The organism is Brevibacillus sp. NPDC058079 (assembly GCF_042885155.1).
Lineage (GTDB): Bacteria > Bacillota > Bacilli > Brevibacillales > Brevibacillaceae > Brevibacillus.
The window spans coordinates 115,074-230,416 of the sequence record NZ_JBHVSO010000004.1 but is presented as its reverse complement, the minus strand read 5'-3'; the positions used below and the strand labels follow the sequence as shown (position 1 = coordinate 230,416).

Below are 115,343 nucleotides of genomic sequence, written 5' to 3'. Positions count from 1 at the left end.
ATTCGTCACAGATGGGGAAAGCGACGTGTTTGCCGATCCGTTTATGCTGGGCAAGCCTTCTGATGGCTCTTTGACCTATTATGAACAAGCGGTTCCTCCCTCCTGGACACTACCAGATCGAACTGACAAGCCTGTTATCCGTACGTATCAAGCTTCCAATGGAGATGTCATGGTCAACTATGCCATGCGCTCTTCTGTCACACATTGGGTCATTATGCTGGAGCAGTCGAGTCAAACGGCGTTTGCTGCCTTTTCAAAATTGGAACAATCTCTGCTCTTTACGACCTTATTCATCGCACTTATCGTTCTGGGGATTAGCATTGTATTCTCTGTCTCGTTTAGCCGATTAATGGAAAAGATCGAATCAGCTGTGCAAAAAATCGCAGGTGGCGACTTATCCGTACGAATACCAGTGACGACCTCAGATGAAATTGGCAGGCTAGCAGCGTCCTGCAATGAAATGGCACAGAATCTGGAGATGAAGACCAATCAGCTTCTCGAAGAAAAGAAACGGCTTGATCTCGTCGTCAGTGGTATGGGGATGGGGTTGATTCTCGTAGATGAATCTTTTCGCATTCGCTGGATTAATCAAACAGCGTCGGCGTGGTTTCAGGATGCGGCTCATCTTCTGGGGAAAGACTGCCTTCAGACGATTGGTCAGCAATTCAGTTCATGCAGTAGTTGCATGCTCCGAACGCGACAAATGGTAAACCAAAGGCAGACAGACCTTATTTCCTCCAGAGTCGATCAGGATGGACGTGTCCGTTCTTATCGACATCAGGTTTTCCCTCTGCATCCGGAGAAAGAATCGTCTGCTTTTCTGGAGGTCATCGAGGACATCACGGAGAAACGAGAGCTAGAAGCCGCTATCGCACAAGCAGACAAGCTCGCTGCTATTGGACTCTTGGCGTCGGGCATTGCTCATGAAATCAATAATCCACTAGGTATTCTGTCGTTGTATGGACAAGACTTGCGAGACCGTCTCGTGGACGAGGATATTCGAGAGTTACAGGATACAGGAGAGCTTACCCAATACTTGGACACGATGGACAAACAAATTAACCGTTGCAAGGAAATTACGACCCGATTGCTGCACTTTTCGGGGAAATCACCAATTACCGTAGAAAAAGTAGATATTCATCAAGTGTTATCAGACATTCTCATTCTCCTGTCCCATGAAATACGTGTCAAACAGGTAACGGTAAGCCAGTCTCTATTGGCCTCTGCTCCGTTTCTTCTCGCTACGCCTGGACAACTTCAGCAGATCTTGCTCAATCTGTTAACCAATGCATTGTACGCGACCCAGGAGCGAGGAAATATTGAGATCGCAACTGATTCTCCATCGAATGATCGAATCCGTCTGTGGATCAGAGATGATGGATGCGGTATACCCGCAGCAGATTTGCCCCATGTTTTGGAGCCCTTTTATACAACCAAGCCTCCTGGCAAAGGGACTGGTCTCGGGCTTTCGGTCTGCTACGGGATTGTGACGAATTTAGGCGGAGAAATCGAGATCGAAAGTACGCCAAACAAAGGCACGACTGTTACGGTCATCCTGCCGTCGGCAAAGGGGAAATGAACAAAAGATGCACGCTGACACACGTATACTCATCGTTGATGACGAAGCAGATTTCCGCCATCTATTAACCAGTCGATTAAAGAGAAAAGGATATACCACGCTGGAAGCATCTGACGGAATCAGTGCACAGCAGCTGGTAACCAGCGAAACGATTCATGTCATTCTGCTTGATTTGAAAATGCCCGGGATGGACGGTCTCTCTTTTCTGCAATGGTGCAAGGAAACCTCTCCTGCCATTCAAATCATTGTTGTGACCGGACACGGAACTATCGAAACTGCAATCGAAGCGATGAAACGCGGCGCTTATGATTATTTGACAAAACCTTACAACCTCAATGAATTGGAGGTTTTGATTTCCAAGGCCGTCGAAAAACAGCTGTTGACCGAGGAAAACCAACAGTTGACCGAGGAAAACCAACAGTTGAAGGAAGCTCTATCGACAAACGGGAAAACGACGTTTCAAATCGTTGCGGAAAGCCCGAAGCTAAAAGAGGTCCTAGCTACTGCCGAGCGAGTAGCCAGTACGGACTTTCTCGTTCTCTTAAAAGGGGAAAGTGGAACAGGGAAGGATGTCATCGCGAGATTCATTTATGAATGTAGTGAGAGAGCATCAGAGGCATTCGTACCGATCAATTTAGGGGCGATACCTGAAACGATGCTGGAAAGTGAACTGTTCGGGCACGAAAAGGGAGCCTTTACAGGCGCAACTGCACAGAAAAAGGGACTGGTAGAGATTGCCCACCTGGGGACGCTCTTTTTGGATGAAGTAGGGGACTTGCCTTTTCCTTTGCAGGTCAAGCTGCTCCGTTTTTTGGAAACCGGCGAATTTCGCCGAATAGGGAGCCCGATTCTGCACAAGGTGGATGTTCGTATCATTGCTGCTACCAATGCCGACCTGGAAAAGAAAGTGGAAGAAGGAACGTTCCGATCCGATCTTTATTTCCGGCTGCATGTCATGGATATAACGATTCCACCTCTCACCCAGAGAAGAGAGGACATTTTGCCACTGTCGGCTTTCTTTTTGAATCGACTTAAGCGTAAGTATCCAGTCAAACCGCTTTCTGTGAAAGCGCAGGCAGCTCTTTTGGCCTACTCATTCCCGGGGAATGTTCGAGAGTTGGCTCATATGATCGAACGTGCTGTCGTTTTGGCAAAAGGAGAGGAAATTGACGACAAGGATCTCTTTCCACACGAACAGTCAGTACTTCACAACCCGTCAGATAGGAAGCTCTTTTTATCAGCAGAAACTGGGGAGGAAGAGGCATTTTTACTGAAAAATGTAGAGCGAGAACATATCAAGCATGTGCTGGACGTTTTGCAGTGGAACAAGACCAAGACAGCTGAGAAGCTAGGGATCAGCGTACGCAACCTGTATCGAAAAATCGAAGAGTACGAGCTGCGACCGTGACATTTTGTCGCGTACTGACCATGACATTTTGGCATGGTCTTTTCTTTTTCTTGCTGTTTGGAAGCGTCAAGCCGTTCGTTTTCCTGCTTTTATCGTATGGCACGCCTCTTGCTACTCTCCTGTAGTGAATGCACGATCAACATGGAGGAGTGAGACCTATGATAAAAAAAGAGAAGACAGGCTGGAAGAAGCTGTCTATGGTGGTAGTGGCGATGCTGGTCTTTGCAGGCTGTGCTACACAGCCGACGGCTCAACCCACCTCAACAGCGAGTGAGGCCAAAGATAAAACAGCGAGTGGGGCAGCTGGAGCGATCAATCTAGATTCCTACACCCCGCCTAGTATGGACAAGGTGCCAGAAGGGCCATTGGGAGAATCGATTAAGTATGGACATAAGTTAATGAATGAAACGAGCACAGTGATCCCTGAATACACAGGGAATAAGCTCTCCTGCTCCAGCTGTCACGGTAATGCCGGAATGGATGCGACCTCCCCTTTAACGGGTGTCACCGCAGTCTATCCCCAGTACATTCCAAGGTCAGGCAAAGTGCTTACCATTGAAGATCGCATCAATGGTTGTTTTCAACGAAGCATGAACGGAAAGCCATTGCCTTACAACAGCGATGAAATGAGAGCGATGGTTGCCTATCTGACATATATCTCAACAGATGTACCAGTAGGAATTAAAGAGCGCCCGTGGATAGAGAAAAACGATATGAAGAGCGTACCTCAACCGAATGTGGCAAATGGAGAAGCCCTCTTTCAAAAATCGTGTTTGCAATGCCATGCAGCTGATGGTTCAGGAACAGGACCAAACACTGGACCAGCGCTATGGGGGGATAACTCCTTCAATATTGGTGCAGGTATGGCCCGAATTTCCAAAGCTGCTGGCTACATTCAACGCAATATGCCTCTAGGGGAAATGGGCGGTATCAAGCAAGGCTCGTTAACAGATCAAGAAGCAGCGGACCTAGCAGCCTATATTTTGTCCAAGCCTCGTCCAGACTTTGCCAAAAAGGCAAAAGACTGGCCAGCTGGTGGAGTTCCAAAGGATGTACCGTATGAAGTAGACAGCGCCAAGAAGAAGCAATAGGAACACAATACCTAACCCAAAAAGGGCTGTCCCAAAAGTTATTAAATGACTGAGGGATGGTCCTCTTTTTGATAAAATGGAAGTATCCCCCACATGGGTGAACTCTTGAACCAGCATGGCGTATTGTCAAAAAAGGAGGCACAAAATGAGCAGAACCTTTCAAAAAGGCATTATTTTCGATATGGACAACACCTTGCTGCAATCCAGGATCAATTTTACCGAGATGAAGCGGGCTATTTTTCAGCTATGGGCAGACAATGGGATCGTTTCTCCAACACTTGAGTGGGAAAAGCATACCGCATCGCAGCTCATTGAGATCGGGAGAAAAGCGGAGCAGATGACGATAGAGCTGGAGCAAGCGATGTGGGATGCGGTAACCGCGATCGAGAAGGAAGGGATGCATGGAGCTGTATTGGAGCAGCACGCGGTAGAAGTGCTAGAGGAGTTAAAGAACCGCTATCAGCTGTATATCCTAACCAACAACGCGTATGCCGCTGCAGAGGAGGCTTTGAACGAGACGGGAATCGCCTCCTACTTTGACGAAATCGTCGCCCGCGAGCAGATGACGACCTTGAAGCCATCTCCATCGGGCATTCACTCTATTCGCAGCCGCAAGCCAGATTGGCCTGTTTCGGCTTGGGCGATGATCGGGGATTCGTGGATCGATGGTAAGGCGGCCTGCGACGGACAAGTCGCTTTTATTGCCTATCAAGGGAATGAGCAGGACATGGAGCAAAATGGTGTTGTGCCAAAGGCGTACATAAATGATTTGAAAGAACTCCTGACGGTCCTCGAAGAGTGCGAGCAAGAGTAAGTGCACTTCTCCAATAAATGATTACAGACAATAGTGAAAAATGTGCTATACTTTGCCTAACTGAATACCAGCCTTCAGGGTAGGGTGCAATTCCCGACCGGCGGTAATGACGAACGCACGTCTGAGCCCGCGACTCGCTATCGTAAGCAGTTGATAGCGACTGACTTGGTGCAAATCCAAGGCCGACGGTACAGTCCGGATGGGAGAAGGTATTTGGAACGGCCTGTTTCGCTGTTTTTTCAAAAAACGGTAGAAACAAGGCTTCTTTCTGAACGCCCTGAGCATAATATTCATGGGCGTTTTTGTTTTTCGTTAAAACTTCATAGCGACAATCTTCAGGGCAAGGTGAAATTCCTGACCGGCGGTAATGACGTACGTACGTCTGAGCCCGCGACTCGCTGACCACGCTTACAGCGACTGATCTGGTGAAAACCCAGAGCCGACGGTACAGTCCGGATGGAAGAAGATTTTGTGCTTTCTTCATTTGTTTTTTCGAAAAACGGATGAGGTAAGGCTTCTTTCCCTATGCCCTGAAACGTTCTGAGGTTTCAAGGGCTTTTTGCGTTGTGCTTGGCTGGAATGATGGAACAGAAAGGAGTGCGGTATGGAACAGGACAGCAAGTACATGGATCTGGCGCTGGAACTGGCACGATCGGCAAGAGGCCAAACCAGCCCGAATCCCATGGTCGGAGCTGTGATTGTGAAGGATGGAATCATCGTGGGAATGGGAGCGCATCTGCGGGCAGGAGAGCCCCATGCTGAGGTGCACGCACTGCGGATGGCTGGGGAAAAAGCGCAAGGCGCGACCGTGTACGTGACGCTGGAGCCTTGCAGTCACTACGGGAAAACACCGCCGTGTGCAGAGGCGCTGATCGCAGCTGATGTAAGTCGTGTCGTTGTAGCGACGCTCGACCCGAATCCACTAGTGGCGGGAAGAGGAATGGAGATGCTGCGGGCAGCAGGGATGGAAGTGGCGGTGGGCGTGAGAGAAGAGGAAGCGAAGGCGCTCAATGAAGTCTTTTTCCATTACATCCAGACCAGACGTCCATTTGTAACGGTAAAGACGGCCAGCACATTGGACGGGAAAATCGCTTCGTTCTCGGGACACAGTCGGTGGATTACTGGAGCAGAGGCTCGTGCAGAGGTGCATGAACTGCGCAGGCAGCACGATGCGATCCTGGTTGGGGTTGGGACGATTCTCGCTGATGACCCACTGTTGACGGCGCGCCAGGAAGAGCAGTGTTTTGGAAGTCAGCCAGTTCGCGTGATTTTGGACAGTCATTTACGGACGCCGCTGGATGCCCGTGTCGTCCAGAATGCAGATACGAAGACATGGATCTTTACGACAGATGCAGCACCAAGGGAAAAGCAGAAGCTGCTTGCGGTAAGAGGAGTAAAGGTCATCACGACGGAAGCGCCAATTCGCGTGGAAAAGGTGCTGGATACGCTGGGAGAGCTGGGGATTACCTCGTTGCTTGTGGAAGGCGGGCAGGAAGTCAATGGCTCCTTTTTGCAGGCGAGAGCAATTCAAAAGGTCGTGAGCCATATCGCGCTAAAGCTGATCGGGGGAAGCGGCGCGCCCTCGCCGTTCGGTGGTCAAGGCTTTGCGACGATGGGAGAAGCGGTACAGCTGACAAATGTGACGATCGCACCGATCGGGAAAGGTGATGTACAAATCATCGGGTACCCACAATGGGAGGATCAGACGTAGCAAGTGAGGAGGAGAGAGCATGTTCACGGGACTGGTCGAAGAAGTGGGCGTGTTGGAATCGATTCAAGGGAACGAGCAGGCGAGTCGACTGGTCATCCGCGCACAGCAGGTACTCGAAGGGGTGAAGCTCGGGGACAGTATCTCGGTCAATGGCATTTGCCTTACGGTTACTTCTTATACGAATCGTCAGTTTAGCGTCGATGTGATGCCAGAGACGATGAACAAGACGAGCTTGCGGCAATTACGCAGCGGACAGCGAGTGAATTTGGAGAGAGCGATGCGGCTGGGGGACCGTTTTGGCGGGCATATCGTCTCCGGGCATGTAGATGGGACTGGAATGGTTGCTTCACGAGAGGTGAATGCGAATGCTGTCGTGTTTCGGATTGAGGCCAAACCGCAGCTGTTGAAGTATGTTATTGCCCGTGGATCGATTTGCATAGACGGCATCAGTCTCACCGTGGTGGACGTAAACGATAACGGTTTTACCGTTTCAATCATTCCGCATACGCTGGCGAATACGAGTCTTTCAGACAGACGACCTGGGGACTTGGTGAATCTTGAAACAGATGTCATCGGCAAATATGTAGAGCGTTTGTTAGGTTATCAAAACCATGGCGGTACAGAGAAATCTGGCGGGCTCAGTCTAGCCTTTTTGCAGGAAAATGGCTTCGCGTGAGAAGGAGGGAGAAAGTATGTTTCATCGCATAGAAGAAGCATTAGAAGATTTGCGTCAGGGCAAGGCGGTCATCGTGGTAGATGATGAGGATCGGGAAAACGAAGGAGATTTTGTCTGCATGGCCGAAGCGGCTACGCCTGAAATGATCAACTTCATGGTTACACATGGAAGGGGACTCGTTTGCGTACCGGTGACAGAAGAGCACGCAACTCGTTTGGAGCTCCATCCGATGGTGAAGTCCAATACAGACAAGCAAGGAACGGCTTTTACCGTGTCCATCGATGAAGGGAGTACACACACAGGGATATCCGCTCATGAGCGCTCTCAGACTGTCTTGGCGATGCTGGATGATCAAAAGACCGCAGAAGATTTCCGTAGACCGGGACATATTTTTCCGTTAATCGCGAAGTCTGGCGGTGTATTGCGCAGAGCGGGACATACGGAGGCGGCAGTTGATTTGGCTCGCTTGGCGGGGGGCATACCGGCGGGAGTCATTTGCGAAATTATGAACGAGGATGGCTCCATGGCACGTCTGCCGCAATTGCAAGAGATCGCACGCCGCTTTGATCTTAAGCTGATTACGATCGCAGACTTGATAGCGTATCGGATGCGGACGGAATCCATGGTGAAAAGGGAAATCGAAGTGCAGCTTCCGACCGCCTACGGTGATTTTCGGATGGCGGCCTATACGAACGAGCTGGATGGTAAAGAGCATGTGGCTCTCATCAAGGGAGAGATCGGACCGGATGAGCCCATTCTCATCCGCGTGCACTCGGAGTGCTTGACAGGAGATATTTTCGGCTCTCATCGCTGCGACTGCGGTCCACAGCTACACGCTGCATTGGAACAGATCGAAGCGAACGGACGTGGCATTTTATTGTACATGCGCCAGGAGGGCAGAGGCATTGGCTTGATTAATAAGCTACGTGCCTACAAGTTGCAGGAGGAAGGCTTGGATACGGTTGAGGCCAATGAAAAGCTAGGATTCGCCGCTGATCTGCGAGATTACGGTATCGGTGCGCAAATTTTGCGAGATTTAGGAGTGCAACGCATGCGGCTTTTGACTAATAATCCACGAAAAATCCGCGGGCTTACCGGTTACGGATTAACAGTAGAAGAACGGGTGCCGCTTCAAATGCAGGAGCATCTGCACAACAAACAGTACCTATCAACAAAACAAGAGAAGCTGGGTCACCTGCTTCATCTGCACGGATAAGGAGAGGGAATGAGCATGAAAACTTTTGAAGGACATTTGGTTGGAACAGGTTTGCGTGTAGGGATTGTGGCAGGACGTTTTAACGAATTGATCGTAAGCAAGCTGGTCGGAGGGGCGCTCGATGCCCTGAAGCGTCATGGCGTAGAAGATGAGCAGGTAGACGTGGCTTGGGTACCAGGGGCATTTGAAATTCCGTTGATCGCTAAAAAAATGGCGGAATCCGGTCGCTATGATGCGGTTGTTACACTGGGAGCTGTCATTCGTGGCTCCACTCCACACTTCGATTACGTCTGCAATGAGACCGCAAAAGGAGTTGCGTCCCTATCTCTATCGACTGGGATACCTGTTATTTTTGGTGTTTTGACGACAGACAATATCGAGCAAGCCATCGAGCGAGCGGGAACAAAAGCAGGCAACAAAGGCTGGGAAGCAGCAACGGCAGCGATCGAAATGGCTAATTTATCTAAGCAGTTCGCCTAATCAGTTCATATGGAGAACGAGATATTTCAGCTGGGGCTTCGGCTCCCGTTTTCTATTTTTTTGGATAAAATCACCACGGACAGGTCAAAGTAAGAAAGATTTTCCTGAATAAAGGGGGGATCTAGCGTGAAGCCGACTGATTGGTGGAGAGCGCAAGTAGAGGCCATACAAGCAAAGCGGCGCATCGAACAAATTACACCGGATATGGTAAAACAATGTATGCAAAACGTGGATGACCTCAGCAGCTTGTCATTGAAGATGAATGACGAAGAGGTACACGTTTTTTTTCTCGATACGCTGGTGGATGTGTCCCAGATTTATGAGAATGTCTTTCTTCCGTTGCAGCGTTCTGATGGTAAAGATCCGATGCAGGCGCTCCCCTTTTCACAGGAATGTCTTCTCGACGATATGGAGACGTTGATGAGTAACTTGCTACGTGGTCATACCATCTTGTTTTTCTTGGAAAGGGATCTCATTCTGCATGTGAATACATTTCAGGTCGCGCATCGTTCCATTACGAAATCCGAGACGGAGGCGACCGTCCTTGGACCGCAAGACTCCTTTGTTGAAATGCTGGAGATCAATTTGTCTTTGATTCGGAGAAGACTCGCTACGCCTCATCTGAAAGTATCGAGCTACACGATTGGCACCCAGGCGCAGAACAAGGTAGCTGTGATTTATTTGGACAATATCGCGAACGCGGAAAATGTGGAGCGTGTGAAAAAAAGGATCGACAATGTTATTTACCACGGATTTGTCGGGATGCCTATATTGAAGCAAATGCTGGAGGACAAGCCGTACTCTCCGTTCCCGCAGTTTGGCTTGACGGGGCGGCCTGACAATGCAACAGCAGCTTTGTTGGACGGTAGAATCGTGATCATGCTGAATGGCAGCCCGGATGCCGCAATCTGCCCGACTTCCTTTCTGGAGATGTTTAGCAGCCCCGAAGACTTTTACAATCGATGGTCAACGGCAAGCTTGCTGCGGATGATTCGCTTTTTCGGTTTATTTATCACCATTATGCTCACATCCAGTTACGTCTCTGTCTTGACGTATCATCCGGAAATGCTTCCCCCCGCTTTACTGACGATTTTGTCTGAATCACGCAGTCGGGTGCCTTTTCCGCCCGTGATCGAGGTGCTCATTATTGAGCTCGTCATCGAGATCCTGCGGGAAGCGGGGATACGCATGCCGACTAAAATCGGACAGACAATCGGTATCGTTGGCGGTATTGTGATCGGGACTGCCTCTGTACAAGCGGGGTTAGCCAGTAATATCTTGATCGTCCTTGTTTCCGTATCGGCACTGCTTTCTTTTGTGCCACCCAATTTTTTGATGAGTAATGCGATTCGGCTCGTTCGCTATGGTTTCATCTTGATGGCAGGTGTATTGGGCATGTACGGCCAGCTACTGGCACTGGCGTTTTTATTCGCACACTTGCTCAATCTGACATCACTCGGGACGCCGTACATGGCTCCGGGGGTTCCGCGTCAATGGACCGATTTGATGAATAGTCTCGTACGTGCACCATTAAGGTTTATCGTCAATCGCAACCGCATGTCCCGGGCAAAGCAAAAGCATGTCCGGCCAGTTGGGGAGGACTAGGGAGATGGATAGAGGGAGAATTCACAGCCTGAATCCGATCCTGGTAATCGGATTGATTATGAATACGATGGTGGGGGTTAATTTACTTGGACTGGCTCATCATGCAAGTAAAATGGGCTACAATCTGTGGTGGTCTCCGATTTTGCTGGGATGCATCGTCAGCTTAACGCTAATTCCGATGATGGCCTTGTGCCGTCGCTATCCAGAGGATAATCTTTTTCGGATTCACGAAAAGCTGTTGGGAAAATGGCTGGGACGCTGTTTCAATATCCTGATCATCGTCTACGCCATTCTAAACGTATCTACCGCCAATGAAGGATACGTTAGGCTGGTGCAAACCTCCATGCTGAGCAATCAGACAGTCACACTGCCATTGCTTGGATTGACATTGGTCATGGTCTACATTACAAACGGCGGCATTAAATTGATCGCGCGTTTTTGCCTGCTAACGTTCTTTTTTACGGGCTGGATGATTTTTCTTTTGCAGTACGGATTTCAAAAGGGAGGAATGATGCATATTTTTCCTCTTTTTAATACAGATTGGCGAAGTATAGCCGAAACGGTGCACAATTCTTACGCGAGCATGCTTGGGTATGAATTGGTCCTGTTTTTCTACCCATATATCCAAGAGAAGAACAAGGCACACAAGCATGTGCTGATTGGGGTATGGATTGTGGTTTTGTTGTACGTCATGATCTTGATCACAAGTGTAGCTTATTTTTCCGAATGGCAAATGGACAATCTCATTTATCCCGTTTTGAATTTGTTTAAGGCTGTAGAGCTGTCTTTTTTGGAGCGGATCGAAAATCTCGGGATTGGCCTTTGGGTCTTCCTCATTCTCAGTACGAGCACGGGATACTTGTGGGTTGCCCGTACCGGCCTTGAAGAGATGGCAGAAAAGACTCGGCTGTGGCATCTGCTTTTACCGACAATCATTTCGTTTCTATTCATTGTGGGGCCATTATCTGTAGAAAAACAACGCTACATTTATGACAAGGTGACTGTTTATATGGCCTATGGATTGATCTTGTGGCCGATTTTTTTGTTATTGCTGCATTCCTTGAGGTTCGGTAGAGGAGAGCATGTATCATGAAGAGGGCGAGCAGGTTCATTGTTACGGTTATCCTCTTGCTCAGCCTTTGCGGGTGTGGGGGCGAACTCGAACGGCCTGCACTGGAAGACATGGCGATGATTGGGGTTATGGGCTTCGATTATGTGGATCGTGAAAAGATCGATATCACCGTATCGGTACCAGTTCCCTCCAAAAATAAGGAGTCCACACAGGTGTACTCGACTTATGCCTCGATGACGAGCGAGGCGATGCTGAATTTCGCGACAAAAGCAGAGAGAACCATGTCCCTCTCGCAATTGCGTGTGATTTTGTTCAGTGAAGAATATGCCCGAAAAGTAGGGATCGGAAAAGTCATCCTTGATCTTTATCGCAATCCGATTGTAGGAGAAAATGTATACATTGCCATCGTAAAAGGAAAAGCGAAAGATGTCATCAAAGGAACCTATAACCACAGGCCAGAAATCAACACGTATTTGAACAACTTGCTCCGTCCGCGAGTGGAAACGGCCTTTTCGTCGTTTGCGACCATTCACGATTTTGTTTTTATGATGACCAGCAACACGATGGACCCTAATGTTCCTTATCTCATCCACAGTGACGGAGAGATTCAGATCACCAAGGCAGCCCTTTTTCGAGTAGACCGGATGATCGGAATGTACTCACAGCGAGAGGGGAAGCTGGTTCAGGGGTTTCTGGGTAGAGAACGCTTGCCCCGTATGAGCTTCGAGTTCCAGCAAGAGACGAAGGCAGGTAAAAAACAAACGGAAAAGGTCATCTTCGATTTTGTGCGGGCAAAAACGAAAGTAAGAAGCAAAGGCAGCCGGAAAAAGCCTGTCATCAACATCGAGCTTCGGGTAAGAGGGATGCTGGTGGGTTATTCAGGCAGCAAGGATTTGGAGAAGCGGGCTCAATTTCGGACCATGGTTCAAGAGCTTGAGAAACGAATCAAAAAGGAAAGCGTGGATATGCTGGTACGTTTTCAAAAGCAAGGGGTCGACCCGGCGCAGCTTGAGGAGAGCATTCGCCAAAAATATTATGGCAAGTGGACGCGCGAAACGGGTCTCGCCCTTTATAAAAAAGCGAAATTAAACGTTAAAGTTCATGTGGATATAGTCGGTTTTGGCACACTGAAATAAGGAGTAACGGTATTCCAGTGTGGCTAGAACAGACGCTTGAATTCGCGCCAGATCGCACCCAAAGTCCGGCGATTTACGTTTTGGAGCTTGCCGTACAACAGGTTCGTTAAACCAATAAAGGTGAGCTCCTGATCTTTCGTATACGGATACCAATTGAACTCTCGCTTGCGTTTGCCCGGATCATGGATGACAGAGATGCTGTGCGTAAAGGCTTGCAAACCTGAAGGTCCGCGATAACGGCCGATGCCACTCTGTTTGACCCCGCCAAAAGGAAGATGGGGATTGGCGTAGCTGATAATGACGTCATTGATGCACACATTGCCGCTGTCGAGTTGACGAGCTACGCGATCCGCTTTTGTTTTATCGGCTGACCATACCGAGGCATTCAGCCCGTACGGTGAGCTGTTAGCCAGGTGAACAGCCTCTTCTTCGGTGGCAAAAGTCATGATCGGCAACACTGGTCCAAAGGTTTCTTCCCGCATGATTTTCATGTCAGATGTCACGTTTGTGAGAATGGTCGGAGCGATATACATGCTGTCAGTGGAAGGAAGTCCTCCGGTGACTGCGGTCGCGCCTGTAGCCAGTGCTTCGCTCACATGCTCGTGGACAATGCCGATTTGTTGGGAAGACGTCATCGAACCGACTTCGGCCTGATTCGGATAACTTTGGCGCAATGCTTTTGTCTTTTCGGTAACCAGCTTGAGAAATTCAGGATAGATCTTTTCATGGACAAAAAGGCGTTCGACAGACATACATACCTGTCCGGAGTTCGTAAAAGCCCCCCACACAGCGCCATTTGCTGCCCGCTCCAGATGAGCGTCTTCAAAAACGATCATCGGGTCTTTTCCGCCCAGCTCTAGTTCTACCGGGATCAAATGCTCCGATGCTGCCGCCATAATTTTTTTACCTGTCGCAACAGAGCCTGTGAAAAATATTTTATCTGGGCAAGCAGCTACCAGCGCCTGTCCAGCCTCGCGTCCTCCATGCAGGACGGTCACGACTCCATCCGGCATAGAAACAGCAGAAAACACCTCTTCAATGAGAAGTCCGGTAGAAGCAGTCACCTCGGAAGGTTTTAAAATAACGGTATTGCCTGCTACGAGGGCAGATAATACGGGAATGATGGCGAGCTGAAACGGATAATTCCACGGAGAGATGACCGCGACGACACCCATCGGTTTGTAGTGGATATACGATTTCTTCGGCCACAGCACGATAGAGGTTGGTACCGGCTGATCGGCCAGCATTTGAGAAGCATGTTTTTCATAAAAACGGATCGTGTCGACAGTGACAAAAATTTCGGTCATGTACGCTTCCAATGTAACTTTTCCGGTAGCCTCACTAATTTTTCGGGCGATTTCTTCGCCGTGATCGACTAAATAGTGCCGCAACCGTGTCAAATAGTCCAGACGCTCGGCCAACGTTGTAGTGGACCAAGCTGGAAAGGCAAGACGCGCACGTGCCATCGCATCTTCTACTTGTTCTGGAGTCGCTTCCTGTAAAGAGCCAAGCAGCTCACCAGTGGCGGGATTTTTCATGGACATGACTGCCATCATGATTCACCTCGATTCAGGAGATTAGGATTCGGAAGAGAAGAGTGTATGCATCAAATGGGCAAAGGTCTGTTCAAAACGGGCAATCGCTTCTTCCGGCTTCTGTAACTCATCGAGCAAAAATTGAAAAAGGAATCCGTCGATTGCAGAGTAAATGAGTGAGATTGCGGAGTCTTCGTCGATGGTCAATGAGGATTGTTCTTCGCGCTGCAATCGTACGAGCATACGAGAGATGAGCTGATGCAGCCGGGACCGAATGACTTTTACCTGTTCACCAAACGCCGGAACGTACATGGACTGTACCTGCAAGTCATACCAGAGCCGATGTAGCTTCCGATCCTCTTGCAGACTTCGGCACAAGACACGGGCTAGAGCAGCTGACCATTCGCCAGATGGAGCTACGAGCACTTCGCGTTCCAATTCCTCCATAAAGCGTCCTTTGTAGCTAGAGATTACAGCGAGCAAAAGCTCTTCTTTGCTTGCAAAGTAATAATGCAGAATGCCAAGTGAGACGCCAGATTCCTTGGCTATGTCGCGCAAGGAAACATGGGCATACCCTTTTTCAGCCAGACAAGCAGTTGCTTGCTCAATCAAAAATGCCCGTTTTGCTTCGGCTTTTTTCTGGGTAGTCACTTTCTCACCTCTTTTTTGGACGATTGTCCAGTTTTTCTGTTTTTATTGTATTTTTACGGATGATGTCTGTCAATGAAAAATGAAAAGAGCTGCCCAAAAAAAGAAGCGGCTTCATTGCCGCTTCTTTTGCCGTTCCCAGCGTCGTAAATACGGATAAGGATCAAATGACCAATCTGCGCCACCTGTTTCCCGATACATACCGTAGTGCAGATGGGGAGGGAATTTGCCTGAGGTCCCGGGCTTCCCATATCCAGAGCTGCCGATATATCCGATGACTTCTCCTGGCTCCACGATGTCACCTGGCTTCATTCCCTTTTTAAACGAGGACAGATGTGCGAAGTAATGGTACACATTGCCCATGTCACGCATGCCGATTCGCCATCCGCCAAACCTGTTCCAGCCGATTACTTCGATGACTCCGTACGCTGTGCTGAGTACAGGGGTGCCGTGACTCGCAAAAATATCGGTCCCCTCGTGGATACGACGCCCACCCCAGCCGCGCGGAGCTCCCCATGTACTGCGGTAGCTGTAATCGTACCTCGCGGGGATAGGAAAATGCCGCTCATCTAGGTCCAGATGTTGATATTTTGCATACACCTGCGCGAACTGTCTGATCGTCTTCACGGAACGATCCCGCTGGTAGTACGACCAGAGACCAATTTGCCAATCCTCGTGGGAGAAGCCGTATTGGGATAGGTAGTGAACGAACGTAATGAGTGCATCGAGATCGTTGTGACGATCTGCGACACCATCGCCATCTCCATCCATCCCAATCCCTTTAAAAAATTGGATGGATACCGGATTTGTATCCTCTGCATCAGGATTAAATGCACCTGCCCAACGCTCGCTTGGAATGTCCACAGCTGTTAGCCGCGAAACGTTTTCTTGCTCCTGCTTCTTCCGGCGTATTTTCATGGTTCGCTCGTATTGATCAATGGCTGCTAAATAATTCCACGGAATGCCGTACATCGATTCCAAGCGCAAAAAAACTTGCAAGCGCTCTTGAAGAACCGGGTCTTGCTCATTGGCGGACGGAGCAATTCCGGCGACGGATTCTAGTGGTGAAATAGCTGCAACCACGCACAAGCTGATCTGAATGATTAGGCGGAAAACTCGCATGCCGTCTCCCTCCTGCCTCGTAGTCTTTTGTTGTAGTTTCTACCAGTTGGAGTGGATTATCCAAGATACTTTTGGAAAGCTTTTTGGCTGTTTTCGAGGAAAGTTTTGTAAATTCGCGGTAAAGGAGGCAGGAGCACACCGTACAGCCAAAGAATTGAAATCAGGAGGAGTGATTCCTTAAAAATCGACCTGAGGAGGCTGTGTGATGAGCAAAAAAGTGTTGATTGTAACAGGCGACGCTGTAGAGGCACTGGAGGTTTTCTATCCGTATTACCGCTGCTTGGAAGAAGGGTATGAAACGGTCATTGCAGCACCAAGCGTGAAAACCCTGCACACCGTTTGCCATGATTTCGAAGCACACAGTGAGACATACACAGAAAAGCCAGCTTATCAGCTTCCCGCCCATGTTGCATTCTCAGACATTAACCCTGAGGCGTTTGACGCCTTGATTATTCCGGGTGGACGAGCACCTGAGCATATCAGGCTCAATGAGCACTTGAAGCCGATTGTGGCGCACTTTTTCGAGACGAAAAAGCCAGTCGCAGCCATCTGCCATGGCTCTCAAGTATTGACCATTGTTCGAGAGCACTTAGCCGGCCGTGAAATCACAGCTTACCAGGCATGCAGACCCGATGTAGAAGCGTGCGGAGCGATCTACCAAACAGAAACGCTCCATGTCGATGGCAATCTTGTTTCCGGACATGCATGGCCAGACTTGCCAGGCTTCATGCGTGAATTCCTCCATTTGCTCAAGTAAAAACCAAGTCCTCCAAACTTCCGTCATTGCTGGCGGAAGTTTTTTCGTTTTTGACAGATGCTTTTCATCCAGCCTTTTCCTCTGTATCATAAAGGGAAAGTATGTTCGTCTGTTTCATGTGAGGAGTGGAATTGATCGTGCTGTCATTTATTCATACAGCGGATGTCCATCTGGATGCGCCGCTTCAAATGCTGGGGGAGCGTTACGAGCTGCGTCAGGATGATTTTCTTCAAACGATGAAAAGAATCCGTGACCTCGTTCGGGAAAAGAAAGCAGACTTCTGGCTCATTGCCGGAGATTTGCTGGAATACCACGGGGGAAGACGATCAACTGCAATGTTTTTACGTGATCTTTTTGCCAGCATCGCACCAATCCCTGTCGTGATTGCACCTGGCAATCACGATCCGTGGCGAGCGGATTCGTTTTATCAAACATTGGAATGGCCAGGGAACGTCTACTGGTTTACACCGGAGTGGGGTGTGTATGAATTTCCCGAAAAGTCGTGCGTGATCTACGGCTGGGGCTTCGGGCAGCCACATGTGTACGAGTCGCCACTCGATACGTTTCCAGGCAAATTGGAAGGGTATGCCCATCATCTGATGGTTCTGCATGCCAGTGTGCTTTCCAATTCAGGAGATGAAGAGCATCATCCGTATGCGCCTGTTACTTTGCAGCAGCTCGTACAGACGGGCATGGACTATGTTGCGATGGGACACATTCACAAGCCGGAGCAATTTATGCATCCCGTCAAAAAACAACCGCTCGCAGCTTATCCAGGCTCTCCAGAAGGACTGACGAGCAAGGAAGCGGGAGAACGAATTGTTTTGTATGGAGAGCTGGAGCATGATGGCAGATTGCAGCTCACGGCGATTCCTGTCCAGTCACGGAAAATTCGAAAGCTGGAAGTCGAAGGGAAAGGAATCGAAACCACTGAGCAGCTCATTGACCGGATGGAGCAGCAACTCGTAGAGGAAAAGGATTCCGATCTGATGTACATCACGCTGACAGGGGAACGCGCTGCGCATTTTCAGCCTCCTTTGTCCGTCCTTCAACAGCGATTTTCCCGTTTTTTTGTGCTGCAGCTGACAGACCGGACCTGGCCTGATGTCGATGAGGACAAGCTGATCGCAGAGGGTGGCGTCTGGGGGAGATGGCTTTCCAAGCTGGCAGAGGCGGAGTCCCGTGCGCAAAATGAGGACGAGCGAGAAATCGTCAGGTTAGCCAAGCAAGAGGCTTTGGCGCGGATTGGAGGGACCATTCGATGAAAATTGAGGAGCTAGTGCTGGGGGGCTTCGGAAAATGGCAGGATGCTACCTTTCGTTTTGCTCCAGGCATCAATCTGTTTTATGCCCCCAATGAGTCAGGAAAATCAACGATCCTACAAGGTGTTTTCGCTGCCTTGTATGGAATGAAGCGCGATTACGTCAAATCAGCGAGATACTTGCCTGAATATGAAAAATACCGTCCGTGGCAGAGTGGTGCGTACGAAACGATCATTACGTACAAATTAGCGGGCAAAACCTATCGCCTGCATCGTCAGTTGACGAAGGAACGGGAAGAAGCGCGCCTCTTTTTGGACCCCGAATGGACGGAAATGACTGATCTTTATTTGGAAGATAGACGCAAGGAACGGAATTTTATCGAAAAGCATACGGGCCTTACACGCAGTTTATTTACGGATTTGACGTGGATCAGGAGGGAACCGCTTCAAGCGGCTGAGCATTTGATTCCGACTTTTACGACTGCGGAAGAAGCCAATCCGGCTGTCCAACAAATTTTGGCGGAGCTGGATCGGGAGGTTGCGGTCATCGGCAAAAAAGAACGGGCTGAAAATACACTTTTGGGAAAAGCCGCTACGAAGGTGGCGCAAAAAGAGCAGGAGAAGGAAAATGCAAAGGCAGCGTGGCGAACGATCAGCCAACTGACGCTGCAAATAGCGGAAGCCACAGAAGAATGTCAGCAATTAGAAATGCGGCGCAGTCGATTACAGCAGCGTCTGGAGCGCTCAACCGGACAAGTAAAAGCGTTGCAGGAACGCTGGCAACGAAGCCATACTCCTGTCAGTCAACAAGACTGGGCGTGGTGGGAGCAAACAGCTCGCTCTGAGGCCGAGGTGGCTATTCACGAAGAGGCAAAACGTGGTTTCACTCAGGTAAACATGCCGACAGGAGCCGTACAACAGAGTGATGACCAGCTCATACCCTTACAACACGATTATGAAAAAGGCGCACAATTGCTCAAGCAACGAGAGGCATTACATATTCGTTTGGCGACCTTGGCTGTATCGGCTCTTTCTACAAGTCCGCGAAGTACAGCCTCACGCAGCACCCGACAAGGCAATCAGGCGAAAAGGAAGCGGGGAGCTGCACTTATGTGGGGCGGCGCAGGGATACTGTCTGTTCTCGGGTTAATCGGTTTCGTGAGTGGACATCCCGTTCTGGGAGGAATTTCTGTGACGGCCGCTTTGTTGCTGTTCGGTTTTGGAGTTTTCTTACTGCGAGTAAAAGGGAGTACGGGCGAACTCAAACAGACAGCAGATCATGATGCTGTACAGGAAAGTCAAAGGGTACAAGAAGATATCGCTTCGCTCGATGCTGAACTCGCCACACTCGTTCAGAAATGGGGGGCGAGTAATTGGGATACATTTTTGGAAAGACGGGAAGTGCTACTGAAAAGCACACGAAAGCAACAATCTGAGCAGCTTTTATCAGAGATGGCTAAAACGAAGCAGGAGGCCAATCTGTCTGCAAGCTGGGGGGAGGCACTTCGGACCTTCCTTGATCAGGAGAAAAGCGCGCTTGAGACCGAACAAGGCAAATTGCGCATCGAGATGGTGGAGATTGAGGAGAGACTGCAGGAGCTGCGGGAACAAATGGCCAGAGGAAATGGGGAGATGGCGGTTCATGAGAGCCTGTCATTATCTCGCGCGACTGATGAGCTTGAGGAAGCGCAGGCAGCACTTCGTCAGCTGCAAAATAAGCGAGATGCCCTTCAATTGGCTCGGGAAATGTTGCAGGAGGCAGTAGGGGAATGGCGGCGGGATAGTACACCTGCTGTGAACCAGCAGGCTTCGGAGATCATCGAGCATATTACAGGGGGAGCGTATCGGGATGTCAGACTCGATCCCCGTGACGGATTTGCCGTCCGTTTGCTGGAACCCATCAAGCAAATGGTGCTCGAACAGGACCAATGTTCCACTGGAACCATTGATCAGCTATACCTTGCCCAGCGTTTGGCTTTGGTGCATCATGCCAAGCAGTCGGAGCCATTGCCGCTCTTTTTCGATGATCATTTTGTCCATTATGATGAAGAGCGCCTGCGTCGAACACTTGAATATATAGCGATGCTGGCACAAGAGCAGCAAGTGTTTCTTTTCACCTGTCATGAACGAGAGCTACGCATGCTGGAGCCATTGCTTCGTCAAGGGAACCGCCATGCCGTGCATCGGATCGGGTAATTGTTTCCGAGGGAGGAAAGAGGTTGCCCCTCTGAAATCCAACCTCTATAATGGAGATTGTTATTGTCTTGTACCATGATGTCACATGAGGAGTGAGCCCTATGACGCAACGCAAGCCGGAGTGGCTCAAGATCAACCTTGTTTCAGGATCAGAACTAGCCAGCTTTAAAGAGCTTAAGCAAACCATGCGCACGAAGACGCTACATACCGTTTGTGAAGAAGCGAAATGCCCCAACATTCATGAATGCTGGGCAAGCGGTACAGCAACTTTCATGATTTTGGGTGATATATGTACCCGTGCCTGTCGTTTTTGTGCAGTAAAAACTGGACTACCGACGGAGCTGGATACAGCTGAACCAGAACGTGTAGCAGAAGCAGCAGAACAAATGCGTTTGAAGCATGTCGTTGTTACTTCCGTTGCTCGTGATGATTTGGCAGATGGAGGCGCACAGATTTTTGCCGATACGATTCATGCGATTCGTCGTCGACTGCCGTTTGCCTCTGTAGAAGTATTGATTCCTGATTTTATGGGGAACTGGGATGCGTTAAAAGCGGTCATGGACGCAAAGCCTGACGTATTAAACCACAACATTGAGGCAGTTCGCCGGATGTCAGATCGCGTACGGGCAAGAGCCAAATACGATCGGACGCTGGAACTGTTGAAAAAGGCGAAGGAATTCCAGCCGAGCATTCCGACGAAGTCCAGTCTGATGATTGGTGTAGGCGAGACGATGGAGGAAATCATCGAAACGATGGATGACCTGCGTTCTGTCGATGTCAACATCATGACGATTGGTCAGTATTTGCAACCGACCAAGAAGCATTTGAAGGTAGAAACGTTTTACCATCCAGATGAATTCGCTCGCTTGAAGGATGAAGGCATGAAGCGTGGCTTTAGTCACGTGGAGTCAGGGCCATTAGTACGCAGCTCGTACCACGCTCACGAGCAGGCGAGTGCCGCGAAGGAAACGATTGCGAAAGAATCCATGCCAAAAGCGCAATAATAAGTAACCCCCTCAACCGCCCTATACGAGCGGAAAAGAGGGGGTTTTTCACTACATGGGGGAGAGGGCTTTAGCGACTGGTTGTAGCTTTGTGAGTTGCCTTCACGTTATGGGATGTTCCACCCATACGCTTGATAAGCGTTTCAATGCTTTTCGCATCTTCTGTACGTGCTGTACTCACGTTGCTGGAGCGACTTGCTACACGAGCGATTTCTTGGATGTCATTTGGATTATCGGTAACATACACTTTGTAATAGCGTGGTGAAACCGATTCGGCGTTCATTTTTGCTTGTTTTTTCGCTGTGTGCGCATCTGCTCCTTGTGTGTGCACACCTACTAAAACTTCTTTATCCGTTACCAAGACCGTAGAACGCTGAACGCCAGGGCAACTGGCAGTGACATTCCCTACAGCTTTTGCCAATGCATCACGGTCTACATAGACGTTTGTTACACTGGCGGTTTTCATATGCTGACGGTCAGTCTGCGCATAGCCCATGCGTGGCATTCCGGTTTGCATGACTCCTGCTCCACCGCGGTTCAAAGCATGCTGCTGATAAATGGAATGGTGTCTTCCAGTGGGAGTATTGTAAACACCTGCTGTACCCATACCTGTTGTACCCATACCAGCTTTATGATCCGTAAAGGCATTGTACGGTCTCATACCGCTTGTGTAGGCGTTGTAGTTGTTTACATTTGCATGTGGATAGGTACCATTTGGATATACACCATTGTTAATCCCAGCATTGTTGGTCAGTCCCATGCCATTACGGATGTGAAGTCCATCACGTGTTCCGTCATAGTTGCGGACATGAAGCCCGTCGAAATTAGTGGTGCTTGTACCGTTGTAATTACGAGTGTGATGATACCCGTCGATGTTCGTCGAGCGCATGCCATCGTAGTTACGGACGTGCATTCCATCAAAATTTCGAACGTGCGGAGCAGACTGGTACGACATCGTCTTGTTCGGATGCGTGTAATTAGGCGCAGCATTGTTGTAACAACCAGTAGCTAAGAGCGCAATACCTGCAATTGCAGGATACAACCATGTCTTTTTCAATGGTAACACCCCCTACACGATAGAATGTCCAAAGGCACAGGTCAGTTATCGTGGGAAATTTAGCTCATGTTGCGTGAAATATGATAAGATGGACGTAGTATACATGCGTAAGGAGGAAGCGAGTTTGATTCGCACGCAAGCCGGTACTTATGAAGTCATGGAAGTAAATCGAGACGGCTGGAACCTTGAAGCGTTCAAGGAGCGCTATAGCGACATCCTCGACAAGTACGATTATATTGTAGGGGACTGGGGCTATGGTCAGCTTCGTCTTCGTGGGTTTTATATTGACGCTAATCGCAAAGTACCGTTCGAGCAGCGGATCGCCGCTTTGGATGAGTACCTGCATGAGTTCTGCAATTTTGGTTGTCCGTACTTCGTTTTGCGCAAGGTGAAAGCAAACGTTGGCAACGGGGACGACCAAAGCGGGCAAGACGAAGCTGCCTTTGATGTCATTATTGATATTCGTCAGGACATTCCTCGTGAAGAGGGTGGCTCTTCGCCCTATGTAGAACGAAAAGAACGCAGACGCTATCACCCGCGTCAAAATAAACAGGATCGCCAGAACAATGCTGGCGCGGATCGCAATGGGGCAGGGAGAAACGAACGCGGGGAGAAGCCAAAGTTTCAAAAGGATCGACCTGATAAAAACGGCAAGGACTCCAACTCACGAGAGCGCCGTCCCAATCATTTGAAACCCAATCGCGAACGCGATAAAGTCCCAACAGGACCAAATACACCAAAGCGTGAATCCTAAAAATGAATCAGAATAACCGAAGCATAAAAAAAGAGCCCTGTATGTCAGGGCTCTTTTCGTTTTTCGATCTAAAAACCACCGGGTCCACCAAAACCACCAGGTCCACCCAAACCACCGAGTCCACCAAAGCCACCGGGTCCACCAAAGCCACCGGGTCCACCAAAGCCACCGGGTCCACCAAAACCACCTGGTCCACCAAAACCACCTGGTGCTCCACCCCAACCAGGCCAGCCCCATGTGGGCCAATAGCCAGGCCAGCATGTATTGCATCCCCACCAAGGATATGGCTGTGGGACGACAACGACCTCAGGACCTCGTCTTCTACGGAAAAAGACAGGATGAGCCTGATCTTCTGGAATGTATTGAAAATCCTGGTTTGCTGAGTAATAAGGTGGCTGGTCATATTGTGCAGGAACAAATTGGTTTTGATCGTATTCGTTTTGATCATATTGAGTTTGATCGTATTGGTTTTGGTCGTAAGAGCTTTGGTCATATGGATAAGATTGCATGATGCGATTCGCACTCCTCTCGTTATCTGTCTGTGCATCTGTGCAGTAGCAGTATACGAGGCATACGCCTGTAAGGAGCATTGTCCAGATGGAATTGGGCGGGGGATACAAATAAAAAAAGGAAGAGCCTACAATCGCTCTTCCTTTGGTGAATTAAATGGCTGCTTCCAAAAATGATTTCAATTCTTCTGCTTCACGCTCGTTCAAGTTGAACGCGAATTCCAGATAGCCTTCTTCTTCCAGATCATCATGTCCAATAATAGCGGAGCGTCCATTTTGAATGTTGATGACAATCGCCTTCCCATAAAAACGGCTGGTCGTTGTAATCGCGAGGTCAAAACGTGTAGCTTCACCCGTGAAGCTGACAAAGCGCGTTCGAGTATCCTCAGCTTCGTCGTACAAGTAGAACAAATCATTTGCCATATAGGTATCCCTCTACTTCCATAAAAGATTTGGTTTGTGTTCGGTATTGTGTACAGCGCGGACAAAGCGAATGGTTTTGGTTTTAGCACGCATGACGATCGAATGAGTTTCCACCATATCATCACCGAGATAGCGCACGCCTTGCAACAGCTCTCCATCAGAGACGCCTGTTGCAGCAAAAATGGCGTCATCCCCTTTGACCAGATCGTTCAGCGTCAGGAGCTGCTCCGGATTGTCTAGTCCCATTTTGATGCAGCGCTCGCGCTCGCTGTCGTTTTGCGGCTTGAGCTGGGCTTGCATGTCGCCACCCAAGCACTTGATCGCCGCGGCACTGATCACGCCCTCTGGCGCACCACCGATACCCAAGAACAGGTCAATCCCTGTATGGGGCAGACAAGCAGCAATCGCAGCACCCACATCGCCATCTCCAAAAAGCTTCACTCGCGCACCCTTTTCGCGAATGGCGTCAATAATCGCTTGGTGGCGGTCGCGTTCCTGAATAATGACCGTCACATCTTGCACGCGCTTGTTATTTGCTTTTGCTACAACCTCTATCATTTTATCCACGGGATCGTAAAGGTTGATTTGTCCGGCAGCACGTTTGCCGACGGCCATTTTCATCATGTACATGTCTGGTGCATGCAACAGTGTTCCACGGTCACCGATGGCGATAACAGACATGGCATTGTTGTGACCCTTGGCGACAATCGTCGTTCCTTCTAGCGGATCAACCGCCACATCTACCTCAGGCCCACCTGCTTCCGGGTTACCGAGCTTTTCACCGATATAGAGCATGGGGGCCTCATCCAGTTCACCTTCGCCAATGACGACGGTACCCCTCATGTTGATCGTATCAAACATGGCGCGCATGGCGCTGGTCGCTGCTCCATCTGCTTCATTCTTTTTCCCGCGTCCCATCCAGTGAGAAGAGGCGAGTGCAGCCATTTCCGTTACCCGCACAATTTCCAGAGCCAATTCGCGTTCCACAGTGTGTTCCTCCCCTTATGCTTGCCGGCAAAAATTCACCCCATCATTGTAACATAAAGTAATACGTGATTCGTGACAGGTCGTACAAATTTGGTATACTGAGGGATGAAAAGAGGTGAAACCGGTGAGCAATTCCTATTTGCAGGAAGGGGAATTGGTGCTTCTCGTCCTGGTGCTAACATTTGTGTTTACCGTTTACTACTCAAAACGCAAATCAAAAAAGCGAAAGTAAGGAGAAATATATGTACGACGTGAATACAAAACGAATCGACCAAGTATTGGAACATATGTCTCGTATGCTTGATCTGTTGGACAAGCTCAGCGAACGAGGAGCCGAAGCGGTTTTGGCGGATGAAGTAGCTGTTGCAGCGATGGAGCGAGCCCTGCACTTGTCTATCGAAGGAATAGTGGATGTCGGAAACGCACTGATCGATGGATTCATTATGCGAGATCCAGGAAGCTACAGCGACATCGTGGAAATTTTACGGGATGAGCAAGTTATCACGGATGAACAGGCTTTGATCCTGACACGTGTAACTGATTTCCGCAAGCACCTGGTCAATGATTATACAACTGTGCCGGTCAATGAGATGTACAGCCTGGTAGAAGAAGCTGCTGGTACTATTCGTCAGTTTGAGCCACAGGTGAGAGCTTTCCTGAAAAAAGAACTGTTTTAAAAGTGTTTTCAATCCATAACCAACGTAGCGGATATTTTATACAAAAGACTTTCGTTTGTTTACTAAAACGTCTTCATCCACTACAATAGGGAGAAAGGACGGTGATACGTATGACAAACGAAGGAACGTCCACTCGTGATCAAATCCTGCACATGCTCAAGGTCAAAGGTTCACTCCCTGTCAGCGACATGGCCGTCGAGCTAGGGATTACTGAAATGGCGGTTCGACGTCATTTGAACACCCTGGAGAGAGATAATTTGATCAAGTCTACGCTTGTTCGCCAAGCGATGGGACGCCCAACGAATGTTTATTCATTGTCGCAGGAAGCAGACGAACTGTTCCCGCGCAATTATTCTCATTTGACATTAGATTTTTTACAAGACATAAAGGAAATCGATGGTTTGTCCAAAATAGAGATGCTATTTAGACGCCGCGAGAATCGCTTGGAGGAGACTTATCGCTCCCACATGCAAGGTGACTTGGAAAATCGTGTAGCTAAGCTGGCCGAGCTGCAAAACGATAAAGGCTACATGGTGGAATGGGAAAAGGACGAAAATGGAGACGGCTATCGGATTCAGGAGTTCAATTGCCCAATCTCGCAAGTAGCTCGTGAATTCAACCAAGCGTGCAGCTGTGAGCTCTCCTTGTTCCGTCGGGTTTTGAATGCCAATGTCGAGCAAACCACATGCATGGCAAAAGGCGGAGACAAATGCGTGTTTCACATCAAGGAAGCGAAATAAGCTAGCCATAACGAAAGTCCACTCGAGCTGGGTGGATTTTTTCTTTGTTTACAAAATTTACCAGGCATAGGATTCGGTTAGAGTCCTGTGCCTTTTTTTCTATAATCAGGCAGGCATTAAGTACCTTTTTGCTCCATTCTTGCAATCTTAATGTTGTTTTAACGTTTTCTTTATGTTGGACATCTACTATTTATAGTGTAAAAAAACAACCAAACACACAGAAAACAACAGAAAGGTGGAATGATATCAGGATAATATTGGTGAATCGGATGGGCGTCGTGACGAAAAACAGTTGAGGAGAGATCCGTAATGAAAATGAAAAAAATGGTATCAAGTATAGCTGCTTCTGCCATCTTGTTGGGTGGGATCCTGCCAGTCGTTGATTCCGCTCATGCAAAAAACAAATCTCCCGAGAAAAAGATGACGATGACATTTGACGTGATCAGTGACATCCAAGGAGACCTCCGAGATTTTGATCATGTTTTGCAAGACATCAATGAGGAAAATCCAAAATCCAAAGCATTGATCATTAACGGTGATATTACTCCTCGCGGTTACGATTTTGAATATCAAGCCGTGCAAGATGTGCTCGATAAAAATCCTCACCCTGAAAATGTGTGGTCCAGCATTGGCAATCATGAGTTTTATGTGCCGAAGTGGAAGAATCCCCAAACACTTGCACAAAGTACATGGCCAAACGGCACAACGGAAGAAGAGTTGTTCGATAACTTTTACGAATTCAGTGGAGAAGACAAAGTCTATCACCAAAAAGAAATCGATGGATATCCCTTCCTCTTCCTCGGCACAGAAAAATACATGAAATACCACGATCCAAAATTGTGGGATGAAGTATACATGAGCGACGAGCAACTGGATTGGCTGAAAGATAATCTGAAGCGTTATAGCAAGAAGGACAAGAATAAGCCCATTTTTGTATTCTCCCACCATGTGCTCCCGGACAGTATCTCGGGCTCCAGACAAAATCCATACACGAACGATTACCTGGATGTGGACAAGCTCCTTGACATCTTGAAAGACTATCCGCAAGTCGTTCTCTTCACGAGCCACACCCATTGGGATCTGAACCTGCCGGACTGGGCAGGCAAAAAGAAAGTCAAAGGCGGAGACAAACGCGGCTTTACCGTCGTAAACACGGCCGGCATTGAAACGGGATGGATGTCAGCCGGTCCAGATGGGGGCGAAAAAGTCACGCCGGATGGAGGGGCTTTCAAGCAAGGACTGCGCTTGCAAGTGTACGGTAATGATGTCGTCATCCAAGCGTATGACTACCAACACGATAAAGTAATTAAGAAGCTCAGCATCCGTTATGGAAAAATCGAGCAGTTGCCGCCGGATGTACAGGCGGATGATGATGATAACGTGCTTGTCAACGCGACGCAATACATGGAGTACGCAGTTGGCAAGCCAAGAAACTGGCGGGATTATGATCCCGAAAATCCACCGACATTTCCAGGATTCCAGATCGTGTATGTCCGTCATAAAGGGGAAATGAACCTGGAAGCAGGTACGCCAATCATGGTCAAATTCAAGAAATAACGGGATAGACAGAATCGTGACGATGAGAGGAAGAGACGACTAGACAAAAAGCAGGAAGCGGTGGAAAGCCGTTTCCTGTTTTTTTGCGATAGAAAGGACGAAGGTTTACACTAAGAGGGGAGCGCTTGTACAACCGGCTTACGACAACAGATGGGAGATGGATCAAAGTGAAACAATACAAAGGCTACTTGCTTGATCTAGATGGAACGATTTATCGGGGAAAAGAAGCGATTCCGGGAGCTGCAGCATTCATCACCCACTTACAAACACATCAGATTCCGTATTTATTCCTGACCAACAATTCTTCAGCCTCTGCACAGCACGTCGCAGAACGGCTGGTAGCAATGGGCATAGAAGCACAGGCTCAGGACGTGTACACCACGAGCATGGCGACCGCTACCTATTTACGAGAGCAAGCACCAGCGGGTACACGCGTTTACGTGATTGGAGAGGCGGGCTTGCATGATCAGCTGACGGATGCAGGCTATGTGATTACAGAAGAAGATCCGGCTTATGTCATCGTTGGGATTGATCGTGCCTTTACGTATGAAAAGCTGGCGATCGCCGCACGCGCTATCCGTGCAGGAGCAACTTTTATCGCTACAAATGCAGATGCAGCCTTGCCGACTGATGCTGGTCTGTTCCCCGGCAATGGTTCACTGGTGGCAGCCGTCTCCGTTGCCTCCGCGACCAAACCTATCGTGATTGGCAAACCGGAGTCCATCATCGTCCGTTACGCTCTAGATCAGCTTGGTACAGCTGCGGCTGACACGCTGATCGTCGGGGACAATTTATATACGGACATTGAGGCAGGTGCCAACAGCGGCTTGGACAGCTTGCTCGTTTTGACAGGCTATTCCACGCGCGAAGAAGCAGACAAGCATCATGCTGCGCCTACCCATATTGCGGAAGACTTGCCTGAATGGCAGCAACGAATCTCCCTATGATTCTGCGCATTCTTCCTGCTGCTTCTGGCGGTGGGCAATACGGCTGGAGGCGGCTGCTGCGACCGCACCGACGAGATCGTCCAAAAAAGTATGGACACCAAAACGCTTGTCGTTGAGATCGGCGAGTTTGCCGTGCTTCAGCTTGTCTACATAACCGAAGTTGGTGAATCCAATGCTCCCGTATAGGTTGACGATGGCGAGGGCGAGTACCTCGTCTATGCCATACAGAGGCTCGTCTGATTCAATAATCGCCTGAAGCGGGGGCAGCAGCTGCTTTTGTTCGGCGAGGATGTCGAGTTGAATTCCGGTCAGCAACGCGTTTTGGACCTCACGTTTTTTCAAGACGGCAGCAACACTGTCCAGACACATGTTCAAGGTGATGTCCGGGATGTATTTTGACTGCAGGAACATGACGATTTCAGCAATGTCGTTCATACTGACTCCTCGTTTTTTCAAAAGCTCAATAACGAAGTCCAGACAACTCTCGCTATTTAGTGGATGCTCACTCATGCTTGTGGTTCCTCCTTTTTAACGTGCGTGTTCAAAAAGCCGACTTTTCAGCACCCAGAAAGTCGGCATGAATGTATCTAGTATCTGCATACAGATAGGCACCTATCCCGATCCAATGACATACAATGCCAGAAGAGCAGTATGCAAGGAGGGTGAACGACTGTATGGAAGAAAAAGAGCTTCTTCAGGAGAAGTACGGTTTTGAACTCCAGGGATATCGCACGACGGGGGCAAGCAAGGTACTGGAAACGGATCGAGGCCTTTACTACATGTTCGAGGCGCCAGCCGGATATAAATACAAAAGCAAGTTTATTGAGAAAGTAAAACAGCATTTGAGTCAACAGCAAAACATTCGCTTGTTAAAGCTGGTGAACACAACAAGCGGGCAGGCTCACATCGTTGATGATGAGCAGCTTTACTATTTATATAGAGGCGTGCGAGAGGCGGCTCCAGACAATCCACATTATTCCAGTGGTCAATCACTCGCACAGTTCCATCTGGCCACGAGTGATTTTTCATCTGACAAGATGTTTATCCCCTTTAGCTCTCTTGGCAACTGGCCGAGCACGTGGCGAAAAAAGCTACGGAATTTTAATGAGTATCGGGATGAGATGGATGAGGAAAATGTAGAGCTCGCGCCAATGGATGAATATTTGTTGACCTGCTTCACGTACATTACTCAACTCGGGGAATTGTCCGTTCAATATTTGTTGGATGCTGGATACGATAAAGTCGTGAAGGAAACAGCTGGTCTCGGGAAAGTAGCCTACCAAAATTTTGATCAAGGGTATATGCTATGGAAAGAGAAGGATGTACGTCTAATGGCAGGTGAATGGAACTGGGTTCTTGATATGCGTACTCGTGATGTGGGGCAGTGGATCAAAGCCGAGACAAAGCGAAGCGGCTGGAATGAAGAGGCTGTGACCAGCTTTTTCGACGGCTACAACAGCATCTCTGCTCTGCAGCCAGATGAATATGCCGTGATTTTTGCGCTCATGCTCTACCCAGGCAGGTTTTTGAAGCTCGTGGAGACCTATATGGAGTTGCCGGTAGAAGAGCGCCAGGAAGTCAACATCCAAGCATGGCAAACGCAGTTGGAAGACGAGCTCGCGAAAATAGAAGACGGACTTCGTAAGTACCCCCTATTCATTGCACAGCGTTATGACGTATCCATTCCACAAATTGATTGGTTGTGGAGGAAAAAAGATGATCAAGCAACAAGTTTTCGTTACAAGGAAACTCAATCCTGAAGTGATCGCGATGCTTGAAAAAGTAGCCCAGGTCGAGCAATGGACAAAAAATACGCCGATTCCGCGTGAGTTGTTGCTGGAAAAGATTAAACATGTAGATGCCGTCTTGACCATGCTGACAGAACGAGTGGACGAGGAATTTTTGGCGTGTACCAAACGACTCCGAATCGTGGCGAACATGGCGGTCGGTTACGACAATATTGATTTGGAAGCGTGCAGACGACACGAGGTCATCGTAACCAACACGCCCGATGTGCTGACAGAGTCTACAGCCGATTTGGCTTTCGCTTTATTGATGGCAACAGGCCGCCGATTGACGGAAGCCAATCGATTTTTATTGCAGGGGGAATGGACATCGTGGAGTCCGACCCTCATGGCTGGACAAAATGTATATGGTTCGACTCTGGGGATTATTGGGATGGGACGAATTGGGGAAGCGGTGGCGAGACGCGCCAAAGGATTTGGCATGCGGATCTTGTATCACAACCGGAATCGCAAACCGCAGGCTGAGCAAGAGACAGGAGCGCGGTATGCTGATTTGGCGGAGCTTCTGCAAGAGTCCGATTACGTCGTTTTACTTACCCCGCTGACAGAGGACACACGCATGTTGATGGGGGAAAAGCAATTTTCGCTCATGAAAGAAACCGCTGTGTTTATCAATGTTTCTCGTGGCGGGACAGTCGATGAGTCTGCACTGTATCAAGCGTTGGTAGATAAAAAAATTTGGGCGGCTGGCCTGGACGTTTTTGCAGTCGAGCCTGTCCCGATGGATAACCCGCTCTTGCAACTGCCGAATGTAGTCGCATTGCCACATATCGGTAGTGCAACAGTGCAAACGAGGGCGGAGATGGCGAGGCTGGCTGCTGCTAATATCGTAGCGGTGCTAAGTGGAAGGGGACCACTGACTGCCGTATGAACACGTTCGTTGTTTTGATTGCAGGACTCCTCGTGCTTCTCTTGATTGCAGCAGTAGCCGTTTCGTTTCACGTAACCTGGCGTTTGACTCATCCTGTACGAAAACCGATTCACATGGAACCCCGAGATTTTGGAATCGAACAGGCGGAGTCCGTTGTTTTTTCGAGCAGAGAAACAAAGATTTCGTTGGCTGGATGGTACTTGTCGGCAGAAAAAAATGGGCGGGTTTCGAATGGAAAAACGCTGATCTTTGCTCACGGATATAGTCAAAACAGATTAGAGCCACATCTGCCAGCGTTGTCTCTGGCTGCAAGACTGGTTCAGGCCGGCTTTGATGTATTGATGTTCGACTTTCGCAATGCGGGGGAGTCCAGCAAAGCACTGACTACGATTGGTCTTCGGGAACAGCAAGACCTGCTTGGGGCCATCGATTTTGCAGCAGCGAAGAAGCCGGAGCACAGACTCGGCCTCGTCGGATTTTCCATGGGGGCGGCAACCTCCTTGATGGTTGGCGGAGTGGATGAACGCATCACAGCAATTGTGGCAGATTCACCGTTCTATTCCTTGCGTGAATACTTGGCTGAGAACTTGCCGCAGTGGACGGGCCTGCCACGAGCTCCATTCAACTGGCTCATTCTTACCTTGTGTCCTGTTTTGCTAGGAGCCAACCCGCGAGACGTCAATCCATATCAGGCAGTCCAGCAAGCGAACAAACCGATTCTTTTTATACACGGGACAGGCGATACGACGATCCCACTGGTAAACAGCGAACGACTCTTTGAGCTGACCCAAGACGAAGATTCTGAGATTTGGATCGTACCGCGAGCGGGTCACGTCCGCAGCTATGCGTTAGTTCCTGAAGAATATGGGAAGCGTGTCATTGCCTTTTTGGAAAAAGGAAGGGAAAAGTAGAAATGAAAAAAGCAGCTACGCGGTTGCTGTAGCTGCTTTTAGGTCGATGTGACTGGATTAGAATACTTGTTGAACTTCTTTGATGCCTGGGATTTCTTCCACCAGTGCACGCTCGATTCCTGCTTTCAGGGTGATGGTAGAGGAAGGGCAGCTACCGCAAGCACCCATCAGGCGCAGCTTCACGATGCCATCTTCTACATCAACGAGTTGTACGTCTCCGCCGTCACGTTGCAGGTAAGGACGCAGTTTATCGAGAACTTCTTGTACTTGATCCATGATATCCATGTTACATTCACTCCTTTCCAACCTCTCCTTTATTATAATCATACCATGGTGAGAAATCCATGGCTTACATGCCCTGTTGACACTTTGAAGTTCCACTTACACACCGAAGTTTAGTAGCATGGACTTTTTGTAATCTTTGCATGTTATAATGAAAAAGAAAGAAGCAAGTACTTCAATATAAGGAGTCAGATCTTCGTGAACGTATTTCGCAATGTGAAGGAACTGATTGGTAATACGCCGATCGTCGAAATTACACAATTTGAGCTCCCTGAAGGTGTCCGCTTGTTCGCCAAGCTGGAGTATTTTAACCCAGGAGGCAGCGTAAAAGACAGACTCGGCATGGAGTTGATTCGTGCCGCAGAGGAGAATGGCCAATTGGCCCCAGGTGGTACCATTATCGAACCGACAGCAGGAAATACAGGAATTGGTGTAGCGCTGGCCGCTGTAGGAACTGGTTATAAAGTCATCTTCTGCGTACCAGCGAAGTTTTCCGAGGAAAAGCAAGAGCTGATGCGTGCTCTTGGAGCAGAAGTCGTCAATACACCAACAGAGTTGGGGATTAAGGGTGCAATCGCCAAGGCAAAAGAACTCGCAGAATCGATTCCAGGTGCTTTTGTACCACAGCAATTTGCTAACCCAGCGAATCCAGACGCACACTACAAGACAACAGGTCCGGAAATTTGGAGTCAAATGGACGGCCAAGTAAACGTATTTGTGGCAGGCGCGGGTTCTGGCGGTACTTTCATGGGTGCTGCTCGCTACTTGAAGGAACAAAACCCAAACGTAAAAACGGTAATTGTCGAGCCAGAAGGTTCCATCTTGAATGGGGGAGAATCCGGCCCGCATAAAACAGAAGGGATCGGCATGGAGTTTTTGCCTCCGTTCATGGATACGAGCTACTTCAACGCCATTCACACGATTCTCGATGTGGAAGCATTCGATCTGGTCAAGCAGCTGGCAGCCAAGGAAGGCTTGCTCGTAGGCAGCTCCTCAGGTGCAGCCATGGCAGCGGCACTGCGCGAAGCAAGAGAAGCAGCTCCAGGGACGAATATCGTTACACTGTTTGCCGACGGCAGCGAACGTTATCTAAGCAAGAAAATTTACCAGGGGGGAATTTAAGATGCGTATCAAAACTCGTCTGATCCACGGCGGAATCGATGGAGATCCACATACAGGAGCCGTATCCGTTCCAATTTACCAGGTAAGTACTTATAAACAGGAAGCCATTGGTGTTCACAAGGGCTTTGAATACTCCCGTACCGGGAACCCGACCCGTCACGCATTGGAAACATACATCGCAGAAATCGAAGGCGGCGCTCGCGGCTTTGCATTTGGTTCGGGTATGGCGGCACTCTCTACCATCCTCTCCATGTTTAACAAAGGCGACCATCTCGTGGTAGGTGACGATGTATACGGTGGTACTTACCGCGTCGTTACACGTGTATTCTCCCGTATGGGTCTGGAAGCGACCTATGTAGATACGAGTGATCTGGCAGCAGTAGAGGCGGCAATTCGCCCGGAAACCAAAGCAATCATTATGGAAACACCGACAAACCCGCTGCTGAAAGTAAGCGACATCAGCGCGTTGGCGGGCATCGCGAAAGCAAAAGGCGTTCTTCTCGTGGTAGACAACACGTTTATGACACCTTACTGGCAAAATCCGCTGGATCTCGGTGCTGACATCGTGTTCCATAGCGCAACGAAATATTTGGGCGGACACAGCGACGTGGTAGCAGGTCTGGTTGTAGCAAAAGATGCGCAAGTGGGCGAAGACCTCCATTTTGTGCAAAATGCAATTGGCGGTGTGCTTGGACCACAAGATTCTTGGCTGTTGCTGCGCGGTATGAAGACGCTGGGAATTCGGATGGAAGAGCATGAGCACAATGCTCGTACGCTGGCAAAATGGCTGTCTGAGCGCAGCGATATCAAACGCGTGATCTATCCTGGTCTGTCCAGCCATTCCGGTCATGAGCTGATTCAAAAGCAAGCGCGTGGCTTCGGTGGCATGATTTCCTTCGACGTAGGCAGCGCAGAGCGTGCTGACGAAGTGTTGGCAAAGGTAAAATACTACACGCTAGCAGAATCGCTGGGTGCGGTGGAGAGCTTGATCAGCGTACCTGCACGCATGACACATGCTTCTATCCCGGCGGAGCGCCGTGCTGAACTGGGCATTACGGATGGCTTGGTGCGCATCTCTGTTGGTATTGAAGATGTTCAGGACTTGATTGAGGACCTGGACCAAGCATTGTCCTAAGCTAGCTGACCCGGGGAGGGCGGATATAGTGACTGTCGATATCAAGGTTTTTGGAACAGAGCAATTGTGCGCAAGCTGCGTCAATTTGCCATCTGCAAAGGAAACAGCCGAGTGGCTGGAGGCGGCACTCTCTCGCAAATATGGGAGTGACAGCATCCGCATCGTTTATAGCGACTTTCAACAGCCGCAGACAGACGATGACAAAAGCTGGGCGAATCGCATTATCGAGGAAGATTTATGGTATCCGCTTGTCGTAATTTCCGGGGAAATTGTCGGTGAGGGAAATCCGAAGTTAAAAGATATCTATGAAAAGCTGGAGAGCATGGGTGTACAGCCGATTGCTTCTTTGGCAGAATAAGATCACTCAAAAAACGACCAGATGATCTATATCTGGTCGTTTTTCTTTTTAGAGTAACAGTCTGAGCGCAACTTTGAAGGTCAAGAAGCGTTTAACTAGCATCCAAAGAAAAAGGGTGATTTTTCTATGTTTGGAAAAAAGATGGCGTTTAGCGTTCTAGCATGCTCCCTTTGTTTATCCACCATACTTGTTACCCCATCTGCTACAAATATTGCAGAAGCAAACACAGCGAGCTACCGAATTACATATAAACTTCCGCCCAATCCGGAAAAATACTTGTTTTTGAATGTACAGATGGTCTCTATTACTAATCCGCATCCATTGTCTTTGCAACTGCGCCCTTATTCATCCGATGACTATATAATCGACATGGAAACGGAAGAATCGTATCACAAAATGAATTTCTCTTATCGCGTGAAATTCTTATCCTCGAAAAAAGGATTTCTCTGGAATCTGTATCACTTTATCGGTACTCTACCTCCAGCATATCCGGCTGACATGAATCTGGATGAGCTAGACCAAGGCATTAAGAATACGGACGCCTATTCAAATGAGGGGAGAGCTCTACGAGAAACCAGAGCCCAATGCAATATGAATGCCCGCCTGCAGCCTCTTGTTCAAGCCGGTTACGTCATGCCAAATGAGATCGACGATGGGATCGCAACGAAGGAGTTCGTCGCGACCGTTCTGTATCGGATGTTCGGAACCGTTCGACCTTTCCACGGAGGAATTGATCTGAAGGATTCGGAGAATGTCGCTGTGCGCTGGGCAGTTGAAGTAGGCTTGCCGGGTTATGTAGTAGATAGCGAAGGCTATATTCATCCTGATTCACCACTTAGCATGGAATCCGGTCCGGAAAAATACGCACAGGAGCATGCGTATGATCGTCTGCAGCATTTTATGAAACTCATTCTTCCCGGGAAAAAGACTGAATCAGGTTGGGAGTACTATCAGGTGAAATTAGCACCGGGTATGGTGCCGACACAACCGCGCGATCTCATTTCAGTCAATGGAAAGCCCTATAATGATGATCCTGTTTACTCTATTACAGAGACCCAAGAATACCAAAATGCTAGTAGAAAAATCGGGCAGTACTTTATTCCGAAGTTTCCCCAAATGATCGATCAAGCACGTAAGGATGCCCTAAAGCCTCGGGCATGGGACTGGAGCCGCGATCTAATTCACCATCCTCATTTTTCCAAGGAGATTGCCGCCTATCGTAAAAACAAAAGCAGCAAAAATCTGAATGCCGTCTACCAAGCTGTAAGAAAGCACTACAACCTCAGTATCCGTCAAGACTCGGCTGCCATTATCAAAAGTGTGCTGGATAACGTCAAGTAACGTGCTGTTTACTATTTGTATATCATTCGTAAACATTTTGTAACGAACTAGAGCAGGCTTCGTCCTATAGTAGTAAATGTAACCAATAACTTACCATCTAGTGGAGGCCATAACGATGAATAAAAAATGGATGAAGCCTGTTACATATTTGCTGCTTGCAGGAGTTGTAGGCGTAGCTGGATTTTCTGCAATGAACACACAAGTAGCTCACGCAGACTCTGAAAAAGGAAAGTTGTTTTCTGCCGCAGCTGAATTGAAGCTCGCGAAAAACACCTATGTGATCGATCAAAAAACAGCTGACGTGAATGGCGATAAGAAGGATGACGTCGTATACCTGATTGGCGAAAAAGAAAAAGCGGATGACATCTATTCCTCCACTATGAACATCGTAGTAAAAGACGGAAAATCCGGCGCTTATAGCCAAACGGATATCAAAGAACTGGGCGGCTATGAAGGCGAGCTGACTCTCGTAGACTTCACGGGTGATCATGTTGCGGATGCCTTCGTGAAAACAGCGACTGGCGGAAGCGGCGGTGTTTACAGCCACGTAATCGCTACCTTTGAAAACAACAAACCAGCTGTGATTTTTGGTGAAAAGGAAAACGAAGGAATCCGTTACGAGGGGAAATTTGTAGATGGCTTTAAAGTAGAGGGCAAAGGCTCCCACCTGGATAAGCCACTGACGCTTGACGTAAGTGCCAACCAGGATGTATACGTAGCTGCCAAGCTGTATGACAAAGCAGGCAAAGTACAGCCAACAGAAGATGCTGTTTCTGTATTCTCTTATCCATTCGGTTCTTTGACTCCAGTCGATATGGATGCGAACGGTACATTTGAGCTGGTAGGTGAGCAACGCCTTGTAGGAATGAACAACACAGATACCGTTTCCCGTATCAACTCCGTATGGGGCTATCAAGGTGACGGCAAATGGAATCCATGGGAAGTAGAATATTCTACTTTCTTGAAAAAACACCCAGGTGAAGCGATCAACACGATGATTGAAAAGTAATAATTGTAGAGCTTGATCCGCAGCCTCCTTTTCATGACGGAAATGAAAAAAGGAGGCTGTTTTTCGTTGCCAGCGAATGGTTCTACCAACCGACTTTTTCTCATATGGATTTTGGGTACAGGGGTAACCAAAGGAGGAAAAGCGGATGGACCAACCGATTGCTCGCTACTACGAGTTGAAGGAAATTCAAAAGCAGGTAGAGGAAGAGTTGAACGAGCTGCGGAGTAAACTGATTGAAGCTTACAGCGAAGCAGGCAGCGTAGAGGAAGGCGAATACAAGCTGCTGATCTCCTACCAGGAGCGGCGAGAATACAACGATGACCGTCTTTACAACGCCTTGCCAGATCCTTCGCTTTGGCGCCTCATGTCGAAGGCGGATACAGGGAAAATCTCCAGTCTACTCAAGCTGAATGTCATTCAAGAGAAGGTACTGGCAGACACCTTTGAACCGAAAAAAGTACCTGTTTTACGTGTCCAAAAGCGATAAACCAGCTAAATGAGGAAACCGTCAGGATTAATCTTGACGGTTTTTTTGCATTGGGAGAATTATTTTGTATAATGGAATGATATTGAAAATTCCTGTTTTTTCCTTGTATTTTTCTAGCGAATTTTTCATAGAAAGAGGTATCCCTCATGAAAATTGGTTTGGCTCAGACGATGTTTCCTCAATCAGCGGAGGAGGGGCTCGCGATCATCAAGCAGCAGATGATCAAAGCTGCGGAAAATAATTGCGATCTGATTTGCTTTCCTGAATCGGTGATTCCAGGGCTGCGCGGTGTAGGCTATGAAGTGGAAGCATACGATCATGAGGTACAACAGAGAGCTTTGGAAGAGATTCGTGCTCTGGCGAAGGAACGCCAGCTTGCCGTCATTTTACCGATGGAATGGAAGGATGAGCGCGGCTATCATCTAGTCGCCTTTGTGGTGGGAAAACAGGGAGAAGATCTTGGGCTACAAATCAAAAATCAGATCGATCCTGATGAGGATCTGTTTGACTATGTCCCGGGCGAAGGGCGCCACTTGTTTACGATAGAGGATGTGTCGTTTGGCATTGTCATCTGCCACGAAGGATGGCGATATCCAGAGACGGTACGGTGGGCGGCACGCCGCGGGGCGAGCATCGTTTTCCATCCGATGTTTACAGGTGAAGTGAGCAATCCCGATTTTTACAACGGGGCAATGGTTTGCCGAAGTTTGGAAAACAACATCTACTTCGCCAGCGTGAACTACGCGATTCCGAATCAACAGGTGACGACGACAATGATCTCACCTACGGGGGAACGGCTGTGTGTGGCAAAAGCAGGCGCCGAGGAGCTGCTCGTGTGCGAAATTGATCCTGCGAGAGCTACGCGTTTGCTGGCCCAGCGCTTCCGACCTGAATTGGTTGAATAGGAAGTTATACAAAAAGAAAACCTGTTAGACCATCCGGCCAACAGGCTTGTGCACTATCCCATATGCTTTTTGTACATCCATAGCTGACCGCTCTTGATGACACGAGCCATCTGACCGACCAGAGACATTTTCCCCATGCTAGCAAAGCCTTCCTTTTTGCCGAGGGAACCGAGGAAGCCTTTGTGCTTGAGAGCAGGCAATGAAGCTGGATACTCCTCGCCTTTGATGTCTTTTTTCAACATCAAGGCAACTTGCTCGCCTTGGATCTCAGCGGTTTGTGCGCTCGGCGCGATGATGGTGCTTGCACAGTCACCTACCACATACACGTTCGTATGGGATGGGATTTGATGATACTGATTTAGTTTGGCGCGTCCGATGTTATCTGTTTCGATTGGCAGAGAGCGCACGATTTTGTTCGCTTGAATACCTGCTGTCCATACAATAACATCACTTTCAACAGGCTGGTTGTGGTTGTACACGATCCCTTGCTCGATGCTAGTGACATTCGCCATAGAAACAAGCTGTACATCGTGCTCAATGAACCATTGAGAAGCATATTCCTGAAGCTTTTTAGGGAATGGGCTCAAAATGTTTTGACCGCGGTCGATAATGCGTACATTCAGGTCGGGACGGCTTTCGCGCAGTTCAGCAGCCATTTCCACTCCGGAAAGACCACCGCCCACAACGCTAACCGTGCCGTATGGGTTCACATTATTGATTGCCATGTATGTGTTGCGAGTAGCTCCCATGGTTTGAATTGAACATGTAAATTGATCAGCACCAGGGATATCATGGTAACGATCCTCACAACCCAATCCGACTACAAGCCAATCGTAGGAGAGGGTGTCCCCGTTAGCAAAATTGACGACCTGCTCGTCCAATTCCACACCAGCAATTTCACCGTATTTGACGGTCAGGCGTGGATCGTTTGGAAAATTAACACGCAGGTGAGATTCCGGTGTAGTACCTGCCGCCAGAGCGTAATACTCTGTTTTCAAGCCATGAAACGGCATACGGTCTACGAGGGTTATAAACACGTCATCTGGTAAATCAGGGGACAGGACTCGCTCAATAATACGAAGACCCCCGTATCCTCCTCCAAGGATCACAAGTCGTTTCATAGAAGGTCTAGTCCTTTCTTCTGTCCGTTTTTTACAGCACCCACTCTATTTTTAGTCTCTTTCACTAAAAATGCAAGCAGAATCTTTTTCCCGTTTTCTCCGCTGGATTTTTATCAAAGTCGCGGTACAATAAAGTACGTGATGATGTCGAAATAATCGGTAGGTGACAATAGATGAAACCACTAGTAGAATTTTGCGCGAGCAATGTTTCCTCCTATACGCAATCCGTCGTGGATGCATTGGAAAATGATCCTGATCTGGATGTGGACGTACTCGAGTACGGCTGTCTGGGGTATTGCGGTGAATGCTACATGGAGCCATTCGCGCTCGTAAACGGCACATTGGTACAAGCTCCAACAGCCGATGAATTACTGGTGAAAATCAAGAATAAATTACGGGAGGAAGAAGAGCTGCTGAATGCAGACTTTCCTCTGTAAGTTGTTCTCTTAGGATGTTCATTGGGGAGCATGATCAACCGTGCACGTATCAAAATAGTAAAGCTGATGCCCAATTGATTTGGAGCATCAGCTTTTTTTTTGGATTAATGTTCTTTGATCACGTTGTAGAAGGTATCGCGTTCCAGCGCGCGTTTTCCTGCGCCTTTGATCAACCAGACCAACTCATCTACAGTCAGAGCTTGCTGGGTAAGTGCACCGGCTGAGTGGCTGATGCGCTCCTCGATCAAGGTTCCGTGAGCATCGGAAATTCCCATTTGCAGAGAAAGTTGTGTGAGCTGGGTACCGATGTTGATGAAGTATGCTTTGACATGCTGGAAGTTATCGAGCATCAGACGGCTGATCGCCATTGTTTTCAAATCATCAATGGCAGAGTTGCGGCGTTTGATTCCAGCTGTTGCTTGGATCGGTTGAACAGCCAATGGAATGAACACCATGAAGCCGTTTGTGTCATCTTGCAGCTCGCGCAGGCGGAGCATGTGGATCACGCGCTCTTCCAATGTCTCGATGGAGCCGTACAGCATGGTGGTATGTGTTTTCAAGCCCAACTCATGAGCCGTGCGGTGTACTTGCAGGTACATGTCTGTACTTGCTTTTTCCGGGCTCATTTTCATACGATAGCGCTCAGTCAAAATCTCAGCGCCACCGCCAGTGAGGCTTTGGAGACCAGCTTTCATCAGCTCTTGCAAAACCTCGCGGATGGATAGACCGGAAATGCGGGAGAAGAACTCAATCTCCGCACCTGTATACGATTTAATCGTCACATCTGGGTACGCTTTTCTCAAGGTACGAAGGGTGTCGAGGTAGTATTCAAATGGCTTGTGCTGGTTATGTCCGCCAACGATATGGAATTCACGGATACCTGGATGGAAGCGAGTTTCTACATAATGAAGCAACTCTTCCATGCTCATTGTGTAGGCACCTTCATCCCCTTCATCGCGGCGGAAGCCACAGAATCTGCAATGAGCTTCACATACGTTCGTTGGGTTGATGTACAGATTTTGCAAAAAGTAAACGTTATCCTGATTCTTGCGATAGTTAACAACGTTAGCCAATTGTCCAATCGTCAAAAGATCGTTGGAATTAAAAAGGGTGACACCGTCTTCCAAGGTAAGTCTTTCGCCATGCATGACTTTTTCTGCGATTCCGGCGAGAGATTTGTCTTGTATGGCAATCGTTTCAAGCGCCATTCCAAACACTTCCTTTCAAAGTCAATGGTTCTTAGATGAAAGAGCTTTAATCCAGTCGTACCCAATCGATATTCGTTCCATGGGAGTGGAAAGGCTCTTAGGAATAGAGTAAATCTCGGACAACAAGAGCACCTATATTATAAACCTCTTGGTAAGTACGAACAATATCATAAGTTCTCCAACTCTCTAGAAGGAAGTTTTGTATGTAAAAATATAACAATTACCGTCGTATTTTTGGTATATTTTCGGAAATTAAGTAATTTTTGTTTGCGAAATTCTAGCTGTTCTTGTAAAATATAGTAAGAAATCCTGATCTATTACTAGGAGGAGCTTCAAATGCGGGACGTTTTGCTCGAGAAAATCGAACTCCTTCGACAGCGTATGGTATATATGGGGTTAGAGTTTGGGTTAGATCATCCAGATGTCCTAGAATACAGTATACAAATTGATCAACTACACAACGAACTGAACCAGATCGATCATAGTCTGTCTAAGGCAGGGAACCGGAAGAAAGCTTATAGATTTTATCTAATGGAAAATAATGCACATTTTGCATAGGAAGGGGAAACCCTTCTTTTTTATTTGTAAAGAGAGAATGAGTGCGTAAAGTGCAGGGGAACCTTGTGGGAAGAAGCGTTTCTTAGTAAACTGAATATACTGGTTGTAACAAGTGCAGGAATAATGAGCCTGTGAAGGAGGGAAAGAAGCATGATTACATTGACAGAGCGCGCCAGTCTGAAAGTAAAAGAAATGCTGGCAGCAGAAGGCAAGCCCGATGTGTTTTTGCGGGTAGGTGTCAGAACAGGTGGTTGCAGCGGCTTTACCTACGGGATGGGCTGGGACGAAGAGATGAAAGAAGGCGACGAGACCTTCGAGCAAAACGGTGTGAAAATTATTGTCGATAAGGACAGCTACCCATACATTAAAGGTACAGAGATCGATTTCAAGGAATCGATGATGGGCGGAGGCTTCTCTATCGAGAACCCGAATGCAGTCGCTTCTTGTGGGTGTGGCTCTTCGTTTAAGACGGCACTCGCTGAAGGCAAAGCGGAGAAATGTGACGACTAAGGCCTTTTGCTAGTATTTGGTGAATAAGACTAATAGAGACCTCTTTGACTTGTGCGGAAATTTCGCATGAGTTGAAGAGGTTTTTTTGTTGGGAGTATTCGGATAAAAATTTCCAAATCGTGTCACAAAATGACGCCTTTGTTTGTTATACGTGCGAATCGGCGGTGAGAGGGCTTGGATCATAACGAAATGGAGCAAGCGCTAAAGGAGGTCAGAGCGGGGGATATCAACCAATTTGGTTTGATCATCGATGCGATGCAAAAGATCGGCACTCCGTTTCTTTTTCGGCATACCTTGAATCCTGCTCTGACAAAAAAAGATTTACTGATGATTGCCGAGAAATTGAAATAGAGAACATCTATCCGTAAATGTAACATTTATCCAAATATGCACGTACTTACAAGAGCAGCTCCTTTTTGGAGACTGCTCTTAGCTCACTTTTAGGCAAAAGCATGAGTAAGGAGTGAAGAAGTTGGCTGATGTTACGCAAGAACAAAAAGGCTTGCAGTGGTTATTGCTGGGGGCATTTGGAAGCGGCTTACTGTTTGACTGGATGTTTTACGGTAAAGGATTGGGTATCTCTTTTCTATTGTTCGTAATCGGCTTGTACGGTCTCTTTATTTGGCAGGCTAGGCAACGCATTCATATAGGCTTTTCCCGAAAGCAAGTATTCGACTGGATATGGTCGCTTCCGATTTTTCTATTGGCCTTTACCTTTTTTCTATTTTCCAATCCGCATTTTCACCTGTTCAACCTGCTACTGATCCCGTTTCTATTCGTGATCCAAACGATCCTGATCACCAAGCGTCATCAAGCGAAATGGTACGAGGCAGGCTTTTTCATGGAGATGATGGAGACATTGCTCCTTTACACCCCGAAGTATACGCGCCTGCCATTTAAGCTGACAAAGGAATGGATCAAGGGTAGGGTGAATCAGGAGAAGTATGGGGTGATGAAGAAGGTTTTCATAGGAATCGGCATCTCGGTGCCTCTATTGGTGATTGTACTCTCCTTGCTCTCGAATGCGGATAGTGTGTTTGGACATTTTCTGGGTCAAATACCTCGAAGGGTGATTGATGTCGATTCACTTGAAACAATCTTTCGAATGATGCTAATCGGGCTCATTACGATCCTTGTGTTTGCTTACATGTACTCTCTTTTCGGGAAACGAGAAGAAGTAGTGGAATTGCCTGTACCCGGAGATGACAAAAAGATCGTCTGGGACGGAGTTATCCTTGTAACGATTCTGGCGATCATCAATTTCGTGTACACAGCGTTTACATACATTCAGATATCGTATTTGTTCAGCGGGGCGAAGCGAGTTTTACCAGATGAATTGACGTACGCCGAGTATGCTAGAAATGGCTTCAATGAGCTGGTGACGGTCACCGTCATTAATTTCTTGATTCTCCTATGCACGATGCATTTCGCATCACGGGCAAAACCAATGCTCTACCGGATCATTCAAGTTCTGCTGAGTATGCTGACGATTTGTACGGGTTTCATGCTCGTGTCTGCCTATTTTCGCCTCTCGCTGTATGAGGATGCTTACGGGTATACGCATACGCGGCTGTTAGCTCACGTTTTCATGATATTTCTGTTTGTGTTGTTTAACATTGCTCTCTTGAAAATTTGGCGCGACCGTTTCTCCCTGATCAAGTATTACGCGATTGTGACACTAGTGAGTTACGTCATTCTGAATTACATCAATATGGACGTCATCATTGCTAAAAACAATGTACAGCGCTATCATGCGACTGGCCACATCGACATCGAGTATTTGAGCGAGCTGTCTTATGACGCCATACCAGTGGTTATGGAGCTTGTGCGGGATAAAAAGGTAGAAGAGAGGTTTATGGAGATGCTGCAGGAGCGGAAAGAGATTTTGTATGAGGACAATAGCTGGCAGTCCTTTAATCTCTCGGAGTATCGGGTAAAGGCATATCTTCCTTGAAAGTAGTGAGAGCGGAGACGAGGTGATCTATCGCGTGTTCATCAATCGTTCCTCAATTCGTCACTGTTCGTTCACACGATCCCAGATTTTGGATTGATTTCATCGAGTAAGATGGAAGTGTAGAAAAAGAAGAAAGAAGGGGTCATTGTGAACAAGAAGTGGGGTATGTTGGTTTCTTCAGTTGCATTGTCTGCAATGTTGATTACAGCATGCGGCGGAGGAAAGGATCAAGCTGCTAGCACGGATGCAGCGGCTCCTGCAGCGACTACTGGCACACAAGTGAATATCGAAGCTAGTAACTGGAAATTCAATCAAGAAACCTTTGAAGTAAAAGCTGGCGAAGAGTTCACGCTCAACTTTAAGTCGACAGAAGGCTTTCACGGTATTGGTATCCAAGGGCTGGATGTAGACCTCCAAAAAGATGGCAGCAAAACGATGAAAATCGATACAGCTGGTGAGTACACCATCTTTTGCAACGTGATCTGTGGACCGGACCATGGCAAAATGGTAGCAAAATTAGTCGTGAAATAATTCGATTCTCTTAATGGAATAAAACAACAAACAAGCACTTTGGCCTGCATAGCGGGTCAAGGTGTTTTTTCATTTCACAGGTGGGGGCATACTACATGGGTAGCCACTCATCGAGTAAGGGAGGGAACCACATGTCCAAGCACAACAATAAAGACAAACGCCCAACAGAAGCATCCGCCGGCTCACGCAGTACTCCTCCGAAAACGGGAGAGAACACTGGGCATAATTTGCGGAAAGAAGATCGATCGTAGCATACAAGAGAGAAGCTAGCAGGCAAAGGTCCTCCCATGACGGAGGGCTTTTTTGCTTGTCATATACATGTTTCCGCGATTTTTGTACATGGTAAGGAGGAAAAGTTTTCAAGTCGGTGATGCGATCCAAAAAGGAGATGAGTGACACTGGATAAGAAACACTACTACGTGACCTTACAAGCAGGAACGACAGTGGCAGAAATCCGCGATGAAAAAGGCTCCGCCACGTACGATTTTGAGATCGAAGCAACCGATGTTCAAGTAGGCATGATGCGAGATTTGTTCAATAACTGCGTCCATGGGGATTTCATGATGTGGATGCATGGGCATACGCTATGGTCTGACATGCCGGATCGGGACAACGACGAATACGATGACAACCTGAGGGCCATCTACCAACTCATTTATCAGTATGGCACTGAAAAAACAAAAAGTGATCTCGAGCAAATGGGCCTTGTAAAACTATTGGGGTTGGATAGAGAAGAGTTGCGCCCTTTTTAACGGATCAATCATAGACGTTTTCTACCAGAAGGAGTGAATAGTATGAAGATGTGGAAGCAAGGAATGATGACAACAGCGCTGGTAATGGGTATCGCCATGCCAGGTGTTGCGTTGGCCCAAGATGTATCTGCAACAGTTGACCAGGTGATCAAGCCGACTCACAGCCATGATGAGCATGGGGAAAAGCACATGAAGGTGCGACACAGCTCAAACAGAGGCGTTCATCAAAAAATGTACATGCTCTTGCTAGCGGAAAAATATGCACCAGATAGCGTTGTGAAATGGCAGGCAGCGTTTAAAGAACGTGATCGGTTAATGAGCGAGTTCGAAGCGCTGAGTGACGACCCGAAGTGGCAAGCGAAGCGTGAAGAACGCAAGCAACTGATCAACAAGCTGAATGAACAAGTGAAAAAGGGAGAAATCACCAACGAACAGATGGAAAAGCAGTTCAAGGATTGGAAAGACAAAAATATGGGGCCAAAAGAAGAGCGTGACGCCCGAAAAGCTCGGATCGAGCAAATGAAAAAAACACACGAAGCTTTTGACTCGGCGATTGAATCTGGCGAAACAGCCAAGATTAAGGAGTCACTCCAGCAAATGCTGGAACAAATGCAAGCAAACAATTCTCGCATGGCGGAAAAGCTGGCCATGAAGAAAAAATAACGTTTCGAACAAAAAAGGACGTGACCGACTTACTGGTAGGCGTCCTTTTTCATATCTGTTACAAGCATAGCGGGTGTCCATTCATTCAGGAAGACCATCTGTTCGGTTTGGCAGGAGGGACACCAGCCTGTATGGATGCATTGGTGGCGTGTACGATCTATGTAACCATTGTCCATCTTGGCATCGTCTATCTCCCGGTACGGGCTGTAGCTCCCATAAAAGTCATACAGACGGCCTGCATCTTGCAGAGCTTGACCGCACGTTGAACACGCTTGTTGGAGCGGCGTGAAGCCATTGCAAACTGGGCACAGATGATTCAAAGTGTAATCGCCTCCTCGTTGTTGCTTCTACTGTGCACGCCAACAAAAGCGGTTATGCAATGGAATGAAAAATCCCTGTCGCAGCCATCGGAGGCAACAACAGGGACCAAACATTTTTACGATTTGAAGTTGTCCATGCTTGAAGAATGACCAGGCTGCAATTTGGCATCCGGATTAAAGTAGGAAACCGCGTTGTTTACAGCAGTAGGTGCTTCACCAAATCCGACAGCGATCAGCTTGACCTTACCAGGGTAGGTTGCGATGTCGCCTGCTGCGAAAATGCCTGGAATGTTTGATTCCATGCGGGTATCGACCACGATGGAGCCTTTTTCGAGCTCCAGCCCCCAGTTCTTGATCGGACCGAGAGAGGAGATGAAGCCAAAGTTGACAATGACTGCATCAACTTCCAGATCGATTTCTTCTTTTGTCGTGCAATGGGTCAGCGTGAGTTTTTCGATGCGCTCCTCGCCGTGCAAAGCTGCAATTTCATAAGGTGTCGTGACGTTTACTTTGGAGGACATGAGCATTTCTACGCTGTGTTCATGTGCGCGGAACTTGTCTCTGCGATGGATGAGGTGTACTTCTTTTGCGATAGGTTCTAGCATGAGGGACCAGTCCAGAGCGGAATCACCGCCGCCAATAACAGCTACACGCTGTCCCTTGAAGGAGTTCAGATCGGTAACAAAATAGTGCAGATTGGATTTTTCATATTTGACGGCATCTGGGTGTTCCAGCCTGCGAGGTTCGAACGCTCCTACCCCAGCAGTGATGATTACGGATTTGGAGTAGTGAGTGCCTTTGTCCGTTGTGATTTCAAACACATCGTCTACTTTTTTTACGACATTTTCCACTTTTTCTTCCAGACAAACGGTTTGCTGAAAGCGGGAAATCTGATCTTTCAGATTATTGATCAAATCTTGTGCTAAAACCTTTGGAAATCCGGCTACATCATATATGTACTTCTCCGGATAAAGAGCGGATAACTGCCCACCTAACTGGGGCATGCTCTCAATGATTTTTACACTGGCCTGCCTCATCCCGCCGTAAAAAGCGGTAAATAACCCGGCAGGGCCGCCACCAATGATCGTAATGTCGTAGATTTGCTCGTCCTTTTGTAGAAAGTTCAATCCAAAGCACCTCCGAATTAATCGTAAGCGAACTCCTCAACCATTATAACCCATACAAGTAGAAAAACAGGAGAGAAAATTCGAAAGATGATAGGCAAAAAAACCTTGCAAATCCAAGCGGTTGCCGATAAGATGAGGATGACTGTAAAGAAATTGTCACATTTTTCTATGGCTGACTTTGTGCATTTTTTCACAGAGTGGTTCGGGTGGCATCACAGGGCAATAATTCCGATACTACACGGATCATGAAATGGGGCATCTTAATCTGTACCAGACCACGTGAAAAATCGCACAATCTTCCTTAAGTTACCATGAACAATGACATCATACATGATTGGAAGGGATACTGATGGGTACACCCAAAATCCTGATTCTTGGCGCTGGATACGGTGGTTTGCTCACAACGTTGCAGCTACAGAAAAAGCTCAACTACAATGAGGCAGAAATCACCTTGGTCAACAAGCACAACTATCACTACATCACGACTTGGCTGCATGAGCCGGCTGCAGGTACAGCACCTGCGGATCATGCCCGCGTCAGTCTGGATGGCATCTTGAACAAGGACAAAGTCAACTTTGTCAAAGGAACGGTGCAAGCCATTCAGTCAGAGGAGCAGACCGTCACGCTCGAAAATGGCGAAGTGCTGTCGTATGACTATCTCGTCATCGGATTGGGCAGCGAGCCAGAAACGTTCGGAATTGAGGGACTCAAGGAGCATGCGTTTAGCATTCGCAGCATCAATGCGGTCCGCAATATTCGCGAGCACATTGAATACATGTTCTCCAAATTTAAAAATGAGCCGGATCGTACGGACTACCTCACGTTTGTTGTGGGTGGAGCTGGCTTTACAGGTATTGAGTTTTGTGGAGAGCTCGGCGATCGTCTGCCAGAGCTGTGCCGAGAATTCGATGTCGATCCAGAACTGGTGAAAGTCTACTGCATTGAGGCAGCACCAACTGCATTACCTGGCTTTGATCCAGAGCTGATCCAATACGCAATGGATGTATTGGGGAGAAAAGGCATCGAGTTCAAAATTGGAACACCGATCAAGCAGTGCACCCCGGATGGCGTGCTGTTGGCTACCGGAGAAGAAATCAAATCGAAGACGGTGGTTTGGGCAGCAGGTGTCCGCGGCAACAGCATCGTGGAAAAAGCAGGCTTCGAAGTCATGCGCGGTCGCGTCAAGGTAGACGAATACTTGCGTGCACCTGGTCATGAGAATGTTTTTGTCGTAGGAGATTGCGCATTGATCTTCAACGAAGAGGGACGTCCTTACCCGCCAACTGCGCAAATTGCGGTACAGGAAGGCGAGACGTTGGGTGAGAATCTCGCTGCATTGGTTCGTGGCGATCTGCCACAAAAATTCACCCCGCATTTGCAAGGGACACTGGCCTCTCTTGGAAAAGGTGAGGGCATCGGGCAAGTTGGTTCGAAAAAGCTGTTCGGCAGCACAGCAGCCATGATGAAAAAAGCGAGCGACCTGCGCTACTTGTACAAAATTGGCGGCGTCGGTCTCGCACTAAAGAAAGTAAAGCTGTAAAACGATGCGTCACGCGAGCATTCAAGTCCGGGGGCTCATGGTCCGCGAAGAGATGGATCGGTACAATGCCTTGATGGAAGTGGGAGCTTTTCTGGAGGAACAGGGGCGACACGATTTGGCATGGCATGTACAGCGTGAAGTAGATATTCTCATCCTGCCTGCCATCGAACGGCTCAAGGAAAAGGGCCGCGAAAGGGATCGGGAAAATCTGCGATACATGATCGATAATGGGCTCCTTGATGACGAGGATGATTGATAGGTACCCCCGGCGAAGAAGAGCCGGGGGTTTCGTTTAGCTAGGATATGGAAGGAGAGAGCTGGATGCGCGAAGGGAAGGTTTGGCTAGGCGCCTGCGGGATCGTCATTCGCGGGCAAGAAGCTTTGGTTGTCAAAAAAACGTACAGCGGACTAAAAGGACAATGGTCATTTCCTGCGGGATTCGTGCAGGAGGGCGAGACTGTAGATGAAGCAGCAGTGCGTGAGGTGCTGGAAGAAACGGGTGTCGAGGCAGTCGTGCGACAAGTAGCGGGAATCCGTTCAGGCGTCATCCGGGAGTCTATTAGTGACAATATGGTCGTTTTTTGGATGGATTACATAGGTGGGGAACCGCGCCCGCAGGAAGGTGAGATCGCGGAGGCGAGATTTATGCCGATACAGGAGCTGCTTCATGACCCGCTGTCTTCGACTTATTTGAAAATCATATTGCCAGACTATATCAAACGGGAGCAGGGAATGACAGGTCAATCGTTTGATATCGATCCCATTTTTCAATACACTTCCTATAAAATCTTTAAGTAATCCTGCGAAAGAGCTAGATAAACCGCAATGTTTCCGCTTACATTGCGGTTTTTTTATGGTTTTTTCGCGATGAACTGCATTGTGAACCAAGGGGAGATTCTGATATAGTTAGATACATCAAAATAATCTGAAAATACATGCAATTAATTCTCACGCATGTATACCGAAAGGGGAGCTCAACATGAGACAAAAACAAGAACAGTGCCCATACTGCCATGGCCAAGGGTATTTCCAACTGCTCCTGGGGGGCTCGGAGAATTGTCCTAACTGTGACGGAGCAGGTACACAAGAATCTCAGAAGGAAGCTGTTTCTTCTCATCAATAATGATTAAGGAACCTCGCATAGAAAACCGTCGAAGCGAATGCATCGGCGGTTTTTTCTGTCAGGCGCGCAACACATACGATGGGCTTCTCTTATTGACCGATCCCTCGACTTTTTGCTACACTTAATACCGAAAATAGCCCGTCTTTCCTATATTTGCCGAGGAAGTGGCAAAAGGTGGAGAAGGTGGCAGGAGGTCTTTTTCGTCGATGAACTTGATGCAATTTATGGTATCCATTGTTCTGTTCTCCGTGCTAGGCTTTGGCATTGGGTTTATTTTAAACATGATTTTGAAAACAACATGGTTTCCTGTTGTGATCAGCGTTGGTGTAGTCGTAGGTGCACTTGTCTATCAACAAATCGTTCCGGGAATTTGGGATTCGCTTATTCTGGGCTGCGGCATGGCAGGTACAGTGGCGAGTGGCTGGACCATTCAAACGCTTCGCAAAAAAGGATATCGGATGTTTTAAAACAAGTACAAGCAGGCCTTTATTTCGGGCCTGTTTTTCTTTTGGCATTTTATTGGAAAAACGTGCAACTGACTGAATATTTCTGTAATCAACCAAAATTTGTGTATACTTTCCTCCTCGTCGGGACATGACTAGAAACGAGAGGAGGTTTACCAAGAAATGAATGGAAAGCAGTTCGTAAGTATCGTCGCGCTGTTCATCCTGGTCTTGACGGCCTTCGCAAGCGATGGATACAGCTATAATGTTGTGGGAGACCACGGTGTCACATCTACTTTTGGAATCAAGGAAACGAAAGAGGGGCAACATGTCGTCAAAAAACGGACGGTATCTGCCAGTTCTCTTACTCAAGTGATTGATAAAGCGGAAGTATTGCACGATCAATATCCAAAAGTACGTGTAGTAGCGACTGGCTACTATGCTGGATACGAATCGACGGGCAAAAATCCATCTCACCCGTCCTATGGCATTACATATTCAGGTGTAAAAGTACGTAGAGACGACTATTCCACGATTGCAGCTGATCTGCGCGTTTTCCCGCTGGGGACCATTTTGTACATTCCCGGTTATGGATATGGCGTTGTAGCTGACAAGGGTGGAGCGATTCGCGGCCACAAGATTGACCTGTATTTCGAGACCAAGCAGGACGTATTCTCGCAATGGGGGAAAAAATCAGTGGACGTGTACATCGTAAAAAAAGGCGAAGGCAAGGTAACGGAAGCTTTTCTGAATAGCTTGAATGAAAAAGGAATCGCAGCCATGGCGGAACCCGTCAGCGGCAAACAACAAACTGAATAGCAACGAACGAAAACGAATGGATGCCGCATCGGTGGCATGAAAGAAAAAAGAAAAAAACGTTCAAGGCAGAAGCTTTGAACGTTTTTTGTGTCATTTTGTATGAATCAAATCAACCAGCTTTTCCAGTCCTTCCAAAATGCGAGGAGAAGGGCGGCAATATAGGCCTTCTTCCAACAAATGGACCTGATTGTTTCGAATCGCGGTCATGTTCATCCACTCTGGGCGGTTTGTGATCATTTCAGGCTTGATTCGCTTCAGTTCAATTCCGCACCAGACGACACAAATATGATCGGGATTGCGTTCCATGACCATTTCCCGCGTAGCCTTGACGTTTGCGACAGGATAATCTGCAAAAATATTGGTGGCACCCGCAATCTCACTTACATCGGTCAACCAGTTTTCCTGACCAGGTGTGTAGATGGGATTCGGCCACCATTCCCAGTACAGCTTCGGGCGTTGAGCGTACTTTGCAGCCTTTTGTCGGATGCTTTCAATGGTTTCGTCAAATTGAACCGCAAGCTGCTCGGCTTGCCTCTGTGTTCCTGTCGCCTCACCGACGAGTCGGATATCGTGAGCGATTTCTGCGATCCGGGAAGGGTTCAGCACGATATGAGGAATGTCTCTATCGCGCAGAGCCTCTATATTTTTCTCCATGCCAGGAACAGAGAGCGATGCTACGACCAGATCCGGTTGGAGGGCAGTGACCAGATCCATATCGATTGTCAAATCGGGTCCAACCCGGGGGAGATGCTGCCACTCCTGCGGCCAGTCAGAGTGATCATCCAAACCGACGACATGCTCATGCAGGCCTAAATAATACAGGATTTCGGTATTGCTGGGACAGATGGAAACAATGCGCATGGGAGCCCTCCTTTAAAAAAACGGATGGAGCAATAACGCAATCATGACGCCTAACCAACCGCCGATCAATACCTCGATCGGTTGATGACCGAGCAGTTCTTTCAGTTTTTTCGCTTTTTCCTGGTTAGGGCGTACTTTTAACGATTTCATTCCTTCTAACAGGTGGTTGAATTCATCGACCAGCTTATTTAAGACAACGGCTTGCATACCGGCATGGCGGCGGACACCTGCGGCATCAAACATCACGATCACACCGAGAATGGCAGAAATAGCGAACATGTTGCTGCCAAAGCCTTCACGCAGTCCCACGGCTGTGGATAGTGCTGTCACGGCAGAAGAGTGGGAGCTGGGCATACCGCCTGTACTCATGAGCAGTGACCATTGCCACGTTTTCGTTGCAAAAAAATGGAGGGGAATTTTAATAAATTGGGCGATCCCTATGGCTAGCAGTGCTGCCCATAAGGGGAAGTTTTCAAAAAAATCCGCCACGGAAAATCCATTCCTTTCTACTGTGCGCTTATCTCTAGGATTATTGTAACAGAAGGGCGTTGTCTTAATCCGTGAAGTTTTTGTTTGGATGTAAAGTCATTGCCAATCTGTGTTACCATGAAGACGGAAGGTTCGAAACGGAGGCATGCATCCATGGGGTATCCCGAGCAGTATTTACAGTTCATTGAAAAATTCAATGATGGCGAATACTACGAATGCCACGATCTGTTGGAAGACATCTGGATGGAAGATAAGTCAGACAAGTTTTTGCAAGGATTGCTGCAATTGTCAGTCGGACTGTATCACCAAGAGTACGGCAATATAAAAGGTGCTCGCTGGATGTTAGGCAATGCACGAAAGTATTTGACTCGTTACCAGCCAGTTCATTGGGGACTGGACGTAACAAGAGTTCTTCGTTACATAGATGAATGCGAGAAATTGTTGCCGGAAAAGGATGTCATTTCTTATACAGAGGCAAAAGCCATGACGTTTCCACCCTTGCGCTTATATGTCGACACATCGTTTTAAACAAATGTGCCCATATTGTATCCTACCACAGAGAAAGAGGGAAGAGTATATGAAAGTAGCAGTAGAAAAACGCATACAGCTTGTGAATATCGCGTGTGATGAACTGATTGTCCCCCTATGGAAGGGTGAGGAGATTTCGCAAGTATACCCGGAATTGGACGAAGCTTTTGGAGGCAGTCTGAGTGGCTTGCAGCAGGACAAGGAAATTACGGGTGAGGCAAAGGAAATTACGGTTGTCCACGGAATGAACAACGTAGCTGCAAAAAAACTGTTGATCGTCGGGATGGGCGAACCAGGCAAATTTGATTTCGTAGCAGCCCGCAATGCATGGGGACGTGCAGCCAAAACGGTTGTGGGTAAAGGCAACGGCAAAACAGTAGTTATTGATTTGCCAACAACAGAGCATCTGAGTGCGGACCGTCTGGCGCAAGCAGTGACAGAAGCCTTTGGACTTGCCGAATACAATTACGAGGGCTACCGTCAAAAGGCAAAGCGTGAGTCAGACCCAGTTGCTACGGTGCGGATTTTGTCAGCAGATGGCGATGCCTCATTAGTACAGGCAGGTGTTGCGCGTGGTTCGGCGCTCGTATCCGGTACGAATCTGGCTCGCACACTCGTTAATGAACCAGCTAACTACTTGACTCCATGCGCTTTGAAGGATGCGATGGTCGCGGTAGCTGAGCGCTATGGCATGACTGTGGAAGTCATGGAAAAAGCGAAGCTGGAAGAGCTGGGGATGGGCGGAGTGCTCTCTGTAGCGAAAGGTAGCGAGCTTGAGCCTTACGTCGTGGCAGTCAAATATCAAGGAAGAGACACGTGGGACGATGTCATTGGCTTGATCGGTAAAGGCGTGACATTTGATACAGGTGGGATCTCCATCAAGCCAGTAGCAGGCATGGAAGACATGAAGTCGGACATGGGTGGAGCGGCTTCGATGATCGGCGCATTGGAGGCACTGGGACAAATTAAACCAAAAGTAAACGTACTGGCTGTCGTCGGTACCGTGGAAAATATGCCATCCGGAACGGCATTCCGTCCGGGGGATGTCATCACGACCATGAGCGGTAAAACGGTAGAGATCATTACGACAGACGCAGAAGGTCGTCTCGTACTGGCTGATTGCATCACCTATGCAAAAGAGCAAGGAGTGTCTTGCCTGGTGGATGCCGCTACCTTGACAGGTGGTATCGTGGTCGCACTCGGTCACTTCTGCTCTGGTGCCATGACCAACGACAAAGCACTGTTGGATGAGTTGATGAACGCAGCAGACGTGGCGGGTGAGCGCTTGTGGCAGCTCCCTACCTTCGATGAGTACCGCAGCCTGAACAAGAGCCGTTTTGCCGATTTGAAAAACTCGGGTGGTCGTTATGGACACGGCATCATCGGCGGTGTTTTCCTGCAAGAATTCGTTGGCGATACACCGTGGGTACATCTGGACATCGCGGGTACGGCGTACACAGCAAGTGCTGGCGACATGCAACCAGCTGGCGGTACCGGAGCAATGACACGTACGATTGTTGAGTTTGTTTCCAGTCGTAGTGAATAAGAGATAATTCAATATCCCATTTCCATATAAAAAAGGAGTGTTTTCACATGGCTCAAAATCCAAGCAACGAAGCACGTCGTCAACTGCTGGAGGATGCAAAAACGATCGCAGTAGTGGGTCTGTCTAACAAGCCGGACCGTACCAGCTATATGGTATCGCAAGCCATGCAGAACGCGGGTTACACGATCATCCCGGTCAATCCTATCATCGCGGGTGAAACGGTTTTGGGTGAAAAAGTATTGGGGAGCCTGACTGAGATTGATCAGCCAGTCGACATCGTCAATGTGTTTCGTCGCAGTGAAGACATCTTGCCTGTTGCACAGGAAGCATTGAAAATGCAGAACAAGCCAAAAGTGTTCTGGATGCAACAAGGTATTGCCAACGAAGACGCGGCTCAATTGATTGTTGATCAAGGCATCGAGGTTGTGCAGGACATGTGCATCAAGGTAGATCACGCCCTTTTGCGGGTTGGAAAATAAGAGACTGACAATCGAGGGAGTGGAAACAACATGTTTATCAACCCAGCGGCAGATACCAAGCGCGATCGCATTCCACCCAATCAAAAACAGACGACAGGCTTTCCTGTCCTGCACTATGGAGAGGTTCCCGAATATACAGATCTGTCTACGGAGTGGAGCTTTCGCCTTTTCGGTCTCGTCGAAGAAGAAGTGACGCTGACCTACGAGCAAATGATGGCTATGCCAAAAGGCGGCACGACTAACGATATTCACTGCGTGACAGGCTGGAGCAAGCTGGACAATGAATGGGAAGGTATTCCGGTGGAGGAAGTTCTGAAGCTGGTAAAGGTGAAGCCGGAAGCGAAGTACGTCATGCTGCACGCTGAGCACGGATGGACTGTGAACATTCCGCTTGTCGACTTTATGAAAAATGGCAATTTGTTCGCTACGAAACACAACGGCGAAGACTTGACCCCTGAGCACGGCTGGCCGCTGCGCTTTGTCCTTCCGCACCTCTACTTCTGGAAAAGCGCCAAGTGGGTGCGTGGGATTGAGTTTATGGAGAAAGACAAGCAAGGGTTTTGGGAGAAAAACGGGTACAATATGTATGGAGATCCATGGAAAGAGCAGAGGTTTGCTTGGGATTGATTTGGGAAAAGAGGCGGTGATTACCCGCCTCTTTTTTTGTTTTAAAGGATTTAATTTCACAAGCTACTCGGCGTCCTGGTCCACCTACGGCTTCGCCAGTTTTCTTTCATAGTACGTGCCATATCGATGACTTCTTGATTTGTTAGCTTAATTTGTACCACCTTCTAAAATGAAGATATGGGGAAAGCAAGGCGAGTGACGTCCCGTTGATCGCAAGACAGGCCACTACCTTGCCATTATGTAAGCTTTTTCGCACGTGGCTTGACAATTTGTCTTAAAAAAACAAGTGAGATCAAAAATAGATCAGCATCGAAAAATCCTCGCTATCTGTGCAGATGCGAGGATTTCCATTCATATCGTTATGCTATGCTACCTTAAATGTACCTGTAATTTCCTGAAGCTCCTGTGCCAATATATTTAGAGATTGGGTTGAAGCTGAAATTTCCTCCATTGTAGCCAACTGCTCCTCAGAGGAAGCGGCAACCAACTGTGAGTTCCCAGCTGTTTCTTTGGAAATCCGTTCAAACTCAGAAACAGTAGCAGAGATCTCTTCGGAACTGGCTGACATCTCTTCTGCCAAAGCTGATACCTCTTGAATTTGATCGGTGACGTGCTGGATTTTGTTTACTATTTTCTGGAATGATTCACCTGCCTCGTGGACGACACTGATCCCAGATTGAACATTTTGGTTTACTTTACTCATCGTGCCTACGGCATGGTTCGTATTGTTTTGAATCTCGTGAACCAAGTGTGCAATCTGTTTTGCTGATTCCTCCGATTGTTCAGCAAGCTTTCTTACTTCATCAGCCACAACAGCAAAACCTCTTCCATTCTCTCCCGCTCTGGCAGCTTCAATCGCTGCGTTTAACGCCAATAAATTGGTCTGCGAGGCGATGCCGGTAATCACATCTACGATTTTGACAATCTCTTCAGAGCGTTCACCCAAGAATTTTATGACATTGGTTGAGGTATCTACAGCCTCCTTGATTGAGTCCATCTGCTCGACAGCTTCTCGAATCGAAGTATTTCCTTGTATCGCTTCCTCGGAAGCCTCTGTGGAGGAGGCAGAAACCGTATAGGCTGATTCTGCAATTTTTTGGATGCCTACTGCCATTTCTTCCACGGATCGCGCACTCTCCTCTGACCCGTGAAGCTGTTGCTCCGCGCCATTGGCTACTTCCTGAATCGCCGTTGTAATGACAGTAGTGGCTTCCGCTGTTTGTTCCGCGCTAGCTGCCAACTCTTCCGAGCTCCCTGCTAAGGAAAGGGCATTGTCGTTAATTTTGCTGACAACGGTACGCAGTCCAGCGATCATTTGATTAAAATCTTTGGTAAGTGTCCCAATTTCGTCCCTGGATTGATATTCTCCGAATACAGTTAGGTCGCCAGCTTGGGCCCGGCTCATCAGTTCCTGTATTTTTTTTACCGGTTTTGTAATCATATTGCTAATGACAACACCTATTACCGCTAGTAGAATGACAAACACGATGACAGCAACAAGCATGAAAGTAGCTTCAGTTTCGGCATTTTGCTTGTTTTCTGCATTGACCTTCCTTGTATCATCGGTCATGTAGTCCGAGAATTCCTTCATCACATCGAAGGTCTCTTGCTGCACAGCGCGGACTTTTGTTAGGTAATACTGATAGGCTTCCGCGTTCCTGTTGGTTGTAGCAAGTTCTATTGTTTTATTTCGTTCAGTAACGTAAGTGTCATACAATCCCTTGAATTTCTTGAACAGCTCGCTTTTCTTCTGATCGAAAGCGATGTTGTCCAGATCGGCTATTACTTTTGCATTATCATTTTTCACTTGTTCAATATTGTCTATTAATTCTTTATTCCTTTTCTGGTCTGTGGTAACCATTAGTTCCATAAAATAAGAGGCATTGGTCTGCATATTGGTGCGGATCTTGCTGATCGACTCGACAGCATAAAAGTTTTCGTTATACAACGTTTCCGAGCTTTCGGCCACATCTCTTGTGGAAATGTACCCAACCCCTCCGACTGCGATCAACATCATTAATGCTAGGACAATAAGCGTAAAGATTTTGTAATACAACTTCAAATTTCGAAAGAACATCTGCTCTCACCTTTCTTATGAAAATACGATATGCTTGTTGTTTTCCGCTATTTTTGAAACTTTAAACATTTTCGTAGACTGTTAAAGTCGATAACACCGACGGATAGAAGCAACGGCTGACCGAGGAAGGCATTTTTTTACCTGACTAGTTTGGGGTATGTTAGCATTCGGATAAGCGGACAGTCGATTTCATCAAGATCATCAATTATACGTATGTAGACGTCCTTATCGCGGGATGGAGCAAACGTGATTTCGGATGGCTTGCACACTATAACGGTCGACCTGCAGGTGTCATTGAGCTTGGTGTGTCGCCTACGCATAAGGGTGGGGGGCAAATGGAATTGGTCAGTTAGGAAATGGAACGAAGACTTCCACTGCAGTTCCTATCGAAATTACAAATTTATTTAATTTTGAATCCCTGTCGGCTGGGTCGAATGTATCTCTTGGGGTAAAATCTGATGGAACTGTATGGAGCTGGGGCTTCAACAGTCATGGAGAATTAGGTATTGGAAATACAACCTATAAGACTTCCCCTGTACAGGTGATTCTTAAATAAGGTATAAAACTCACGATAAAATTATAGAAGCTCTCCTTCGGAAAAATCTGGGGAGGGCTTATCTTTTTTAGCGTAAACAGCGTCTTAAAAAGTGCGAGGCACCATCCTTATGTTTAGGGAGGTGCCTCATCATGTTATTTGGTATATTCCATAACTTCAAAGGATTGAATCTTGCTAAATGCTACATAATCTTTTCGAGCGGTGAATGGTCCCATATTGAAGTCTTTTTCAAACATATAAATTTCTTTGCCGTTACCGTCAGCGCGGTTGTTATACCAGTTGATAAAGTCTTCAATCTCAGAAGCAGTTAGCTCAAACTCTTTTTCAAGACCACTGATCATTTTAATAACAAGCAATGCGTCATTACCCGCTGGTGTTGGCTCTGGTTCAGGTTCGGGCTCTGGATTTGGAGTGTCCGGAGAAATAACCGTTCCAGTTTCATCTATGTCGATTGAATCTATCCAAAAATACGGTTCCTTAACAGTAATCTCAACGCTATGACGTGAATTAGTTAGCGACTCATTTACATATGTCACTCCATAAGCTGTTTTACCGTTTGAATTAATGTCTCCAATGTCTACACCATCAATTTTTAAGTGATAGACTCCAGAATAAAGATAGGATCGAATATTCAACTTTGTCCCAGTAAAATCAAACTTTATCTTTTCTCCGACAGTCTTGCTCGCCATTGAGTTACCACTTGTCTTTCCAGTGTATGTAGGGGCTGTTGTGTCCATAAACCAGGAAGACCCATGATATTGAATGTTTGGATCTGTATCTGGTTTGTTGAATTCATAGCGTTGCCATCCGTCTTCAACTTTTGGCAATACATCTCCATATTGAGCAGCATAAGTAGTTAGTGGCAATAGTAAACATAGAATTGCCGAAATCCCCAAACCCTTGATTAATGAAGTAATTTTCATAAGTTCACTTTCCCTTTCTATAAAAACATAAATCTTCTATAAATCACGTGAAAACTATATCACTAATGTTAAATGTTAACAAAACAAATGCTGGAAAATTATCACCCTGATAATTTTCCAGCATTTGTTTTAGTGGATTCACGTTCATGCCTAAACAGCCATATCATGATCAAAGGCATTTGCATAGTATGCATCACGTGCATTTATTAGCCTTTATTGGTGTTTGGAGTGAAGCATTTCGATCAGGGAATGGCTGACAGTATTCCTATAAGAAAGGGTGAATCCAAATTGGCCTGCCCATTTTTTCAGCCATCAGTCGAATATAATACGGGAGGAACCTCTCCTTCCAGCATTACTTCTGCCGATTTTAACAGAGACGGTCGCATAGACTTGGCCGTAGTGGATATTGGGTCCAATGATGTTTCCATTCTTCTGAACAATGGGTCCGGCGTATTTTCCATATCACAAACGATACCCTTCAGTACTTTGTTTCCGGGGTCTGTACTAGGTCAAATTGCAGCAGCTGATTTCAATGGAGATGGTTCTATAGATTTGGCTGTTACAGATCAATCTTCCAATAACCGCGTTTTTATCCTTTTCAATAACGGAGATGGCACCTTTGCTTCACCTGTAGCCTACAGTACCGGTGTGTTTCCTGCTGTTTCCGAATCTTTTGCTATTGCTGTAGGTGACTTTGATGGTGTGAGCGGTTTAGACTTAGCCATAGCAAATAGGGGCCAACTTGCAGGAACTAGTTTTATTACTGTCTTGTTGAATGATGGATCAGGTGTATTTAGCATGGCGCCAGGAAGTCCTTTTGACACGAACCCTGGATTGGCCCCAACTGATATTGTAGCGGCTGACTATAATGGAGATGGCAAGCTTGATCTGGCCACTGCCAATCGAGACACCAATGATGTAACAGTGTTTAGAGGGAATGGAAACGGTACGTTCCAAACTCCTGGAGTGAGTTTCTCTGTACTTCCCGGTGGCTCATCCCCCAGTAGCCTTGTATCTGCTGAATTAAATGGTGATCAGTTTATTGATATCGCTGTCGCAAATAACGCAACGAGTAATGTAACCGTCTTTCTAAACGATGGATTCGGTTCTTTTACAGAAGCAGCAGGAAGTCCCTTTACCTTGGGCACTGATGCATTTCCATTTGATATAACAGCGGCTGACTTTAATTGTGATGGAGCCATTGATTTGGCTACCCCAAATGCAGGTTCTGATAATGTTTCTATTCTCATAAACAACGGAACAGGCGGGTTCTCGACTCCCTTTCAGTTCCCTACAGGAGCAGGTCCTTTCAGTATTACAGCGGCTGATTTTAACGGAGACGGAAGAATTGACATTGCTACTGCAAACGAGGATTCGAGCAATGTTTCAGTTTTGCTCAATGGCTGCGTGCAGCCACCAACCTGCCCGCCTGACATGGTCGTACCCTGCCCTATTGTAAACTATCCAACACCTGTTGCCACCTGCCCCGGAGTCACTGTTACCTGTTCTCCGCCTTCCGGCTCACTTTTTCCAGTGGGAGATACTGTTGTCACCTGTACGGCACAAGATATATTTGGGAATACGGAAGTATGTTCATTTACCATCACGGTTATTGACGAACCTCCAACCATCACTTGTCCTGAGGACATCACAGTCCTTGTTTTACCCGGGCAAACGTCCGCTACTGTTACGTATGAAGTCACTGCCACTGATACTTGTGGGGTAACCTCTATTACCTGTCATGGGATCACACGGTCCTTTTCCCCTCCTGCACCAATTGCAGTTGCAACTTTTACCATGGAGTTTCCTGTAGGAATGACAATGCTCACCTGCACAGCCAGGGATCAGTCAGGAAATATGGCCTCCTGCAGCTTTGTGGTTACCGTTACTTCTGGAGTCTCCAACAGTATTCAGCCAGAAATCATTCGAGTAAAAAAAGAGTATGATTGGGTAGTCTTTCAATCAAATTTTAGGCTCATCCTGGATTTAAATAACAGTCACGATGATCAAGATAAACAAAAATGATGGAACTATATAGGGGAATATTTACTGCTTCATTTCTTTAATCGGTATGGAACCGTAGCAATTTTTACATCTTGGCGGGCGAATAAATACGCGCGGATTAATAAACTCGTTTGGTTGTGAAGTAAGTTATGCCACCAGCGCTTGGTAATAAACTGTGGAATCATGACAGTAACATGATCCGTCTCTGCCTTTTTCCACTCAACCGTGTCAATAAACTTAAACAAAGGTCTTATTATACTGCGATAATGTGAACGCAGGACAATCAAACGTACTCCGGGATTCCAGAGCTCCCATTTTTCCTCCATTTTTTTCATGTCTTCATCATTGAACCCGACGTAGACAGCGACAATGTCGTCCGACAAGGATTGCGCATAACTAATGGTGCTTTTCACTACCTGCGAAATCCCAGCCACAGGAATAACGATGACACTCCCTTTTGGTTCGGGTTTGTCTGTTTCCATATCAAGTCGTAACTCATTTGCCAAATCTCTATAATGCTGATTTATCTTCCTAAAAATGAAAATGACGATAGGAAGGAACACAAAAATCGGCCATACCTGCGAGAGTTTTGTAATGAAAAAGATCAGGCAAATGGTGAGGGTTGTTAGCATTCCTAAAGTATTAATAACAAAAGGTGCTAGCCACCCTCGGGGCTTTTTGGAAATCCAGCGTTTCATCATTCCTGCTTGTGACAAGGTAAACGGTATAAAAACACCGAGCGCATACAAAGGGATTAAGTTTTCCGTTTCTCCTTTAAACGCAATCACTAATAGTGCTGAAAGAATAGCCAAGAAAATAATCCCGTTTGAAAACCCAAGACGATCTCCTCGAACCATGAACATATTAGGCATAAATCTGTCCTTGGCTAACATAAAGGCGAGTAAAGGAAAGGCTGCAAAAGCAGTATTAGCGGCCAGGAATAAAATAAGTGCTGTAACAGCTTGGATCGAGTAATACATGATTCCTCGTCCAAAAACAGCAGAAGCGATTTGAGATACTACTGTTTCCTTCGGATTCGGTGAAATCCCATACAAATAAGCCAACAGGCTAATGCCCATGAACATAACACCGAGGATAAGTCCCATCATGAGAAGCGTTAATGCTGCATTTTTCGGTGCTGGGTCCCTGAAGTTGGGAATTGCATTGGATACGGCTTCTACCCCTGTTAATGCGGAACACCCTGAACTAAATGCTCTCAATAGGAGGAATAAAGTTATTCCTGGAACAACTGCCCCATATTGTGGGGGATGAGCTTGCACATTTCCAACCATCCATTGATATCCGCCGCCAATAATTAAGACGAGAATAGCGACAACAAATAAATAAACAGGATACATTAAAATCGTTGCCGATTCTGTGATTCCACGTAAATTTAATACCGTTACGATGGCAATCATGAACAGAGCAATAAGAACGCGATGATCATGTAGAACTGGAAATGCCGAAGTAATAGCGTCTGTAGAAGCAGACGTACTAACAGCAACCGTTAAAATGTAGTCCACAAGCAAAGATCCACCTGCAACCAGTCCAGTAGTGGTTCCTAAATTGTCCTTTGCGACAATGTAGGCTCCACCACCAGTTGAATAAGCAAAGATGGTTTGTCGGTAAGACAAAATGAGGATGGTTAAAAGACCAACAACCGCAATGGAGATGGGGATAGAGTACCACATCGCTACTGCACCCAAAGTAATTAACACGAGAAGAATCTGTTCTGTTCCGTAAGCGACAGAAGATAGAGCATCAGATGAAAGAACCGCCAAAGCCTTTACTTTATTTAACTTTTCTCCGGCAAGTTCACTTGATTTCATAGGTCTACCGAGTAAAAATCGCTTGAATTCTGATATCATGTGTATTCCCCTATCTGACATTTCCCGTTAGTTTTCCCACTGCCACAATAATATTACGCAACTACATGATCAATGACTTGGCGCGTGCGGAGATGATGGTACTTTTGAGTAAAAAGAAAACGGGTTCTTGTCCTTTCGCTTCATGCTTTTGGACAAAACCCGTTGCAGTCATGTAATTAGATTCACCTGAATTTACTTTTGTATCCGTAACATCATCCGTTTACAGAATACGTTGAAACAATCGAAAATCGGATGGACTGCGGCCCGATATTCGGCAAAGTCTCAAATAACTGTACGCGTATTTATAAAAATGGCCATGCCTGCTTTCAACTAATGCTTGTTCCCAGTAGGAAGGTTCTAATGGATTCAACTCGTTTTCCATAACCATCGAATCGGATTCAACAACCCGATTTTCCTCAAGTGTATTAGCATAAGCTAAGAGGTTGATTCTTGTGTAAAAGGCCGGATCGAGATTGTCATGTACATAATGGCGGTAAGCTTGTTTCATTTCTACAATAGCATGACCATGCGTAAGGATATGCCCCAACTGCATATCGCCTTTCTCCATTTGCAGCGGTCTCTGAAAGTTATGGAGTAAGTCAAGCAAAGTCTCCGGAGTCAGCTGTAATCTTACACCTGTATTTGGTACGCCGTCAGGATCAATGACGATATTCTCTCCATTCACAGTAACAAAACCAGGACCTGATGCTGCGAAACTACTAACCATTTTCCCCATGGCATCAAACAATTCGGCAGTTGCTGGAATATGGGAACGAGAGAGCATACTCAGCAAATAGAACGTGTAAATCGCGTCATGACCAAGCGCATGGCATGTATGGCTCTTTTGGACAAGCAGTTTCATCATTTGAGCAGGAAAATCTTCGTATTCTGTGTTTGCCCGATACTGCTGTTCGTTTGCATGTTCTTCCACAACTTTATCAAGATTTTTACGAATCAAATCTTCCAACTTGGCAGGTACAAGTTTATCTTCCAAGAGTTCAGTCAAGGCAATAACCGCACACGCCCAATGTCCTTCCCATATATTGCTTTGTGATGATTCGATCATTTTTTGGCAAGCCCATTTCCTATAGAAATCGATATCCAAATCAATCACCTCTTAATCTGATAGAGCTCATTCTTTAAAAGAAGGAACCTGAATACATGATGATAGAATAATACAAATACCATAATGTCAAAACTAAAAATTGACATGACACCAACTAGATGAGAGGTGTTCCTTGATGACAACAAGTAAAACGAATCCGAAGGTTGATGAATTTTTAAGCAAGGCGAAAACGTGGAAGGCTGAATACGAGAAGTTGAGAAGTATTGTTCTTGACTGTGAGCTGACCGAAGATTTTAAGTGGATGCATCCTTGTTACACGTTTGAGAAAAAAAACATCGTTTTAATACATGGATTTAAAGAATATTGTGCGCTACTTTTTCAAAAAGGTGCCTTGTTAAAGGATCCACACGGGATTCTCATCCAACAAACGGAGAATGTACAGGCGGCCCGCCAGATCCGGTTCACCAATGTCAAAGAAATCATGGAAATGGAATCTATATTGAAGGCCTATATTCAAGAAGCCATTGAAGTTGAAAAAGCTGGTTTAGAAGTGAATCTTAAAAAGCATGAAGAATACATCATTCCTGAAGAATTGCAAAAGAAAATGGATGAAATCCCTACCTTGAAAACTGCCTTTGAAGCATTGACTCCGGGACGGCAAAGAGCCTACATTCTTCATTTTTCAGCACCCAAACAAGCCAAAACGCGAGAGGCAAGGGTTGAAAAATGTATGCAGCAAATTCTCGATGGAAAGGGATTAAATGATTAGTATATTTGATGAGAAAATGGTGAAGAAGAGGCGGGAGAACCGCCTCTTTTTTGTTATTGTATTTCGTTTTATTCGCGATATCACGAATAGTATACTTTTTCTACTTTATATAATGTCTGCTCAATGGTTGGGCAGAGATCGGCATCTACTTTGTAAAATTTCACTCGGAAGTACAGACTTTTCAAAAAGTTCTTTATATTATTTTTTTGTTTAAAGGCAGGAAGAAATTCGGAACTCTTCTCCATATCACCAAAACTTTGAATCCATTGCTCTACATAAACCTGGCTAAGTATTTTTCTATTCAAAATACGAATGATGGATTTTACCATGCGCTCATCTTCCCCATCGGAGTAAATGCGATCGGTGATGGTCATCTTTTCGTAAACCAAATCGAGGATGGTGATGAGGTCATTTTTATCCAGTTCGGGACATTGAGCTAATTCGTCTAATGCATCTGCTGCATGGGCTATGGCATGAGCCCAGCCTTTTTCTTCATCATATCCTCGATAATCACGCTCTTCTCGTACGTTATAAAAAACTTTCTCTTTGATCGCATGGATGTTCTCGCGGGAGAGAAAGGGGGATTCTCTGTGTCTCATAAGAAGGAGCGGTATGACTAGCATGGAGAAAGAGCGGGTAAAGACAGAATCTGTATTTGTTTCACCAAGTCTAAAGAGCAAATGGTTTTGATCTAGAATGATTGGTATCAGTTGTTCCAGTTCGTTTGCAGTTAGAGAATTGTCAGGAATCCAATGTGATAAGGTTGTATAAATGAGGTCATCTCGTAGTTCGGCATCCAAAGAACCAATGTGACTCATCATTTCTTGTATGAATTGGAATGTATCGGGTGGGGCTTGGTAGCCGTTATCTTTAATAAATATCAGCTTTTCTTTTACATTCATTTTACACGCTCCTACTCGAAGTTTTCCGAACTGACTTTGCGGTAAGTGACAGTTTAAGTTTCGACATAAATAGGTTATGAACCTCCCTGTACAATTGCCAGACAAGAGACCCTAAGACATTTGAAAAAAATTTAGAAGAGGACCGAACCATTTTCCGAAAGAGAGACAATATAGTGTGTAAGCTTACTCAGGAGGGCCCTCTGAATGGAAAATGAAGAGATGTATCAATTACTTATAAAAATGAAAGAGGGTGATGAACAAGCATTTCATACGATGTATGATGCCACCTTTCAGGACGTATACCGGACCGTCTCCTTTCTGGTGGATCATAAGCAAGATCGGGAAGATGTCATGAATGAAATCTATATGCAAATGTGGACATCACTTGCTAATTACGATACGAACCGTCCTTTCCAGTTCTGGCTGCATGGCCTGGTAATCCGTCAAGTGCAGAGATTTCGGGTCAAGAGCTGGAGGAGATTCCGCATTTTTGAACGCATCCGTACCTACTCCCAGGAAGAGTCTTATTGGGATGAACATACTGCGTTGATGGATGGGAGGAACCAACTGATATCCCAGTCCATACGAAAACTGACCGACAAACAACGGACAGTGATTATCTTCCGCTTTTATCACGACTATACTCTTGAGGAAATTGCGACGTTGCTCGATATTCCGTTGGGTACAGTCAAGTCCAGATATCATGCTGGCCTCCAGGCGCTTCGAAAAGACTTCGGGAATCTCCCCCTGGAAAGGATGGAAAAGATCAATGACTATTGAACGCAAAATCTATGAACATCTGCACGAAGAGGCAGAAAAGATGGAGTGCCCGCCGGCCATTTCCAAACGTATAGAACAATCCTATTCTTACTATTTGCAACGAAAAAGGAGCGAAATAACGATGAAAAAACGTTTAATTGGTGGATTAGTTGCTGCTGCGATTTTGATTCCAACTGCAGCATTTGCGGCCCCTGTTGTGATTGACATGCTTACTCGAGCACCAATGACTACTGAACAAGTTAAGTTGGATGAGGTTGGAAAAGCAACACTTGAGAAGCTATATGCTGCAATTCCCGAAACAAAATCGTTTGAGATTATCGATGCTAGCTACCTTGGAGACCCCAATGATTCAACCAAAAAGGTCCAACTAAGCATCGTCTTGCAGGAAAAAGGGGGAACCGGCAAAAAGATTACCCTCCATACAAACGGTATTACGGATGTGATTCAAGACCTGACTCAAGAGAATTGGGAGCCTAAGGAGAAACCACTCATTACTTTGCCCGATCAGGAAATCAAGGGGAAGGTAGATCAGCTCATTGATAAAGTGTATGGCAACATCAACGAGTACGAGGTTGCCATGGAGCAAATGGAGAATCCAGATCAAAAAACATTTATCTTGAATTACATCAAGAAGGGATCAGAGGGAGAGGGTTACCAAGTATTTGTTCACGGTAATACCATTAGTCTTTCTCCGGTAGCTCCTGCACCATCAAACAAGGAAGTAGAAGGTTATTTTTCCAGAGATGGTAAACCTGATTATACTGCTGATAACTTCTTAAACGATGAAAAACTGTTTTCTTTACTAAAAATGAGCCCTACAGAGTTAAAAGAAGAAATAGCAAAAGGGAAATCTGTTGTAGAGGTTGCAGCATCTAAAAATATCTCGAAACAACAAGTAATTGATGTGATCGCAAAAACACAGGCTGAAAGACAACTTCAAGATGGAAAAAATAAAGTAACAATCAGCGATGATTTACTGAAACAAATGATGAAAGCAGTTGAGCGAAAAGTCCTACGCGTCATTGAACACAAAACGGAAACAGAATGGTAGTAATAGAGAAGAGGCGGGAGAACCGTCTCTTTTTTTGTTTCAATAGGAATATTTGGTAAAGTAATCATAGAACAAATAGAGCGATGAAAAGAGGATGAACGTTGAATAAACAGGCGAATAAAGAGACAAAAGAGGCATTAAAAGTATTACAAAACCAAACAGTCATCCAATCAGCAGAATACTGGGTACAAAACGCTCATGAAGGCGGAGTTGTCCGTGGAGACTTGGTAGCATTGCTCATCCAAAACATGGCGAAAAAACTGACTGCAACAGTTCCTCAACCCGAGCCGCCAGAAAAGCCGAAGCCTGAACCAAAACCAGACCCTACCAAACCTGCCAAGCAACCGAAGCCGTGGAGTGAAATCGAGAAGCTGGCAAAGGCTGCTTCGGTTCACATAGACATTGGATTCGGCGGTACGGGTGTATTATTGAAAGGCGGCCTATTGCTGACGGCAAAACACGTATCCAAAGGTAGAGTCTCTTTCAGAGTGAAAACGTACTCTCGGGATTGGTTAAATGCGACGCTGGTTGCGGAGCACTCGGGAATAGGAAAAGATGCTGTTGACCTGGCTCTGTATAAGATTGAGCGACCGTCTGCAAAATTACCATTCCTGTCTTTGAGCACCGATCCACTTGTGAGTGGTCAAAAGCTACTGACTGTCGAAGCGGAGTATACGGACTGGATCGTAAGGACTGGTGAGTTGTGTCAGTTAAGCACAAAGCTGCAACCGTGGGAATTTGACTGCTCTGTTCCTGTGGAGAATGGCAACAGCGGCGGAGCTGCCGTCAATGAGTATGGAGAAGTGGTCGGTATTTTCGTCAACGTAACGTCTGTAGGCATCCAACGAGGTAGTATCCGGGAAAGCGTTCCTGGTGGAGAAGCAATCAATTTGCAGCACCAAGCTGTTTCAGAATGGCTTGCAAAATGGTTATAAAAAGGTAGAATGAGGCACCTTCCTGTTATAAGAAGGTGCCTCATTTTGTGATTGGTGACGGCCTATTGCGTGATTCCGAGCATTTGCTTCATATCTTCTTGGGCATCACCAATCAACTGAATATGGAACAAGTCTTGCAATACTTCCAGAACACCGGGCTGAATGAACTCAGGCAATTTTGGACCGATCCGTATATCTTGTATACCCAGGCTAAACAGGCCGAGCAGGATGGCAACCGCTTTTTGTTCAAACCAGGAAAGAACGATACTTACCGGTAACTCGTTCACTTCACACTCGAAGGCATCGGCTAATGCAGCCGCAATCGTAATGGTAGAAACCGAGTTATTGCACTGTCCCAAATCGATATACCTTGGGATGTTGGTACCTGGCACGATGCCGAAATCTACATCGTTAAAACGGAATTTTCCGCAGGAGGTAGTAAGAATGACTGCTTCTGGCGGTAAGGACGTAGCTAATTCACGGTAATACTCGCCTCCCTTGCCAGGAGCGTCACAACCAGCGATGACGAAGAAGCGTTTGATCTGTCCTTCCTTGACTGCCTGAATGATTTCAGGGGCGATGCCGAGGACCGTTTTGTGATGATATCCGGTCGTCAATGTCAGTTCCGATTCGATAGAAACCTCAGGAAGAGACAATGCTTTTTCAATGAGCGGCGTAAAATCGTTCTCTACAATTTTCGTCACATTTTCCAAACCGGTTATATCATACGAAAAGAAACGATCGGCGTAGCTGCCTCGAATAGGCATTACACAGTTTGTTGTAGCGAGTATGGCGCCGGGAAATTTCTCAAACAATTGACGCTGATCGTACCATGCTTTCCCGATGTTTCCTTTCAAATGAGGATATTTCTTCAGTGCGGGGTAGCCATGTGCAGGAAGCATTTCGGAATGCGTATACACATTGATTCCTTTGCCTTCTGTCTGTTTTAACAGCTCTTCGAGAGCAAACAGATTGTGCCCCGTAACAACGATGCATTTTCCTTCGATTTTATTTTGCGAGACTGTGATTGGCTGCGGGACTCCGAAATGATCCGTATGAGCCCGATCCAAAAGCTCCATGACTTTTATGGCGGCTTTGCCTACTTTCATGGCCATTTGCAAATGTTCGTCTAAGTTAAAATTCACATTCGTCAATGTAAAATAGAGAGCTTCCTGTGTAATCCCATCCACTTCAGGATCGATATAGCCCAGTTGTCGAGCATGTGTGGCATAAGCTGCAATTCCTTTTAAAGCAAAAATAATTGTATCCTGAATACTCGCAAGATCTTCATTCTTTCCGCAAACGCCTATGACCTTACAACCACCTGATGGAGTCTGTTCACATTGATAACAAAACATGTATAATCCACTCCTTCGATTCAAGATTTCGCTTTGATTATAAGCGGATTGCCCGGAAGGAGCTGTGATTAAAATCACAACGAAACCAAACTTTGCCTTTTATCATAGTGGATGAAGAAGATTTCCCAAGTGAGGGGTGTTGTTTATGGTACGAAAATGGCAGTTGCCGTTACAGACGTTGAGTCTTACGGTCGGTTTCATGGTATGGGTCATTCTGTCATCGCTCATGCCTTTTATCAAAGAAACCGTACCTATGAGTGCAAGCGAAGTGGCGTGGGTGACAGCGATTCCAGTCTTGCTTGGATCGTTGCTGAGAATCCCCGTAGGATATTGGAGTAACCGATTTGGCGCGAGAATATTATTTAGCATAAGCTTTCTCTTGCTGCTAGCCCCTGTTTTTTATATTAGCCAGGCGACCACTTATACAGATTTGTTAATCGGCGGGCTATTTTTGGGGATAGGCGGAGCGGTGTTTTCCGTTGGTGTTACTTCTCTTCCTAAATACTATCCGAAAGAGAAGCATGGTTCTATAAACGGAATCTACGGTATGGGGAATATTGGTACAGCGATAACCACTTTTGCAGCACCAGTTCTGGCCAAATCATTGGGATGGGCCAATACCGTACAGATGTTTATGCTACTGCTTGCAGGATTCGCTGTGCTTACCTTCTTACTGGGGGATAAAAATGAACCTAAGGTAGTGACTCCTCTTGGTCAGCAGATCAAGAGTGTCTACAAAAACGAAAAGCTATGGTTAATCAGTTTGTTCTACTTTATTACGTTTGGTTGCTTCGTCGCTTTCACCGTGTATCTCCCGAATTTTTTAGTGAGCCATTTCCAACTGGATAAAGTAGATGCAGGTATGAGAACAGCAGGGTTCATTCTCTTGGCGACACTTGCGAGACCAGTGGGAGGCTGGCTAGGAGATAGGTGGAATCCCTTCAAGGCATTGATGATTGTGTTTGCAGGGCTTGCCTTGTCTGGTATTGTCTTATCGTTTTCGCCATCGATTTTGATGTATACGGTAGGATGCTTGTTAGTAGCGGCATGTGCCGGTATCGGTAACGGAGCCGTGTTCAAATTAGTGCCGATGTATTTCTCGCGACAAGCGGGGATTGTGAATGGGATCGTATCTGCCATGGGGGGATTAGGAGGCTTTTTCCCGCCGTTGATCTTAACGCTGCTGTTTAATCTGACGGGGCATTACGCGATCGGTTTCATGGCGTTATCTCAGTTTGCACTGGCAAGCTTGGTCTTGGTGATGTGGATGTTTTATCAAGAGAAGCTGCAGCTCGCCGCTACCATTATGGAAAAGACGGGAGAGGCGATACTGATTACCGATACACGAGGAGTCATTAAAAGTGCGAACCACGCTTTTACGAAAGTGACCGGTTATGAGATGAATGAGGTGATTGGCAAGTCCCCTAATATTTTAAAATCAGGCAGGCAGAGTGCCGATTTCTATCAAAAGATGTGGGACTCGATTAAGAAGAATGGCTACTGGCAAGGAGAGATCTGGAATCGCCGGAAGAATGGAGATCAGTACCTCCAATGGTTAACGATCAGCGCGATTCTGGACGATGCAGGAGACGTCGAGTACTATGCTGGCATGTTCAGCGAGCTCGCGGAGCAAAGACATGGATAAAGAAGCTTGAACCACTTATGAAAAAAAGTCTTGGACGGACGAGTCCAGGACTTTTTTCGTGCAGGAAAGGATGTAGACGTTGCTCACATTTGGCAAATATCTGGAGGGCAGTCATCACAAAAAATCGCTTCTTTTAAATAGGCAAGGTCCTTAATCAAGATATGTCCCTGGGGAAGCAGATCGATGGTGTCCTGTTTTTTTAGATCGGAAAGCATCCGGTTGACACTTTCTCGTGTCAGACCAATGAATTGTGCCAAATCACGATTGGTAAGGGAAAGGTCGATGAGGATTCCATCGGGGTGTGGCTTGCCATACGTGTTACTCATGCGGATTAGCGTTGAATACAAGGCACCGATTTTGCCATTGAGTAGCAAATCACGAAATTTAGACTGCATCCGCCTGTTCATCAATCCCATCCAACGCAGGAAGTCTACGCAAAATTGACCGTTTTTGATGAGCATTTTTTCCAACTCTTGTCGCGGAATGATCCATATCTCACCCTCCATCAACATGGTGCCTGTGGAGGTGTACGTCAATTCCTGTTCGAAGAGCCCGGAGACGCCGACTAGCTCTCCTGCACCAAATACTTGCAGTGTCAGTTCTTTTCCATCGTTGGTGTTTTTAGTGAGCTTAATTTGGCCTGACGAAATTAAGAATAGCTGATCAGCTCTTTCACCATCCAAAAACAGAACGGCTCCGGGAACGAATTTTTTCCTAATAGAAAACGTTTCAAGGCTATTCACAAAATCGGAAGAAATCTGCTGTACAAATGTTGTGCCATTTCCGGTCATGTGGGTCCTCCCTACAACAAGGATACAAAGTAACTCATTATATCATCCGAAATCGATGGTTTGGGAAGAGAAAATCGTCCTAGATTGTGGCAGTGGTGTGAGGTAAATCACAACCTGGGTTACGAGCCATTGCTACAATGGACTCGAGCGAAAGGAAAAAATGAGCAGCAGCAGGGAGGGTGTTGTATGAACTATATATTTGCTTCCAAGGTGGCGAAGCGTGCTTTTATCATCATTGCTTGCTTGTTCGTCCTAAGTTACGTGGGAACACGTTTTTTCACGCATATTGATTTGGCGCTTTACGGCTATATGGTGGGGACACTTGTCTTTATTGGAGGTTTCCTTTACCGATTTTCTGCGTGGGCAGATCGCCCGCCAACGAATGTCATTTTGAAAAAGGGGCTACGACTTCTCTTTCGTAAAAGCACGGCGAATACAACGGTGGATCATCTGGCCATCTATCGCTTTATTTGGAATCGGGGATGGTACCGCTGGACACAGCACATTTTGCTGGGATGGGGATGCATCTTGGCCGCGTTTGTCACCTTTCCGTTAGTTTTTGGCTGGATGTATTTCACGATGACGGACAATGGTTTCTATCAGGTCGTGTTCATGGGTGTGGATGTTCTGACCGTACAAGCGGATGGCTGGGTTGCCTTTCTCTTTTACAACGCACTGAACATTACCGCTTTTATGGTCATCGGCGGAGCAGTCATGGCATTGTATCGCAGATTCAAGAACATGCAGGCACGGGCTGAACAATCCTTTGTCTACGACTTTTTGCCTTTATACCTGCTACTGTTTATCAGCGTGACAGGCTTGATGTTAACCGCAAGCAACATGTTCTTAGGGGGCTTTGGGCACCCGGTCATATCAGTCACTCATCAATTTGCAGTGATTGTGACATTGATTTATCTGCCATTCGGAAAACTGGCTCACATACCGTTCCGTCCCATGAGTGTGTTTGCACGTAATTATCGCGAACACTACGGCGAGCAGGAAATGAAAAAGTGTAAAGTGTGCAGCAATGAGTTTGTTTCTGTGGAACAGTCGGCAGATGTAATCAACGTGCTGGGTAAAAACGAAATGGCTTTTCAAATGGAAGAAGGATTCCACTTGGCTGAACTTTGCTTGCCGTGCCGCAGAAAATACCGGATGTTCCGTTTCACAGGAGTTCCTACGCACGAGATCAATGCCAGGGAGGCAAATCAACATGCCAAAGGATAAATTTTTTAAAGTAATTGAAAACAAGATACATCCGAACGAGAAGTTGGTCAGCACGCACTGCTGCTACTGCGGTATGCAATGCGGGATGAACCTGCGTGTAGATACAACGACGAACAAGATTATTGGAGTGGAGCCACGGTACGATTTCCCTGTCAACCTGGGCAAGATGTGCCCAAAAGGCGTGACGGCTTATCAGCAGGTGAACCATCCGGATCGGATACAGCGGCCGTTGATTCGAACGGATGCATCACTAAAAGGCACGGCGGAAGGATTTCGGGAGGCATCATGGGAGGAAGCACTTGACTTGATCATTTCCAAGTTCAAGGAATTGCAACACAACTATGGCAAAGATACCTTGTCTGTTTACTCTGGCGTTTCCATGACGAACGAAAAATGCTATCTCACGGGTAAGTTTGCGCGGGTCGCCTTGCAAACTCGCTATATCGACTACAATGGTCGCTTCTGCATGTCCTCCGCTGCGGCAGGATTGAATCGAAGCTTGGGGATTGATCGCGGTTCTACCATTCCCTGGACGGATATTCATCAAACAGACTGCTTGTTTTTGGCCGGTTCAAACGCGGCAGAGTGTCATCCAACCAGCATGTTTCGTATTTGGGAAGTGCAAAATCGAGGTGGTTATCTGATTGTAGCCGATCCAAGGGAAACACCTTTGGCGCGTCGAGCTGATATCCATCTGGATCTGCGGCCCGGTACAGATTTGGCACTGGCAAACGGAATCGTTCATCTCCTGATCAAGAACGGACATATTGATGAAGACTTTATTCGAAATCATACGAATGGTTTTGAAGAAACAAAAGAAGTGGTCGCTACCTTCACACCGGAGTATGTCAGCGAAATAACAGGGGTTTCGGTGGAGAAGATTGTGCGGGCTGCCGACATTTTCGGGAGGGCACCCGATGCGATTGTCATGTTTTGCCGTGGTGTGGAACAGCAGGCGAAAGGGACGGACAACGTATCGGCCTATACCAACATGTCGCTCGTCACAGGCAAGATTGGCCGTCCAAAATCAGGTGTTGCAACCCTTACTGGTCAAGGAAACGGTCAGGGGGGGCGGGAACACGGGCAAAAAGCCGATCAATTGCCTGGCTACCGCAAGCTCGACAATCCTGAACATGTGCGTGAAATAGCATGTGCCTGGGGCATCCCCGCGGAAGAGATGCCGCAGAAAGGTGTCTCTGCCTATGAGATGTTCCAGTTGATGAAGGATAAAACAATCCGTAGCTTATACTTACTCTGCTCCAATCCGGTTGTAAGTGCGCCAAATCTAAACCATGTTCGGGAGTCCCTGAAAAGTCTAGATTTTATGGTTTGCTGCGACTTTTACTTGTCCGAATCAGCTGAATACGCCGATGTCGTTCTTCCCGTTACGACTTGGGCAGAGGACGATGGAACGACTACAAACCTCGAAGGTCGTATCATTCGTCACCGTCAGGCACAGGACTGGTTCGAAGAATCCAAGCCTGACTGGTGGATTCAGGTAGAAATCGCCAAAAGAATGGGGCGCGGACAATTCTTTGCTCACTTGAAGTCTCCTCAGGATATTTTCAATGAAATACGTCAGGTCTCCAAAGGCGGAATAGCTGACTACTACGGGGTCACCTACGAGAAAATTGATCAAAACAATGGTGTTTTCTGGCCGTGCCGTGAGGAGGGTGACGAGGGGCAGCCCCATTTATTCCTGGATAAAAAATTTTATCACCCGGATGGCAAAGCCAAAATATGTGCGCTGCCTTATCGCCCGCCAGCGGAGGAGCCGGATGAAGAATATCCTTTGCGGCTAACTACGGGACGAGTTGTGTTCCACTATTTGTCCGGGAATCAGACAAGACGAATCCCGTTTTTGACGGACATGTATCCTGATCCTCTGCTAGAGGTTCATCCAAAAACAGCGACTCTTTATGGCATTGAACACGATGAGCTGGTCACTTTGAAAACGAGAAGAGGCGAGGCGCAGTACCGCGTGAAAGTTATCGAGGCCATTCGAGAGGATACGGTGTTTGTTCCGTACCACTGGGGAAAAGCGGAGTCTATCAATCTTCTGACCAACCCGGCATTGGACCCTTACAGCAAAATGCCTGAATTTAAAGCGTGCGCTGCGAAAATCATCAAGCACAAGCATGGAGGAGTTCGCCATGGGTAAACAAGTCTTATACATCGAAATGGATAATTGCATCGGTTGTCGAAGCTGCTTGGCGGCGTGTACACAGTGTGGAGGTCACGACAACCGAAACCGAAACTACGTACTGGATGTGGACCCGTTTATTAGCAGACAAACGATTCCTCTCATGTGCTTCCATTGTGTCAATCCTGCTTGTGCCCGCAGCTGTCCTGCTCAGGCGATTCAAATCGCAGATAATGGGGCCGTATTGTCAGCCTTGGTAGAGAAATGCATCGGTTGTCAAAATTGTACGATTGCGTGCCCTTATGGGATTCCCAAATTTGATGAAGAACAGAATCTCATGTACAAGTGCGATCTATGCTACGACCGTACGAAAGAGGGAATCCCGCCGATGTGCGCTTCGGTTTGCCCGACAAACACCTTGCAGTGGATTGAGGAAGCAGAGCTGGAAGAAAAACGGGCACAGATTCCTTTGGCCAATGGCAAATGGACTGCCAGCCACGACCCGGATGTACTGGAAGGCGAAACCAATGTGAAAATTAGCCTGCCTGGCATTCTGCAGGGCAAACAGAAGCTATTCTAGAGGGGAGAAATACCTTATGGAGAACGAGAAAACCCGCCCAATTCCGTTGAAGGATGACAATTATACACATAACATTAATCGTTCCAATGAGCGTAGTCTGGATCGACGGAGTTTTATGAAAACAATGGTAGGAGCAGCCGGTCTTTTCGCGGCATCTACACTGCCATGGGGGGCATTAGCTGCCAAAGAGCTGATGAGTTCATCCAGCAAGTCGTATCCCACACAAAAAATCGCGAATCTCAGCGATATAAAACCCGGAGATGCGATTGAATTTGCTTATCCAGGAGAGCATGACAGCGCGTTGTTCGTATATGTGAAGGAAAAGGAATACAAGGCGTATCAAAATGCATGTACCCACCTGCGTTGTCCGGTATTTTGGGACCGAGATGAGAAAGAGCTGCTATGTCCTTGCCATCATGGGAAATTTGATATCGCCACAGGTAATCCGCTCGCTGGTCCCCCAAGAAGACCACTTCCGGAAATTGTGCTTCAAGAGAAAGATGGAGCTGTATACGCTGTAGGGGTGAAGAGATATGAAGAGCAGCTATAGAGGTGTCATCCTATTAGCATTGATCTTGTTCGCCAGCATTGTTTGCACCCAGTACACAGTCAATATGTATTTTGCACAGCGATATATGGAGGTGCTTTTGCTCAGCGGTGCAACGGTGGTGTTGTTCCCACTGGCATGGATGGTATTTAGAAAAGACCAGCGAGATCGAAGAGAACAAGGGAAATAATCCGGGGAAGGAAGTGTGATCAGTTGCCATGAATCCTAGTAAGCGAACGATTGCCGAGCTTCACCAAGAGCTCCCTGCCTTGGTGGATAAAAAAATGGGGATACTCATTCAAGATTTGGCGGATAATGCCGAACCACACAGCCCGGCTCTCTTGGAAAGGAAGCTGGCAAAATGGGAGATCACGGAGGATGAGGAGCATCTGCGACTCTATTTTAATCCTTGCCAGTTTATTGCGATTCCCATCCAGAATGGACCGGTTGTTTTTTCGCAAGAGGATAACTGTATTCAAATGGTTGCTAGCGACAATCGGGGACAGCTAGCGTATCGCATTTCTTTTGGTAACTAACTCCCACTAGTAGATGGAGGGATTGTAATGGGACCACCGCCTATAGGATGTATGGGGAAGATGCAGGAGTTTGAAGGGAGAAGGAAGCTGTGTCCAGCTCTGGAAAAATTGAAAGACGAGCACCTATCATTAGCTGAGCAGTTGAATGAGCTCGTACATCTAGCAAATAACCTGAAATCTACTGCCGAACCTACTAAAAGAAAGAAAGGCTTAACAGAGCTTCATGAGCTGGCGTCCTCGTTTCGGGCGGAACTGGAGAGACACTCCAGACGCGAGGAGGAAGACCTGTATCCCCTGATGGCTAACTATATCGAACGGGAGATGGGACCGATTGCTGCCATGGAGGAAGAGCATGATCTTATTCATGAAAGCCTGATGTCGTTCATGCGAATCGTAGAAAAGGAAAAGTCTGAACCAGTTGAAATAGAAGCTGTCCACACTCATTTGCTGAAGTCAGTAGAAATACTCTTGGAACATTTCTTTAAAGAAGAGAGTGTGCTGTTCCCGATGGCAGAATACGTATTGAGTGACGCAGAGAAAGAGCAGTTGCGAGTACTGTTTCAAGATTAGAAATCATGTCGCCCTCCTACTGGTAAAAGTGGGGGGGTGATTTTGTTTTCCAATTATATTCTTTCGAGGAAAATGTGCATGTTCCTACTGTCATTTGTCGGTTTCAATCGGAAGAAACCAATCATTAACTAGTAGGGAATAAATAGAGGAGGGGGTGTTCTAAGTGCCGATTATTAAACCGTATCTAACCTCATTGAGATTTACGTCCACCATGGGTGCTGGAACTGGTACTGGTGCTGCGTTTGCCATTGCAGCAACTGCATTTACCACTGACACTGGCGCTGCTGCGACAGCATTTCCTAGTACGTTTGCATTTTACAATCTCTACGTCAATGGAGTGCTTCAGGCAGGTAATACTTCCACAATCTCAACGACAGCGATCACGATTCCAGATGGAAATGCCGAAAACGGTGGTACACCCATAGTTGTAGAGTTTGTCGTTAACTAAGGTGAATAGGATGGTGGCCCCAGGTGGATGGTATGTGCCTGGGGTTCACTCATATGTGTAAATCGGAGTGAATGTTCGAAGCACTGCGAGAAAGGACGAGTGATTTTATGAGGCGCTATGTCACGCAGTCATACCCAGTGAGGAGACAGTGTCTGCAAATCGTCCCGCCATTAGGTTGCCCCGGAATTTTTCCAGTAAAACCCTCCCCAACGTGTCCTCCCTGTCCCCCATGTCCATGTACTCCTGGTTTAATACGAACAGAAACCTATCAGTATACGGCAATTTCAGATGGAGTCAAAAACAGGTATACCAACAGTGATGCGGTCATGCCCTTTAGTACATCCGGCATTCTGGACCCGAATGAAGTTTCGGTTGTGAATCTATTCATCAATGGAATGCTACAACCTCCCAATTTATATGTTGTCCAGCCGGGAGTGTTGATTTTGAGTGACATTCCTGTACAAGGAGTCCCTCTCATTCTTCAGTTCATCAAGATGATTGTCTCATAAATGGTTGCTTCCATAATGGGAAAAGGTCATGTCATACATACATGTCATTTTCCTTCCATGTTGTGCCCTACCAGGGATATGATCGGCTCGACATACTTAAAAGTCTCTCGTCTTCGATTTGGCAGGCAAGATTGCTTGCTCTCCTTTTTCATAGAAAGCAAGTAGAGTATGGACAAAACTCAATCTCGGTACGATCATATAGACGGCCAAGGCAGACCCAATGCTGATCAGGGCACCCACAATGACATCTGCTGGATAATGAACGCCTACCAAAATGCGAGAAAGCCCGACACAAGCAGCAAGCAGCATCCAGAGTGGCCCCGTCGTCTTTCTAAAAAGCCAGTAGGTCATGCAAAAGGAAAAAAACAGGATCGTATGGTCGCTGGGAAACGAATTGTCGACCGCTTTTTGTACCAATTGATTGACGTTCGCAAGCTCTGCGAATGGCTGATTATTCGTATGAAGGCTTCCGGCTACTTTCCCGAATAGCTCGGCGATGACAAACGTAAAAGTCGCACAAACGACCATGATGCGATTCTCATGTTTTCTCGTAAACCAATACACCAAAGCACTCAACGCCAAAATAAACACCGTATATTCTGCTACGTAAAAAGCCACGGGGTTGAGAGCCGGATACTCTTTCCCCAAGTCATTAATCAAGCGAAAATAGTGAATGTTGATTTCCATGCCATTCATTTTTGGTGATCCCCCTTTACATGTAACAGGAGAATCGTAATCGATAGGAGAGAAATGGGAAATTGATTTACCTTACGAAATATTACAGGGTTGTAAGGTTGGTTTCGTAGCATCAAAAAAGAGACGGCAGAACCGTCTCTTTTTAGTTGGACAAAAGGTCCATATTATTTGTTGTTGCCATCTAATTCTGCTTTGGGGTAGATGTCTTTTTTGACAGCCTTTAATTTTCCTACACAATCCATGGTCACGTTGATGTAATGATCCGGGGAAGTGTAAATGACGAGAATCTGTGTCTTGTTATCCTGGACAGTAGAGGAGTGGATCTGTGAGAACTTGTATTTTTCTGCTTGCTTTCCAAACAAAAGTTTGAGATGCTCCTTGCCTTTTTTGATCGCTTTCTCATCACCTAAAACTTCTTTCGAAGAGGGGAGTCCGTTTTGGATGTCGACGCTGATCAGCTCTCCTGTACTTGCGTTTACATGGACAACTCCGAACTCTGGGGTAGTACCCTCTGGTGTGCTCGACAGGATCACTTCCAGACGTTCGATGGGACCCGAAGTGGTGACGACGTTCTCTTTTAAGATGGAGGTGATGTGATAGTTCTTCAGGTCAGGGATGACTTCTTTGACGTGATTCACAGTCGCTTTTGCTTTTTGATTCAGATCTTTTATGGAAAGCTCTTCTAATCTTGGTCGCAGTTACAGTTGCTTTCGCTTTGTGGGAAGAGGCTGCTGCGGCTTCGTTTAACAGAACAGATGTGTTTGGCAAAAGGAGTGCCGCTATCAGGGTGAATGCGAGTGCCTTACGCTTGGTCATTTTGGATCATCCCCATTATTGGTTAATTGGGTGTACATGGATTAATACGGAAAGAGATTCGTATAAGTAACTGTAAAAATTGTGAAAAATTTATTACAGGACGAAGGAAGGGAGAAAATGTCGAAAAATAGTTTTGAAATTTTATTTCAAATCTGACAATTCATATTGATATTTTATTTCAAGTGTCTATAATACAAAATATGTAATGATTTACCAAAGTCACACTTGAATGTAAGCGCTTAACAAATTTGTGGACTAAAGGGGTGGTATCGTGTTGAATGGCGGGTTGCTGCGCATCCGCGAATCATTGCACAATATCAAGCGTTCTGAACAAAACGCGGCGCATTACATTTTAGCCAATCCGGATGAGGTGATTCGTCTTTCCATCAAGGAACTCGCGGAAAGAAGCGAATCTAGCCAAGCTGCCATCATACGCATGTGCAAAAGTATCGGTGTAGATGGTTTTCAGGAGTTGAAAATCAGAATAGCGGGTGATCTGCAATCGTCTACCGCTCAGGATGAATACAAAGAGATTCTTCCCGATGCTGATATGTACACCTTGATTGAATCAGTTTCGCTCAACAACATCCTCTCTTTGCGAGAAACGATCAAAATTTTGGATACAGAAGCGGTGGAGAAGGCGATTGGTGAGCTGTTCCGAGCCACTCGGATTGATTTTTACGGAGTGGGTGCTTCGCAATTGGTTGCCCAGGATGCCCAACATAAATTTTTGCGCATCAATAAAATGTGCACGGCCCATTCGGATTCCCACTTGCAGCTTACTTCGGCAGTCACCTTGACGGCTGGTGATGTGGCAGTCGGTATCTCGAATTCGGGGGAAACCTCACAGATCATAACCACGATGAAACAAGCTCACAAATCCGGAGCTGTGACCATCGGCATTACCAAATACGGCACAAACTCCTTGGCGGAATGCGTGGATATTCACTTAACCACGTTTTCAACAGAAGCGGATGAACGCAGTGCCGCCACTTCCTCACGAATCGCACAACTCAATGTGATCGACATCTTGTTTAGAGGTGTTGCTGCCAAAAATTACGATGTTTCTGCTGCGTACTTGCGCCAGACGCGTAAAGCTGTTCGGGAGCAATACAAATAAGCAAATCCTCCTTAGCATACACAAAATCCTGCCTTTATCCTTTTATCCTTATCAGTCAGTAAAGAGTCCCTTATTTTCAAAGTGCCCACATGTGGCTAGTAGTACGTTAGGCGTTTGGAAATATCGTTAGCTATGCAAGTTTTTTACTTCATGCAATTGGGGAGGTTTTCCATGAAAAAGAGAAGGTTTCTTTCAGTACTTGGTTTGATTGGCTTAGCCGCGGCATTGCTTATTTCCGGATGTAGCAGCCAGTCCTCCACACAGCAGGGGGACAAAGTCGAATTGTATATGGGCTACAGCTCTGATCCACCTACGAAGAAAAAGATGGAAGAAATTATTGCAAAATTCGAACAATCACATCCGCACATCAAAATTAAAACAATGACGGCTCCTTATGATGACTTCTATCAAAAGCTGACGACTCAGATCGCGGCCGGGAATGCGCCTGATCTATGGCAGAGCGACGGGACAAAAGTATTTGGCTACGCCCAACGAGGCGCGATTCTCGACATCACCGACTACGTCACGAAAGAAATCAACAAAGAGGAGCTCAACGGTCTGGAATTCAACAAAGACTCAGATGGGAAGTATTGGGGCGTGCCGCAGGGCATCCAAGTCGGAGCCCTTTTCTACAACAAGGATTTGTTCGACAAAGCGGGCGTACCGTACCCTACGGCTGACTGGACCTGGGATGATGTGAAGGCGGCTTCCGTCAAGCTGACCCTCGATGCCAACGGGAAAAATGCAGACGATCCTGCTTTTGACAAAAAATCAGTGAAGCAGTACGGTTTCGCGTTTTTCGGTAGCTCACGCGGCGCATTTAACATCTTGAAAGCGTATGGTGGCGGGGTATTGGACCCGACGTTGAAAAAATCGATTATCAACAGCTCGGAGAACAAAAAAGCGGTCGAGTGGATGGTCGACGGTATGCAACGCAAGCTATTCCCGAATCCGGCTGATTTGAAGGCGTTCCAAAGCAACTTCAAAGCGTTTTTGAGCGGGGCTGTGGCGATGCAAATCGATATTTACGCAGCAACAACCTCGATGAATGGTGCAGGGCTGAATTACGATGTCGCTCCTATGCCAAAAGGACCGGACGGCAAACGCTTCGCACCCGTAATCGCCAACTCATGGGTCATCAACAAAAAGGCAGAGGAGCAGAAGGTCAAGGCCGCTAAAGAATGGATCACCTACTGGACGACATCAGATGAAGCACAAAAAGAATGGACAGAAGTAGGGGAAGCCATTCCAGTGAAAAAATCAGTGGCGAATTCCGAGATGTTCCTAAACCCAGCCACGAAGCCAGAAAACAAAAAAGTCTTCCTCGACACCTTGGAGTTCGCGGGCACGATTGATACCAACGCTGTCTTTACCGAATGGGTGAAGGTGTTCACGGATAATCTGGCGGAACTGTTCATGGATAAATACGGAACGGATGAATTCATCACGAAAACAGACGAAGGCATTCAAAAAGTTCTGGATGACTTCTTCAAGAAGCAGTAGTCATCAATCAGTGAGGATGTGTGCCAACCATGCTAGAGCTGCAAACCAAGCAACAGGCGAAGCCTGCTGAGAAAAAGAGAAAATGGTTGGATAGCGAGGGGAGATGGGGACTGCTCCTGGTCTCCCCTTATCTCATCCACTTTCTCGTATTCGTTGTGGGAACATCGGTCGCGTCATTGTACTTCAGTTTTTCGGACTACGATATTTTAAATCCGCCTAAATGGACTGGCTTGGACAACTATGCAAAGCTGTTTGAAGACCCGCTGTTTTATCGCGCGTTATGGAATACGGTCTATTTTACGATCCTGTACGTTCCGGCCAAAACGTTTTTGGCGTTGCTGTTAGCGGTGGCCCTGAATCAAAAGCTGAAGGGCTTGAAATTTTTCAGGATGGTTCACTTTTTGCCGGTGATCTCCTCATGGACGGTGATCGTGTATGTAGCGGATGCGGTGTTTAACCAGCGGATCGGTTTTGCCAATGCTTTTCTGTCTAAACTTGGGTTAGCTCCGCAAAACTGGCTGATTGATGAATTCTGGGTCATCCCGGTCTTGGTTCTCATCGCCATCTGGAAGTCAGTCGGCTACATGATGATTATTTTTCTCGCTGGACTGCAAGGAATTTCTTCTGATATGTACGAGGCAGCCTCGATTGATGGAGCAAACGCTTGGCAAAAGTTTTGGCAAGTGACGGTCCCGATGATTTCCGGCACGACGTTTCTGGTCGTCATCTTGAACACGATTTACTCCTTCCAAAACTTCGAGCAGATTTTTGTCATGACCGGGGCCTCTACGGAGGCAGGCTCGACAGGTGGTGCGAACAACGCCAGCCTCGTCCTGATGCTCTTCATGTTCCGCCAAGCATTTAGCTTTTTCAAAATGGGCTATGCCTCTGCTATCGCGTGGGTGTTGTTCCTCATCCTGCTTGCCATTACGCTCATCCAATTCAAGCTGCAAAAGAAATGGGTTCATTATGATTAAGAGGCAAGGAGGTAGCCATGCAAAAGCGTTTCCCTCTAAATAAAATCTTTGGATACCTGTTTGTCATAGCGAGTGCGTTGATTATGCTGGTTCCGTTTTTGACAACTGTGTTTAACTCGCTGAAAACTTACAAGCAGTACATGCAATTTCCGCCAGAATGGCTGCCAAATCCAGCACAGTGGAGCAACTATACAACTGTGTGGGAACAGGCGAATTTTAGCAGCTATACGATCAACAGTCTGATTGTCGCGATTCTTTCGGTTATCGGGGCCTTATTGTCCAGCTCGATGATTGCCTTTGCTTTTGCCAGGCTGCGCTTTCCTTTCCGCGACACGCTGTTCATGATCGTGCTGGGAACGATGATGATCCCGGGGATCGTCACGATTATCCCGCAGTTTATTATCTTTAAAAATTTGGGACTGCTCGATACGTTGGCACCGCTTTGGCTATTGGAGTGGCTTGGACAGCCGTTTGCTATTTTTTTAATGAGGCAAGCATTTTTAAATATCCCGAAGGATTATGAGGAAGCGGCAAAGCTGGATGGCTGCAATCCGTTCCAGATTTACTGGCGGGTGTTTTTGCCGATGTGTAAGCCTTCTTTGGCAACACTGGCGGTCTTTACGTTTATGGGGAAGTGGAATGAGATTTTGGCGCCAGTCATTTATCTCATTTCGGACGAGAACTTTACGCTGCCGATCGGGATTTTGTCTTTGAGCGGTCAGTACAAGACAGAGGATCAACTGCTGGTAGCAGGGGCCTTGATCAGCTTGATCCCGATTTTGATCGTGTTCTTGTTTGCGGAGAAATATTTTGTGGAAGGCTCCAAAACTTCTGGATTGAAATAGGGCGTAAAGGAGGCTAGCATCCGATGCAATACGTACCTTGGGACGATTTATATGCGGACGCTCTGTGCGAGCTGTGGAATCAGGAGTTGGGTGATCGCTTTCCCATGCGGTCTGGGCTCATGCGGCAAAACAGCTTCGAGGATCAGAATGTAGTCAAAGCTGGGTCGTGGATTGCGATAGATGCTGTGACGCAGCGTCCTGTCGGTTTTGTTGTGGCCAAATGCTGGCAGGAAAAGCTCGACATTCAATTGGGAAAAGGCATTGGCTGGATACAGGTCTTACTCGTGTCTACCGCACATCGCGGGCAAGGGGTCGGGCGTGAATTGCTGGCAAGGGCAGAGAATGCGTTGCGAGAGCAAGGGGTGGAAAAGGTCTTGCTGGGGCGCGATCCGTATCATTATTTCCCGGGCATACCCGATGAATCTGCGGACGTAAAAGTGTGGTTTGAGAGACAAGGGTATCACTCGGAGGATCGGTTGGAGAACGATCTGTTAGGCCAGTATCTCGAACCAGCGGAACTGGAATTGCCAGAGGTACCAGATGGCCGCTTTCGACTGTTGATGAGGGAGGACCAAGATGCCTTCTTGGCCTTCTTGCATCGATGCTTTCCCGGACGCTGGGAGTATGAAGCCATTCACTATTTCCACCGAGGAGGAACCGGACGCGAATTCGTCGTGGTGGAGCTGCACGGTGAGATCGTCGGTTTTTGCAGGATCAATGATGCCGATTCTCCGTTTGTTGCCCAAAACGTATACTGGGCACCATTGTTTGCAGATGGGCTGGGCGGCATCGGTCCATTGGGTGTGGATGCGGAGTATAGAGGACGGGGCTTGGGACTGGCGATTGTGGAGGCGGGCATTGTGGCTTTGCGGAATCGCGGTATTCCGAACATTGTCATCGATTGGACGACGTTGGTCGACTTTTATACGAGGCTCGGGTATCGCAGCTGGAAGCAGTATGCGAAGTACGGCAAAGCATTCTCATAATAAGAGCAAGTCGATAGGGAGGAGGATTCCATGCAAGCCGAACACATGACAGTGGAACAGAAGGTCGGGCAACTGCTGATGATCGGTTACCCTACGCTGGATATTCCCGAAGAAATGGAAGCGTGGATCAAACAAAAACAGATTGGTAACGTGATTCTTTTTAGCCGCAATATCGGGACACCGGAGGAGACCTATCAGCGCGTACAGAAACTCCAGAGCTGGGCGTATGAGTCTTGTCATCCCTACCCGCTGTTGATTGGGACCGATCAGGAAAATGGCGTGGTCTCCCGTCTGCAAAAAGGGGCGACGCGCTTTCCAGGAGCGATGGCTTTAGGTGCGACAGGCAATCTCGATCAAGCCAAGCGCATCTACCAGGCAACAGGTGAGGAGCTACGTGCAGCAGGGATTTCAGTCAATTTCGCCCCGACGGTCGATGTGAACAATAATGCGGACAATCCGGTCATTGGGGTGCGGTCTTTTGGAGAAGCGCCAGAGCAGGTGGCGCGGTTTGGTGAGGCCGCCATTCAAGGCCTGCTTGCGAGTGGTGTCATTCCCTCTATCAAGCACTTCCCCGGTCATGGCGATACGAGCATCGATTCTCATGAAGCCGTTCCTGTGCTTGGGCATGATCGGACGCGACTGGATCAGGTTGAGTTGGTTCCATTCCAGCGCAGTATCGCGGCAGGAGTCCCCATGGTGATGGTTGGACATATCAGTTTACCTAGTATGGATGAGTCGGGTTCTCCTGCTACGTATTCCAAAGAGATCGTGACGGGAATTTTGCGTGAGTCGCTCGGTTTTGATGGGGTCGCAATTACGGATTGTATGGAAATGGCCGCTATCGCGGGTACCATCGGGGTTCCGGAAGCGGCGGTGCGTTGTGTGCAGGCTGGGATCGATCTGGTTCTGGTTTCCCATACGCATGAAGTTCAGCAAAAAACGTATGATCGCCTCGTTGCGGCCATTCATTCGGGGGAGCTGTCAGATGAGCGGGTCAACGAAGCGGTAAATCGCGTGCTTCAATTAAAGAAACGATTTCTTTCCTGGGAGCATTGCTTGCGAGCAAAAGGCCCTTCCTTTGACCATATCCAGCATGCAGATATGGCGAGAAGTGCGCTCGCCCAAGCCATAACCTTGGTGAAAAATGAGCATCAGCTACTTCCTTTACAGAGGAGTACGCAACCGCTCGGTGTGATTTTTCCGGGGATCGCTAACCTTACGTTGGCAGAGGATGGGCAAGCAGCTTCAGGCGATTTGGTCGCACCATTGAGAAAATATCGTGAAGTTGAATACCATATGATGTCGACGCTCAACCCGACAGAAGATGAAGGGGAGATGGTGGCGAATCTGATGTCAGCCACGGAGCAAATCGTCGTTTTTACGTACAATGCCCATATCTTTAAAGGCCAATCGCTGCTATTGAATCGGCTAATTCAACAGGGGAAAAGGGTCGTGGCTGTCGCTCTGCGAAACCCGTATGATCTCTTGGTAATGCCAGAGGTTGATGCGTATCTCGCCGTTTACGACCATACGTACCATGCCATAGAGCTTGTGGCAGACATTTTGTTCGGGGAACGAAAGGCCGCTGGACATCTTCCGGTCAGCCTGTTTCCAACGGAGAAAAAGCAGCATGGTGTGGGGTAGAAAGAGAAGATGAGTGTATATGGGTGGGAGGTAACTGGATGAAGTTTCACCTGCGTGATTTAACGACAGAAACAAGAAATTGGAATACGGAAGAGCTGGATAAATTCTCTACCATGGAGATTGTCCAGATTATGAATGAAGAGGATAAAACAGTTGCGTTTGCCGTTGAAAAGGAGCTGGCTTCGATTGCAGCGGCCGTTGACTTGATCGCAGAATGTCTGGAAAACGGCGGAAGACTCTTTTACTTTGGAGCGGGTACGAGTGGGAGATTGGGCTTGCTGGATGCTGCTGAATGCCCCCCAACCTTTGGGACGGATCCCTCATTGGTGCAGGGAATCATAGCAGGCGGGGAAAAAGCTATCGTCAGGGCAGTCGAAGGAGCCGAAGACGTGGAGCAGAACGGCAGAGAAGATGTGATTGCCTATGGCGTAAAGGCAGGGGATGCCGTGGTGGGAATTGCGGCGAGTGGTCGGACACCCTATGTCATCGGAGCATTGACGGAAGCAAGAAGGCAGCAGGCAAAAGTCATTTCGTTGTCCTGCAACCAGATGGCGCAGATCAGCCAAGGTGTGGATGTAGCGATAAATGTGGTAGTAGGACCAGAGGTGGTGACCGGATCGACTCGCCTAAAAGCAGCGACGGCGCAGAAGATGGTTCTCAATATGATTACAACCGGCTGCATGGTACGGTTGGGGAAAGTGTACAAAAATTTGATGGTCAATGTGCAGGTAACCAATGAGAAACTGAAGGAACGGGCAAAACAAATCGTGGCAGAAGCGACCAATGTCTCTACCGATGAGGCAGACGTACTGTTGCACAAGGCAGACGGTGACGCAAAACTGGCGATCGTGATGCAAAAGACCGGGGTGCCAGCAGAGGACGCAAGCCGTTTGCTCACCCAGTATAAGGGCAATATTCGACGGATTTTGGAAGGGAATCACAATCAGGAATGATCAGCCTAATCCTTTTGGATGAGGCTTTTTTTGTTATTCGAGGTCTTTAAGATAGCGGAGTGTTTTATCAATTTGTTCTACTTTGGAATTCGCCTTACTTAGCCACTGCAAACCATTCTTTCGAGGACGATATCCGCCCTTGCTAAATTGGTACTGTTTTATCCATGAAAGTATGTCTTGTGCGTTGTCCAATCCCCAATAATATAAAGGTTCGATCGCTATTTTTAACAATTCTTCTTCCAGCTGAGGCCGAAAGTGAAGGACTGTCGATACAACCATAAAATAACCTTCAGCTGCAGTGGGACAAGTATAGCTTGGAATCCATGAGTGGATTTTTTGGATGATTTCTTGGTCTGAAGCTGTGCATGTATGAGATTCAATGGAATAAATCAAAGTCATGATTTCATCGAAGTTTGTTGACAAATTCTTCGCCTCCCAATAATGCTTTTTCCATCATTATAAGACACAACTGGTAATGAAAATCACTTGTATGATCCATAAAATGTTCATTTGAATATTGGCGGAAAAGAGGATATGATTACATTAATTCTTATATTATAATTTCTATAATTTGAATGGACAGAGGTGATACGTATGAAAAAGGGTGATTTTCACCATCTTGATCATGTGAAAGAACAGCAAACATCGAAGAAAACACTGTGGATTACGCTCCTATTGACGTTGTTTTTTACGATCGTGGAGGTTGTGGGAGGCTTGATGTCCAATTCACTCGCGCTCCTGTCCGACTCCGCCCATATGATTTCTGACGTCTTTGCTTTAGGGTTGAGTATGACCGCTATTTATATGGCGACACGTAAGCCGACTAAGAAGTACACGTTCGGATTTCTCCGTTTTGAAATTATTGCTTCGTTCTTGAATGGCTTGGCTCTTGCTGTAATTTCGATCGGGATTGTGATTGAAGGGATCAAACGGATGATCAATCCGCAAGACGTTGATTTGCAGTTGATGCTGACCATTGCATCCATCGGTTTGGTTGTAAACATCGTGCTGACCATCGTACTTTCCCGCAGTATGAAGGAAGAAGACAACCTCAATGTAAAAAGCGCGTTGTGGCACTTTATCGGAGATTTGCTCAGCTCCGTCGGTGTGATTACGTCAGCAATTCTCATTTACATGACAGGCTACTACTTGTTCGACCCGTTGATCAGCATGGTGATTGGGGGAATTATTTTTACAGGTGGTGCCAAAATCATTCGTGAGTCGCTGCTCGTGTTGATGGAATCTGTTCCAGAGCAGTTTGATCTCGAGCAAATCCGTCAGGACCTCAGTGAAGTAGAGGGCGTGGAGGATGTTCATGAGCTGCACCTGTGGGCGGTATCCACGGAACATTACTCCCTGACAGCGCATGTGTTCGTTCGTGAAGGCATCCAGCCGTATTGTGTCATTCTGGCGATTAATCACATTTTGCAAACGAAGTACGGAATTGACCATTCGACGATTCAGATCGAGCACCCGACGATTTTGGATCACGGGGAATATGGCAAGCAGTTTTTGCTTCAGCAAGCATAAATGACCATGAGAAAAAGGCTAGTCTCCAAGGAAGCTCAGGAGATAGCCTTTTTTATTTACTTCCCCGCAAAGAAACTGAATACATAGGGTGAACGTCTAAATAGAAAGGAAGGAGGTTTTTTTATGAGAATCACAACCAAACTGCCCCAGTATCATGAAAATGTACATGTCGAGTTGATGAAAAATGAATGGGTTCCACTGAATGAACCACAGAGTTTGGGCATGGCAACTCTTTTATCGATTCCTTTCATGCTGATCAATGCACTCATCGCCTTTGGGATCATCCTTATTTTTTCGCCATTAACCTTTCAGGAATTCGGACTGACATCCGGCTCTCTATCCATATCCATTGACTTCGGTGTGATTTTCTTCTTACTTGCCTTGGTCATTTTTCATGAATGCCTGCATTTGATTTTTATCCCTAATTTCATGAGATCAGAAAAAACATGGATGGGGCTTACCTTGTTTGGAGGGTTTGTAGCAACGGAAGAAATGATTCCAAAATCACGATACATACTGATTACCATCGCCCCATTCATTATCCTTTCGGTTATGCTGCCATTTCTTCTAGGTTTTTTGGGGCTGTTCACTACCGTGTTAAAATTTTTGATTTTGATAAACGCAATAGCTTCATCAGTCGATATGCTGAATCTTTTCCTAGTGATGAAGCAAGTTCCGAAACAGGCAATCTTGATCAGTAACGGACAAAAGACGTATTGGAAAGCCCCCGAAAAAGATGGGCATGGATAGCCCCAAGCATGAGGATGGCGAACAGGATGCAAGCAAGGTAGTGGGCTGAGAACGACAATAATGGTCGGCCAGATTAACCAGCCGCCCCATCCTTTTGTCTTCTTTACAGTTGCTTCTGCTTGGACATTCATAAGAGGTAAGATCAATTGAGAAACTTACGATTTTTGCGAAGGTAGTTGGCAAGAGTTAATCCCAAAGATACGATAGAAGAAGCATTGTTTGGTCAAGGCTGTATATAGGAGCGGAATGCCCATCAACGAAAGGTATTGGTAGCCTCCTTCCAGAAAGAAGAACAAGGACAGAAAGGCTAACCCAGTAACGATACGAAACATTTGATCAAAACGACCGACGTTTTTCATTCTTATCCCTCCGGTTATGGTGTTTGTGATTGATGAGACTTATTGTACCGGAGTACTTTTTGGCTGCATGTAACAAAGTCACATAACGTAAAGATTTTTCCGTCCCATAACAAACGCCAAGCAGAAGGGAAGAAAAGCATGAACCAAATCCGTTACCATCGCAGAAAGTACACGCAGGGTCATACACCAATCGAAAGGCTGGAGCGACTGTCCAAGGAGTTAGGCGGACCGAGCATTTCTATCAAGCGAGACGACATGCTTGGTTTGACAGCAGGGGGAAACAAGACGCGAAAGCTGGAGTATTTAGTGGCAGAGGCAATCGAACAAGGAGCAGACACGTTGATTACATGTGGAGCTGTCCAATCCAATCACTGTCGGTTGACTCTGGCGGCGGCAGTTCGCGAAGGTCTGCACTGCCAGCTCGTGCTATCCGCGCATGAGACGGGCGACTACCAACCGCAAGCGAGTGGCAATCATCTGTTGTTCCACTTGCTCGGAGCAGAAAAAATCGAGGTCATTCCCGCAGAGGCAGATTTGCTTGCAGCTATGGAAGAGCTCGCAGAAAGTCTGCGAAAACAAGGCAGAAAACCATATCTGATCCCTGTAGGAGGCTCGAATGAAGTCGGGTCATTGGGGTACATGGCGTGTGCGGAGGAAATCGAGCAGCAGGCTTGGGAAACGACGACTCCGTACGATTATGTCGTGACGGCAACGGGAAGTGGCGGTACGCAAGCCGGTCTGCTTGCCGGTTTTATGGCGCGCCAGTCCAACACAAAAGTAATCGGAATCAATGTCAGCCGAGATCGGGCTGCACAAGAAGCAAAGGTGATGGGGTTGTTGCGGAGTACAGCTGCACGGATCGGTTTGCAAGGGGACATACGGGCAGAAGCTGTGCTTTGCGACGACAGATTTGTCGGGCCAGGCTATGCGATTCCGACGGATGGCATGATTGAAGCCGTTCGGCTGGTCGCTCGGACAGAGGGAATTTTGCTAGATCCTGTCTATACCGGAAAGGCGATGGCAGGGTTGATCGGCTTGATTCGCGAAGGGCATTTTAACAAGAGTGATCACGTATTGTTCCTGCATACAGGTGGTTCCCCAGCGCTGTATACCGTTCCGCAGCTGTTTTTGCCATCCAAATAGCGTAGCAGGCAGCGGTAGTCTAGGATGTACTTTCACGTCCATAGCTACCGCTGTCTTTTTATAGGAAAGCTGACAGACTCAGTGCTTCACAGTGCCTTGGTCTGCCACAACATCGGGGGTGTCTGCCTGCTGCATCAGCATACGCATGGAAAAGACGATTCCTAGTGTGGCCGTTACCAAAAGACCTGCCAATACAAGGTAGCCGACTGATGCGCCGGTTGAATCTAGCATGAGAGTAAATAGAGCGAGTAATAACAGCCGCATGCATGTACCAATCGACCGAAAGAAGCTCAGAACCCTGCCCATAAAACGATTAGGTAGCAGTTCCATATAGATGGTCTGTCGGATCAGTCTGGTTGATACATTGCACCAGCCCATAAACGCAGAGAGCAACACAAAAACCGAGCCTATTGGGATCACAACGGTCATTACAAGAGCAATCGCCATCAAGATGAAATTCCCTACCATATAAGGAAAAGCACCGATTTTTCCACGAAACCAGGTAAGAAGAAATCCCGCCAGCACTGCGCCTATGGAATACGTAACCTCTCCCATGGAATAGATCGCTACATCTTCCCCCAAAACTTGGCTAACAAAGATAGGGTTAAGCAGGTTCGTCAGCATAACGGCGAGGAATGGTATCAGCGCAGCAATTCCGAATACGATAAACCCTCGTTTTTCTTTGATATAGATCCAGCTTTGCTGAAATTGTGACACCCAGGATGTTCGGAGGTATTTTTCTACTTGTTTTTCTTCTGTATACACATAATCGATTCCGGTTAAGGAGAGAAAAGCGATCAGATAGGTCAAAGTGTTAAGGATCAGCACTATATGTAGTCCGTATTTCCCCAATAGCAAACCTGCGAAAGCTCCTGCGAGGACCAAAGCAGTTTGGTTTTGAATTTCCAGGGTAGAATTGATCACATTGTAGTGCTTTTGCTCAAAGGTTTCCTGTATGAAGGCTGACTGTGTAGGTTCGTGAACCTGAAACATGAACATCGACGCCAAAAAAACGAGTACCATCATCCACTCTTGATAAGTCCCCCAAAATCCCCAAGCTGCTACAAGAGCGAGAACCGAGAAGCCTCCTAGCTGTTCCAGCTGTAGAATGGCCTTGCGGGAAAAGCGGTCAATCAATGTACCAAAATAAGGTCCGATGAGCAGTGTCATTATCGAGGAGAGAAGCATGGTGGAACCAAGTAGGCTGGCTGAGCCTGTGGATTCTACCAAATACCAAGATATCCCGATCATGGTCATCCCCTGGCCAAAGCCTGAAAACAAATTGGAAAGAAACAGCTTGCGAAAATTGCGATTGCGAAAAATCTCGTTCACTCTCGTCACTCCCTTTTCCATAATAGGCCAGATGAGCAGCCCTATTACAAACATAAAGGAGCCTGATTATTCACGAGGGTCACCCTTCATCAATAATCAGGCTCCGGGAAGTTCCGAGAGCTCTTTTATGGAATCTTATACCATAAATCGTATCACTTTTTTCTTAAGTTAGCAATATGGAGAACCAAGCGTTACTTTTTCAAGATACCTAAATATTCCCGCCAAGGTCCAACATCCGCCGTGTACCGCTTGGCCAAGACCCGCACAATCTGCGCCATATGGGTTAAATCGTGAACCACCCATGAAGAGAGCAGCTCTCTTGCCTTGACTACGCCAAATGCAGGGTGTTATCCCTGTTAATTCGAGATTCTTTTCCAGTTCTACGAGTGCTTGTAATTTTGCGAGATTTTCTGTTCGAAGTGTTTTGAATTCCTGGACCTTTTGTGCGAACGACCTTTCGGAAGTCTCGTGTAAGTGAGAGAAACGGTCAAAAGGAGGAAAGGGTTTGCTTTCCCCATACTGAAGAATCATTTCGAGCCGCGGGAGCCAATTCGTTTTCTCAGCCTGGGTCAAGTGCTCGATTACTTCGGTGGCATTCCAGGTTGCATCCCCTTCGTTGTCTTGCAACCATCCATCCGATAAGCCCACTAAAAAATACTCCAATGTTTGCGGTGTACGCTCCAGAACCTCAATCGCTTGTTTCAGATTAAAATTCATCGTACGACTCCTTTCGGTATGGAAACCCGTAGTATTTTCCCAGCATTTCTCTTTCGTTTCGCGTAGTCCTGCCCATTTTGTGTGGCGAAGGGTGGATTTGTGCCAGAGAATACGTATAGAATGGTCGTAGGCAAGGTTCGATAAATAGAGGGCAGAGGTTGGATTGATGGATGTTTAAAATCGGCGTGGTGGGTCCCAAGCAATCGGTAGAGAGAATTCTTGCGGTTGCCAAGGAATTCGATGAAGGGATGAATTTTATTCCCTATATCTATACAGAAACAAAAGAGACGGAAAAAATCGTTTTGGAAAATGACCAGTACGTGGATCATTGGCTATTTTCGGGACCACTTCCGTACTTGATTGCCAAAAATGTCCTGGAAGACGAAAAGCGGATGGAACATATTTTTCCGACGGAATCCAGCATCTATAAAGGCTTTTTGGAAATGGTGTACACACGGGGAGAGCTTCTGGATCGGGTCAGTGTCGATATGCTCTCCTCTACTAAGTTCATGGAAGATTCCCTGTACAACAGCAGCATATCCGTGAGCCAGCTATACATGAAGACATTTGAGGTTACGATTGATCCGCAAGAGCTGCTGGCATTTCATCTCGATCTATGGAACAAGAAAAAGATTGATGCTGCGATGACCTGCTATCCGACCGTCTATCAATCGTTAGTTGATGCAGGTATCCCGGCCTATTGGATTTCTCCCAGTAATATGGACATTCATCAAACAGTTCGCGTGTTTGTCGAGAAAGTGCGCACATCCTACTTCAAGGATACACAGATCGGGATCGAGATGATTGAGGTCGAGCAATTTGACAGAATCAAGGAAAGCGCAAAGACCCCGTATCATTTGCAATATTTGGAGCTGCGTATAAAGCAAGCGTTGATCAAGCTGTGCGAGCAAGTGGACGGATCACTTCTGGAGCAGGGGAATGGCCGATATGTCATCTTCAGCACGCGCGGGACGATTCACAGAGAGATTCCTACCTTGCAAAACACAGTAGAGTTTTTGGCGAAGGAAGCAGATACGACGGTCGCTGTCGGAATCGGTTTTGGAGAGACGGCTTTTGCAGCTGAGATGAATGCCCATCGTGCGCTGCGCCAATCGAAGGAAAAAGCAGCGCGAGATATTGTCATGATTCAGGATGACGGAACGATCGTGGAGTGGGTCGGTCAGGAAGAGGAGCTCATCTACTCGTATCGTGCAGACGATGATGAGGTTTTGGAAAAGCTGAAAAAGGGGAACATCAGCGTCAAAAGCTATAAAAAGCTCGATGCCTTGCTGCAAAAAATGGGTTGGACCGATTTCACGACAAAGGACCTGGCCAAATATTTGCAAATGAGCGAGCGAAATGCACAGCGAATCGTCGCGGATTTGTGTGCCGTTGAGCTGGCGGAAAGCTCAGGGGAGGAATCGCAATCAACGCGAGGAAGACCCATCAAACGATACCGACTTTTGTAAGCACCCTGTTACGGGTGCTTTTTTCATTGCAGAGAAATCGAAATGTAAAAAAAAACCGTTGCCAATAGTCTCAACATTTCGTAATGTATATATAACGACATGTCGCAATATATGCGGTAATTAAGAAGGCTGGACCATATTTGCGCGGATAGTCAGTCATCGAACGAGATGAATGCGCTTTCGCCAAAATGAAAGACTAGCTTAGTAATGCATCTAGAAGGAGGTATCCACACATATGGTATCAGCACGCACGAGAAACTGGATTTTAGCGTTACTGTTTTTGGGCTGGGCATTAGGGAACCTGGATCGATACGTCATGAACTATGCCATTTTGTCGATCACAGAAGACTTGCAGCTTAGTGCATCATCCACTGGATTATTGCTCAGTAGCTTTTTTGCTGGTTATGCACTCATGCAAATGCCTGGAGGATGGCTGGCAGACCGATTTGGTTCCAGAAAAGTACTCATCGTTTCTGTTGTCATGTGGTCTATTTTTACGGGACTGACCGGAGCCGCTTGGTCTATGGCTTCAATGATTCTCATCCGTTTTCTGTTCGGAATCGGCGAAGGTGGCTTCCAACCAGCCAGCTCGAAGATTATCGCTACCATCTTTCCTGTCAAGGAACGCTCGCGAGCCATGTCCGTGATGCTCTCCTCTAGTGCCATTGTTGGACTTTTCTCCCCGATTTTATCCGTTTGGATGATACAAACCATGGGCTGGCGAACCATGTTCGTCGTCATTGGAGCAATTGGCGCCATCATTGCTTTCCTGTTCTGGCGTTATATTAAACTTCCACAAGCAGAATCTGCAACAAATACAACTGGCTCCGATCAATCAAAAACCTCAGTGGCTATGCTGTTTAAAACACCGCTGCTTTGGAGTCTGTTAATCGCTTACTTTAGCATTTATGCAGTAAACTGGGGCCTCGTAACCTGGATGCCAACTTACTTGAGCAAGGTACGCGGACTGGATATGATTTCACTCGGCTGGCTGCAAACGATCCCAGGCTTCGCTACATTGGTCGGTATTTATGTGAGTGGCTATGTACTGGACAAGCTGCCAAAAGGTCGCGAAAAAATTATTGGTAGTTTCTCCTGTGTGGTAGTCGCGGTCCTCTTGTACTTCATGTTTACTGCATCGAGCGTGACGATGTTTATTACGTACCAAGCGATTGTGTCGCTGTTCCTTTCCTTTGTGATCATTCTGTTGCCGTCTGTTGTCCTGAAAAATCTTCCGGCTGCCGTAGCGGGAACGGGGATGGGCATCGTGAATACAGGTGGACAGCTGGCTGGCTTTATCACGCCAATGGCTATTGGTTTTATCGTAGAAGCGTTTAACGGTTCATTTGATGCAGCGTTCTGGATGCTGATCGGCTTCGCGGTCATTTGCATTGGCGCACTACTATCATTGAACTATGAAAAAGGCGAGCTGTTGAAGCAAAACGCCGACAGTGCATCCGCCTGAACATCGAGAGAAAGGAGCGTATGAAATGAACAGAACCGAGATCATTTCTGCGTTAATTGAACAAAAAAGAGACGCGTTTATTCGCGTTAGCGATAAAATTTGGGAAACGCCAGAGATTTACTTCGAGGAGCATCGCTCTGCCGAGTACTTGTGTCAAGCGTTGGTAGCAGAGGGCTTTGAAGTGGAGAAAGGGATCGCTGGACTGGGTACAGGCTTTGTTGCCAGCTTCGGAAGCGGGAAGCCCGTCGTGGGCATCCTGGGCGAGTATGATGCGCTGGCAGGCTTGAGCCAGAAAAAAGGCGCAATCAACCATGATCCGATTGTGACTGACGGTCATGGGCATGGATGTGGACATAATCTTTTAGGTGCTGGAGCGTTGGCAGCAGCGGTTGGCATCAAGGATTACATGGAGCAAACAGGCTTACAAGGTACAGTTCGCTACTATGGGTGCCCAGCAGAAGAAGCGGGCTCTGGAAAAGCGTATTTGGCAAGAGCCGGCGTATTTGCTGACGTAGATTTTGCACTCTCCTGGCACCCTGCGACAGCGTCAAGCATCATGAACATCAGCTCGCTGGCGAATTACTCTGTTCGTTTTCAGTTTCACGGAAAAAGCGCGCATGCAGCCGCCGCTCCGCATTTGGGACGCAGTGCCTTGGATGCCGTGGAACTGATGAACGTAGGCGTGAACTATATGAGAGAGCATATGATTCCGGAAGCACGGGTTCACTACGCGATTACGAATACAGGCGGAATTTCGCCAAACGTCGTCCAGCCGTTTGCGGAGGTCGTATACTTGATTCGCGCTCCGAAAAAGCAGCAAGTGCAGGAACTGTATGAAAGAGTCTACAATATCGCACGGGGAGCCGCCTTGATGACGGGAACCACCATGGAAGCAGTGTTTGAAGGTACAGCTTCTGATCTCGTGCCGAATACGGTATTAGCGAAGCTCATGCACAAAAATCTGATTGAAGTCGGCGTGCCTACGTACGATGAAGCAGATCAGCAATATGCCAAACAAATTCAGGCAACGTTAACAGCTGAGGATATGAGAGCTTCGTTGTTCGGTTTGGATCGTGAAACAGCGAAGCAACTGAAGGACAAAGCGATTGCGGATGTGATCGGACCACTTTCTACGCACGAGTTTACGCTTGCTGGGTCTACGGATGTGGGAGATGTCAGCTGGCAAGTACCGACGATGCAATGCATGACGACATGCTGGGCACTAGGCACGCCTTTCCATACGTGGCAGGTCGTCTCGCAAGGGGCCATGCCAATCGCACACAAAGGGATGCTGCAAGCAGGCAAAGTCATGGCTGCTACAGCGATCGAGGCGATGGAAAACCCTGCGCTGATCGAACAGGCAAAAGCCGAATTGCAGGAACGTTTGGAAGGAGAAGAATATTTCTCGCTCATTCCTGACGATGTTCAACCACCTCAAAAAGCTTAAATCGACGGTGAAAAGGAAGTTGGTTAGTCAAGTGGCGCAGCAAACAAGAACGATCGAAACAGACTGCTTGGAACAATGGATCGAGCAATATCGCGGGGAGTCCAGCAAGGGCAAATGCGCTGCTTATATCCCTGCTTTGAAAGAAGCTGACCCAACACAGCTAGGGATTTGTGTGATGGGACCAGATGGACAAATCAGCAGGGGAGGCAACTACGATGCTCCTTTCACCCTGCAAAGCATTTCCAAAGTCATTAGCTTTCTCGCAGCATGTACGCACCACGGGATTGCGAATGTATTGGAGCAGGTGGATGTAGAGCCTACGGGAGACGCATTTGATTCGATGGTTCGGCTGGAAATGCACAAGCCGGGAAGACCTTTTAATCCGATGATCAATGCAGGAGCCATTACGGTTTCTTCCTTGTTGCAGGGGAACGGAGTCCAGGAAAAATTTCGCTTCTTTCAAGACATGGTCGAGCGCATGACAGGACGCAAGCATCAGATCAACGAGGAAGTGTATCACTCCGAGTGGCAAACGGCTAACCGCAATCGTTCCCTCGCCTACTATCTCGCAGCTACTGGCTTTTTGGCTTGTCCGGTAGAGGATGCTTTGGATGTGTACATCCGGCAATGCTCCCTGGAGGTAACGGCAGAGGACATCGCGAAAATCGGCTTGATCCTAGCGCATGATGGCTATGATCCGATAGGCAAGGAACAGCTTTTCGGCAAAGAGCTGGCTCGCGTAATCAAAGCACTTATGGTTACATGCGGCATGTACAACGCTTCCGGTAATTTCGCTGCTTTTGTGGGCGTCCCAGCGAAAAGCGGCGTGTCAGGAGGTATTATGGCTGCCGTCCCTCCGCGTGGGCGCTCTGGGGAGCTGCCTTTTGCTGGCGGCTGCGGAATCGGTGTGTATGGTCCTGCTATTGACCAGTACGGAAACAGCGTAGCTGGGGTAGCACTGCTCAAGCATATGGCAAGTGCGTGGGATTTGACGATCTATTAAAAAGAAATGGCTAGAGATCACAGATCATGTCTGGATCTTTAGCCATTTCTTTTACTTTCCTTTTCACAGAGAATCACCTCGTTTCTTGATTTTACCAAAGGGAAACATCCACATACAGCTGCTGGCTTTCATTGGCAAAAAAAAGAACCTGTGACATACTGGAACTATCACGGTCATCGGGGGAAATCAACATGGTAGATGTGGTTGCATGTGGCGAGTTATTGATTGATTTTACACCTGTACAGCAGAAGGAAAAGCCGGACAGCGCTGCATTTGAGCAAAATCCTGGAGGAGCGCCTGCCAATGTACTTGCCGCTCTGTCGCGCTTTGGGAAGCGGACTTCCTTTATCGGTGCGGTGGGAAACGATTTGTTTGGGCGTTTTTTGCAACAGACCTTGATCAGACAGAATATTGGCACAGAAGGGCTCGTACTCACGGAGGAAGCGCCTACGACGTTGGCTTTTGTCCATCTCGATGAGACAGGCGATCGTTCTTTTCACTTTTACCGCAATCCGGGTGCAGACATGATGCTGCGGGAACAAGACGTGAACGAGGCGCTAATTGCACAGGCAGCCATTTTTCATTTCGGTACGTTGTCCTTGACGCATGAGCCAGCCAGATCAGCAACCTGGAAAGCCGTCGAGTACGCGAAAAAGCATAAGCGACTCCTTTCCTTTGACCCGAATATTCGAGCGTCCTTATGGGCTGATCTGGAGGAAGCGAAGGCTATGGCTCTCAAAGGAATGGCGCAGGCTGATATCGTCAAGCTGTCAGAGGAAGAGCTGGCTTCTCTCATGGGAAGCGAGGATGTTGTGGAAGCGACAGCGTGGATGCTTACGCAATATGATCTGCAAGCTGTTTTTGTCACGTTGGGGGAAAAGGGGTGTTTTTACCGCACACAAAATCATTTCGGTACAGTCGATGGATTTCCAGTAACCGCGATCGATACGACTGGAGCGGGAGACGCGTTTGTGGGCGCGCTGCTCTATCAACTTCTTGAGGCGGGGGAAAGTATGCTGGATATCCCACAAGCCACGTTAGAGGACATGGTGCGCTTTGCTAATGCCGCAGGTGCGCTCACGACAACGAGATCAGGTGCCATTCCCGCCATGCCTACACTGTCTGAGGTCAAAAGCTTCATGGAAGCAGCACGGTAGGAGGGAAGAATCATGATTTTTGTGGAAGTCATCCTGCCTGTCCTGCTCATTTTTCTTAGCGGCTATATTTTGCAGCGCATTTTCAAAATGGACTTGAAGCCGATCTCTTCCCTGGCGATTTACATTTTGTCGACGGCGCTCGTCTTTCGTACCTTTTACAAAACACAGCTCGACTTGCAATTATTTTATATCGTTGTGATTTCGCTGCTCTTGCTGGCTGCTCTCGTTGTGATCACGCAGTTGACGGCACGATTGTTCAAATACGACAAACAACAGGAAAGCGCACTGATGCTCGCGACCGCCTTCATGAACAGTGGCAACTACGGGACGCCGATTATTTTGTTTGCCTTCGGAGAGGCTGGCTTTACGTATGCGGTGCAAATCATGGTTTTCCACTCGATCATGATGGGTGTATTCGGCGTGTATTTTGCCTCCCGAGGCGGGAATGGGATGGGGACGGCCGTCAAGGCGATCTTCAAGCAGCCGTCCAATTACGCTGTGGTTCTCGCGATTTTGCTACAACAGCTGCAAATCGTCATCCCGCAAAGCTATTACCAGGCGATTGATCTCGTTGCACAGGCGGCGATTCCGGTTGTGATGCTCATCTTGGGCATGCAGCTCGCCAATGTATCTACCAAAGCGCTAGAGTGGCAGGGGCTCAGTGCTGCGAGTGTCATTCGGCTGGTGGCGTCACCACTTTTGGCGTACCTCATCTGTCTGTTTTTCCCGATTGATCCGCTTCTGCAAAAGGTGTTGGTCGTTCTGGCAGCCATGCCTTCAACCGCAACGACTGCGATCTATGCGATCCAATTCAACATGCGACCACAATTCGTCTCCAGCAGCGTGTTGGTTACGACGCTTATCAGTATAGGTACATTAACGTTTTTGCTGAACATTTTGCACTTATGAGGAGGAATAAACTTGCGCAAACAAGAGTTACTACGACTGTACGATCAAGAGATGAGAGTGGAGGTAACCTATCCGCATGTTCGACGAGAAGAGACTGAGCATATTATTCGCCACGTCTCTCTCTCTGATGAGCCAGGGACAGTCTTGTTTTCCCGACTGTCTGAGGCAAATGCAGAGGAATTGATCGCACGAGAAATTGAGTATTTCTCAAGCATTCAACAGTCTTTTGAATGGAAGCTGTTTGATTATGACCAACCCGCAAATCTGCTCGAACGGTTGCAGGCGCATGGTTTTACAGTAGGAGAGGAAGAAGCACTGTTGGTCATGGATGTGGCGCAAGCAGAGGACATACGCAGTCGGAGCATTCCTCCCGAGATTCGCCAAATTACCACTCTGGCAGGGATCGATGACATCATGCAGTTGGAAGAGCTGGTATGGGGCAGTGCGAATCCGGAGTTGGCTGCGAGATTGAAAAAGGATTTGGCCGAAGATCCAGAGAATTTTCTCGTGTATGCGGCATACAGTGGCGATCAGGCGGTGAGCGCAGCGTGGATGTATCTGCATGAGGGGACGTCCTTTGGCAGTCTGTGGGGAGGCTCCACGTTGCCTGCTTACCGGAATAAAGGCTACTATACGGCACTTGTAGCGATACGGGTACAAGTAGCGCACGAGCGTGGGTATCCGCTTTTAATGGTCGATGCGAGTCCGATGAGTCGACCGATTTTGGAGAAAAAAGGCTTTGAATTTCTCGCCTATACTTATCCATGTTTTTTTGAGTATAAATAGTATCGTGGAAAAAGAAGCTGCCCATTGCTCTGAGGGGCAGCTTTTGTAGTTGCAGATAGTCGCCCGTGTAACTATTATGAGAATAAGAATCATTTGCAAGATTATCCTACATATGGTTAGGCAGGGAGAAGGTCATGGATCAAGCATCTGTACATTCCATATACGATAGCTATATCAATGCATTGCCCTCAACAAAAAGTGATCGCATAGTATCCGAAGCGAATCGGTATACACTGACGAATAATGATGGCTACTTTCGGAGACTGACTCCTCGACCGGGATTGGAGCTGGTCGAATCCAGCTATTCTCTTCAGGAAAACCGCGTGATGGATTTACAGTCGCAGGCAGCCATGGTTGAGCTTAGCTTTTGTTTGGAGGGGAGCGGGGAGTTCGTTGTTTCGGGAAGTCAGCACGAGTTTTTGCCTGGGAGCTGCTCCCTTCAATTGATGAAAGACTTTCATGCACATTTTATGTACCGGGCGGACGTTCCTCATCGATCTGTCGGGATCGGTATTTCCGTGGAGCAATTTAATGATTGGGTGGCGGAAAGCGATGTGGGAGCAGCGTATTCCTTTCAAGGGCTGCTTGGCAATCAAGCCTATCGTCTGTTTCGGATGCCGTTGCAACCGAATATGGCTCGGAGGCTCCAGCAGTTGAACGATTTTTCAACCTCCCATCTGAAGCTGCGGAGATTGCATACGGAAGGCAAGATTCTGGAGATTGTGTCGACGGCGCTAGATACGTTTTTATTCGAGCGGGAAGAGAATCGACCGAGGTCACAGTTATCTCGGAGTGATCGGGAAAAGATTCACAACGCCCGTGACATTCTACTCGAAAATATGGAGTCCCCGCCTTCTCTGCTCGAACTGGCACGTATGGCACAGCTCAATGAATACAAGCTGAAGATCGGCTTCAAAGAAGAGTTCGGGACGAGTGTATTTGCCTATTTGCGGGAAAGACGTTTGGAAAAAGCGCTTGGATTGCTGCGGGGGGGCAATCTGAATGTCAGTGAGGTTGCACTCATCGTGGGATTCTCCAACTTCAGTCATTTCTCTGAGGCGTTTCGCAAGCAGTACGGACTCAATCCTTCCGAAGTGAAGCGGGGGAGATTTTGCTAATTTTACAATCTGGAACGGATACCTTTGCCTAAGGGGTATCCGTTTTTCCTGTAACAAAAAGGAAGCGAGTAGCCGACATAGGAAGGAAGGGGGCTATTATGAAAATACATCATACGATTGTCGCTTTGGCACTGGGTGTTAGTCTCGCATTTCCCATAGGGACAGCTGCACAGAGTGTGAGCAATGAACAAACAACGCCGATTACGGTCTTGGAAGATGGGGTACCGAAGAAACTGAAGATGCGAGGAGCAGATCGATTCGAGATCGCATGGCGCTATGATGGGGGACAAGAGTACTTCTCCGAGGTCGTCGATGAGGATACGGGTACGATGTATTTGCTTTCGGAAAACGGTGTGCTCCATGCGCTGAATCCGAATGGAAAAGTTATTTGGCAAAGTGATCTTGGACTTGACTGGGCCCATGACTTTAAGTTAGGCAAAGACGGCTCACTGTACGTACTGGACCATAACTGGTTCGATTTCAAAGACGGCATGCCTGCCTGGATACTTGCTGTAGACAAGGCTGGAAAGGATCGCTGGATAATGGAGCTACCGCATATGTACAGCTACGATACGGTCTTTGATGTGTCAGCAGAAGGGACCATGTTCATGCTGACGGATAGAGGGGTTGCGGCAGTCGATCAGGAAGCGAATCTAGTCTGGGCAAACGATCAGGTAGTCAACTATGACTTTGATTCTTATCTATCACATGGCGTGATAGGGATGACCTGGATCGAATCGCTTAAAACATTGCTAGTCGAACAGAGTGACAACAAGCTGTCTGCTATCGATCAGAATGGGAAAATCAAGTGGCTGCGGGAAAACGTTCAGCCGGGGAGAATATACGTTTCAGAAGATGGCATGGTGTACACCTTGGGAGAAAAAGGGCTGACATTCATTCATGCTTCTGATGGTAAAGACCGTGCAGAAGCACCAGTGGATGCTGTTACACTCAACAAAGTCGGTATTCCTCATGATGGCAAGGGGAATTTTTATCGTGAATACAACGATTATACGATATGGAAAGTAGATCGCACAGGCAAAAAGCTTTGGAGCTACAACCGTCCGAAGGGACAAACAGGAACGTTATCCAGTGAACTCGTGTCTGATGCGCAGGGGAATGTCTTTTTTTCCGATACGGGTGGGAATATTTTCTCGTTAGATCCTAACGGCAAGGAACGCTATATTGTTATCCGAAATGACAAGATGTTTACGTATACGCACATTTGGACAGGCCCTGATGGGGTATTGTATGCGAGTGCGGATGGAATGGGCATAATAGCGATCGCACCAAAAGGCAAGTAACTTCTATGATCCACGAATACGTTCATTGTACAGCACAACCTAGCGATTCATCGATCACGTATAGTAGAATGATACAAAAAAGGGAACAGAAGGTGTAAGCGATGTGCCGAAACATCAAAACCTTGTTCAACTTCGACCCACCCGCGACAGAAGATGAGATTGAAGCAGCAGCTCTGCAATTCGTGCGAAAGCTCTCAGGCTTCAACACGCCTTCGAAGGCCAATGAAGAGGCTTTTCACCGGGCTGTCCAAGAGGTCTCCGATGTTGCGAAAAATCTCTTAGATTCGTTGGTGACGAATGCAGAGCCACGCAATAGGGAAGTCGAAATCGAGCGTGCTCGCGCGAGAAACGCCAAACGGTTTGGCACGACAGAGTAGTGAGACGATAAAGACAAGAAGTCTATTTGAGGGGCAGTCCGTTAAGGCAACTGCCCATTTTTATTTTGCGAGAAATGAATACGAGGTGAGCCTATGGAGCGGCTAAATGAGTTGAACGATTTGCTAAACAAATTGGAGGAACGACATATCTTTTATCGCTTGAGTAAAATAAGGAGCGAAAGCATCATGATCGAGGTAGCTGTCCCTGGTCAAAGATGGGAGATCGAGATTATGGAGGACGGTACGATGGAGATTGAAAAATTTATTAGTGACGGTGACATGTACGACGAGAAGGAGTTGGATGTACTGTTTCGGGACTTCTCCTATTAATTTAAGGCACTCCCCTCTATTCAATCAGAAATTTCAGCATCTTATCATCGTCTTATGAGATGATTTATCATTTCGCTACTATGTCTCTCTCCTGCGAATTATATTATCGTAGAGTGCAAAGGGGAGAGGATCATCATGGAAAAGGTGAACGTCGCACAACATTTATCACGCTTGCAAGATTCCTGGGGCTCTCTGGTTGTCGGAGAGATGAATGATACGTCTATTAAGCTAGAGAAGCTGCAAGGTGAGTATCCTTGGCAACAAAATGATCAGAAAGATGAACTGCTGTTTGTCGTCAATGGCAGACTGCTGCTGATGTACCACGAGCGTAATATATGGGTGGAAGCCGGAGAGTTTATCGTTGTGCCGAAGGGAGTTTCCTACAAGCTGTTTATCCCGAATGGCGATTGTCATCTACTCGCGATTGAACCGAAAAAATTCGCTGCTCTCAAGCGCTGCTCCTAAGACGATCAACATAGAAAATCGAGCGCTATTCGTTCGTGGATAGCGATGATATAGAGCTGTCAATCGACCGGTCACTTTCGTTGGCTGGACAATTGGCGGCTTTTTTGCTATTAATATATGTTCAAAAAAGTGTTGACTTATGCGGAATTTGTTATGTAATAAATACTGATAGCTCCAACTCTTTTCGAGGTGATGAATGTTGGACGATGGCATATATGTATTGATTAAAAAAGGAGATCCCGAGCAGCTTCAGAAGCGTCAGTTTTTACATAAGGAAGAGTGTACGATTGGGAGACGGGGTAATCAATTACAACCAGACATTGCTTTTTCCAGTCCGTATATTTCCAGAAGGCATGCAGTGATACGGAAAATCAATAACCAATATACGATTTCTGATTTGCAAAGCAAGCATGGGACAGAAGTGAACGGAATGGTGATACAGCAAGCACCGCATTTTCTTTATCACGGTGATCATATTACGCTGGCTAAAGGCGTGGTAGAGATGATATTTTTCGCAGAGGGTAGTGAGATGGATGTGACGCGGGAGTTCTCATTCCCTTTGACGATTCCAAAAGAAACCACCTCCACTTCCGGCTTGGTCATCAATCTGGAACGCAGAGAAATACGTCTCGATGGCACGAGAATCCATTTGACCGGAAAAGATATGGACTTGCTCATGCTTCTGTACCAACGTTCGAATCAGGCGGTCAGCTATGATGAAATCATGGTACTCGTCTGGCCGGAGCGGTTGCTGAATGCAGAGAGCAGCGTCCCGGATGTTGGACGAGCCGAGATCAACGCTCTCGTTTATCGCTTGCGTAAGCGGCTGGGCAGATATGGAGAGAACGTCACCACGATCCCGCGCTTTGGTTACATGTGGGAAGAATAGTAGGTAGTACGATAGACACAGGATGAATTTCCTGTGTTTTTTGCATTTGATGTAACTATCTGACACTTATCATCGTCCTATGAGAATAGTCTCATCTTGTTATCATCTTTTTCCCATATATTATGGTATCCGACTGTAATATCGTGTGGTAGGGAAGGTGAATGACTAGTGAAAAAGACATGGATAGTATTTTGGACGGTTTTTGTCGTTGTTCTTTCAGGGTTTTTCTATCTTTTCTGGGACTTTTGGAAGGACAACACGCAGTCGGATGGCGAGAGGGCAAAGGCAGCATTCACCGCGTATACGACAAAGTGGGGAGAACAGAAATTCTCTGGCATGTACGAGCAGCTTTCTTTACATACAAAAAAGACCATCAGCAAAGAAGAATTCGTTTCGCGTTACCAAAATATTTACGGCGGAATCGAGGCCAAAGCGATTGTGGTCGAGCCGATGTACAATGGCGACGTCATGCCAGGTGAGGATGGGCAGATCAATTTTCATTATCGGCTGACGATGGAAACTTTCATTGAACGGATTTCCTTTACGGGGAAAGCGACGCTTGTCAAAGAAACGCAGAACGACTTGGAGGACTGGTACATTCATTGGAATCCTTCTTTTATCTTTCCAGAAATGAAAGAAGGGGACAAAGTAAGAGCCAATACGGTGTATCCCAGACGAGGTGAAATCACGGATCGGGCAGGGCGTCCATTGGCAACAGAGCGTGTCGTAGTAGATATCGGGATAAATCCGGGAGAATGGAGCCAGGCTTCACAGACCGGGAAAATGGAGGTCAGCAAGCTTCTGCAAATTCCGATGGATGACCTCACCTCGAAGGTCCAAGCTACGACAAGCAAGTCGGCCAAGTTTATCCGGATCGCCACGCTGCCGCAGGACGATACACGCATCAAACAATTAGAAAAAACAGAAGGGCTCAAACTGCACAAAAAGAAAGTCCGCTACTATCCCTATCAGTCCGCTACGGCTCATCTGGTTGGCTATGTAGGAGCGATCAGTCAGGAAGAGTACGAGAAGCGAAAGGATCAGGGCTATAAAACGTCTGATGTGATTGGCAAATCAGGACTGGAACAGATTTTTGAGGAACAGCTAAGAGGAAGTGCAGGTGGGCGTATCGTCATTACGGATGCAGATGGAACGGAAAAAAAGACCGTGACGGAACGCTTCGCCAAGCATGGACAGCCACTGGCATTAACTATAGATGCCGAAGTACAGAAGACGATTTACCAGGAGCTGAAAAACGAAGCAGGCACGGCTGCGGCAATCTCACCAAAGACCGGGGAAATACTGGCCCTCGTCAATTCTCCGTCCTTTGATCCGAATGCGTTTGTGCTTGGGATGTCGGCTACAGAATGGAAGCAAATGAATGAAAACCCGCAAAAGCCGCTTCTCAATCGATTCGCGCGCGGGTTTGCGCCGGGCTCGACCTTCAAGCCGATTACGGCAGCGATTGGCCTTGCGTCAGGAGCTATTACCCCTACGGACAGTATCCAGGTCCGTGGACTGCATTGGCAAAAGGATGCGTCCTGGGGTGGATACGAGGTAACGCGGGTCAGCGATTACGGGGGACCTGTCAATTTGGAAAAAGCATTGGTGTACTCCGACAATATTTATTTTGCAAAAGCGGCGCTCTCCATGGGGGAGGAGCAATTCGTGAAAAAGAGCGAGTTGTTTGGATTCCATGAAGCTCTCCCGATTCCATATCCACTGGAAAAATCGAAGCTGTATAACGACGGTTTCAAAAACGAGATTCAATTGGCAGACTCTGGATACGGTCAGGGCGAGGTAACGATGACGCCGCTTCACCTCGCGTTGGTGTACAGCGCTTTTGCAAATGACGGGAATATCGTCTATCCATCACTGTTGCAGGAAGACAAAAAAGGCGGGTATTGGAAGACGAATGTCATACCTTCTGATGTAACGAGCACGGTGAAGCAGCATTTGATACAGGTAATGGAAGACCCGCGCGGCACCGGACGAGGAGCACGGGTGCCTGGTATTCGCATGGCGGGCAAGACTGGAACAGCTGAGCTGAAACAGAAAAAGGGCGAGAGCGGGTTGGAAAACGGATGGTACGCCGTTTTTAATGTAGATGATCCGCGTTTGCTGGTTACCATAATGATCGAAGATGTCCGTGGTCGGGGTGGCAGTCATGTACTCGATGCACGTATCAAACGGATTTTCACGAAGGTACTGAAAGAATAGGGAGAGTAAGGTATGAAGGAAGCAAAAAATGATCGTTTAAAACGACTGCAAATCGTCTATATCGTCGTTTTTCTGATGTTTGTAGCAATCATTTTGAGATTAGCGCAACTCCAAATCCAGCAAGGGAGCGAATATGCAAATGAGCTGGCAGACAGATCGTATAAAAAAGATTACATTCCCGCTATGCGAGGAAACATTTATGACCGCAACGGGTATGTCATTGCCGAAAGTCGGCCTTCCCATCTCGCTGTCTTCCGTGAACAAGAGATCATGGAGAAGAAAGCGTACTTTGACCTGGTGGAAAAGCTGGAGAAAATACTGAGCGTCGACAAGGCCACGCTGTTAAAAAAGATGGATGTCGGCTATGCCTACGAGAAAGGCAATTATGTGGAAGCGGCACGACAATTGCCGCGCTATTTGGAAAAAGAACTGAAGGTTGATTTAACGGATAAAGAAATCGCAGTGCTGGGTGAGCATCGCGGCGATTTGCCGGGGATTGAAGTGGTGACAAAACCGATCAGGAAATACGATCCCAAGCAAATCGCCGTACAGGCGGTCGGATATGTCCGGTCCTTTCATATTGCTGAAAATGTGAAGCTCGCCTCCTACAAGGATGAGAGCACGCGGTATTTGCCGAACCAGTTAGTTGGGTTCGATGGAATTGAGCTATCTTACGAAAAAGAGCTTCGCGGGAGCAATGGTTACCGGATGTATGAGGTCGCAGCAAATCAGACAGTTGTAAAGCAAGTGGAGGAAGTTCCGTCCGTCCCAGGCAATCATGTGTATCTCACCATTGATCAGCGGGTCCAGCTAGATATCCGGGATTCGATCCGAGAGTTTCTTCCGAAGATGCGTGCAACCATCCCTGAGGCGAGGGCTGCAAAGGGAGCGTACGTCGTGGCAGTCGAGGTCAAGACAGGCAAGGTCGTCGCGATGGTCAGTTATCCGGAATACGATCCAAACGTATGGATTGAGGGGCCGGATCAAAAAACGTATGACGAGATCAAGCTGGTGGTGACGAATGGTACGATTCGGGAAGCGCCATACGATACGCGGCCATTAACGGGCGAGGCGGCGATCCAGGAGGGCTACAAGCACCCGGGTTCCATTGTGCCATCAGGGTCTGTCCTCAAGCCGATTACGGTATTGCTTGGTTTGCAGGAAGGTATCATCTCTCCCTCCGATCGTTGGAATGATGGAGGGGTGTATCACTATGGACGTGGAACAGACCGGATTAAGAACGACAGTTCCAAAGCGCATGGCATGATTACCCCCGCGATTTCCTTGCAAAAGTCATCGAATACGTACATGGCGAGAATCGGGGAGGAATTGTCCCGCCGAAAAGGAAAAGAGTCAGCGGCCGTGCTGCAATCGTACTATCACGCATTCGGGTTAGGGGTTCAGACTGGCGTAGATTTGCCGAATGAAAACAAGGGCAAAGAAGACTATTTGGTGATGGATGAAAACTATGGACCATTAGCAGCGATGGTGCAAGCTTCCTTCGGGCAGCAAGTTCGGGCAACGACGATGCAATTGGCACAGTTTGCGGCGACATTAGCGAATAAAGGCGTTCGTTTGCAGCCGCAGATGGTAGATAAGATCACAGACGCAGAAGGAAAACTGGTGAAAACGTACACGCCAAAAACCATGAGTACCTTTCCTCACCCAGATAAATATTGGGACATTCTAGAGCAAGGCATGGTGCTGGTGACGAAACCAGGGGGAACAGCAGTCCGCGCGTATGAGGGAATGCCGTTCCAGGTAGCTGCAAAGACAGGAACATCTGAGCAAGATATTTATGTACCGGTGACGGTGACAGATGAGAAGACCGGGCAGAAAAAGACAAGATGGAAAATGCACCGCCGCATTACGAATGGTGTGAGCATTTCGTATGCCCCAGTCGACGATCCTGTCCTGGCAGTAGCCGTAATCGTTCCTGAGGGTGGTTATGGGGGAAGATCGGCTGCGATTATTTCACGTTCCGTATACGATGTGTATGACAAGCATATCGGATTTAAGAGATAAAAATAGGCTGTTCGAAGTGGTTCTGTCGAGGATCTACTTCGGGCAGCCTTCTTGAATTTACCATTACCCTCAAATAATGCGTCAGATAACGGAAACAAGCTATAATAAAAGGCATATGAGAGGGGGAAGCACCGTTGATTGCAAATGAAGCCTATCGACAGTTAAAACAGATGATCTACTCCCTCGACACGGTCAGTCTTGAGATTTGCCGTCACAATGAACCACTGATCCTCTCACCTACTCATTCTCATCGAATCGGGTTTGTCAAAAATATAAAAGGGACAATGGAAGAGAACGGGAAGAGACAGTTAGTTGAGGCAGGAGACGTGTTTTTTAACAAGCCGAAGACGAGCGTTTCTTTGCGGACGGAACAAGACAAAGAGCTGGAGATCTTTTTCATTGAATTCTCCTATTGGATCGAACAAAACGAAACAGGGAAAGAGAGAGTATTTGTTCCGGGCGGAGAAAATTTTCCTCTGGAAGGGACTTTCCGTGTACGCAGCCACTCGCAGATATTGCATTTAATGGAGGAACTACATAGAAGCTATGCGTCAAATGAGGAGAGAGAGCGATTTCGGCAGAGATTGATATTCGAGCGCATTCTGTACATCCTGGTGAAAGATTTTTCTTCGATTGAGAGCAACGAAAATACGATGGCTAGCATCGAGGAAACGATCCTGTATGTCGATCAGCACTATATGCTCAATCTCACGCTAGAGATGTTGGCAGGAAAGGCGAATGTCAGTCCCAGCTATTATTCACGCATGTTCAAAACGTTAAAGGGTGTGAGCTTTTCCGATTACATGACAAGCCTTCGAATCAATCGGGCCAAGGTGTTGCTCCGATTGTCGGGGTGTCGATTGCGTGAGGTGGCACAAAGTGTAGGCTATAACGATGAGTTTTACTTCAGCAAGATGTTTAAAAAAGTCGTTGGCCTATCCCCATCGGAATACGTCAAGACGCATATGAGACAAGATAATTCATGAAATCGAGCAAGATTCTTCATGGTATGGTATAGTGGCTATCGATATAATCTCTATTGAAAATGATTTTCAATTTCGATAGAGTTTTATTTTGGTAGGAGGTTTTCTCATCATGAGAGCAAGACTGTTGTTACCCGGCTTTCTTCTTATTTTTATGGTATCTGTCTTTTTGAGTGGTTGCGGTACAGCAACACAAAATGCACAGGGAACAGCTCCAGCAGCTGCGACCAATACAGAGTCTACACCAGCAGCTTCTAGTGAAAAGCGAGTGATCAAGCATGAGCTGGGGGAAACGGAAATCGTTGGCAAGCCTGCGCGTATTGTCGTGATGGACTTTTCCTTTGCAGATGCTTTGGCGACATTGGGGGTAGCTCCTATAGGAATCTCTGATGACAATGATGCGAATCTGATCATTCCTGAGGTGAAAGGAAAAGTAGGAGCGTATACATCGCTCGGATCTCGTTACGAACCAAACATGGAGCTGATCAGTTCCCTTGCTCCTGATCTCATCATTGCAGATTTGAACAAGCACAAGGCTGTATACGACAAATTGAAGCAAATTGCACCTACTATTGTTCTGAATGACCACCAGGCGAACTATGAGCATATGCTAGCCAATTATGCTGTAATCGCGGATGCAGTAGGCATGAAAGAAGAAGGCAAAAAACGTCTAGACGAGCATCAAGCGAAAATGGATGCCATCAAAGCGAAGCTGCCAAAAACAGATGCCAAGCTGAAGGTTCTGCCGGCAGTAGTGAACCCGACCGGATTCTTCGCTCACTCCAATGCTTCCTATGCTGGCTCTCTGCTGGAATACCTCGGGTTGGAGGATGCGGCAAAGAGTGAAGAGGCGTATCCAAAAACCAATTTGGAACAGCTGGTTGCCCTCAATCCAGACGTACTGTTTTTGATGAAAACAGGTGACAAAACGATTGTGGATGAATGGAAGACGAACCCACTGTGGCAAAACATCAACGCCGTAAAAAATGGCAAGGTGTTTGAAGTAGCACGCAATAAATGGGCGCTGTCGAGAGGCTTGATCGGATCGGAGTTAAGTTCGGAGGAAGCAGTAACGCTTCTTTCTGGAAAATAAGAGGAAACTTTTCGGGATCGGTTGTCGTAGCTGACATCGATCCCGTCGTTTTTGCGGGAGGAGGTTGTACCTATGGAGGGAGCTTCAAAGGCGGGCATCGTTTTTGCGGCAGGAATGTTCCTGCTCGTTTTTGGTTTAGTCGTCAGTATCTCGGTTGGTTGGACAGACATGGGGTTGGTAAGTGGCGTAAAATCCCTTTTTGCCCCCTCTACATCGCAGGAGCACTTGATTGTGACGACGCTCAGGCTTCCAAGAGCGCTATTGGCAGTAATCATTGGGGCCGGTCTCGGCGTGGCTGGTGCGATTATGCAAGCAATGACAGGCAATCCGCTTGCTTCTCCACAGACGTTTGGGGTTAACGCAGGTGCATCGATGGCTGTCGTAGCTGCCTTGGTACTCTTGCCCAATCTTCCGGTGCCATTTTTAGCGCCACTCGCTTTTTGCGGCGCTGTCATAGGTGGATTTGCGGTGTACTATCTCGGTGCGGCTGGGGGGATGACTCCTGTTAAGCTGGCTTTGGCTGGCACAGCCGTCCATCTGTTTCTCGCTTCGATTACAGAGGCATTCATCTTGTTTCATCAGCACTCTACCGATCAAGTCCTGTTTTGGCTTGCCGGGTCATTGGATGGAGCAGATTGGACGGATGTGAACCGTGTGCTGCCTTGGTCGATCGCGGGGCTCGTGGTTGCTTTTTTTATGGCTCGCTCTATCGGGATTATGCGTATGGGTGAGGATGTGGCCAAAAATCTTGGACAACATGTATTTCGGGTACGGACGATTTGTGGAATCATTGTCATCGTACTCGCAGGCTCGGCTGTTGCCG

At 47.3% G+C, this 115,343-nt stretch carries 120 protein-coding genes, 1 pseudogene and 2 riboswitches (2 of these 123 cut by a window edge); of the genes and pseudogenes, 93 read left to right on the top strand and 28 right to left on the bottom strand.

Going from position 1 to position 115,343, the window contains the following annotated elements; all coding sequences use genetic code 11:
* The 11 genes from ACFVS2_RS14310 to ACFVS2_RS14260 form a co-directional block, all read left to right on the top strand.
* Positions 1-1,579, top strand: partial view of an ATP-binding protein gene (locus ACFVS2_RS14310; RefSeq protein WP_390234896.1) — the 3' portion only. The gene continues 608 nt to the left of window position 1, outside the view; only the last 1,579 of its 2,187 coding nucleotides appear in the window; its start codon lies off the left edge, out of view; its stop codon occupies positions 1,577-1,579.
* Positions 1,580-1,586: 7 nt separating this feature from the next.
* Positions 1,587-2,987, top strand: a complete 1,401-nt coding sequence (locus tag ACFVS2_RS14305; RefSeq protein ID WP_390234894.1) for a sigma-54-dependent transcriptional regulator — start codon at positions 1,587-1,589, stop codon at positions 2,985-2,987.
* Positions 2,988-3,145: 158 nt separating this feature from the next.
* The gene (locus tag ACFVS2_RS14300; protein ID WP_390234892.1) at positions 3,146-4,078 is read left to right on the top strand and encodes a c-type cytochrome; all 933 of its coding nucleotides are present in this window, start codon (positions 3,146-3,148) and stop codon (positions 4,076-4,078) included.
* Positions 4,079-4,223: 145 nt separating this feature from the next.
* On the top strand, positions 4,224-4,892 hold the full coding sequence (locus tag ACFVS2_RS14295) for an HAD family hydrolase (protein WP_390234891.1): 669 nt from the start codon (positions 4,224-4,226) through the stop codon (positions 4,890-4,892).
* A gap of 66 nt (positions 4,893-4,958) precedes the next feature.
* Positions 4,959-5,107, top strand: a riboswitch (FMN riboswitch).
* A 112-nt stretch (positions 5,108-5,219) separates the two neighbouring features.
* A riboswitch (FMN riboswitch) is annotated at positions 5,220-5,364 on the top strand.
* A 132-nt stretch (positions 5,365-5,496) separates the two neighbouring features.
* Complete coding sequence (gene ribD / locus ACFVS2_RS14290) at positions 5,497-6,603, top strand: bifunctional diaminohydroxyphosphoribosylaminopyrimidine deaminase/5-amino-6-(5-phosphoribosylamino)uracil reductase RibD (protein ID WP_173616510.1); 1,107 nt, start codon at positions 5,497-5,499, stop codon at positions 6,601-6,603.
* A 19-nt stretch (positions 6,604-6,622) separates the two neighbouring features.
* Positions 6,623-7,279 carry a riboflavin synthase gene (locus ACFVS2_RS14285; RefSeq protein WP_173616509.1) on the top strand — a complete coding sequence of 219 codons (657 nt, stop codon included), beginning with the start codon at positions 6,623-6,625 and terminating at the stop codon, positions 7,277-7,279.
* Between the two features lie 16 nt (positions 7,280-7,295).
* Positions 7,296-8,495, top strand: a complete 1,200-nt coding sequence (locus tag ACFVS2_RS14280) for a bifunctional 3,4-dihydroxy-2-butanone-4-phosphate synthase/GTP cyclohydrolase II (RefSeq protein ID WP_173616508.1) — start codon at positions 7,296-7,298, stop codon at positions 8,493-8,495.
* Positions 8,496-8,510: 15 nt separating this feature from the next.
* The gene (gene ribH / locus ACFVS2_RS14275) at positions 8,511-8,975 is read left to right on the top strand and encodes a 6,7-dimethyl-8-ribityllumazine synthase (RefSeq protein ID WP_039959874.1); all 465 of its coding nucleotides are present in this window, start codon (positions 8,511-8,513) and stop codon (positions 8,973-8,975) included.
* Between the two features lie 126 nt (positions 8,976-9,101).
* Positions 9,102-10,580 (top strand): spore germination protein, encoded by a 1,479-nt coding sequence (locus tag ACFVS2_RS14270; protein WP_390234887.1) that lies wholly within the window; start codon positions 9,102-9,104, stop codon positions 10,578-10,580.
* Positions 10,581-10,584: 4 nt separating this feature from the next.
* Positions 10,585-11,673, top strand: coding sequence for a GerAB/ArcD/ProY family transporter (locus ACFVS2_RS14265; RefSeq protein WP_390234884.1), 1,089 nt, complete (start codon positions 10,585-10,587; stop codon positions 11,671-11,673).
* Positions 11,670-12,788, top strand: a complete 1,119-nt coding sequence (locus tag ACFVS2_RS14260) for a Ger(x)C family spore germination protein (protein WP_390234882.1) — start codon at positions 11,670-11,672, stop codon at positions 12,786-12,788. The genes ACFVS2_RS14265 and ACFVS2_RS14260 overlap by 4 nt, the downstream gene beginning before the upstream one ends.
* 23 nt (positions 12,789-12,811) lie before the next feature.
* Here the strand turns inward: ACFVS2_RS14260 and ACFVS2_RS14255 are convergent, their stop codons facing one another.
* From ACFVS2_RS14255 to ACFVS2_RS14245, 3 genes are all read right to left on the bottom strand, one after another.
* Positions 12,812-14,344, bottom strand: a complete 1,533-nt coding sequence (locus ACFVS2_RS14255; protein ID WP_390234879.1) for an aldehyde dehydrogenase family protein — start codon at positions 14,342-14,344, stop codon at positions 12,812-12,814.
* A 21-nt stretch (positions 14,345-14,365) separates the two neighbouring features.
* On the bottom strand, positions 14,366-14,974 hold the full coding sequence (locus ACFVS2_RS14250) for a TetR/AcrR family transcriptional regulator (protein ID WP_390234877.1): 609 nt from the start codon (positions 14,972-14,974) through the stop codon (positions 14,366-14,368).
* A 111-nt stretch (positions 14,975-15,085) separates the two neighbouring features.
* On the bottom strand, positions 15,086-16,093 hold the full coding sequence (locus tag ACFVS2_RS14245) for a M23 family metallopeptidase (protein WP_390234874.1): 1,008 nt from the start codon (positions 16,091-16,093) through the stop codon (positions 15,086-15,088).
* A gap of 205 nt (positions 16,094-16,298) precedes the next feature.
* On the opposite strand from ACFVS2_RS14245, the gene ACFVS2_RS14240 reads away from it, so the two are divergent.
* From ACFVS2_RS14240 to lipA, 4 genes are all read left to right on the top strand, one after another.
* On the top strand, positions 16,299-16,850 hold the full coding sequence (locus ACFVS2_RS14240; protein WP_106837030.1) for a DJ-1/PfpI family protein: 552 nt from the start codon (positions 16,299-16,301) through the stop codon (positions 16,848-16,850).
* Between the two features lie 137 nt (positions 16,851-16,987).
* Complete coding sequence (locus ACFVS2_RS14235; RefSeq protein ID WP_390234871.1) at positions 16,988-18,115, top strand: metallophosphoesterase family protein; 1,128 nt, start codon at positions 16,988-16,990, stop codon at positions 18,113-18,115.
* Positions 18,112-20,307, top strand: coding sequence for an ATP-binding protein (locus ACFVS2_RS14230; protein ID WP_390234869.1), 2,196 nt, complete (start codon positions 18,112-18,114; stop codon positions 20,305-20,307). The genes ACFVS2_RS14235 and ACFVS2_RS14230 overlap by 4 nt, the downstream gene beginning before the upstream one ends.
* A 101-nt stretch (positions 20,308-20,408) precedes the next feature.
* A complete protein-coding gene (lipA, locus tag ACFVS2_RS14225; protein ID WP_390234867.1) occupies positions 20,409-21,311 on the top strand; it encodes a lipoyl synthase in 903 nt (300 codons plus the stop codon).
* 70 nt (positions 21,312-21,381) lie between these two features.
* Here the strand turns inward: lipA and ACFVS2_RS14220 are convergent, their stop codons facing one another.
* A complete protein-coding gene (locus ACFVS2_RS14220; RefSeq protein ID WP_390234866.1) occupies positions 21,382-22,377 on the bottom strand; it encodes a YhcN/YlaJ family sporulation lipoprotein in 996 nt (331 codons plus the stop codon).
* Between the two features lie 79 nt (positions 22,378-22,456).
* Here ACFVS2_RS14220 and ACFVS2_RS14215 point away from each other — a divergent pair, with 79 nt between their 5' ends.
* Positions 22,457-23,122: a YutD family protein gene (locus ACFVS2_RS14215; RefSeq protein ID WP_173616498.1), complete on the top strand. Its 666-nt coding sequence runs from the start codon at positions 22,457-22,459 to the stop codon at positions 23,120-23,122.
* A 68-nt stretch (positions 23,123-23,190) separates the two neighbouring features.
* Here the strand turns inward: ACFVS2_RS14215 and ACFVS2_RS14210 are convergent, their stop codons facing one another.
* The 3 genes from ACFVS2_RS14210 to glpX all read right to left on the bottom strand — a co-directional run bounded on the left by ACFVS2_RS14210 (position 23,191) and on the right by glpX (position 25,041).
* A complete protein-coding gene (locus ACFVS2_RS14210; RefSeq protein WP_390234863.1) occupies positions 23,191-23,631 on the bottom strand; it encodes a hypothetical protein in 441 nt (146 codons plus the stop codon).
* A 153-nt stretch (positions 23,632-23,784) separates the two neighbouring features.
* The gene (locus ACFVS2_RS14205; RefSeq protein ID WP_007715766.1) at positions 23,785-24,054 is read right to left on the bottom strand and encodes a DUF3055 domain-containing protein; all 270 of its coding nucleotides are present in this window, start codon (positions 24,052-24,054) and stop codon (positions 23,785-23,787) included.
* Between the two features lie 12 nt (positions 24,055-24,066).
* Positions 24,067-25,041: a class II fructose-bisphosphatase gene (gene glpX / locus ACFVS2_RS14200; protein WP_173616496.1), complete on the bottom strand. Its 975-nt coding sequence runs from the start codon at positions 25,039-25,041 to the stop codon at positions 24,067-24,069.
* Between the two features lie 124 nt (positions 25,042-25,165).
* Here glpX and ACFVS2_RS14195 point away from each other — a divergent pair, with 124 nt between their 5' ends.
* The 5 genes from ACFVS2_RS14195 (at position 25,166) to ACFVS2_RS14175 (ending at position 28,962) form a co-directional block, all read left to right on the top strand.
* Positions 25,166-25,273, top strand: a complete 108-nt coding sequence (locus ACFVS2_RS14195; RefSeq protein ID WP_016742285.1) for a hypothetical protein — start codon at positions 25,166-25,168, stop codon at positions 25,271-25,273.
* 10 nt (positions 25,274-25,283) lie between these two features.
* Entirely contained in the window at positions 25,284-25,718 is a 435-nt protein-coding gene (locus ACFVS2_RS14190; protein ID WP_173616495.1) for a DUF86 domain-containing protein, read from the top strand.
* A gap of 110 nt (positions 25,719-25,828) precedes the next feature.
* On the top strand, positions 25,829-26,458 hold the full coding sequence (locus ACFVS2_RS14185) for a helix-turn-helix transcriptional regulator (protein WP_007715773.1): 630 nt from the start codon (positions 25,829-25,831) through the stop codon (positions 26,456-26,458).
* 315 nt (positions 26,459-26,773) lie between these two features.
* On the top strand, positions 26,774-28,015 hold the full coding sequence (locus ACFVS2_RS14180) for a DUF4073 domain-containing protein (protein ID WP_390235473.1): 1,242 nt from the start codon (positions 26,774-26,776) through the stop codon (positions 28,013-28,015).
* A gap of 167 nt (positions 28,016-28,182) precedes the next feature.
* On the top strand, positions 28,183-28,962 hold the full coding sequence (locus tag ACFVS2_RS14175; RefSeq protein WP_390235471.1) for a TIGR01457 family HAD-type hydrolase: 780 nt from the start codon (positions 28,183-28,185) through the stop codon (positions 28,960-28,962).
* On the opposite strand, the gene ACFVS2_RS14170 is transcribed toward ACFVS2_RS14175, so the two are convergent.
* On the bottom strand, positions 28,957-29,472 hold the full coding sequence (locus ACFVS2_RS14170; RefSeq protein ID WP_173616494.1) for a phosphatidylglycerophosphatase A family protein: 516 nt from the start codon (positions 29,470-29,472) through the stop codon (positions 28,957-28,959). The two genes, ACFVS2_RS14175 and ACFVS2_RS14170, sit on opposite strands and share 6 nt — an antisense overlap.
* Positions 29,473-29,636: 164 nt before the next feature.
* On the opposite strand from ACFVS2_RS14170, the gene ACFVS2_RS14165 reads away from it, so the two are divergent.
* The 3 genes from ACFVS2_RS14165 to ACFVS2_RS14155 are packed head-to-tail and all read left to right on the top strand — an operon-like array spanning position 29,637 to position 32,549.
* Positions 29,637-30,722, top strand: a complete 1,086-nt coding sequence (locus ACFVS2_RS14165; protein ID WP_390234860.1) for a hypothetical protein — start codon at positions 29,637-29,639, stop codon at positions 30,720-30,722.
* Positions 30,679-31,638 (top strand): 2-hydroxyacid dehydrogenase, encoded by a 960-nt coding sequence (locus ACFVS2_RS14160; protein WP_173616492.1) that lies wholly within the window; start codon positions 30,679-30,681, stop codon positions 31,636-31,638. Before ACFVS2_RS14165 ends, ACFVS2_RS14160 begins: the two co-directional genes overlap by 44 nt.
* Positions 31,635-32,549: an alpha/beta hydrolase gene (locus tag ACFVS2_RS14155; RefSeq protein ID WP_390234857.1), complete on the top strand. Its 915-nt coding sequence runs from the start codon at positions 31,635-31,637 to the stop codon at positions 32,547-32,549. The genes ACFVS2_RS14160 and ACFVS2_RS14155 overlap by 4 nt, the downstream gene beginning before the upstream one ends.
* A gap of 57 nt (positions 32,550-32,606) precedes the next feature.
* On the opposite strand, the gene ACFVS2_RS14150 is transcribed toward ACFVS2_RS14155, so the two are convergent.
* Positions 32,607-32,834 (bottom strand): NifU family protein, encoded by a 228-nt coding sequence (locus tag ACFVS2_RS14150; RefSeq protein WP_007715787.1) that lies wholly within the window; start codon positions 32,832-32,834, stop codon positions 32,607-32,609.
* A 195-nt stretch (positions 32,835-33,029) separates the two neighbouring features.
* Between ACFVS2_RS14150 and cysK the strand changes: the two genes are divergently transcribed.
* The 7 genes from cysK (at position 33,030) to ACFVS2_RS14115 (ending at position 39,188) form a co-directional block, all read left to right on the top strand.
* A complete protein-coding gene (cysK, locus tag ACFVS2_RS14145) occupies positions 33,030-33,953 on the top strand; it encodes a cysteine synthase A (RefSeq protein WP_007715789.1) in 924 nt (307 codons plus the stop codon).
* A gap of 1 nt (position 33,954) precedes the next feature.
* Positions 33,955-35,088 carry a bifunctional cystathionine gamma-lyase/homocysteine desulfhydrase gene (locus tag ACFVS2_RS14140; protein WP_015893022.1) on the top strand — a complete coding sequence of 378 codons (1,134 nt, stop codon included), beginning with the start codon at positions 33,955-33,957 and terminating at the stop codon, positions 35,086-35,088.
* Positions 35,089-35,116: 28 nt separating this feature from the next.
* Positions 35,117-35,446: a YuzD family protein gene (locus tag ACFVS2_RS14135; RefSeq protein ID WP_007715795.1), complete on the top strand. Its 330-nt coding sequence runs from the start codon at positions 35,117-35,119 to the stop codon at positions 35,444-35,446.
* A gap of 126 nt (positions 35,447-35,572) precedes the next feature.
* Positions 35,573-36,787: a hypothetical protein gene (locus ACFVS2_RS14130; RefSeq protein WP_390234853.1), complete on the top strand. Its 1,215-nt coding sequence runs from the start codon at positions 35,573-35,575 to the stop codon at positions 36,785-36,787.
* A 115-nt stretch (positions 36,788-36,902) separates the two neighbouring features.
* Positions 36,903-37,796 (top strand): hypothetical protein, encoded by an 894-nt coding sequence (locus ACFVS2_RS14125; RefSeq protein WP_390234851.1) that lies wholly within the window; start codon positions 36,903-36,905, stop codon positions 37,794-37,796.
* A gap of 145 nt (positions 37,797-37,941) precedes the next feature.
* Complete coding sequence (locus ACFVS2_RS14120) at positions 37,942-38,283, top strand: hypothetical protein (protein WP_173616489.1); 342 nt, start codon at positions 37,942-37,944, stop codon at positions 38,281-38,283.
* A 146-nt stretch (positions 38,284-38,429) separates the two neighbouring features.
* The gene (locus ACFVS2_RS14115) at positions 38,430-39,188 is read left to right on the top strand and encodes a carbon-nitrogen hydrolase family protein (RefSeq protein WP_390234849.1); all 759 of its coding nucleotides are present in this window, start codon (positions 38,430-38,432) and stop codon (positions 39,186-39,188) included.
* Positions 39,189-39,241: 53 nt separating this feature from the next.
* On the opposite strand, the gene ACFVS2_RS14110 is transcribed toward ACFVS2_RS14115, so the two are convergent.
* Positions 39,242-40,309, bottom strand: a complete 1,068-nt coding sequence (locus tag ACFVS2_RS14110) for an NAD(P)/FAD-dependent oxidoreductase (RefSeq protein WP_173616487.1) — start codon at positions 40,307-40,309, stop codon at positions 39,242-39,244.
* 173 nt (positions 40,310-40,482) lie between these two features.
* On the opposite strand from ACFVS2_RS14110, the gene ACFVS2_RS14105 reads away from it, so the two are divergent.
* A complete protein-coding gene (locus ACFVS2_RS14105; RefSeq protein ID WP_173616486.1) occupies positions 40,483-40,746 on the top strand; it encodes a DUF1450 domain-containing protein in 264 nt (87 codons plus the stop codon).
* Positions 40,747-40,850: 104 nt separating this feature from the next.
* Here ACFVS2_RS14105 and mqnE read toward each other — a convergent pair whose 3' ends face one another.
* The gene (gene mqnE / locus ACFVS2_RS14100; RefSeq protein ID WP_007716767.1) at positions 40,851-41,954 is read right to left on the bottom strand and encodes an aminofutalosine synthase MqnE; all 1,104 of its coding nucleotides are present in this window, start codon (positions 41,952-41,954) and stop codon (positions 40,851-40,853) included.
* Between the two features lie 336 nt (positions 41,955-42,290).
* Here mqnE and ACFVS2_RS14095 point away from each other — a divergent pair, with 336 nt between their 5' ends.
* The 7 genes from ACFVS2_RS14095 to ACFVS2_RS14065 all read left to right on the top strand — a co-directional run bounded on the left by ACFVS2_RS14095 (position 42,291) and on the right by ACFVS2_RS14065 (position 46,922).
* A complete protein-coding gene (locus ACFVS2_RS14095) occupies positions 42,291-42,512 on the top strand; it encodes an aspartyl-phosphate phosphatase Spo0E family protein (RefSeq protein ID WP_017251347.1) in 222 nt (73 codons plus the stop codon).
* Between the two features lie 150 nt (positions 42,513-42,662).
* Complete coding sequence (gene erpA / locus ACFVS2_RS14090) at positions 42,663-43,022, top strand: iron-sulfur cluster insertion protein ErpA (protein ID WP_390234845.1); 360 nt, start codon at positions 42,663-42,665, stop codon at positions 43,020-43,022.
* A 174-nt stretch (positions 43,023-43,196) separates the two neighbouring features.
* Complete coding sequence (locus tag ACFVS2_RS14085) at positions 43,197-43,373, top strand: hypothetical protein (RefSeq protein WP_390234843.1); 177 nt, start codon at positions 43,197-43,199, stop codon at positions 43,371-43,373.
* 121 nt (positions 43,374-43,494) lie between these two features.
* Positions 43,495-44,976 carry a DUF4153 domain-containing protein gene (locus tag ACFVS2_RS14080; protein ID WP_390234841.1) on the top strand — a complete coding sequence of 494 codons (1,482 nt, stop codon included), beginning with the start codon at positions 43,495-43,497 and terminating at the stop codon, positions 44,974-44,976.
* A 147-nt stretch (positions 44,977-45,123) separates the two neighbouring features.
* Positions 45,124-45,507 carry a cupredoxin domain-containing protein gene (locus tag ACFVS2_RS14075; protein WP_173616481.1) on the top strand — a complete coding sequence of 128 codons (384 nt, stop codon included), beginning with the start codon at positions 45,124-45,126 and terminating at the stop codon, positions 45,505-45,507.
* Positions 45,508-45,899: 392 nt separating this feature from the next.
* Complete coding sequence (locus ACFVS2_RS14070) at positions 45,900-46,259, top strand: hypothetical protein (RefSeq protein ID WP_007716752.1); 360 nt, start codon at positions 45,900-45,902, stop codon at positions 46,257-46,259.
* Positions 46,260-46,301: 42 nt separating this feature from the next.
* The gene (locus tag ACFVS2_RS14065; RefSeq protein ID WP_390234839.1) at positions 46,302-46,922 is read left to right on the top strand and encodes a hypothetical protein; all 621 of its coding nucleotides are present in this window, start codon (positions 46,302-46,304) and stop codon (positions 46,920-46,922) included.
* Between the two features lie 29 nt (positions 46,923-46,951).
* Here ACFVS2_RS14065 and ACFVS2_RS14060 read toward each other — a convergent pair whose 3' ends face one another.
* On the bottom strand, positions 46,952-47,242 hold the full coding sequence (locus ACFVS2_RS14060) for a hypothetical protein (protein WP_390234837.1): 291 nt from the start codon (positions 47,240-47,242) through the stop codon (positions 46,952-46,954).
* Positions 47,243-47,358: 116 nt separating this feature from the next.
* Positions 47,359-48,369 (bottom strand): NAD(P)/FAD-dependent oxidoreductase, encoded by a 1,011-nt coding sequence (locus tag ACFVS2_RS14055; RefSeq protein ID WP_173616478.1) that lies wholly within the window; start codon positions 48,367-48,369, stop codon positions 47,359-47,361.
* A gap of 349 nt (positions 48,370-48,718) precedes the next feature.
* On the opposite strand from ACFVS2_RS14055, the gene ACFVS2_RS14050 reads away from it, so the two are divergent.
* From ACFVS2_RS14050 to ACFVS2_RS14025, 6 genes are all read left to right on the top strand, one after another.
* A complete protein-coding gene (locus ACFVS2_RS14050) occupies positions 48,719-49,909 on the top strand; it encodes an NAD(P)/FAD-dependent oxidoreductase (RefSeq protein WP_173616477.1) in 1,191 nt (396 codons plus the stop codon).
* Positions 49,910-49,913: 4 nt separating this feature from the next.
* On the top strand, positions 49,914-50,165 hold the full coding sequence (locus ACFVS2_RS14045; RefSeq protein ID WP_173616476.1) for a hypothetical protein: 252 nt from the start codon (positions 49,914-49,916) through the stop codon (positions 50,163-50,165).
* A 65-nt stretch (positions 50,166-50,230) separates the two neighbouring features.
* Entirely contained in the window at positions 50,231-50,707 is a 477-nt protein-coding gene (locus tag ACFVS2_RS14040; protein WP_173616475.1) for an NUDIX domain-containing protein, read from the top strand.
* 160 nt (positions 50,708-50,867) lie between these two features.
* Positions 50,868-51,032, top strand: coding sequence for a YuiA family protein (locus tag ACFVS2_RS14035; protein ID WP_390235469.1), 165 nt, complete (start codon positions 50,868-50,870; stop codon positions 51,030-51,032).
* 206 nt (positions 51,033-51,238) lie between these two features.
* Positions 51,239-51,499, top strand: coding sequence for a YuiB family protein (locus ACFVS2_RS14030; protein ID WP_007716738.1), 261 nt, complete (start codon positions 51,239-51,241; stop codon positions 51,497-51,499).
* Positions 51,500-51,658: 159 nt separating this feature from the next.
* Positions 51,659-52,294, top strand: coding sequence for a 3D domain-containing protein (locus ACFVS2_RS14025; RefSeq protein WP_390234832.1), 636 nt, complete (start codon positions 51,659-51,661; stop codon positions 52,292-52,294).
* Between the two features lie 90 nt (positions 52,295-52,384).
* On the opposite strand, the gene ACFVS2_RS14020 is transcribed toward ACFVS2_RS14025, so the two are convergent.
* The gene (locus ACFVS2_RS14020) at positions 52,385-53,155 is read right to left on the bottom strand and encodes a cobalamin-binding protein (protein ID WP_390234829.1); all 771 of its coding nucleotides are present in this window, start codon (positions 53,153-53,155) and stop codon (positions 52,385-52,387) included.
* A 12-nt stretch (positions 53,156-53,167) separates the two neighbouring features.
* Entirely contained in the window at positions 53,168-53,644 is a 477-nt protein-coding gene (locus ACFVS2_RS14015) for a divergent PAP2 family protein (RefSeq protein WP_047074924.1), read from the bottom strand.
* 153 nt (positions 53,645-53,797) lie between these two features.
* Between ACFVS2_RS14015 and ACFVS2_RS14010 the strand changes: the two genes are divergently transcribed.
* From ACFVS2_RS14010 to ACFVS2_RS13995, 4 genes are read left to right on the top strand one after another with little or no spacing between them, the layout of a single operon-like run.
* The gene (locus ACFVS2_RS14010) at positions 53,798-54,172 is read left to right on the top strand and encodes a DUF309 domain-containing protein (protein ID WP_007716730.1); all 375 of its coding nucleotides are present in this window, start codon (positions 53,798-53,800) and stop codon (positions 54,170-54,172) included.
* 49 nt (positions 54,173-54,221) lie between these two features.
* A complete protein-coding gene (locus ACFVS2_RS14005; protein WP_390234825.1) occupies positions 54,222-55,718 on the top strand; it encodes a leucyl aminopeptidase in 1,497 nt (498 codons plus the stop codon).
* Positions 55,719-55,765: 47 nt separating this feature from the next.
* Positions 55,766-56,197, top strand: coding sequence for a CoA-binding protein (locus ACFVS2_RS14000; RefSeq protein ID WP_390234823.1), 432 nt, complete (start codon positions 55,766-55,768; stop codon positions 56,195-56,197).
* A gap of 30 nt (positions 56,198-56,227) precedes the next feature.
* On the top strand, positions 56,228-56,824 hold the full coding sequence (locus ACFVS2_RS13995) for a sulfite oxidase-like oxidoreductase (protein WP_173616468.1): 597 nt from the start codon (positions 56,228-56,230) through the stop codon (positions 56,822-56,824).
* Between the two features lie 364 nt (positions 56,825-57,188).
* Here ACFVS2_RS13995 and ACFVS2_RS13990 read toward each other — a convergent pair whose 3' ends face one another.
* Positions 57,189-58,901, bottom strand: coding sequence for a methyl-accepting chemotaxis protein (locus ACFVS2_RS13990; RefSeq protein WP_390234821.1), 1,713 nt, complete (start codon positions 58,899-58,901; stop codon positions 57,189-57,191).
* Positions 58,902-59,241: 340 nt separating this feature from the next.
* Between ACFVS2_RS13990 and ACFVS2_RS13985 the strand changes: the two genes are divergently transcribed.
* Positions 59,242-59,457 (top strand): hypothetical protein, encoded by a 216-nt coding sequence (locus tag ACFVS2_RS13985; RefSeq protein ID WP_390235467.1) that lies wholly within the window; start codon positions 59,242-59,244, stop codon positions 59,455-59,457.
* A gap of 134 nt (positions 59,458-59,591) precedes the next feature.
* Here the strand turns inward: ACFVS2_RS13985 and ACFVS2_RS13980 are convergent, their stop codons facing one another.
* Positions 59,592-60,380, bottom strand: coding sequence for a hypothetical protein (locus ACFVS2_RS13980; RefSeq protein WP_390234819.1), 789 nt, complete (start codon positions 60,378-60,380; stop codon positions 59,592-59,594).
* Between the two features lie 228 nt (positions 60,381-60,608).
* Between ACFVS2_RS13980 and ACFVS2_RS13975 the strand changes: the two genes are divergently transcribed.
* Positions 60,609-62,405: an FG-GAP-like repeat-containing protein gene (locus ACFVS2_RS13975; protein WP_390234816.1), complete on the top strand. Its 1,797-nt coding sequence runs from the start codon at positions 60,609-60,611 to the stop codon at positions 62,403-62,405.
* Between the two features lie 29 nt (positions 62,406-62,434).
* On the opposite strand, the gene ACFVS2_RS13970 is transcribed toward ACFVS2_RS13975, so the two are convergent.
* Both ACFVS2_RS13970 and ACFVS2_RS13965 read right to left on the bottom strand, forming a co-directional pair.
* Positions 62,435-64,252, bottom strand: coding sequence for an APC family permease (locus tag ACFVS2_RS13970; protein WP_390234813.1), 1,818 nt, complete (start codon positions 64,250-64,252; stop codon positions 62,435-62,437).
* A gap of 220 nt (positions 64,253-64,472) precedes the next feature.
* Complete coding sequence (locus tag ACFVS2_RS13965) at positions 64,473-65,366, bottom strand: hypothetical protein (protein WP_390234811.1); 894 nt, start codon at positions 65,364-65,366, stop codon at positions 64,473-64,475.
* Positions 65,367-65,493: 127 nt separating this feature from the next.
* Here ACFVS2_RS13965 and ACFVS2_RS13960 point away from each other — a divergent pair, with 127 nt between their 5' ends.
* Positions 65,494-66,087, top strand: a complete 594-nt coding sequence (locus ACFVS2_RS13960) for a YdeI/OmpD-associated family protein (RefSeq protein ID WP_390234808.1) — start codon at positions 65,494-65,496, stop codon at positions 66,085-66,087.
* Positions 66,088-66,167: 80 nt separating this feature from the next.
* Here ACFVS2_RS13960 and ACFVS2_RS13955 read toward each other — a convergent pair whose 3' ends face one another.
* The gene (locus ACFVS2_RS13955; RefSeq protein ID WP_173616461.1) at positions 66,168-66,989 is read right to left on the bottom strand and encodes a DUF2785 domain-containing protein; all 822 of its coding nucleotides are present in this window, start codon (positions 66,987-66,989) and stop codon (positions 66,168-66,170) included.
* A 204-nt stretch (positions 66,990-67,193) separates the two neighbouring features.
* On the opposite strand from ACFVS2_RS13955, the gene ACFVS2_RS13950 reads away from it, so the two are divergent.
* From ACFVS2_RS13950 to ACFVS2_RS13940, 3 genes are all read left to right on the top strand, one after another.
* The gene (locus ACFVS2_RS13950; RefSeq protein ID WP_390234806.1) at positions 67,194-67,769 is read left to right on the top strand and encodes a sigma-70 family RNA polymerase sigma factor; all 576 of its coding nucleotides are present in this window, start codon (positions 67,194-67,196) and stop codon (positions 67,767-67,769) included.
* The gene (locus ACFVS2_RS13945) at positions 67,759-68,820 is read left to right on the top strand and encodes a hypothetical protein (RefSeq protein WP_390234805.1); all 1,062 of its coding nucleotides are present in this window, start codon (positions 67,759-67,761) and stop codon (positions 68,818-68,820) included. The genes ACFVS2_RS13950 and ACFVS2_RS13945 overlap by 11 nt, the downstream gene beginning before the upstream one ends.
* Before the next feature lie 101 nt (positions 68,821-68,921).
* Entirely contained in the window at positions 68,922-69,755 is an 834-nt protein-coding gene (locus ACFVS2_RS13940) for a S1 family peptidase (protein WP_390234803.1), read from the top strand.
* A gap of 62 nt (positions 69,756-69,817) precedes the next feature.
* Here ACFVS2_RS13940 and hcp read toward each other — a convergent pair whose 3' ends face one another.
* Positions 69,818-71,113, bottom strand: coding sequence for a hydroxylamine reductase (gene hcp, locus ACFVS2_RS13935; protein ID WP_390234801.1), 1,296 nt, complete (start codon positions 71,111-71,113; stop codon positions 69,818-69,820).
* Positions 71,114-71,258: 145 nt separating this feature from the next.
* Between hcp and ACFVS2_RS13930 the strand changes: the two genes are divergently transcribed.
* Complete coding sequence (locus tag ACFVS2_RS13930; protein WP_390234799.1) at positions 71,259-72,758, top strand: nitrate/nitrite transporter; 1,500 nt, start codon at positions 71,259-71,261, stop codon at positions 72,756-72,758.
* 83 nt (positions 72,759-72,841) lie between these two features.
* On the opposite strand, the gene ACFVS2_RS13925 is transcribed toward ACFVS2_RS13930, so the two are convergent.
* On the bottom strand, positions 72,842-73,549 hold the full coding sequence (locus ACFVS2_RS13925) for a Crp/Fnr family transcriptional regulator (RefSeq protein ID WP_390234797.1): 708 nt from the start codon (positions 73,547-73,549) through the stop codon (positions 72,842-72,844).
* A gap of 186 nt (positions 73,550-73,735) precedes the next feature.
* Here ACFVS2_RS13925 and ACFVS2_RS13920 point away from each other — a divergent pair, with 186 nt between their 5' ends.
* The 9 genes from ACFVS2_RS13920 (at position 73,736) to ACFVS2_RS13880 (ending at position 80,109) form a co-directional block, all read left to right on the top strand.
* Positions 73,736-74,776 carry a hypothetical protein gene (locus ACFVS2_RS13920; RefSeq protein ID WP_173616454.1) on the top strand — a complete coding sequence of 347 codons (1,041 nt, stop codon included), beginning with the start codon at positions 73,736-73,738 and terminating at the stop codon, positions 74,774-74,776.
* Positions 74,763-76,937 carry a molybdopterin oxidoreductase family protein gene (locus ACFVS2_RS13915; protein WP_173616453.1) on the top strand — a complete coding sequence of 725 codons (2,175 nt, stop codon included), beginning with the start codon at positions 74,763-74,765 and terminating at the stop codon, positions 76,935-76,937. The genes ACFVS2_RS13920 and ACFVS2_RS13915 overlap by 14 nt, the downstream gene beginning before the upstream one ends.
* Positions 76,930-77,499 (top strand): 4Fe-4S dicluster domain-containing protein, encoded by a 570-nt coding sequence (locus ACFVS2_RS13910; protein ID WP_088909171.1) that lies wholly within the window; start codon positions 76,930-76,932, stop codon positions 77,497-77,499. Before ACFVS2_RS13915 ends, ACFVS2_RS13910 begins: the two co-directional genes overlap by 8 nt.
* Before the next feature lie 16 nt (positions 77,500-77,515).
* On the top strand, positions 77,516-78,049 hold the full coding sequence (locus tag ACFVS2_RS13905) for a Rieske (2Fe-2S) protein (protein ID WP_007716653.1): 534 nt from the start codon (positions 77,516-77,518) through the stop codon (positions 78,047-78,049).
* Complete coding sequence (locus tag ACFVS2_RS13900) at positions 78,033-78,236, top strand: hypothetical protein (RefSeq protein WP_137033053.1); 204 nt, start codon at positions 78,033-78,035, stop codon at positions 78,234-78,236. The genes ACFVS2_RS13905 and ACFVS2_RS13900 overlap by 17 nt, the downstream gene beginning before the upstream one ends.
* Positions 78,237-78,264: 28 nt before the next feature.
* Positions 78,265-78,582 carry a hypothetical protein gene (locus ACFVS2_RS13895; protein ID WP_390234794.1) on the top strand — a complete coding sequence of 106 codons (318 nt, stop codon included), beginning with the start codon at positions 78,265-78,267 and terminating at the stop codon, positions 78,580-78,582.
* A gap of 27 nt (positions 78,583-78,609) precedes the next feature.
* On the top strand, positions 78,610-79,152 hold the full coding sequence (locus ACFVS2_RS13890) for a hemerythrin domain-containing protein (protein ID WP_173616450.1): 543 nt from the start codon (positions 78,610-78,612) through the stop codon (positions 79,150-79,152).
* Positions 79,153-79,315: 163 nt separating this feature from the next.
* Positions 79,316-79,600, top strand: a complete 285-nt coding sequence (locus ACFVS2_RS13885) for a DUF4183 domain-containing protein (protein ID WP_390234792.1) — start codon at positions 79,316-79,318, stop codon at positions 79,598-79,600.
* A 71-nt stretch (positions 79,601-79,671) separates the two neighbouring features.
* The gene (locus ACFVS2_RS13880) at positions 79,672-80,109 is read left to right on the top strand and encodes a DUF4183 domain-containing protein (protein WP_390234790.1); all 438 of its coding nucleotides are present in this window, start codon (positions 79,672-79,674) and stop codon (positions 80,107-80,109) included.
* A gap of 96 nt (positions 80,110-80,205) precedes the next feature.
* On the opposite strand, the gene ACFVS2_RS13875 is transcribed toward ACFVS2_RS13880, so the two are convergent.
* Positions 80,206-80,805 (bottom strand): undecaprenyl-diphosphatase, encoded by a 600-nt coding sequence (locus ACFVS2_RS13875; protein WP_390234787.1) that lies wholly within the window; start codon positions 80,803-80,805, stop codon positions 80,206-80,208.
* Positions 80,806-80,969: 164 nt separating this feature from the next.
* The gene (locus tag ACFVS2_RS13870; RefSeq protein ID WP_390234785.1) at positions 80,970-81,443 is read right to left on the bottom strand and encodes a hypothetical protein; all 474 of its coding nucleotides are present in this window, start codon (positions 81,441-81,443) and stop codon (positions 80,970-80,972) included.
* A 452-nt stretch (positions 81,444-81,895) separates the two neighbouring features.
* Here ACFVS2_RS13870 and ACFVS2_RS13865 point away from each other — a divergent pair, with 452 nt between their 5' ends.
* From ACFVS2_RS13865 to murQ, 7 genes are all read left to right on the top strand, one after another.
* Positions 81,896-82,741: a MurR/RpiR family transcriptional regulator gene (locus tag ACFVS2_RS13865; RefSeq protein WP_173616978.1), complete on the top strand. Its 846-nt coding sequence runs from the start codon at positions 81,896-81,898 to the stop codon at positions 82,739-82,741.
* Between the two features lie 171 nt (positions 82,742-82,912).
* Positions 82,913-84,244: an ABC transporter substrate-binding protein gene (locus tag ACFVS2_RS13860; RefSeq protein WP_390234784.1), complete on the top strand. Its 1,332-nt coding sequence runs from the start codon at positions 82,913-82,915 to the stop codon at positions 84,242-84,244.
* Between the two features lie 29 nt (positions 84,245-84,273).
* Complete coding sequence (locus ACFVS2_RS13855; RefSeq protein ID WP_390234782.1) at positions 84,274-85,221, top strand: carbohydrate ABC transporter permease; 948 nt, start codon at positions 84,274-84,276, stop codon at positions 85,219-85,221.
* A 17-nt stretch (positions 85,222-85,238) separates the two neighbouring features.
* A complete protein-coding gene (locus ACFVS2_RS13850; RefSeq protein WP_173616443.1) occupies positions 85,239-86,066 on the top strand; it encodes a carbohydrate ABC transporter permease in 828 nt (275 codons plus the stop codon).
* Between the two features lie 23 nt (positions 86,067-86,089).
* The gene (locus tag ACFVS2_RS13845) at positions 86,090-87,052 is read left to right on the top strand and encodes a GNAT family N-acetyltransferase (protein ID WP_390234780.1); all 963 of its coding nucleotides are present in this window, start codon (positions 86,090-86,092) and stop codon (positions 87,050-87,052) included.
* Between the two features lie 30 nt (positions 87,053-87,082).
* Positions 87,083-88,696, top strand: a complete 1,614-nt coding sequence (locus tag ACFVS2_RS13840; protein ID WP_390234778.1) for a glycoside hydrolase family 3 protein — start codon at positions 87,083-87,085, stop codon at positions 88,694-88,696.
* A gap of 38 nt (positions 88,697-88,734) precedes the next feature.
* Complete coding sequence (gene murQ / locus ACFVS2_RS13835) at positions 88,735-89,649, top strand: N-acetylmuramic acid 6-phosphate etherase (RefSeq protein ID WP_390234776.1); 915 nt, start codon at positions 88,735-88,737, stop codon at positions 89,647-89,649.
* Between the two features lie 33 nt (positions 89,650-89,682).
* On the opposite strand, the gene ACFVS2_RS13830 is transcribed toward murQ, so the two are convergent.
* Positions 89,683-90,072, bottom strand: a complete 390-nt coding sequence (locus tag ACFVS2_RS13830; protein WP_390234774.1) for a hypothetical protein — start codon at positions 90,070-90,072, stop codon at positions 89,683-89,685.
* Between the two features lie 171 nt (positions 90,073-90,243).
* Here ACFVS2_RS13830 and ACFVS2_RS13825 point away from each other — a divergent pair, with 171 nt between their 5' ends.
* Together ACFVS2_RS13825 and ACFVS2_RS13820 are read left to right on the top strand one after the other, a co-directional pair.
* A complete protein-coding gene (locus ACFVS2_RS13825) occupies positions 90,244-91,179 on the top strand; it encodes a cation diffusion facilitator family transporter (protein WP_173616439.1) in 936 nt (311 codons plus the stop codon).
* 123 nt (positions 91,180-91,302) lie between these two features.
* Positions 91,303-91,929 carry a DUF3267 domain-containing protein gene (locus ACFVS2_RS13820; RefSeq protein WP_390234771.1) on the top strand — a complete coding sequence of 209 codons (627 nt, stop codon included), beginning with the start codon at positions 91,303-91,305 and terminating at the stop codon, positions 91,927-91,929.
* Between the two features lie 155 nt (positions 91,930-92,084).
* Here the strand turns inward: ACFVS2_RS13820 and ACFVS2_RS13815 are convergent, their stop codons facing one another.
* A complete protein-coding gene (locus ACFVS2_RS13815; RefSeq protein ID WP_173620605.1) occupies positions 92,085-92,288 on the bottom strand; it encodes a YgaP family membrane protein in 204 nt (67 codons plus the stop codon).
* Between the two features lie 138 nt (positions 92,289-92,426).
* Here ACFVS2_RS13815 and cuyA point away from each other — a divergent pair, with 138 nt between their 5' ends.
* Positions 92,427-93,431, top strand: a complete 1,005-nt coding sequence (cuyA, locus tag ACFVS2_RS13810; RefSeq protein ID WP_390234768.1) for a D-cysteate sulfo-lyase — start codon at positions 92,427-92,429, stop codon at positions 93,429-93,431.
* A 78-nt stretch (positions 93,432-93,509) separates the two neighbouring features.
* Here the strand turns inward: cuyA and ACFVS2_RS13805 are convergent, their stop codons facing one another.
* Both ACFVS2_RS13805 and ACFVS2_RS13800 read right to left on the bottom strand, forming a co-directional pair.
* Positions 93,510-94,763 carry an MFS transporter gene (locus tag ACFVS2_RS13805; RefSeq protein ID WP_390234766.1) on the bottom strand — a complete coding sequence of 418 codons (1,254 nt, stop codon included), beginning with the start codon at positions 94,761-94,763 and terminating at the stop codon, positions 93,510-93,512.
* Between the two features lie 191 nt (positions 94,764-94,954).
* Positions 94,955-95,480 (bottom strand): annotated as a pseudogene (locus tag ACFVS2_RS13800) (DinB family protein).
* Between the two features lie 170 nt (positions 95,481-95,650).
* On the opposite strand from ACFVS2_RS13800, the gene ACFVS2_RS13795 reads away from it, so the two are divergent.
* The 18 genes from ACFVS2_RS13795 to ACFVS2_RS13710 all read left to right on the top strand — a co-directional run.
* Positions 95,651-96,949, top strand: a complete 1,299-nt coding sequence (locus tag ACFVS2_RS13795; RefSeq protein ID WP_390234763.1) for a hypothetical protein — start codon at positions 95,651-95,653, stop codon at positions 96,947-96,949.
* 235 nt (positions 96,950-97,184) lie between these two features.
* On the top strand, positions 97,185-98,414 hold the full coding sequence (locus ACFVS2_RS13790; RefSeq protein WP_390234760.1) for an MFS transporter: 1,230 nt from the start codon (positions 97,185-97,187) through the stop codon (positions 98,412-98,414).
* A gap of 25 nt (positions 98,415-98,439) precedes the next feature.
* Positions 98,440-99,861 (top strand): M20 family metallopeptidase, encoded by a 1,422-nt coding sequence (locus ACFVS2_RS13785; RefSeq protein WP_390234758.1) that lies wholly within the window; start codon positions 98,440-98,442, stop codon positions 99,859-99,861.
* Positions 99,862-99,880: 19 nt separating this feature from the next.
* Complete coding sequence (locus ACFVS2_RS13780; protein WP_217367864.1) at positions 99,881-100,864, top strand: glutaminase; 984 nt, start codon at positions 99,881-99,883, stop codon at positions 100,862-100,864.
* A 191-nt stretch (positions 100,865-101,055) separates the two neighbouring features.
* Positions 101,056-102,021 (top strand): carbohydrate kinase family protein, encoded by a 966-nt coding sequence (locus tag ACFVS2_RS13775; protein ID WP_390234756.1) that lies wholly within the window; start codon positions 101,056-101,058, stop codon positions 102,019-102,021.
* Between the two features lie 12 nt (positions 102,022-102,033).
* Positions 102,034-102,930: an AEC family transporter gene (locus tag ACFVS2_RS13770; RefSeq protein WP_390234754.1), complete on the top strand. Its 897-nt coding sequence runs from the start codon at positions 102,034-102,036 to the stop codon at positions 102,928-102,930.
* A 12-nt stretch (positions 102,931-102,942) separates the two neighbouring features.
* Positions 102,943-103,716 carry a GNAT family N-acetyltransferase gene (locus tag ACFVS2_RS13765; protein ID WP_390234751.1) on the top strand — a complete coding sequence of 258 codons (774 nt, stop codon included), beginning with the start codon at positions 102,943-102,945 and terminating at the stop codon, positions 103,714-103,716.
* 134 nt (positions 103,717-103,850) lie between these two features.
* Positions 103,851-104,834, top strand: a complete 984-nt coding sequence (locus ACFVS2_RS13760) for a helix-turn-helix transcriptional regulator (RefSeq protein ID WP_390234748.1) — start codon at positions 103,851-103,853, stop codon at positions 104,832-104,834.
* Between the two features lie 98 nt (positions 104,835-104,932).
* Entirely contained in the window at positions 104,933-106,138 is a 1,206-nt protein-coding gene (locus tag ACFVS2_RS13755) for an outer membrane protein assembly factor BamB family protein (RefSeq protein ID WP_390234746.1), read from the top strand.
* Between the two features lie 101 nt (positions 106,139-106,239).
* Positions 106,240-106,515, top strand: a complete 276-nt coding sequence (locus ACFVS2_RS13750; protein WP_173620594.1) for a DUF2277 domain-containing protein — start codon at positions 106,240-106,242, stop codon at positions 106,513-106,515.
* A 93-nt stretch (positions 106,516-106,608) separates the two neighbouring features.
* Complete coding sequence (locus ACFVS2_RS13745; protein WP_173620593.1) at positions 106,609-106,845, top strand: hypothetical protein; 237 nt, start codon at positions 106,609-106,611, stop codon at positions 106,843-106,845.
* 135 nt (positions 106,846-106,980) lie between these two features.
* Entirely contained in the window at positions 106,981-107,310 is a 330-nt protein-coding gene (locus ACFVS2_RS13740; protein WP_173620592.1) for a cupin domain-containing protein, read from the top strand.
* A gap of 196 nt (positions 107,311-107,506) precedes the next feature.
* Positions 107,507-108,199 (top strand): FHA domain-containing protein, encoded by a 693-nt coding sequence (locus ACFVS2_RS13735; protein WP_173620591.1) that lies wholly within the window; start codon positions 107,507-107,509, stop codon positions 108,197-108,199.
* A gap of 168 nt (positions 108,200-108,367) precedes the next feature.
* Entirely contained in the window at positions 108,368-110,419 is a 2,052-nt protein-coding gene (locus ACFVS2_RS13730) for a penicillin-binding transpeptidase domain-containing protein (RefSeq protein ID WP_390234743.1), read from the top strand.
* A 12-nt stretch (positions 110,420-110,431) separates the two neighbouring features.
* On the top strand, positions 110,432-112,444 hold the full coding sequence (locus tag ACFVS2_RS13725; RefSeq protein WP_390234741.1) for a peptidoglycan D,D-transpeptidase FtsI family protein: 2,013 nt from the start codon (positions 110,432-110,434) through the stop codon (positions 112,442-112,444).
* Between the two features lie 134 nt (positions 112,445-112,578).
* On the top strand, positions 112,579-113,430 hold the full coding sequence (locus ACFVS2_RS13720; protein ID WP_390234738.1) for an AraC family transcriptional regulator: 852 nt from the start codon (positions 112,579-112,581) through the stop codon (positions 113,428-113,430).
* Between the two features lie 109 nt (positions 113,431-113,539).
* The gene (locus tag ACFVS2_RS13715; protein WP_390234735.1) at positions 113,540-114,520 is read left to right on the top strand and encodes an ABC transporter substrate-binding protein; all 981 of its coding nucleotides are present in this window, start codon (positions 113,540-113,542) and stop codon (positions 114,518-114,520) included.
* A gap of 72 nt (positions 114,521-114,592) precedes the next feature.
* Positions 114,593-115,343: the 5' portion of a FecCD family ABC transporter permease gene (locus tag ACFVS2_RS13710; protein WP_390234733.1), read on the top strand. 242 nt of this gene lie beyond the right edge of the window; only the first 751 of its 993 coding nucleotides appear in the window; its start codon is at positions 114,593-114,595; its stop codon lies beyond the right edge, outside the window.

Bases quoted from the DNA above. Each gene is read 5' to 3' on its own strand.
- ACFVS2_RS13910 (WP_088909171.1), top strand. From the start codon at position 76,930: ATGGGTAAACAAGTCTTATACATCGAAATGGATAATTGCATCGGTTGT.
- ACFVS2_RS13980 (WP_390234819.1), bottom strand. From the start codon at position 60,380: ATGAAAATTACTTCATTAATCAAGGGTTTGGGGATTTCGGCAATTCTA.
- ACFVS2_RS13900 (WP_137033053.1), top strand. From the start codon at position 78,033: ATGAAGAGCAGCTATAGAGGTGTCATCCTATTAGCATTGATCTTGTTC.
- ACFVS2_RS14010 (WP_007716730.1), top strand. From the start codon at position 53,798: ATGGGGTATCCCGAGCAGTATTTACAGTTCATTGAAAAATTCAATGAT.
- ACFVS2_RS13860 (WP_390234784.1), top strand. From the start codon at position 82,913: ATGAAAAAGAGAAGGTTTCTTTCAGTACTTGGTTTGATTGGCTTAGCC.
- ACFVS2_RS13925 (WP_390234797.1), bottom strand. From the start codon at position 73,549: ATGACCGGAAATGGCACAACATTTGTACAGCAGATTTCTTCCGATTTT.
- ACFVS2_RS14170 (WP_173616494.1), bottom strand. From the start codon at position 29,472: ATGAGTGAGCATCCACTAAATAGCGAGAGTTGTCTGGACTTCGTTATT.
- ACFVS2_RS14030 (WP_007716738.1), top strand. From the start codon at position 51,239: ATGAACTTGATGCAATTTATGGTATCCATTGTTCTGTTCTCCGTGCTA.
- ACFVS2_RS14280 (WP_173616508.1), top strand. From the start codon at position 7,296: ATGTTTCATCGCATAGAAGAAGCATTAGAAGATTTGCGTCAGGGCAAG.
- ACFVS2_RS14245 (WP_390234874.1), bottom strand. From the start codon at position 16,093: ATGCGAGTTTTCCGCCTAATCATTCAGATCAGCTTGTGCGTGGTTGCA.
- ACFVS2_RS14230 (WP_390234869.1), top strand. From the start codon at position 18,112: ATGAAAATTGAGGAGCTAGTGCTGGGGGGCTTCGGAAAATGGCAGGAT.
- ACFVS2_RS14125 (WP_390234851.1), top strand. From the start codon at position 36,903: ATGAATAAAAAATGGATGAAGCCTGTTACATATTTGCTGCTTGCAGGA.
- murQ (WP_390234776.1), top strand. From the start codon at position 88,735: ATGAAGTTTCACCTGCGTGATTTAACGACAGAAACAAGAAATTGGAAT.
- ACFVS2_RS13750 (WP_173620594.1), top strand. From the start codon at position 106,240: ATGTGCCGAAACATCAAAACCTTGTTCAACTTCGACCCACCCGCGACA.
- ACFVS2_RS13850 (WP_173616443.1), top strand. From the start codon at position 85,239: ATGCAAAAGCGTTTCCCTCTAAATAAAATCTTTGGATACCTGTTTGTC.
- ACFVS2_RS14300 (WP_390234892.1), top strand. From the start codon at position 3,146: ATGATAAAAAAAGAGAAGACAGGCTGGAAGAAGCTGTCTATGGTGGTA.
- ACFVS2_RS13745 (WP_173620593.1), top strand. From the start codon at position 106,609: ATGGAGCGGCTAAATGAGTTGAACGATTTGCTAAACAAATTGGAGGAA.
- ACFVS2_RS13955 (WP_173616461.1), bottom strand. From the start codon at position 66,989: ATGAATGTAAAAGAAAAGCTGATATTTATTAAAGATAACGGCTACCAA.
- ACFVS2_RS13945 (WP_390234805.1), top strand. From the start codon at position 67,759: ATGACTATTGAACGCAAAATCTATGAACATCTGCACGAAGAGGCAGAA.
- ACFVS2_RS13930 (WP_390234799.1), top strand. From the start codon at position 71,259: ATGGTACGAAAATGGCAGTTGCCGTTACAGACGTTGAGTCTTACGGTC.
- ACFVS2_RS14105 (WP_173616486.1), top strand. From the start codon at position 40,483: ATGAAACCACTAGTAGAATTTTGCGCGAGCAATGTTTCCTCCTATACG.
- ACFVS2_RS13950 (WP_390234806.1), top strand. From the start codon at position 67,194: ATGGAAAATGAAGAGATGTATCAATTACTTATAAAAATGAAAGAGGGT.
- ACFVS2_RS14115 (WP_390234849.1), top strand. From the start codon at position 38,430: ATGAAAATTGGTTTGGCTCAGACGATGTTTCCTCAATCAGCGGAGGAG.
- hcp (WP_390234801.1), bottom strand. From the start codon at position 71,113: ATGTTTTGTTATCAATGTGAACAGACTCCATCAGGTGGTTGTAAGGTC.
- ACFVS2_RS14005 (WP_390234825.1), top strand. From the start codon at position 54,222: ATGAAAGTAGCAGTAGAAAAACGCATACAGCTTGTGAATATCGCGTGT.
- ACFVS2_RS14210 (WP_390234863.1), bottom strand. From the start codon at position 23,631: ATGCAATCTTATCCATATGACCAAAGCTCTTACGACCAAAACCAATAC.
- ACFVS2_RS13875 (WP_390234787.1), bottom strand. From the start codon at position 80,805: ATGAATGGCATGGAAATCAACATTCACTATTTTCGCTTGATTAATGAC.
- ACFVS2_RS13790 (WP_390234760.1), top strand. From the start codon at position 97,185: ATGGTATCAGCACGCACGAGAAACTGGATTTTAGCGTTACTGTTTTTG.
- ACFVS2_RS14050 (WP_173616477.1), top strand. From the start codon at position 48,719: ATGGGTACACCCAAAATCCTGATTCTTGGCGCTGGATACGGTGGTTTG.
- ACFVS2_RS14095 (WP_017251347.1), top strand. From the start codon at position 42,291: ATGCGGGACGTTTTGCTCGAGAAAATCGAACTCCTTCGACAGCGTATG.
- ACFVS2_RS13890 (WP_173616450.1), top strand. From the start codon at position 78,610: ATGGGACCACCGCCTATAGGATGTATGGGGAAGATGCAGGAGTTTGAA.
- ACFVS2_RS13735 (WP_173620591.1), top strand. From the start codon at position 107,507: ATGTTGGACGATGGCATATATGTATTGATTAAAAAAGGAGATCCCGAG.
- ACFVS2_RS14205 (WP_007715766.1), bottom strand. From the start codon at position 24,054: ATGGCAAATGATTTGTTCTACTTGTACGACGAAGCTGAGGATACTCGA.
- ACFVS2_RS14305 (WP_390234894.1), top strand. From the start codon at position 1,587: ATGCACGCTGACACACGTATACTCATCGTTGATGACGAAGCAGATTTC.
- ACFVS2_RS13895 (WP_390234794.1), top strand. From the start codon at position 78,265: ATGAATCCTAGTAAGCGAACGATTGCCGAGCTTCACCAAGAGCTCCCT.
- ACFVS2_RS14165 (WP_390234860.1), top strand. From the start codon at position 29,637: ATGGAAGAAAAAGAGCTTCTTCAGGAGAAGTACGGTTTTGAACTCCAG.
- ACFVS2_RS13725 (WP_390234741.1), top strand. From the start codon at position 110,432: ATGAAGGAAGCAAAAAATGATCGTTTAAAACGACTGCAAATCGTCTAT.
- ACFVS2_RS14160 (WP_173616492.1), top strand. From the start codon at position 30,679: ATGATCAAGCAACAAGTTTTCGTTACAAGGAAACTCAATCCTGAAGTG.
- ACFVS2_RS14150 (WP_007715787.1), bottom strand. From the start codon at position 32,834: ATGGATATCATGGATCAAGTACAAGAAGTTCTCGATAAACTGCGTCCT.
- ACFVS2_RS13820 (WP_390234771.1), top strand. From the start codon at position 91,303: ATGAGAATCACAACCAAACTGCCCCAGTATCATGAAAATGTACATGTC.
- ACFVS2_RS14295 (WP_390234891.1), top strand. From the start codon at position 4,224: ATGAGCAGAACCTTTCAAAAAGGCATTATTTTCGATATGGACAACACC.
- ACFVS2_RS13960 (WP_390234808.1), top strand. From the start codon at position 65,494: ATGACAACAAGTAAAACGAATCCGAAGGTTGATGAATTTTTAAGCAAG.
- ACFVS2_RS13815 (WP_173620605.1), bottom strand. From the start codon at position 92,288: ATGAAAAACGTCGGTCGTTTTGATCAAATGTTTCGTATCGTTACTGGG.
- ACFVS2_RS14260 (WP_390234882.1), top strand. From the start codon at position 11,670: ATGAAGAGGGCGAGCAGGTTCATTGTTACGGTTATCCTCTTGCTCAGC.
- ACFVS2_RS14000 (WP_390234823.1), top strand. From the start codon at position 55,766: ATGGCTCAAAATCCAAGCAACGAAGCACGTCGTCAACTGCTGGAGGAT.
- ACFVS2_RS13855 (WP_390234782.1), top strand. From the start codon at position 84,274: ATGCTAGAGCTGCAAACCAAGCAACAGGCGAAGCCTGCTGAGAAAAAG.
- ACFVS2_RS14285 (WP_173616509.1), top strand. From the start codon at position 6,623: ATGTTCACGGGACTGGTCGAAGAAGTGGGCGTGTTGGAATCGATTCAA.
- ACFVS2_RS13825 (WP_173616439.1), top strand. From the start codon at position 90,244: ATGAAAAAGGGTGATTTTCACCATCTTGATCATGTGAAAGAACAGCAA.
- ACFVS2_RS14180 (WP_390235473.1), top strand. From the start codon at position 26,774: ATGAAAAAAATGGTATCAAGTATAGCTGCTTCTGCCATCTTGTTGGGT.
- ACFVS2_RS14120 (WP_173616489.1), top strand. From the start codon at position 37,942: ATGGACCAACCGATTGCTCGCTACTACGAGTTGAAGGAAATTCAAAAG.
- ACFVS2_RS13715 (WP_390234735.1), top strand. From the start codon at position 113,540: ATGAGAGCAAGACTGTTGTTACCCGGCTTTCTTCTTATTTTTATGGTA.
- ACFVS2_RS13995 (WP_173616468.1), top strand. From the start codon at position 56,228: ATGTTTATCAACCCAGCGGCAGATACCAAGCGCGATCGCATTCCACCC.
- lipA (WP_390234867.1), top strand. From the start codon at position 20,409: ATGACGCAACGCAAGCCGGAGTGGCTCAAGATCAACCTTGTTTCAGGA.
- ACFVS2_RS14130 (WP_390234853.1), top strand. From the start codon at position 35,573: ATGTTTGGAAAAAAGATGGCGTTTAGCGTTCTAGCATGCTCCCTTTGT.
- ACFVS2_RS13775 (WP_390234756.1), top strand. From the start codon at position 101,056: ATGGTAGATGTGGTTGCATGTGGCGAGTTATTGATTGATTTTACACCT.
- ACFVS2_RS13760 (WP_390234748.1), top strand. From the start codon at position 103,851: ATGGATCAAGCATCTGTACATTCCATATACGATAGCTATATCAATGCA.
- ACFVS2_RS13920 (WP_173616454.1), top strand. From the start codon at position 73,736: ATGAACTATATATTTGCTTCCAAGGTGGCGAAGCGTGCTTTTATCATC.
- ACFVS2_RS13755 (WP_390234746.1), top strand. From the start codon at position 104,933: ATGAAAATACATCATACGATTGTCGCTTTGGCACTGGGTGTTAGTCTC.
- ACFVS2_RS14025 (WP_390234832.1), top strand. From the start codon at position 51,659: ATGAATGGAAAGCAGTTCGTAAGTATCGTCGCGCTGTTCATCCTGGTC.
- cuyA (WP_390234768.1), top strand. From the start codon at position 92,427: ATGAACCAAATCCGTTACCATCGCAGAAAGTACACGCAGGGTCATACA.
- ACFVS2_RS14140 (WP_015893022.1), top strand. From the start codon at position 33,955: ATGCGTATCAAAACTCGTCTGATCCACGGCGGAATCGATGGAGATCCA.
- ACFVS2_RS14240 (WP_106837030.1), top strand. From the start codon at position 16,299: ATGAGCAAAAAAGTGTTGATTGTAACAGGCGACGCTGTAGAGGCACTG.
- ACFVS2_RS13770 (WP_390234754.1), top strand. From the start codon at position 102,034: ATGATTTTTGTGGAAGTCATCCTGCCTGTCCTGCTCATTTTTCTTAGC.
- mqnE (WP_007716767.1), bottom strand. From the start codon at position 41,954: ATGGCGCTTGAAACGATTGCCATACAAGACAAATCTCTCGCCGGAATC.
- ACFVS2_RS14255 (WP_390234879.1), bottom strand. From the start codon at position 14,344: ATGATGGCAGTCATGTCCATGAAAAATCCCGCCACTGGTGAGCTGCTT.
- ACFVS2_RS13970 (WP_390234813.1), bottom strand. From the start codon at position 64,252: ATGATATCAGAATTCAAGCGATTTTTACTCGGTAGACCTATGAAATCA.
- ribH (WP_039959874.1), top strand. From the start codon at position 8,511: ATGAAAACTTTTGAAGGACATTTGGTTGGAACAGGTTTGCGTGTAGGG.
- ACFVS2_RS13785 (WP_390234758.1), top strand. From the start codon at position 98,440: ATGAACAGAACCGAGATCATTTCTGCGTTAATTGAACAAAAAAGAGAC.
- ACFVS2_RS13990 (WP_390234821.1), bottom strand. From the start codon at position 58,901: ATGTTCTTTCGAAATTTGAAGTTGTATTACAAAATCTTTACGCTTATT.
- ACFVS2_RS14265 (WP_390234884.1), top strand. From the start codon at position 10,585: ATGGATAGAGGGAGAATTCACAGCCTGAATCCGATCCTGGTAATCGGA.
- ACFVS2_RS13840 (WP_390234778.1), top strand. From the start codon at position 87,083: ATGCAAGCCGAACACATGACAGTGGAACAGAAGGTCGGGCAACTGCTG.
- ACFVS2_RS14065 (WP_390234839.1), top strand. From the start codon at position 46,302: ATGAAGATGTGGAAGCAAGGAATGATGACAACAGCGCTGGTAATGGGT.
- ACFVS2_RS14110 (WP_173616487.1), bottom strand. From the start codon at position 40,309: ATGAAACGACTTGTGATCCTTGGAGGAGGATACGGGGGTCTTCGTATT.
- ACFVS2_RS14185 (WP_007715773.1), top strand. From the start codon at position 25,829: ATGACAAACGAAGGAACGTCCACTCGTGATCAAATCCTGCACATGCTC.
- ACFVS2_RS13905 (WP_007716653.1), top strand. From the start codon at position 77,516: ATGGAGAACGAGAAAACCCGCCCAATTCCGTTGAAGGATGACAATTAT.
- ACFVS2_RS14020 (WP_390234829.1), bottom strand. From the start codon at position 53,155: ATGCGCATTGTTTCCATCTGTCCCAGCAATACCGAAATCCTGTATTAT.
- ACFVS2_RS13845 (WP_390234780.1), top strand. From the start codon at position 86,090: ATGCAATACGTACCTTGGGACGATTTATATGCGGACGCTCTGTGCGAG.
- ACFVS2_RS14040 (WP_173616475.1), top strand. From the start codon at position 50,231: ATGCGCGAAGGGAAGGTTTGGCTAGGCGCCTGCGGGATCGTCATTCGC.
- ribD (WP_173616510.1), top strand. From the start codon at position 5,497: ATGGAACAGGACAGCAAGTACATGGATCTGGCGCTGGAACTGGCACGA.
- ACFVS2_RS14190 (WP_173616495.1), top strand. From the start codon at position 25,284: ATGTACGACGTGAATACAAAACGAATCGACCAAGTATTGGAACATATG.
- erpA (WP_390234845.1), top strand. From the start codon at position 42,663: ATGATTACATTGACAGAGCGCGCCAGTCTGAAAGTAAAAGAAATGCTG.
- ACFVS2_RS13880 (WP_390234790.1), top strand. From the start codon at position 79,672: ATGTTCGAAGCACTGCGAGAAAGGACGAGTGATTTTATGAGGCGCTAT.
- ACFVS2_RS14215 (WP_173616498.1), top strand. From the start codon at position 22,457: ATGGACGTAGTATACATGCGTAAGGAGGAAGCGAGTTTGATTCGCACG.
- ACFVS2_RS14155 (WP_390234857.1), top strand. From the start codon at position 31,635: ATGAACACGTTCGTTGTTTTGATTGCAGGACTCCTCGTGCTTCTCTTG.
- ACFVS2_RS14045 (WP_173616476.1), top strand. From the start codon at position 49,914: ATGCGTCACGCGAGCATTCAAGTCCGGGGGCTCATGGTCCGCGAAGAG.
- ACFVS2_RS13740 (WP_173620592.1), top strand. From the start codon at position 106,981: ATGGAAAAGGTGAACGTCGCACAACATTTATCACGCTTGCAAGATTCC.
- ACFVS2_RS13915 (WP_173616453.1), top strand. From the start codon at position 74,763: ATGCCAAAGGATAAATTTTTTAAAGTAATTGAAAACAAGATACATCCG.
- ACFVS2_RS13795 (WP_390234763.1), top strand. From the start codon at position 95,651: ATGTTTAAAATCGGCGTGGTGGGTCCCAAGCAATCGGTAGAGAGAATT.